Source organism: Pseudomonas sp. GW821-FHT02C04 (assembly GCF_059421845.1).
On sequence record NZ_JBWKVT010000009.1, the window covers coordinates 169,244 to 284,020 of the forward strand.

107 protein-coding genes (1 of these 107 running past the window's edge) are annotated in these 114,777 nt (G+C 60.3%); 21 read left to right on the plus strand and 86 right to left on the minus strand.

The annotated features are described in order from the left end of the window. Window positions 1–80: 80 nt before the first annotated feature. The 11 genes from AC07VV_RS26580 to mtnA form a co-directional block, all read right to left on the minus strand. The gene (locus tag AC07VV_RS26580) at window positions 81–320 is read right to left on the minus strand and encodes a lipopolysaccharide assembly protein LapA domain-containing protein (RefSeq protein WP_495037946.1); all 240 of its coding nucleotides are present in this window, start codon (window positions 318–320) and stop codon (window positions 81–83) included. A gap of 27 nt (window positions 321–347) precedes the next feature. After that, the gene (gene ihfB, locus AC07VV_RS26585) at window positions 348–644 is read right to left on the minus strand and encodes an integration host factor subunit beta (RefSeq protein WP_003189779.1); all 297 of its coding nucleotides are present in this window, start codon (window positions 642–644) and stop codon (window positions 348–350) included. A 153-nt stretch (window positions 645–797) separates the two neighbouring features. Continuing rightward, window positions 798–1,076: a hypothetical protein gene (locus AC07VV_RS26590; RefSeq protein ID WP_096821021.1), complete on the minus strand. Its 279-nt coding sequence runs from the start codon at window positions 1,074–1,076 to the stop codon at window positions 798–800. Between the two features lie 207 nt (window positions 1,077–1,283). After that, window positions 1,284–2,969: a 30S ribosomal protein S1 gene (rpsA, locus tag AC07VV_RS26595; RefSeq protein ID WP_007950918.1), complete on the minus strand. Its 1,686-nt coding sequence runs from the start codon at window positions 2,967–2,969 to the stop codon at window positions 1,284–1,286. A 120-nt stretch (window positions 2,970–3,089) separates the two neighbouring features. Continuing rightward, entirely contained in the window at window positions 3,090–3,779 is a 690-nt protein-coding gene (gene cmk, locus AC07VV_RS26600) for a (d)CMP kinase (RefSeq protein ID WP_007950916.1), read from the minus strand. Then, entirely contained in the window at window positions 3,776–5,983 is a 2,208-nt protein-coding gene (locus AC07VV_RS26605) for a bifunctional prephenate dehydrogenase/3-phosphoshikimate 1-carboxyvinyltransferase (RefSeq protein WP_495038011.1), read from the minus strand. The genes cmk and AC07VV_RS26605 overlap by 4 nt, the downstream gene beginning before the upstream one ends. A 28-nt stretch (window positions 5,984–6,011) precedes the next feature. Continuing rightward, window positions 6,012–7,124, minus strand: coding sequence for a histidinol-phosphate transaminase (hisC, locus tag AC07VV_RS26610; RefSeq protein ID WP_102620485.1), 1,113 nt, complete (start codon window positions 7,122–7,124; stop codon window positions 6,012–6,014). A gap of 13 nt (window positions 7,125–7,137) precedes the next feature. After that, window positions 7,138–8,232 carry a prephenate dehydratase gene (gene pheA, locus AC07VV_RS26615; protein ID WP_085730518.1) on the minus strand — a complete coding sequence of 365 codons (1,095 nt, stop codon included), beginning with the start codon at window positions 8,230–8,232 and terminating at the stop codon, window positions 7,138–7,140. Next, entirely contained in the window at window positions 8,232–9,317 is a 1,086-nt protein-coding gene (serC, locus tag AC07VV_RS26620) for a 3-phosphoserine/phosphohydroxythreonine transaminase (RefSeq protein ID WP_495037947.1), read from the minus strand. Before serC ends, pheA begins: the two co-directional genes overlap by 1 nt. A gap of 64 nt (window positions 9,318–9,381) precedes the next feature. Next, complete coding sequence (gene gyrA, locus AC07VV_RS26625) at window positions 9,382–12,165, minus strand: DNA gyrase subunit A (protein WP_096821018.1); 2,784 nt, start codon at window positions 12,163–12,165, stop codon at window positions 9,382–9,384. Between the two features lie 424 nt (window positions 12,166–12,589). After that, window positions 12,590–13,666 carry an S-methyl-5-thioribose-1-phosphate isomerase gene (gene mtnA, locus AC07VV_RS26630; RefSeq protein WP_495037948.1) on the minus strand — a complete coding sequence of 359 codons (1,077 nt, stop codon included), beginning with the start codon at window positions 13,664–13,666 and terminating at the stop codon, window positions 12,590–12,592. A gap of 108 nt (window positions 13,667–13,774) precedes the next feature. Between mtnA and AC07VV_RS26635 the strand changes: the two genes are divergently transcribed. The 5 genes from AC07VV_RS26635 (at window position 13,775) to AC07VV_RS26655 (ending at window position 18,639) form a co-directional block, all read left to right on the plus strand. Further along, complete coding sequence (locus tag AC07VV_RS26635) at window positions 13,775–15,109, plus strand: TRZ/ATZ family hydrolase (RefSeq protein ID WP_248740160.1); 1,335 nt, start codon at window positions 13,775–13,777, stop codon at window positions 15,107–15,109. 58 nt (window positions 15,110–15,167) lie between these two features. Continuing rightward, the gene (gene ubiG / locus AC07VV_RS26640; RefSeq protein WP_007950906.1) at window positions 15,168–15,866 is read left to right on the plus strand and encodes a bifunctional 2-polyprenyl-6-hydroxyphenol methylase/3-demethylubiquinol 3-O-methyltransferase UbiG; all 699 of its coding nucleotides are present in this window, start codon (window positions 15,168–15,170) and stop codon (window positions 15,864–15,866) included. 4 nt (window positions 15,867–15,870) lie between these two features. Continuing rightward, the gene (gene mupP, locus AC07VV_RS26645) at window positions 15,871–16,542 is read left to right on the plus strand and encodes an N-acetylmuramic acid 6-phosphate phosphatase MupP (RefSeq protein WP_495037949.1); all 672 of its coding nucleotides are present in this window, start codon (window positions 15,871–15,873) and stop codon (window positions 16,540–16,542) included. A gap of 67 nt (window positions 16,543–16,609) precedes the next feature. After that, window positions 16,610–17,350 carry a YciK family oxidoreductase gene (locus AC07VV_RS26650; protein ID WP_007950904.1) on the plus strand — a complete coding sequence of 247 codons (741 nt, stop codon included), beginning with the start codon at window positions 16,610–16,612 and terminating at the stop codon, window positions 17,348–17,350. 362 nt (window positions 17,351–17,712) lie between these two features. Next, a complete protein-coding gene (locus AC07VV_RS26655; RefSeq protein WP_249482844.1) occupies window positions 17,713–18,639 on the plus strand; it encodes a GGDEF domain-containing protein in 927 nt (308 codons plus the stop codon). Between the two features lie 66 nt (window positions 18,640–18,705). Here the strand turns inward: AC07VV_RS26655 and AC07VV_RS26660 are convergent, their stop codons facing one another. Continuing rightward, window positions 18,706–19,467 carry an iron-containing redox enzyme family protein gene (locus AC07VV_RS26660; RefSeq protein ID WP_495037950.1) on the minus strand — a complete coding sequence of 254 codons (762 nt, stop codon included), beginning with the start codon at window positions 19,465–19,467 and terminating at the stop codon, window positions 18,706–18,708. A gap of 79 nt (window positions 19,468–19,546) precedes the next feature. Continuing rightward, window positions 19,547–22,009, minus strand: coding sequence for an EAL domain-containing protein (locus AC07VV_RS26665; protein ID WP_495037951.1), 2,463 nt, complete (start codon window positions 22,007–22,009; stop codon window positions 19,547–19,549). A gap of 217 nt (window positions 22,010–22,226) precedes the next feature. Here AC07VV_RS26665 and AC07VV_RS26670 point away from each other — a divergent pair, with 217 nt between their 5' ends. Further along, window positions 22,227–26,393, plus strand: a complete 4,167-nt coding sequence (locus tag AC07VV_RS26670) for a hypothetical protein (RefSeq protein ID WP_495037952.1) — start codon at window positions 22,227–22,229, stop codon at window positions 26,391–26,393. Between the two features lies 1 nt (window position 26,394). Here the strand turns inward: AC07VV_RS26670 and AC07VV_RS26675 are convergent, their stop codons facing one another. The 5 genes from AC07VV_RS26675 to AC07VV_RS26695 form a co-directional block, all read right to left on the minus strand. Next, window positions 26,395–28,212, minus strand: a complete 1,818-nt coding sequence (locus AC07VV_RS26675) for an ABC transporter ATP-binding protein (RefSeq protein WP_495037953.1) — start codon at window positions 28,210–28,212, stop codon at window positions 26,395–26,397. Beyond that, entirely contained in the window at window positions 28,205–28,807 is a 603-nt protein-coding gene (locus AC07VV_RS26680; RefSeq protein WP_495038012.1) for a DsbA family protein, read from the minus strand. The genes AC07VV_RS26675 and AC07VV_RS26680 overlap by 8 nt, the downstream gene beginning before the upstream one ends. Before the next feature lie 35 nt (window positions 28,808–28,842). After that, window positions 28,843–29,784 (minus strand): oxygen-dependent tRNA uridine(34) hydroxylase TrhO, encoded by a 942-nt coding sequence (gene trhO / locus AC07VV_RS26685; protein WP_249482839.1) that lies wholly within the window; start codon window positions 29,782–29,784, stop codon window positions 28,843–28,845. A gap of 102 nt (window positions 29,785–29,886) precedes the next feature. Then, entirely contained in the window at window positions 29,887–30,186 is a 300-nt protein-coding gene (locus AC07VV_RS26690) for a BolA family protein (protein WP_065257175.1), read from the minus strand. Window positions 30,187–30,198: 12 nt separating this feature from the next. Continuing rightward, window positions 30,199–30,717, minus strand: a complete 519-nt coding sequence (locus tag AC07VV_RS26695; RefSeq protein ID WP_115078807.1) for a DUF2059 domain-containing protein — start codon at window positions 30,715–30,717, stop codon at window positions 30,199–30,201. A 193-nt stretch (window positions 30,718–30,910) separates the two neighbouring features. On the opposite strand from AC07VV_RS26695, the gene AC07VV_RS26700 reads away from it, so the two are divergent. Further along, window positions 30,911–32,305 (plus strand): class II fumarate hydratase, encoded by a 1,395-nt coding sequence (locus AC07VV_RS26700; RefSeq protein ID WP_495037954.1) that lies wholly within the window; start codon window positions 30,911–30,913, stop codon window positions 32,303–32,305. 37 nt (window positions 32,306–32,342) lie between these two features. Here AC07VV_RS26700 and AC07VV_RS26705 read toward each other — a convergent pair whose 3' ends face one another. After that, window positions 32,343–33,302, minus strand: a complete 960-nt coding sequence (locus AC07VV_RS26705) for a DMT family transporter (protein ID WP_096821006.1) — start codon at window positions 33,300–33,302, stop codon at window positions 32,343–32,345. 210 nt (window positions 33,303–33,512) lie between these two features. Here AC07VV_RS26705 and AC07VV_RS26710 point away from each other — a divergent pair, with 210 nt between their 5' ends. Then, on the plus strand, window positions 33,513–33,713 hold the full coding sequence (locus AC07VV_RS26710; protein ID WP_495037955.1) for a DUF6316 family protein: 201 nt from the start codon (window positions 33,513–33,515) through the stop codon (window positions 33,711–33,713). On the opposite strand, the gene AC07VV_RS26715 is transcribed toward AC07VV_RS26710, so the two are convergent. Both AC07VV_RS26715 and pap read right to left on the minus strand, forming a co-directional pair. After that, window positions 33,710–34,894, minus strand: a complete 1,185-nt coding sequence (locus tag AC07VV_RS26715; RefSeq protein WP_495037956.1) for a thiolase family protein — start codon at window positions 34,892–34,894, stop codon at window positions 33,710–33,712. The two genes, AC07VV_RS26710 and AC07VV_RS26715, sit on opposite strands and share 4 nt — an antisense overlap. A gap of 101 nt (window positions 34,895–34,995) precedes the next feature. Then, on the minus strand, window positions 34,996–36,510 hold the full coding sequence (gene pap, locus AC07VV_RS26720) for a polyphosphate:AMP phosphotransferase (protein ID WP_495037957.1): 1,515 nt from the start codon (window positions 36,508–36,510) through the stop codon (window positions 34,996–34,998). Window positions 36,511–36,683: 173 nt separating this feature from the next. On the opposite strand from pap, the gene mnmC reads away from it, so the two are divergent. Next, window positions 36,684–38,663, plus strand: coding sequence for a bifunctional tRNA (5-methylaminomethyl-2-thiouridine)(34)-methyltransferase MnmC2/FAD-dependent 5-carboxymethylaminomethyl-2-thiouridine(34) oxidoreductase MnmC1 (gene mnmC / locus AC07VV_RS26725; RefSeq protein WP_495037958.1), 1,980 nt, complete (start codon window positions 36,684–36,686; stop codon window positions 38,661–38,663). Window positions 38,664–38,676: 13 nt separating this feature from the next. Here mnmC and AC07VV_RS26730 read toward each other — a convergent pair whose 3' ends face one another. Further along, a complete protein-coding gene (locus tag AC07VV_RS26730; RefSeq protein WP_495037959.1) occupies window positions 38,677–43,512 on the minus strand; it encodes an NEL-type E3 ubiquitin ligase domain-containing protein in 4,836 nt (1,611 codons plus the stop codon). 296 nt (window positions 43,513–43,808) lie between these two features. Between AC07VV_RS26730 and AC07VV_RS26735 the strand changes: the two genes are divergently transcribed. The 4 genes from AC07VV_RS26735 (at window position 43,809) to AC07VV_RS26750 (ending at window position 48,869) form a co-directional block, all read left to right on the plus strand. After that, entirely contained in the window at window positions 43,809–45,581 is a 1,773-nt protein-coding gene (locus AC07VV_RS26735; protein ID WP_495037960.1) for an N-acetylglutaminylglutamine amidotransferase, read from the plus strand. A 3-nt stretch (window positions 45,582–45,584) separates the two neighbouring features. Beyond that, on the plus strand, window positions 45,585–47,330 hold the full coding sequence (ngg, locus tag AC07VV_RS26740; protein WP_495037961.1) for an N-acetylglutaminylglutamine synthetase: 1,746 nt from the start codon (window positions 45,585–45,587) through the stop codon (window positions 47,328–47,330). 61 nt (window positions 47,331–47,391) lie between these two features. After that, a complete protein-coding gene (locus AC07VV_RS26745; RefSeq protein WP_115078817.1) occupies window positions 47,392–48,582 on the plus strand; it encodes an osmoprotectant NAGGN system M42 family peptidase in 1,191 nt (396 codons plus the stop codon). A gap of 59 nt (window positions 48,583–48,641) precedes the next feature. Then, the gene (locus AC07VV_RS26750) at window positions 48,642–48,869 is read left to right on the plus strand and encodes a YheU family protein (RefSeq protein ID WP_003236706.1); all 228 of its coding nucleotides are present in this window, start codon (window positions 48,642–48,644) and stop codon (window positions 48,867–48,869) included. A gap of 5 nt (window positions 48,870–48,874) precedes the next feature. On the opposite strand, the gene csrA is transcribed toward AC07VV_RS26750, so the two are convergent. The 3 genes from csrA to AC07VV_RS26765 form a co-directional block, all read right to left on the minus strand. Further along, the gene (gene csrA / locus AC07VV_RS26755; protein ID WP_096820997.1) at window positions 48,875–49,060 is read right to left on the minus strand and encodes a carbon storage regulator CsrA; all 186 of its coding nucleotides are present in this window, start codon (window positions 49,058–49,060) and stop codon (window positions 48,875–48,877) included. 136 nt (window positions 49,061–49,196) lie between these two features. Beyond that, on the minus strand, window positions 49,197–49,529 hold the full coding sequence (locus AC07VV_RS26760) for a YnfA family protein (protein ID WP_085710895.1): 333 nt from the start codon (window positions 49,527–49,529) through the stop codon (window positions 49,197–49,199). Between the two features lie 63 nt (window positions 49,530–49,592). Next, entirely contained in the window at window positions 49,593–50,408 is an 816-nt protein-coding gene (locus tag AC07VV_RS26765) for an SDR family oxidoreductase (protein ID WP_096820996.1), read from the minus strand. A gap of 256 nt (window positions 50,409–50,664) precedes the next feature. On the opposite strand from AC07VV_RS26765, the gene AC07VV_RS26770 reads away from it, so the two are divergent. Then, window positions 50,665–50,823 carry a DUF3309 family protein gene (locus AC07VV_RS26770; protein ID WP_169432680.1) on the plus strand — a complete coding sequence of 53 codons (159 nt, stop codon included), beginning with the start codon at window positions 50,665–50,667 and terminating at the stop codon, window positions 50,821–50,823. Between the two features lie 59 nt (window positions 50,824–50,882). Here the strand turns inward: AC07VV_RS26770 and AC07VV_RS26775 are convergent, their stop codons facing one another. The 10 genes from AC07VV_RS26775 to AC07VV_RS26820 form a co-directional block, all read right to left on the minus strand. Then, the gene (locus tag AC07VV_RS26775) at window positions 50,883–52,976 is read right to left on the minus strand and encodes an LTA synthase family protein (RefSeq protein ID WP_495037962.1); all 2,094 of its coding nucleotides are present in this window, start codon (window positions 52,974–52,976) and stop codon (window positions 50,883–50,885) included. A gap of 314 nt (window positions 52,977–53,290) precedes the next feature. Beyond that, window positions 53,291–53,896 (minus strand): START domain-containing protein, encoded by a 606-nt coding sequence (locus tag AC07VV_RS26780; RefSeq protein WP_085704686.1) that lies wholly within the window; start codon window positions 53,894–53,896, stop codon window positions 53,291–53,293. Between the two features lie 41 nt (window positions 53,897–53,937). Continuing rightward, entirely contained in the window at window positions 53,938–54,192 is a 255-nt protein-coding gene (locus tag AC07VV_RS26785; RefSeq protein WP_102620504.1) for a YkgJ family cysteine cluster protein, read from the minus strand. A gap of 166 nt (window positions 54,193–54,358) precedes the next feature. Further along, complete coding sequence (locus AC07VV_RS26790; protein WP_495037963.1) at window positions 54,359–54,835, minus strand: translation initiation factor 2; 477 nt, start codon at window positions 54,833–54,835, stop codon at window positions 54,359–54,361. A 78-nt stretch (window positions 54,836–54,913) separates the two neighbouring features. Further along, entirely contained in the window at window positions 54,914–56,353 is a 1,440-nt protein-coding gene (locus AC07VV_RS26795; protein WP_096820992.1) for an aminotransferase-like domain-containing protein, read from the minus strand. A gap of 199 nt (window positions 56,354–56,552) precedes the next feature. Then, a complete protein-coding gene (locus AC07VV_RS26800; protein ID WP_249482814.1) occupies window positions 56,553–57,365 on the minus strand; it encodes an OmpA family protein in 813 nt (270 codons plus the stop codon). Further along, window positions 57,362–57,718, minus strand: a complete 357-nt coding sequence (locus AC07VV_RS26805) for a DUF4398 domain-containing protein (RefSeq protein WP_096820990.1) — start codon at window positions 57,716–57,718, stop codon at window positions 57,362–57,364. Before AC07VV_RS26805 ends, AC07VV_RS26800 begins: the two co-directional genes overlap by 4 nt. 9 nt (window positions 57,719–57,727) lie before the next feature. Then, entirely contained in the window at window positions 57,728–58,564 is an 837-nt protein-coding gene (locus tag AC07VV_RS26810; RefSeq protein WP_495037964.1) for a substrate-binding periplasmic protein, read from the minus strand. 80 nt (window positions 58,565–58,644) lie between these two features. After that, window positions 58,645–59,574, minus strand: coding sequence for an electron transfer flavoprotein subunit alpha/FixB family protein (locus AC07VV_RS26815; protein ID WP_007950863.1), 930 nt, complete (start codon window positions 59,572–59,574; stop codon window positions 58,645–58,647). Between the two features lie 2 nt (window positions 59,575–59,576). Then, complete coding sequence (locus tag AC07VV_RS26820; RefSeq protein ID WP_003226982.1) at window positions 59,577–60,326, minus strand: electron transfer flavoprotein subunit beta/FixA family protein; 750 nt, start codon at window positions 60,324–60,326, stop codon at window positions 59,577–59,579. A 525-nt stretch (window positions 60,327–60,851) separates the two neighbouring features. On the opposite strand from AC07VV_RS26820, the gene AC07VV_RS26825 reads away from it, so the two are divergent. After that, window positions 60,852–62,516 (plus strand): electron transfer flavoprotein-ubiquinone oxidoreductase, encoded by a 1,665-nt coding sequence (locus AC07VV_RS26825; protein ID WP_495037965.1) that lies wholly within the window; start codon window positions 60,852–60,854, stop codon window positions 62,514–62,516. Between the two features lie 79 nt (window positions 62,517–62,595). On the opposite strand, the gene AC07VV_RS26830 is transcribed toward AC07VV_RS26825, so the two are convergent. After that, entirely contained in the window at window positions 62,596–63,486 is an 891-nt protein-coding gene (locus AC07VV_RS26830; RefSeq protein ID WP_007950856.1) for an AraC family transcriptional regulator, read from the minus strand. A gap of 191 nt (window positions 63,487–63,677) precedes the next feature. On the opposite strand from AC07VV_RS26830, the gene AC07VV_RS26835 reads away from it, so the two are divergent. Continuing rightward, window positions 63,678–64,730 (plus strand): NAD(P)-dependent alcohol dehydrogenase, encoded by a 1,053-nt coding sequence (locus AC07VV_RS26835; protein ID WP_495037966.1) that lies wholly within the window; start codon window positions 63,678–63,680, stop codon window positions 64,728–64,730. A gap of 4 nt (window positions 64,731–64,734) precedes the next feature. Here the strand turns inward: AC07VV_RS26835 and AC07VV_RS26840 are convergent, their stop codons facing one another. The 11 genes from AC07VV_RS26840 to AC07VV_RS26890 all read right to left on the minus strand — a co-directional run bounded on the left by AC07VV_RS26840 (window position 64,735) and on the right by AC07VV_RS26890 (window position 73,388). Next, entirely contained in the window at window positions 64,735–65,538 is an 804-nt protein-coding gene (locus tag AC07VV_RS26840) for an IclR family transcriptional regulator (protein ID WP_096820985.1), read from the minus strand. Between the two features lie 60 nt (window positions 65,539–65,598). Beyond that, window positions 65,599–66,909: an MFS transporter gene (locus tag AC07VV_RS26845; protein ID WP_192558684.1), complete on the minus strand. Its 1,311-nt coding sequence runs from the start codon at window positions 66,907–66,909 to the stop codon at window positions 65,599–65,601. 97 nt (window positions 66,910–67,006) lie between these two features. Next, the gene (gene dgoD / locus AC07VV_RS26850; RefSeq protein WP_007908327.1) at window positions 67,007–68,155 is read right to left on the minus strand and encodes a galactonate dehydratase; all 1,149 of its coding nucleotides are present in this window, start codon (window positions 68,153–68,155) and stop codon (window positions 67,007–67,009) included. A 47-nt stretch (window positions 68,156–68,202) separates the two neighbouring features. Then, on the minus strand, window positions 68,203–68,823 hold the full coding sequence (locus AC07VV_RS26855; protein ID WP_085710908.1) for a 2-dehydro-3-deoxy-6-phosphogalactonate aldolase: 621 nt from the start codon (window positions 68,821–68,823) through the stop codon (window positions 68,203–68,205). 19 nt (window positions 68,824–68,842) lie between these two features. Then, window positions 68,843–69,832 carry a 2-dehydro-3-deoxygalactonokinase gene (locus AC07VV_RS26860; protein ID WP_495037967.1) on the minus strand — a complete coding sequence of 330 codons (990 nt, stop codon included), beginning with the start codon at window positions 69,830–69,832 and terminating at the stop codon, window positions 68,843–68,845. An 89-nt stretch (window positions 69,833–69,921) separates the two neighbouring features. Further along, window positions 69,922–70,848, minus strand: coding sequence for a hypothetical protein (locus AC07VV_RS26865; RefSeq protein WP_495037968.1), 927 nt, complete (start codon window positions 70,846–70,848; stop codon window positions 69,922–69,924). Beyond that, complete coding sequence (locus AC07VV_RS26870; protein WP_495037969.1) at window positions 70,845–71,375, minus strand: hypothetical protein; 531 nt, start codon at window positions 71,373–71,375, stop codon at window positions 70,845–70,847. Before AC07VV_RS26870 ends, AC07VV_RS26865 begins: the two co-directional genes overlap by 4 nt. A 22-nt stretch (window positions 71,376–71,397) precedes the next feature. After that, complete coding sequence (locus AC07VV_RS26875) at window positions 71,398–71,892, minus strand: hypothetical protein (RefSeq protein WP_495037970.1); 495 nt, start codon at window positions 71,890–71,892, stop codon at window positions 71,398–71,400. Window positions 71,893–72,031: 139 nt separating this feature from the next. Next, a complete protein-coding gene (locus tag AC07VV_RS26880; RefSeq protein ID WP_495037971.1) occupies window positions 72,032–72,532 on the minus strand; it encodes a hypothetical protein in 501 nt (166 codons plus the stop codon). Beyond that, window positions 72,529–72,750, minus strand: coding sequence for a hypothetical protein (locus AC07VV_RS26885; RefSeq protein WP_495037972.1), 222 nt, complete (start codon window positions 72,748–72,750; stop codon window positions 72,529–72,531). The genes AC07VV_RS26880 and AC07VV_RS26885 overlap by 4 nt, the downstream gene beginning before the upstream one ends. A 158-nt stretch (window positions 72,751–72,908) precedes the next feature. Then, window positions 72,909–73,388, minus strand: a complete 480-nt coding sequence (locus tag AC07VV_RS26890; protein ID WP_041475599.1) for a GNAT family N-acetyltransferase — start codon at window positions 73,386–73,388, stop codon at window positions 72,909–72,911. Between the two features lie 111 nt (window positions 73,389–73,499). Here AC07VV_RS26890 and AC07VV_RS26895 point away from each other — a divergent pair, with 111 nt between their 5' ends. The 3 genes from AC07VV_RS26895 (at window position 73,500) to AC07VV_RS26905 (ending at window position 75,873) form a co-directional block, all read left to right on the plus strand. Beyond that, window positions 73,500–74,153: an HD domain-containing protein gene (locus tag AC07VV_RS26895; protein ID WP_495037973.1), complete on the plus strand. Its 654-nt coding sequence runs from the start codon at window positions 73,500–73,502 to the stop codon at window positions 74,151–74,153. Between the two features lie 111 nt (window positions 74,154–74,264). After that, window positions 74,265–75,461 carry an MFS transporter gene (locus AC07VV_RS26900; protein WP_495037974.1) on the plus strand — a complete coding sequence of 399 codons (1,197 nt, stop codon included), beginning with the start codon at window positions 74,265–74,267 and terminating at the stop codon, window positions 75,459–75,461. Window positions 75,462–75,543: 82 nt separating this feature from the next. Continuing rightward, window positions 75,544–75,873, plus strand: a complete 330-nt coding sequence (locus AC07VV_RS26905) for a hypothetical protein (protein WP_495037975.1) — start codon at window positions 75,544–75,546, stop codon at window positions 75,871–75,873. On the opposite strand, the gene AC07VV_RS26910 is transcribed toward AC07VV_RS26905, so the two are convergent. The 27 genes from AC07VV_RS26910 to AC07VV_RS27040 form a co-directional block, all read right to left on the minus strand. Next, the gene (locus AC07VV_RS26910) at window positions 75,867–76,796 is read right to left on the minus strand and encodes a PfkB family carbohydrate kinase (protein WP_495037976.1); all 930 of its coding nucleotides are present in this window, start codon (window positions 76,794–76,796) and stop codon (window positions 75,867–75,869) included. The two genes, AC07VV_RS26905 and AC07VV_RS26910, sit on opposite strands and share 7 nt — an antisense overlap. Continuing rightward, window positions 76,789–78,255 (minus strand): purine-cytosine permease family protein, encoded by a 1,467-nt coding sequence (locus AC07VV_RS26915; RefSeq protein ID WP_495037977.1) that lies wholly within the window; start codon window positions 78,253–78,255, stop codon window positions 76,789–76,791. The genes AC07VV_RS26910 and AC07VV_RS26915 overlap by 8 nt, the downstream gene beginning before the upstream one ends. Before the next feature lie 147 nt (window positions 78,256–78,402). Continuing rightward, the gene (locus tag AC07VV_RS26920; protein ID WP_495037978.1) at window positions 78,403–79,401 is read right to left on the minus strand and encodes an ADP-ribosylglycohydrolase family protein; all 999 of its coding nucleotides are present in this window, start codon (window positions 79,399–79,401) and stop codon (window positions 78,403–78,405) included. Continuing rightward, the gene (locus AC07VV_RS26925; protein ID WP_495037979.1) at window positions 79,398–80,111 is read right to left on the minus strand and encodes a GntR family transcriptional regulator; all 714 of its coding nucleotides are present in this window, start codon (window positions 80,109–80,111) and stop codon (window positions 79,398–79,400) included. Before AC07VV_RS26925 ends, AC07VV_RS26920 begins: the two co-directional genes overlap by 4 nt. A 118-nt stretch (window positions 80,112–80,229) precedes the next feature. Further along, window positions 80,230–81,198, minus strand: coding sequence for an L-arabinose ABC transporter permease AraH (gene araH / locus AC07VV_RS26930; RefSeq protein WP_085697229.1), 969 nt, complete (start codon window positions 81,196–81,198; stop codon window positions 80,230–80,232). A 12-nt stretch (window positions 81,199–81,210) separates the two neighbouring features. After that, window positions 81,211–82,755, minus strand: a complete 1,545-nt coding sequence (gene araG, locus AC07VV_RS26935; RefSeq protein ID WP_495037980.1) for an L-arabinose ABC transporter ATP-binding protein AraG — start codon at window positions 82,753–82,755, stop codon at window positions 81,211–81,213. 56 nt (window positions 82,756–82,811) lie between these two features. Beyond that, window positions 82,812–83,816: a substrate-binding domain-containing protein gene (locus AC07VV_RS26940; RefSeq protein WP_495037981.1), complete on the minus strand. Its 1,005-nt coding sequence runs from the start codon at window positions 83,814–83,816 to the stop codon at window positions 82,812–82,814. Window positions 83,817–83,959: 143 nt separating this feature from the next. Further along, window positions 83,960–84,778, minus strand: a complete 819-nt coding sequence (locus AC07VV_RS26945) for an SDR family oxidoreductase (protein WP_495037982.1) — start codon at window positions 84,776–84,778, stop codon at window positions 83,960–83,962. Between the two features lie 270 nt (window positions 84,779–85,048). Beyond that, window positions 85,049–85,924, minus strand: coding sequence for an SMP-30/gluconolactonase/LRE family protein (locus tag AC07VV_RS26950; RefSeq protein WP_495037983.1), 876 nt, complete (start codon window positions 85,922–85,924; stop codon window positions 85,049–85,051). A gap of 24 nt (window positions 85,925–85,948) precedes the next feature. After that, the gene (locus tag AC07VV_RS26955) at window positions 85,949–86,665 is read right to left on the minus strand and encodes a FadR/GntR family transcriptional regulator (protein ID WP_495037984.1); all 717 of its coding nucleotides are present in this window, start codon (window positions 86,663–86,665) and stop codon (window positions 85,949–85,951) included. A 103-nt stretch (window positions 86,666–86,768) separates the two neighbouring features. Then, the gene (locus tag AC07VV_RS26960; RefSeq protein WP_115078841.1) at window positions 86,769–87,329 is read right to left on the minus strand and encodes a DUF1285 domain-containing protein; all 561 of its coding nucleotides are present in this window, start codon (window positions 87,327–87,329) and stop codon (window positions 86,769–86,771) included. 15 nt (window positions 87,330–87,344) lie between these two features. Then, window positions 87,345–87,950 carry a DUF4823 domain-containing protein gene (locus AC07VV_RS26965; RefSeq protein WP_007950810.1) on the minus strand — a complete coding sequence of 202 codons (606 nt, stop codon included), beginning with the start codon at window positions 87,948–87,950 and terminating at the stop codon, window positions 87,345–87,347. 120 nt (window positions 87,951–88,070) lie between these two features. Beyond that, entirely contained in the window at window positions 88,071–89,039 is a 969-nt protein-coding gene (locus AC07VV_RS26970) for a GTP 3',8-cyclase MoaA (protein WP_096820964.1), read from the minus strand. Window positions 89,040–89,177: 138 nt separating this feature from the next. Further along, window positions 89,178–89,816, minus strand: coding sequence for a TetR/AcrR family transcriptional regulator (locus tag AC07VV_RS26975; RefSeq protein WP_007950805.1), 639 nt, complete (start codon window positions 89,814–89,816; stop codon window positions 89,178–89,180). 341 nt (window positions 89,817–90,157) lie between these two features. Beyond that, on the minus strand, window positions 90,158–90,943 hold the full coding sequence (locus AC07VV_RS26980) for a TatD family hydrolase (protein ID WP_085730469.1): 786 nt from the start codon (window positions 90,941–90,943) through the stop codon (window positions 90,158–90,160). Between the two features lie 15 nt (window positions 90,944–90,958). Continuing rightward, window positions 90,959–91,315: a PilZ domain-containing protein gene (locus tag AC07VV_RS26985; protein ID WP_085704734.1), complete on the minus strand. Its 357-nt coding sequence runs from the start codon at window positions 91,313–91,315 to the stop codon at window positions 90,959–90,961. Window positions 91,316–91,357: 42 nt separating this feature from the next. Beyond that, window positions 91,358–92,341: a DNA polymerase III subunit delta' gene (locus AC07VV_RS26990; RefSeq protein WP_495037985.1), complete on the minus strand. Its 984-nt coding sequence runs from the start codon at window positions 92,339–92,341 to the stop codon at window positions 91,358–91,360. Continuing rightward, entirely contained in the window at window positions 92,334–92,966 is a 633-nt protein-coding gene (gene tmk / locus AC07VV_RS26995; RefSeq protein WP_495037986.1) for a dTMP kinase, read from the minus strand. Before tmk ends, AC07VV_RS26990 begins: the two co-directional genes overlap by 8 nt. Window positions 92,967–92,985: 19 nt before the next feature. Then, window positions 92,986–94,146, minus strand: coding sequence for an endolytic transglycosylase MltG (gene mltG / locus AC07VV_RS27000; protein ID WP_495037987.1), 1,161 nt, complete (start codon window positions 94,144–94,146; stop codon window positions 92,986–92,988). A gap of 3 nt (window positions 94,147–94,149) precedes the next feature. Continuing rightward, complete coding sequence (pabC, locus tag AC07VV_RS27005; protein WP_495037988.1) at window positions 94,150–94,965, minus strand: aminodeoxychorismate lyase; 816 nt, start codon at window positions 94,963–94,965, stop codon at window positions 94,150–94,152. Beyond that, window positions 94,965–96,209 carry a beta-ketoacyl-ACP synthase II gene (gene fabF / locus AC07VV_RS27010; protein ID WP_007908259.1) on the minus strand — a complete coding sequence of 415 codons (1,245 nt, stop codon included), beginning with the start codon at window positions 96,207–96,209 and terminating at the stop codon, window positions 94,965–94,967. Before fabF ends, pabC begins: the two co-directional genes overlap by 1 nt. A 108-nt stretch (window positions 96,210–96,317) precedes the next feature. After that, window positions 96,318–96,554: an acyl carrier protein gene (gene acpP / locus AC07VV_RS27015; RefSeq protein WP_003175607.1), complete on the minus strand. Its 237-nt coding sequence runs from the start codon at window positions 96,552–96,554 to the stop codon at window positions 96,318–96,320. A 196-nt stretch (window positions 96,555–96,750) separates the two neighbouring features. Then, window positions 96,751–97,494: a 3-oxoacyl-ACP reductase FabG gene (gene fabG, locus AC07VV_RS27020; protein ID WP_007950790.1), complete on the minus strand. Its 744-nt coding sequence runs from the start codon at window positions 97,492–97,494 to the stop codon at window positions 96,751–96,753. A 16-nt stretch (window positions 97,495–97,510) separates the two neighbouring features. Beyond that, window positions 97,511–98,449 (minus strand): ACP S-malonyltransferase, encoded by a 939-nt coding sequence (fabD, locus tag AC07VV_RS27025; RefSeq protein ID WP_495037989.1) that lies wholly within the window; start codon window positions 98,447–98,449, stop codon window positions 97,511–97,513. Between the two features lie 125 nt (window positions 98,450–98,574). Next, window positions 98,575–99,585, minus strand: coding sequence for a phosphate acyltransferase PlsX (gene plsX, locus AC07VV_RS27030; protein WP_074688106.1), 1,011 nt, complete (start codon window positions 99,583–99,585; stop codon window positions 98,575–98,577). 4 nt (window positions 99,586–99,589) lie between these two features. Next, window positions 99,590–99,772: a 50S ribosomal protein L32 gene (rpmF, locus tag AC07VV_RS27035; RefSeq protein WP_003179396.1), complete on the minus strand. Its 183-nt coding sequence runs from the start codon at window positions 99,770–99,772 to the stop codon at window positions 99,590–99,592. A 13-nt stretch (window positions 99,773–99,785) separates the two neighbouring features. Further along, window positions 99,786–100,313 (minus strand): YceD family protein, encoded by a 528-nt coding sequence (locus AC07VV_RS27040; RefSeq protein ID WP_003204262.1) that lies wholly within the window; start codon window positions 100,311–100,313, stop codon window positions 99,786–99,788. Window positions 100,314–100,419: 106 nt separating this feature from the next. On the opposite strand from AC07VV_RS27040, the gene AC07VV_RS27045 reads away from it, so the two are divergent. After that, window positions 100,420–100,998 carry a Maf family protein gene (locus AC07VV_RS27045; RefSeq protein WP_495037990.1) on the plus strand — a complete coding sequence of 193 codons (579 nt, stop codon included), beginning with the start codon at window positions 100,420–100,422 and terminating at the stop codon, window positions 100,996–100,998. A gap of 48 nt (window positions 100,999–101,046) precedes the next feature. On the opposite strand, the gene sppA is transcribed toward AC07VV_RS27045, so the two are convergent. Genes sppA through rluC form a run of 3 tightly spaced genes read right to left on the minus strand, consistent with a single transcriptional unit; the run spans window position 101,047 to window position 103,672 of the window. Then, entirely contained in the window at window positions 101,047–102,036 is a 990-nt protein-coding gene (gene sppA, locus AC07VV_RS27050) for a signal peptide peptidase SppA (protein ID WP_495037991.1), read from the minus strand. A 24-nt stretch (window positions 102,037–102,060) separates the two neighbouring features. Next, window positions 102,061–102,723, minus strand: a complete 663-nt coding sequence (locus tag AC07VV_RS27055; protein WP_495037992.1) for an HAD-IA family hydrolase — start codon at window positions 102,721–102,723, stop codon at window positions 102,061–102,063. Continuing rightward, window positions 102,710–103,672, minus strand: a complete 963-nt coding sequence (rluC, locus tag AC07VV_RS27060; RefSeq protein WP_007950779.1) for a 23S rRNA pseudouridine(955/2504/2580) synthase RluC — start codon at window positions 103,670–103,672, stop codon at window positions 102,710–102,712. Before rluC ends, AC07VV_RS27055 begins: the two co-directional genes overlap by 14 nt. 697 nt (window positions 103,673–104,369) lie before the next feature. Between rluC and rne the strand changes: the two genes are divergently transcribed. After that, entirely contained in the window at window positions 104,370–107,621 is a 3,252-nt protein-coding gene (gene rne / locus AC07VV_RS27065) for a ribonuclease E (RefSeq protein WP_495037993.1), read from the plus strand. A gap of 68 nt (window positions 107,622–107,689) precedes the next feature. Here rne and AC07VV_RS27070 read toward each other — a convergent pair whose 3' ends face one another. The 9 genes from AC07VV_RS27070 to lpxK form a co-directional block, all read right to left on the minus strand. Next, window positions 107,690–108,286 carry a nucleotidyltransferase family protein gene (locus AC07VV_RS27070; RefSeq protein WP_495037994.1) on the minus strand — a complete coding sequence of 199 codons (597 nt, stop codon included), beginning with the start codon at window positions 108,284–108,286 and terminating at the stop codon, window positions 107,690–107,692. Further along, the gene (locus tag AC07VV_RS27075) at window positions 108,283–109,260 is read right to left on the minus strand and encodes an XdhC family protein (RefSeq protein WP_495037995.1); all 978 of its coding nucleotides are present in this window, start codon (window positions 109,258–109,260) and stop codon (window positions 108,283–108,285) included. Before AC07VV_RS27075 ends, AC07VV_RS27070 begins: the two co-directional genes overlap by 4 nt. Then, window positions 109,260–111,581, minus strand: a complete 2,322-nt coding sequence (locus AC07VV_RS27080) for a xanthine dehydrogenase family protein molybdopterin-binding subunit (protein WP_495037996.1) — start codon at window positions 111,579–111,581, stop codon at window positions 109,260–109,262. Before AC07VV_RS27080 ends, AC07VV_RS27075 begins: the two co-directional genes overlap by 1 nt. Further along, window positions 111,578–112,048 (minus strand): (2Fe-2S)-binding protein, encoded by a 471-nt coding sequence (locus AC07VV_RS27085; protein WP_495037997.1) that lies wholly within the window; start codon window positions 112,046–112,048, stop codon window positions 111,578–111,580. The genes AC07VV_RS27080 and AC07VV_RS27085 overlap by 4 nt, the downstream gene beginning before the upstream one ends. Before the next feature lie 246 nt (window positions 112,049–112,294). Continuing rightward, window positions 112,295–113,314 carry a UDP-N-acetylmuramate dehydrogenase gene (gene murB / locus AC07VV_RS27090; RefSeq protein WP_495037998.1) on the minus strand — a complete coding sequence of 340 codons (1,020 nt, stop codon included), beginning with the start codon at window positions 113,312–113,314 and terminating at the stop codon, window positions 112,295–112,297. Beyond that, window positions 113,311–113,775 (minus strand): low molecular weight protein-tyrosine-phosphatase, encoded by a 465-nt coding sequence (locus AC07VV_RS27095; protein WP_085710942.1) that lies wholly within the window; start codon window positions 113,773–113,775, stop codon window positions 113,311–113,313. Before AC07VV_RS27095 ends, murB begins: the two co-directional genes overlap by 4 nt. Continuing rightward, a complete protein-coding gene (gene kdsB / locus AC07VV_RS27100; RefSeq protein WP_096820946.1) occupies window positions 113,775–114,539 on the minus strand; it encodes a 3-deoxy-manno-octulosonate cytidylyltransferase in 765 nt (254 codons plus the stop codon). Before kdsB ends, AC07VV_RS27095 begins: the two co-directional genes overlap by 1 nt. Beyond that, the gene (locus tag AC07VV_RS27105; protein ID WP_003174668.1) at window positions 114,536–114,721 is read right to left on the minus strand and encodes a Trm112 family protein; all 186 of its coding nucleotides are present in this window, start codon (window positions 114,719–114,721) and stop codon (window positions 114,536–114,538) included. The genes kdsB and AC07VV_RS27105 overlap by 4 nt, the downstream gene beginning before the upstream one ends. Before the next feature lie 24 nt (window positions 114,722–114,745). Then, a protein-coding gene (gene lpxK, locus AC07VV_RS27110) for a tetraacyldisaccharide 4'-kinase (protein WP_495037999.1) crosses the window boundary here: on the minus strand, window positions 114,746–114,777 show its final stretch. The gene runs 979 nt beyond the window's last position; only the last 32 of its 1,011 coding nucleotides appear in the window; its start codon lies off the right edge, out of view — the gene reads right to left on this strand; its stop codon occupies window positions 114,746–114,748.

A 114,777-nucleotide genomic window follows, 5' to 3' on the forward strand; every position in this document is an offset into this window, starting at 1 on the left:
TTACAGCTTAATTAACGTTTTACTAATGGATATAGACAGGCAGCGCCGCAAATTCGATGGATGTCCCGCGCCTGTCGTTTTCAGACAAGGCGCTTGCGCGCAGCGCGGGACGAGCGTCCCAGAAACCAGCCCAGAACAGGACCGACGAGCATCCCAAGAAGCAGCGCAAGAACCATCACCAGAGATACTGGTAGTTGCGGCCCCACCCAGCCAAGGAACATCAGCGAAATGGACTGCTGATTCTCCAGCACAAACGCCAGGATCACCAGCATCAGTAAAAGAATGAAAACGCCAAGAAGCATGCGTTTGAGATTACGCATGAGCACCCTCCTGAAAGGTCGTGGCTGTCAAACCCCCTCCTCCTCTTCTTCGTTCACGCGATCACGCAACTCCTTGCCCGGCTTGAAATGCGGCACAAACTTGCCATCAAGGCTGACAGACTGACCAGTCTTCGGATTGCGGCCGACCCGCGGCGCACGATAGTGCAAGGAAAAGCTGCCAAAACCACGGATCTCGATGCGATCCCCCGTAGCCAGACACTGGGACATTTGCTCAAGCATGGTCTTGATGGCCAGCTCCACATCTTTGGATGAGAGCAGCCCTTGATGGGTGACAATTCGTTCGATCAACTCCGACTTCGTCATATTTTTCCCTTCTTTTTCAAGCAGCTAGATCAGCGCTTGAAAGGTTTTAGCATGCCCGGAAGATTTTGAACAGCCCAGGGATTGACATATCTTCTTCAGCGTCAAAACGCCCGTTTTCAGGGCGAAAAACCATACATCCACGCCAACAGGCACTCAGCGACACATCACCAGCATGGTCCGAGTCACGTAGCCCGCGGGATTGAAGCCAAAAGGGAATTCATCTTCATCTTTTGCCTCATCAGATCGGGTGAGCACCTTATAACCCGCCCCCTTGCACTCCTTCGCTGCACGCTTTTGGCATTTTTCCCAGCCTGACCCCAACCCGGAACAGTCGATCTCTATACCGCTGACACCACGCACCGCGTGGGTTTTGGCACTTGTGGTGCAACCCGCCAAAACCAGCACAGCCATGAGGAGAATAAACTTGTTCATCCACTTCCTTATGCCAGGCAACAGCCCGACTACTGCACACCCAAGACCAAGCTTAGTCGCGAATAGGCGATTGATCCGATTAAAGAAACAGACCACCAAGCGAACAGTTTGGTTTCACACACAAGGAGCAACAGGGAATCCAGCACACCAAATCGCAGGCACAAAAAAGGGCGACCGAAGTCGCCCTTTTTAATGATCAGACAGAACTCAGTTCTGTTTGGCCATTGCTTGACGCAGCAGTGCCGCCATAGTGGTGTCAGCTGCTTCGCCTTCCGGAGCTGCTTTCAGGCTCTGGATGGCTTCTTTCTCTTCAGCATCGTCTTTCGACTTGATCGACAGCTGAATTACGCGGCTCTTACGATCAACGCTGATGATCTTGGCTTCTACTTGCTGGCCTTCTTTCAGAACGTTGCGCGCGTCTTCAACGCGGTCACGGCTGATTTCGGAGGCTTTCAGAGTCGCTTCGATATCGTCGGCCAGAACGATGATGGCGCCTTTGGCGTCAACTTCTTTCACGGTGCCAGTAACGATTGCGCCTTTGTCGTTAACCGAGACGTACTCGGAGAACGGATCGCTTTCCAGTTGCTTGATACCCAGGGAGATACGCTCGCGCTCTGGGTCAACCGACAGGATAACGGTGTCCAGCTCGTCGCCCTTCTTGAAACGACGTACGGCTTCTTCGCCCACTTCGTTCCAGGAGATGTCGGACAGGTGAACCAGACCGTCGATGCCGCCGTCCAGACCAATGAAGATACCGAAATCGGTGATCGACTTGATGGTGCCGGAGATTTTATCGCCCTTGTTGAACTGGCCAGAGAAGTCTTCCCATGGGTTCGACTTGCACTGCTTGATGCCCAGGGAGATACGACGACGCTCTTCGTCGATGTCCAGAACCATAACTTCCACTTCGTCGCCGACTTGTACGACTTTCGAAGGGTGGATGTTCTTGTTGGTCCAGTCCATTTCCGAAACGTGTACCAGACCTTCAACGCCTTCTTCCAGCTCAGCGAAGCAGCCGTAGTCGGTCAGGTTGGTTACACGAGCGGTAACGCGAGTGCTTTCTGGGTAACGGGCTTTGATAGCAACCCATGGATCTTCGCCCAGTTGCTTCAGGCCCAGGGAAACACGATTGCGCTCGCGATCGTACTTCAGAACCTTGACGTCGATCTCGTCGCCAACATTGACGATTTCGGAAGGGTGCTTGATACGCTTCCACGCCATGTCGGTGATGTGCAGCAGGCCGTCCACGCCACCCAGATCGACGAATGCGCCGTAATCGGTGAGGTTTTTGACGATACCTTTGACTTGCTGGCCTTCTTGCAGGGATTCCAGCAGAGCTTCACGCTCGGCGGAGTTCTCGGCTTCCAGGACGCTGCGACGGGAAACGACAACGTTGTTGCGCTTCTGGTCCAGCTTGATGACCTTGAATTCCAGCTCTTTGCCTTCCAGGTGCGTGGTGTCGCGCACTGGACGGACGTCAACCAGGGAACCTGGCAGGAACGCACGGATGCCGTTAACGTCGACAGTGAAGCCGCCTTTAACCTTACCGTTGATAACGCCCTTGACCACTTCCTCAGCTGCGAAGGCTGCTTCCAGAACGATCCAGCATTCAGCGCGCTTGGCTTTTTCACGGGACAGCTTGGTTTCACCGAAACCGTCTTCAACCGAGTCCAGAGCAACGTGAACTTCGTCACCGACGTTGATGTTCAGTTCGCCAGCGTCGTTGTAGAACTGCTCCAGAGGGATCAGTGCTTCGGACTTCAGGCCAGCGTGAACGGTTACCCAGCGAGCTTGGTAATCGATATCAACGATAACACCGGTGATGATGGAGCCTGCCTGAAGGTTCAGGGTCTTTAGGCTTTCTTCAAAGAGTTCCGCAAAGCTTTCGCTCATTTTAATTCCTGTTGATAAGGGCGAAAAAGTACGCCCATCTCCACATCCCAGACGATGTGGGTTAGTTTCATTAAAAAGAAGCACCGCAGGACTATGACTGGTCCCCTGTGGCCTTCTTGGTCACCCGGCGATATCGCGAATGGCGATCTCGCTCATGATGCGTTCAAGCACCTGATCGATGGACAACTCCGTGGAATCCAGCTGTATCGCGTCGGCCGCCGGCTTGAGCGGGGCCACCGCTCGCTGGGTATCACGCTCATCGCGCGCACGAATCTCATCTAGCAGACTCGACAGACTAACACCCTCGACTTTGCCCTTCAACTGCAAATATCGACGGCGCGCCCGCTCCTCGGCACTGGCGGTCAGGAAAATCTTCAAGGGCGCATTCGGAAATACCACCGTTCCCATGTCGCGGCCATCGGCCACCAGGCCCGGCGTTTCCTGGAAAGCACGCTGGCGCTGCAGCAGCGCCTCGCGCACGGCCGGCAATGCAGCCACTTGGGAAGCGCCGGAACCGACGCTCTCGGTGCGGATGACATCGCTGACTTCATCACCTTCCAGAATGATGCGCTGCAACTGACCGTCGGTCGCCGCGATGAACTGAACATCCAGATGAGCGGCCAGTTTCTTCAGCAGCTCTTCATTGGTCAGGTCGACACCATGGTTGTGCGCAGCAAACGCCAGCAAGCGATACAGCGCACCGGAATCCAGCAGGTTCCAGCCCAGACGTTTGGCCAGAATCCCGGCTACAGTGCCTTTGCCCGAGCCGCTTGGCCCATCGATGGTGATGACCGGAGCAATGTTGTTCACGACTGAGCCTCTTGCGCCACACGAATGCCAACCTGCGCGCACAGCGCCAGGAAGTTCGGGAACGATGTCGCGACGTTGGCGCAATCATGGATGCGGATCGGTGCAGTGGCGCGCAGCGAGGCCACGCTGAAAGCCATCGCGATACGGTGATCGCCATGACCATGCACTTCGCCGCCGCCAATCTGGCCGCCGTCGATGATGATGCCGTCCGGGGTCGGTTCGCACTTGACGCCCAGCGCCAGCAAACCGTCCGCCATGACCTGGATACGGTCCGATTCCTTGACCCGCAACTCTTCGGCGCCGGTCAGCACGGTGCGCCCTTCGGCACAGGCTGCCGCCACGAACAGTACCGGGAACTCGTCGATGGCCAGTGGAACCAGCGCTTCCGGAATCTCGATACCTTTGAGTTTAGCTGCTCGCACGCGCAGGTCTGCAACCGGCTCGCCACCCACTTCACGCTGGTTTTCCAGGGTGATGTCGGCGCCCATCAGGCGCAGGATGTCGATCACACCGGTACGGGTCGGGTTGATGCCAACATGCTCGAGCACCAGCTCCGAACCTTCGGCGATCGACGCTGCCACCAGGAAGAACGCCGACGACGAGATGTCGCCCGGTACTTCGATGTGGGTCGCGGTCAGCTTGCCGCCGGACTCAACCGATGCCGTGGCACCGTTGACGCTCACCGGATAGCCGAAACCACGCAGCATGCGCTCGGTATGGTCACGAGTCGGCGCCGGCTCCGTCACGGTGGTCTTGCCTTCGGCGTACAGACCCGCCAGCAGCAGGCAGGATTTCACCTGGGCACTGGCCATCGGCATGGTGTAGGTCAGGCCTTTGAGTTTGTGACCGCCACGAATGGTCATCGGCGGACGACCTTCGGCAGCGGTTTCGATCACGGCGCCCATTTCCCGCAGCGGGTTGGCCACGCGATTCATCGGGCGCTTGGACAACGACGCATCACCGGTCAGGGTGCTGTCGAAATCCTGCGCGGCCAGCAGGCCGGACAGCAGGCGCATCGAAGTGCCGGAGTTGCCCAGATAGATCGGGCCTGGTGCAGGTTTCAGGCCGTGCAGGCCGACACCGTGAATGGTCACGCGGCCGTGATGCGGGCCTTCGATGACTACGCCCATGTCGCGGAACGCCTGCAAGGTCGCCAGGGCATCTTCGCCCTCGAGGAAGCCTTCGACTTCGGTGACGCCTTCAGCCAGAGAACCGAGCATGATCGAACGGTGGGAAATCGATTTGTCACCTGGTACGCGAATCCGACCGGACAGGCGGCCACCAGGTTGAGCCAGGAAAATCAGATCGTTGGAATTCATAGCGTCCACATAGGCCCTGCGGGCCAGGATTTTACTGAAATGCTCGCGGGCAACCCGGGCGCGCGTGAAGACGCCCAACAATTGGTGCCCATCCCCTGCATCGACCGCGTCGCGCAAGGCGTCGAGGTCGCTGCGAAATGTATCGAGTGTGCGCAGGACAGCCTCGCGGTTGGCGAGAAAGATGTCATGCCACATGACCGGGTCGCTTCCGGCGATTCTTGTGAAATCGCGAAAACCGCCCGCAGCGTAACGGAAGATCTCAAGGTTTTCATTGCGTTTGGCCAGCGAATCGACCAGACCGAAGGCCAGCAGGTGCGGCAGATGACTGGTCGCCGCCAGCACTTCATCGTGACGCTCGACCTGCATGTGCTCGACGTCGGCACCGAGCTCGCACCACAAGCGATCGACCACTGCCAGCGCGGCCGGATCGGTCTGCTCCAGCGGGGTCAGAATCACTTTATGACGACGAAACAGCTCTGAGTTGGAGGCTTCCACCCCACTCTGCTCGGAGCCGGCAATCGGATGACCCGGCACGAAACGCGCCGGCATGCCGCCGAACGCTTCGGTCGCCGCGCGCACCACATTGCCCTTGGCGCTGCCGACATCCGTCAGGATCGCCTGCCCCAGATCCATGCCAGCCAGACGGGCCAGCACTTTTTCCATGGCCAGGATCGGCACCGCCAACTGGATCACGTCCGCACCCTGGCAGGCAGCCACCAGGTCTTCTTCGCAGCGATCCACCACACCCAACTCGACCGCCAGCTTGCGCGATTGCGGGTCGAGATCGACCCCGACCACTTCGCGGCACAGACCGCTCTCACGCAAGCCTTTGGCAAACGAACCACCGATCAACCCCAGACCGACCACCACCAGGCGCCCGATCATAGGTGCAGCAGATTGCAGCGCAGTGACATCACCCACGAGCCAGAACCTTGCGCAGCGCTTCGAGGAAGCGGCTGTTTTCCGCCGGCAGACCGATGGTCACCCGCAGATGGTTCGGCATGCCGTAGTTGGCCACCGGACGCACGATCACGCCTTCGCGCAGCAGACTCTGGAACACCGGAGCCGCCACCTGACCGAGGTCGACGCAGATAAAGTTGCCCTTGGACGGAATCCAGCTCAGGCCCAACTCGCGGAAACCCGCTTCCAGCTGTTGCATGCCGGACTCGTTGAGCTGACGGCTCTGCGCCAGATATTCCTCGTCCTTCAGCGCCGCACACGCCGCGGCCAAGGCCAGGCTGTTGACGTTGAACGGCTGACGTACGCGATTCAGCACATCCGCCACCACTGGCGTGGACAGACCGTAGCCAACCCGCAGCGCCGCCAGACCGTAGGCCTTGGAGAAGGTGCGCGAGACCAGCAGGTTCGGGTAAGCCGCGAGGAAATCCAGACCATCCGGCAGATCGCTGCCTTCGGCGTATTCGATGTAAGCCTCGTCCAGCACCACCAGCACGTGCTCCGGCACGTCCTGCAGGAACTCGTCCAGCGCCTCGGCGCCGAACCAGGTTCCGGTCGGGTTGTTCGGGTTGGCGATGAATACGACGCGAGTGTTTGCATCGATGGCGGCCAGCATCGCCGGCAGATCATGCCCCCAATCCTTGGCTGGAACGACCTTGGCCTGAGCGCCGACCGCCTGGGTCGCGATCGGGTAGACCGCGAACGCGTGCTCGCTGAACACCGCATTCAGGCCCGGCGCCAGATAGGCTCGCGCCACCAGCTCGAGAATGTCATTGGAGCCGTTGCCCAGGGTGACCTGGTTCAGCTCGACACGGCACTGCTCGGCCAGCAGGGATTTCAGTGCGAAACCGTTACCGTCCGGATAGCGGGTCAGTTCGTCCAGCGCTTCGCGAATCGCGGCCAGCGCTTTCGGGCTGGCGCCCAGCGGGTTTTCGTTGCTCGCCAGTTTGACGATGCTCGCCGGATCCAGATCCAGTTCGCGAGCCAGTTCGTCCACGGGCTTGCCCGGAACGTATGGCGAAAGTTGTTGCACGCCCGGCTGTGCCAGAGCGAGGAAGTTGCCACTCATTTGCTACCGCCCCTTAGAGAACTGCTTTCGGGTAGGAACCCAGCACCTTGAGTGCTACTGCTTCCTGACTGATCTTTTCCAGCACACCTTTGATCAGCGGATCACGGTGATGGCCGACGAAGTCGATGAAGAACACGTAGGTCCATTTGCCGCTGCGCGACGGACGGGTTTCGATCCGGGTCAGGTCGATTCCGTTGTCATGGAACGGCACCAGCAGCTCATGGAGCGCGCCGGGCTTGTTGCTCATGGACACGATGATCGACGTCTTGTCGTCCCCGGTCGGCGGCACTTCCTGATTACCGATCATCAGGAAGCGCGTGGAGTTGTCCGGACGATCCTCGATCTTCTCGGCCAGACGGGTCAGGCCGTACAGCCCGGCCGCCATGTCACCGGCGATCGCTGCCGAATTCCACTCACCCTTGACCCGCTTGGCCGCTTCGGCGTTGCTGGAAACCGCCACGCGCTCGACATTCGGGTAATGGGCGTCCAGCCACTTGCGGCACTGGGCCAGCGACTGGGCATGGGAATAGATGCGGCTGATGCTGTCGGTCTTGGTGTTTTCACCGACCAGCAGATGGTGGTGAATCCGCAGCTCGACTTCGCCACAGATCACCATGTCGTGCTCGAGGAAGCTGTCGAGGGTGTGGTTGACCGCACCTTCGGTGGAGTTCTCCACCGGCACCACGCCAAAATTCACCGCACCGGCCGCCACTTCGCGGAACACTTCGTCGATCGCCGCCATCGGCTTGCTGATCACCGCGTGACCGAAGTGCTTCATGGCCGCAGCCTGGGTGAAGGTGCCCTCAGGCCCCAGATAAGCCACTTTCAGCGGGTTCTCAAGGGCGAGGCACGAGGACATGATTTCGCGGAACAAGCGCGCCATCTCTTCGTTGCCCAGCGGCCCCTTGTTGCGTTCCATCACTCGCTTGAGGACCTGCGCCTCACGCTCGGGACGATAGAACACCGGCTGCTCGCCTTCGGCCAGACTGGCCATCTTGACCCGTGCAACCTCTTCGGCGCAGCGTGCGCGGTCGCTGATCAGCTGGAGGATCTTCTCATCGAGGCTGTCGATGCGAACGCGCAGCGCCTTGAGCTCCTGCTCGGACATCAGGAATGCTCCTTCTCGAATTCAGCCATGTAACCAACCAGAGCTTCAACCGCATCCAGACCCAGGGCGTTGTAGATCGAGGCACGCATGCCGCCGACCGAACGATGACCCTTGAGGTTGAGCAGGCCACGAGCATCGGCGCCGGCCAGGAACGCCTTGTCCAGACGCTCGTCAGCCAGACGGAACGGCACGTTCATCCAGGAGCGGGCATTGATGCTGATCGGGTTGGTGTAGAAATCGCTGTTGTCGATGAAGCCGTACAGGCGATCTTTCTTCGCCTTGTTGCGCTGCTCCATCGCGGCGACGCCGCCCTGCTCCTTCAACCACTCGAAAACGAGGCCCGAGAGGTACCAGGAATAGGTGGCCGGGGTGTTGTACATCGAACCGTTGTCGGCCGAGACCTTGTAGTCGAGCATGGTCGGGCACGAACTGCGGGCACGACCCAGCAGGTCTTCACGGACGATCACCACCACCAGACCGCTCGGGCCGATGTTCTTCTGCGCGCCGGCATAGATCAGACCGTACTGCGACACATCGATCGGGCGCGAGAGGATATCGGAGGACATGTCGACCACCAGCGGAACATCACCGGCCTCGGGCACCCAGTCGAACTGCAGGCCGCCGATGGTTTCGTTGGACGCATAGTGCAGATAAGACGCACCTGGGGTCAGCTTCCATTCGTGCTGACCAGGAATGTCCAGATAGTCATAAGGCTTGGCGCTGGCGGCAACGTTGATATTGCCGAAGCGACGCGCTTCCTCGATGGCTTTTTTCGACCAGATGCCGGTTTCGACATAGTCGGCAGTACCGTTCTCAGGCAGCAGGTTCAGCGGAATCTCGGCGAACTGCTGGCTCGCGCCGCCCTGCAGGAACAGCACTTTGTAATTGGAGGGGATGGACAGCAGGTCGCGCAGGTCCTGCTCGGCTTTCTCGGCGATGGCCACGTAGTCATCACTACGATGGCTCATTTCCATGACCGACAGACCCTTGCCATGCCAGTCGAGCAGCTCGGACTGGGCACGCAACAGGACAGCTTCAGGCAGCGCAGCGGGACCTGCGCAGAAGTTAAAGGCTCGTTTGCTCACATCCACTCTCGCTATGCAATCACGGTAGCGGACAGAGCAAACACTCTGCCCTGCTACGATTTGGTTAGTCTTGCGACTCTTCTTCGTCTGCGGCGTCCGCCTGCAGGTTGTCGACTGCATCGTCCGGTTCGGCGCCGATCACGCCTTCTTCCAGTTCGACGCCTTCTTCACCTTCAAACTCTTCACCCTCGACTTCCGACGGCTCCTGGACCCGCTCCAGACCGACCAGGGTTTCATCCTTGGCCAGCTTGATCAGGGTCACGCCCTGGGTGTTACGACCCAGACTGGAGACTTCGTCGACACGGGTACGCACCAGCGTGCCCTGGTCGGAGATCAGCATGATCTCTTCGCCGTCCTGCACCTGAACCGCGCCGACCAGACGGCCGTTACGCTCGTTGCTGACCATGGCGATAACGCCCTGACCGCCACGCTTGTATTCAGGGAACTCGGTGATCGCCGTGCGCTTGCCGTAACCGCGCTCGGAAGCCGTCAGGATCTCGCTGCCTTCTTCCGGGATCAGCATGGAAATCAGCTTCTGCCCTTCCGGCAGACGCATGCCACGCACACCGCGAGCGGTACGACCCATGGCGCGGACTTCGGATTCCTTGAAGCGCGTCACCTTGCCGCCGTCGGAGAACAGCATGATTTCCTGCTCGCCATCGGTGATGGCAGCGGAGATCAGGATGTCGCCTTCGTCCAGCTCCAGCGCGATCAGGCCGACGCTGCGCTGACGGCTGAAGGCCACCAGCGGGGTCTTCTTGACGGTACCGTTGGCGGTCGACATGAAGATGAACGGTGCCTTCTTGCGGTCGGCAGCCTTGATACGCGCCTTGCGCTCTTCTTCGGTTTCGTTGCTGTTTTCGATTTCTTCTACATCAGCCTCGGCGCCTTCGGCTTCTTCTTCATCAGCCTGACGCTTCATGGCTTCGAGATCGACCGGCAGCATGGTGGTGATGTACTCACCGTCATCCAGCGGCAGCAGGTTGACCAGCGGACGACCACGGGCGGCGCGGGACGCTTCCGGAATCTCGTAGGTCTTGAGCCAGTACACCTTGCCCTTGCTGGAGAACAGCAGCAGCGTGGTGTGGCTGTTCGCGACCAGCAGGTGAGCGATGTAGTCCTCATCCTTCACGCCGGTAGCCGATTTGCCTTTACCGCCACGACGCTGAGCCTGGTACGCAGCCAGCGGCTGGGTCTTGGCATAGCCGCCGTGGGAGATGGTCACGACGCGCTCTTCTTCCGGGATCATGTCACCCAGGGTCAGGTCGAGGCGTGCATCGAGAATCTCGGTGCGGCGCACGTCGCCGTATTCGGCACGGATCACTTCCAGCTCTTCGCGGATCACTTCCATCAGGCGCACGGCGCTGTTGAGGATGCGGATCAGCTCGCCGATCTGGTTGAGGATCTCTTGATACTCGGCCAGCAGCTTTTCGTGTTCCAGGCCGGTCAGACGGTGCAGACGCAGTTCCAGAATGGCTTGCGCCTGCTCCGGCGACAGGAAGTACTTGCCTTCACGCAGACCGTATTGCGGATCGAGGTTTTCCGGACGGCACGAATCTGCACCGGCACGCTCAACCATCGCAACCACCGCCGAGGACTCCCACGGCGTGCTGACCAGCGCTTCCTTGGCTTCCGACGGCGTCGGCGAAGCCTTGATCAGGGCAATTACCGGGTCGATGTTCGACAGGGCTACCGCTTGACCTTCGAGGATGTGACCACGCTCACGAGCCTTGCGCAGTTCGAACACGGTGCGGCGGGTAACGACTTCGCGACGGTGACGGACGAAGGCTTCCAGCAGATCCTTGAGGTTCAGAATCCGCGGACGGCCGTCGATCAGCGCAACGATGTTGATACCGAATACCGATTGCAGCTGGGTCTGGGCGTAGAGGTTGTTGAGGATCACCTCAGGCACTTCGCCGCGACGCAGCTCGATCACGACGCGCATACCGTCCTTGTCGGACTCGTCGCGCAGTTCGGTGATGCCTTCGAGTTTCTTCTCTTTTACCAGCTCCGCGATCTTCTCGATCAGACGCGCTTTGTTCAGCTGGTAAGGAAGTTCGGTGATGACGATCTGCTGACGGCCACCGACCTTGTCGATGTCTTCGATGATCGAACGGGCGCGCATGTAAATGCGGCCACGGCCGGTACGGTAGGCTTCGATGATGCCGGCGCGACCGTTGATGATCGCAGCGGTCGGGAAGTCCGGACCGGGAATGTATTGCATCAGCTCATCGACGGTCAGCTCGGGGTTGTCGATGAGGGCCAGGCAACCGTCGATGACTTCACCGAGGTTGTGCGGCGGAATGTTGGTCGCCATGCCCACGGCGATACCGCTGGAGCCGTTGACCAGCAGGTTCGGAACGCGGGTCGGCATGACCGCCGGGATCAGTTCGGTGCCGTCGTAGTTCGGCACCCAGTCCACGGTTTCCTTGTGCAGGTCGGCCAGCAGCTCGTGCGCCAGCTTGGTCATGCGCACTTCGGTGTATCGCATGGCCGCGGCGTTGTCGCCGTCCACCGAACCGAAGTTGCCCTGACCGTCCACCAGCAGATAACGCAGCGAGAATGGCTGTGCCATACGAACGATGGTGTCGTACACCGCGGTATCACCGTGCGGGTGATACTTACCGATCACGTCACCGACGACACGGGCAGATTTCTTGTACGGCTTGTTGAAGTCGTTGCCCAGCTCGCTCATCGCGAACAGCACGCGACGGTGCACGGGCTTCAAGCCATCGCGCGCATCCGGCAGTGCACGGCCGACGATCACGCTCATCGCGTAATCGAGATAGGACTGTTTCAGCTCGTCTTCGATATTGACCGGGAGGATTTCTTTGGCCAGTTCGCCCATGAGAAGCCTGATTCCTTTTTCTGGTGAAACTTCGCCATATCCATAGGGGACGCACGAAGCTCGTCGATGCAGGCTGAGTGCCATGCGCCGACTTACGACAAATCAACAAGTTGACCCTGGATTTGCGCAGTGAAGACAACCCCGTGGGACTGCCTCGGAAAACGCCGGATGTTATCACAAGAGCCGCCACGCACCTATCCCCCAGATGCGCATGGAGCATAGTTAGATGACCGATGACAGGCTTAACGGGGACGAGAGAGGCTCAGAGCTTCTCCGAATGCAATTTTCGAGATGAAATTGCGGATGTTTATTGACTTTCAGGGCCTCATCGCTGGCAAGCCAGCTCCCACAGGGGCCATGCCTGGCACAAAACCTGTGGGAGCCAGCTTGCTGGCGATGGCAGCTTACCGGGCGATGAACACCCTTAATGCAGGCGCTTGCGGCACATCAGCTGGGCCATTTTCGCGGTGTCTGGACGCTCGACGATGCCTTTCTCGGTGACGATCGCATCGATCAGGTCTGCCGGAGTCACGTCAAACACCGGGTTGAACGCTTCAACGTCAGCGCCAACTCGCTTGCCACCAACTTCCAGCAACTCGGCGCCGTCGCGCTCCTCGATCGGGATGTCATCACCGCTGGCCAGATTCATATCGATGGTAGAACTCGGCGCCACCACCATGAAACGCACGCCGTGGTGCATGGCGTTGACCGCCAGTTGATAGGTACCGATCTTGTTCGCCACGTCGCCGTTGGCGGTGATCCGGTCGGCGCCGACAATCACCCAGGTCACGCCTTTGGTTTTCATGATGTGCGCGGCGGCGGAGTCGGCATTGAGGGTTACCGGAATGCCTTCGTTGGCCAGCTCCCATGCGGTCAGGCGCGAACCCTGCAGCCACGGCCGGGTTTCGTCGGCGTAGACGCGCTCGACCATGCCTTCGATGAACGCTGCGCGGATCACCCCGAGCGCCGTGCCGAAACCGCCAGTGGCCAGGGCGCCGGTGTTGCAGTGGGTCAGGATTGCCTGTGCGTTGCCCTGATGCTTGCGGATCAGATCGACACCGAGCTGAGCCATGGTCAGGTTGGCCTCGCGATCGCTTTCATGGATGGCGATGGCTTCGGCTTCCAGCGCTGCCAGCGGATCGGCGTTTTCCTTCAGGCGATCCAGCCGGTCGTGCATGCGGTTCAACGCCCAGAACAGGTTGACCGCCGTCGGACGGGAATCGGCCAGCAGCATGAAATCCTCTTCCAGCGCGGCATACCAGTCGCCACCTTCGGCAATCCGGGCACGGGCCGCCAACACGATGCCGTACGCGGCACTGATGCCGATGGCCGGCGCACCACGCACCACCATCGAGCGAATCGCTTCGGCCACGCCGGCGGCGCTGGTGTAGGCGATCCAGTTTTCCTCGAACGGCAAAACGCGCTGATCCAGCAGGTGGAGCGCGTCATCGCGCCAATCGATGGCCTTCACTTTCTCCGCAGCCAACAGTCGATCGCGCATCCCTCACCCCGCACTCATGAACAAAAGCCGCCGATTATAGCGATCCCCCCGCGAAGACGCTCGGGTATACTTCGCCATCCTTTACAAAAGCACTGGAACCGACCCTCGATGCCGAAACCTGCCATTGCGCTCGACTTATTATTGCTGCCGACCTGGCTGGTACCCGTCGAACCCGCAGGCGTTGTGCTCAAGGAGCATGGCCTGGGCATCCGCGACGGTCGCATCGTGTTCATCGGCCCGCGCGCCGAAGCCTTGAAGTGTAACGCCGCCGAAGTCCGCGAATTGCCGGACGTGTTGCTCAGCCCCGGCCTGATCAACGCTCACGGTCACGCAGCCATGACCCTGTTCCGCGGTCTCGCTGACGATCTGCCGTTGATGACCTGGCTGGAAAACCATATCTGGCCGGCCGAGGGCAAATGGGTCGATGAAGACTTCGTGCGTGACGGCACCGACCTGGCCATCGCCGAGCAGATCAAAGGTGGCATCACCTGTTTCTCGGACATGTATTTCTTCCCGAAGGTTGCCAGTGAGCGCGTGCACAACAGCGGAATCCGTGCGCAAATCGCCATTCCGATCCTCGATTTCCCGATTCCGGGCGCCGCTAGCGCCGATGAAGCCATTCGTCAGGGCGTCGAACTGTTCGGCGACCTGAAGCATCACGAACGCATCAAAATCACCTTCGGCCCTCATGCACCCTACACCGTCGGCGATGAGAACCTGGAAAAAATCCGCGTGATCGCCGAAGAGCTGGACGCCTCGATCCACATGCATGTCCACGAAACCGCCTTCGAAGTGCAGCAAGCGGTCGAACAGCACGGCGAGCGCCCGCTGGCCCGTCTCGGCCGACTGGGCCTGCTCGGCCCGCGCTTCCAGGCCGTGCACATGACCCAGATCAGCGATGACGACCTGGCGTTGCTGGTAGAAAGCAACACCAGCGTAATTCATTGCCCGGAGTCGAACCTGAAACTGGCCAGCGGCTTCTGCCCGGTAGAACGCCTGTGGCAAGCCGGGGTCAACGTGGCGGTCGGCACCGACGGCGCGGCGAGCAACAATGACCTGGACCTGCTGGGCGAAACCCGCACCGCCGCCCTGCTGGCCAAAGCCGTCGCCGGCTCGGCCACCGCGCTGGACGCCCACCGGGCGCTGCGCATGGCCACGCTGAACGGCGCGCGGGCCTTGGGGATCGAAGCCGAGACCGGCTCCCTGGAGCTCGGCAAGGCCGCGGACATTGTCGCGTTCGACCTGTCCGGCCTGGCACAACAACCGGTCTATGACCCGGTCTCGCAGCTCATATACGCCACCGGCCGGGACTGCGTGAAACACCTGTGGGTCGCCGGCAAGCAATTACTCGACGACCGCCGCCTGACGCGCCTGGACGAACAGCAGCTGGGCGAAACCGCCCGGGCCTGGGGCCGACGCATCAGCGGCCACACCGAATCGTAAACACCCCGGGGCAAACTCCGGGGCTACAGCCTTTTTCAAGTTTTAGAGGATTGAAATCATGAGCAACGTCGACCACGCCGAAATCGCCAAATTCGAAGCACTGGCCCATCGCTGGTGGGACCGCGAAAGCGAGTTCAAACCGCTGCACGACATCAACCCGCTGCGGGTCAACTGGATTGACGAGCGCGTCAACCTGGCTGGCAAGAAAGTCCTCGACGTCGGTTGCGGTGGCGGCATTCTCAGCGAAGCCATGGCCCAGCGCGGCGCGACCGTGACCGGCATCGACATGGGCGAAGCGCCGCTGGCGGTGGCGCAGCTGCACCAGCTGGAGTCCGGCGTGAACGTGGAATACCGGCAGATCACCGCCGAAGCCCTGGCCGAAGAAATGCCCGAGCAGTTCGACGTCGTCACCTGCCTGGAAATGCTCGAACACGTGCCGGACCCATCGTCGGTGATCCGCGCCTGCTTCCGCATGGTCAAGCCCGGCGGCCAGGTGTTCTTCTCCACCATCAACCGCAACCCGAAGGCGTACCTGTTCGCCATCGTCGGCGCCGAATACATCATGAAGCTGCTGCCGCGCGGCACCCACGACTTCAAGAAATTCATCCGCCCGTCCGAGCTGGGCGCCTGGAGCCGCATGGCCGGCCTCACCGTCAAGGACATCATCGGTCTGACCTACAACCCGCTGACCAAGCACTACAAGCTGGCTGCGGACGTTGACGTCAACTACATGATCCAGACCCTGCGCGAGGAGTAAGCCGATGGCCATCAGAGCAGTCCTTTTCGACATGGACGGCACGCTGCTCGACACCGCGCCGGACTTCATCGCCATTTGCCAGGCGATGCGCGCGGATCGTGGTTTGCCGCCGATGAACGACAAACACATCCGCGACGAAATCTCAGGCGGCGCCAAGGCCATGGTCGCGGTGACGTTTTCGATGGACCCGGAGTCGCCGGGCTTCGAGGAATTGCGTCTGGAATTCCTAGAGCGCTATCTGGTGGGCTGCGCCGTGCACAGCAAGCTGTTCGATGGCATGGGTGAATTGCTGGAAGACATCGAAAAAGCCCATCTGGTCTGGGGCGTGGTCACCAACAAGCCGCTGCGCTTTGCCGAACCGATCATGCAGCAACTGGGGCTGGCCGAGCGCTCGGCCTTGCTGATCTGCCCGGATCACGTGAAGAACAGCAAACCGGATCCCGAGATGCTGACGCTTGCGTGCAAGATGCTTGATCTGGATCCGTCGAGCGTTCTGTTTATCGGCGATGATCTGCGCGATATCGAGTCCGGCCGTGACGCAGGCACCAAGACCGCCGCCGTGACCTATGGCTACATTCACCCGGACGACAACCCGCGACACTGGGGCGCTGACGTGGTGGTGGATCATCCGCTGGAGTTGCGCAAGGTGCTGGATAACGCACTCTGCAGCTGCTGAATCGTGTCCACTGCATTCCCATGCCGGTCGTGGGAGCGATCAGAAGTTAATGGATTAGAGGTTTTTTATGTTTGATTACTCCGCTCGCCCCGAATTGCTCAAGGATCGGGTCATTCTGGTCACCGGTGCCGGTCGTGGCATCGGTGCGGCCGCCGCCAAGACCTACGCAGCCCACGGTGCGACCGTGCTGCTGCTGGGCAAGACCGAAGCCAACCTGACCCAGGTCTACGACGAGATCGAAGCGGCCGGGCATCCGCAGCCGGCGGTGATCCCGTTCAACCTCGAAACCGCCCTGCCCCATCAATACGATGAGCTGGCGGCGATGATCGAGACCGAGTTCGGCCACCTCGACGGCCTGCTGCACAACGCCTCGATCATTGGCCCGCGCACGCCGATCGAGCAGTTGTCCGGTGAAAACTTCATGCGCGTCATGCAGGTCAACGTCAACGCGATGTTCATGCTGACCAGCACGCTGTTGCCGCTACTCAAGCTGTCGCAGGACGCCTCGGTGGTGTTCACCTCCAGCAGCGTCGGGCGCAAGGGCCGTGCTTACTGGGGCGCCTATGGCGTGTCCAAGTTCGCCACCGAAGGGCTGATGCAAACCCTGGCCGACGAAGTCGAAAACGTCGCCCCGGTGCGCTCCAACAGCATCAACCCGGGCGCCACCCGCACCAGCATGCGCGCTCAGGCTTACCCGGGGGAAAACCCGCTAAACAACCCGACCCCGGAAGAGATCATGCCGGTCTATCTGTACCTGATGGGCCCGGACAGCACGGGTATCAACGGCCAGGCATTCAACGCTCAGTAGTGCCATACGTCGCATTTGTTGCCGCGGCGGATTCCCGTCGCGGCAGGCATTTGCCGCTTTTCGCAGGGCCATTTCAGTCAAATAACCACCACACCCCTCCGCGCTAAAAACTCAAGCCATTGATTAACAAAGGTTTTAATAAAACCTGAACTGAATGGCACGACTTTCGCTCTACATTCCCTGAAAGCACGCCGAGTGAAGGCAGTCGGGCAAGGCCTGATTCGATAGCTGACTAATCGTCATCGGGCAGACTAAACTTACGCCAAATGTCCTACGGGACTGATGGATCAGTATGACGCGCAGCCCATAGCCGCTCTCACCCAGCCTGTAAGACAGACTTACTGCTTAGGGGCTCACGCCATATGAAATCACCCTCCCAGACCACTGCAATTGACTTCGATAGTGCCAAATTGCAACGCCTGGGCTTTGGTCAGCTGCCTCCGCTTCTGGAGCGACCTGTCAGCCTGGCGCAATTGCGCCAGCAAATGAGCCTGCAACTGCAAACCAGCCTTGAGCCCCAACGCATCCTCGGTCTGTTCTTCCGCGAAGTTCAGCGCCTGGTGCCGCTCGATGCCTTGAGCTATGTGCACAGCGGCAGTGACTTGCGCCTGGAATTCGGCGCCCGCGGTCATCACTCGGCCAGCTACAGCCTCAGCCATGATGGCGAACACATGGGCGAACTGGTGTTTCGCCGCAACCAGCGTTTCAGCGAGCAGGAACTGGGCAATCTGGAGTCACTTCTGTCGTCCCTGCTGTACCCGATGCGCAACGCGCTGCTCTATCGTGTCGCGACGCAAACCGCCCTGCGCGATCCGCTGACCGGCGCCGGCAACCGCATCGCCATGGAGCAGACCCTGCAGCGGGAAATCGAGATGTCGCGTCGACACCTGCAACCGTTGTCGCTGCTGATGCTGGACATCGACCACTTCAAACAGGTCAATGACAGCCATGGCCACAGCGCCGGCGACGAGGTGCTCAAAGCCGTCGCGGCATCGATCAAGGATCAGTTGCGCAACGTCGACATGGTGTTTCGCTATGGCGGTGAAGAGTTCCTGATTCTGCTGTCCAACACTAGCCGCGAAGCCGCCGCGATGGTCGGCGAACGCCTGCGGTATGCAGCGCAAGCCCAGGACTACTACGCCGATGGCCAGTTGATCGAACTGACCGTGAGCCTCGGTTGCTCGACCCTGCTGCCGGGCGAGTCCGCCGACAGCCTGCTGCGCCGCGCCGACAGCGCGCTGTACGTGGCCAAGCGCGAAGGGCGCAATCGCCTGACAATGGCCGGCTGAACCTTTATCAGGCCAATAAAAAACGGGAGCACACAGGCTCCCGTTTTTTTATGGATGTCGCCGAAACTAGCTCTCGACCAGCGCCCGTCGCTCGCGCCCGACCAGCACCCGCTCCGTCAACTCGAGCTGCATGCAGCGCTCGAGGAACAGGTACATGTAGTCATAGCTCTTGCAGACGGCCTGTCGCAACTCTGCCTGCAACGCCTTGCTTGGGTTCATGCCGGCCAGGGTGCAGATGATTTCCAGTGCTTCCCAAGGGTGGGCATCATCGTACTGGGCATGCATCTTCAGCCACTTCATCGCCCGCTTTCGGTCTTCTTCAGGGAAAGCGGCAGCGTACACACCTGTCGAACAGACCAACGCCGACCACTCCCCGGTCGCGCCCTCGATCGCATAGTTGGTGGCGGCGATGGCCACGATCAGCGAATCTGCTGAACTGGTGTGCCAGCACCAGTGACTCAGTGCATGCAACTCTGGAGGCACTTGCTGGGCCTGCAAGTCTTCCAGGCTCACGCCGTGGGCCCGACTCCAGTTCACCCAGTAATCGGCATGGTTGAGTTCAACGCGGATGTTGCGCATCAGCCAACGCCGCGCCATGTCTTCACCCGGGTGACGGGCGAACTTGGTCTTGGTGAGATTCTGCGCCATGTACAACGCGAACTGCTCAACGACGGGCCAGCCTCCGATCAGGTACTGGCGCATGGTCTTGGCGCTGAGCTTGTTATCACGCATGCGCAGGTAAAGTTCATGTTCGACAACCCGGCGTTTGCTCTCGCTGCAATCCTGAATCAACTGTTGTGCCCAGGCAGGATAACTTGCAGCTTCCATGAGTGGTCCGGTTCGGTTGAATGTGTCGATCACTGTTCGGCTCCTTTTGATTTGTGATTGTAAGGATCGGCAAGAGACTTCAACGGAACGTGCCAGGCGCCTTGAACAACAGCGGCTGCGGTCTGGCGGGCCGACTTTGCAAACTGTCGCAGGTAAACAATTGCGGGCGTTCGATGACATAACCCTGAGCGTAATCCACGCCGATTTCAAGCAATGCCTGCTCGATCTGGGCGGTTTCGACAAACTCGGCAATTGTCTGCTTACCCATGACATGCCCGATGTGGTTGATCACTTCGACCATAGCGCGGTTAATCGGGTCGTCCAGCATATCCTTTACGAAACTCCCGTCGATCTTCAGGAAGTCTACAGGCAAATGTTTCAGATAAGCGAATGAAGACATTCCGGCGCAAAAGTCATCCAGCGAGAAGTAACAACCCAAGCCTTTGAGTTCATTAATAAATCGGATTGCACTGCCCAGATTTGCAATCGCACTGGTTTCTGTAATTTCAAAACAAATCATTTCAGGCGGAACGGAATAGTTATCAAACTGTTCCCGCAGAAAGTGCAAGAACGCGTCATCTCCGATAGTAATGCCTGAAAGATTAATCGCACACATTGCCAGAGGCCGTTCGCACTCTTCGTTAATACATTGAGCAATTACCTTAAATACATTCTGCACAACCCAGCGATCCAGCGAAGTCATCAAACCGTAACGCTCGGCCGCCGGTATGAAACTGTCCGGCAGAATCATCCGACCCGCCTCGTCATGCAGGCGCAACAGAATTTCGATGTGCCCGCCCGCGCCACCGGCCACCGAACCCAACGGGGCGATTTCCTGGGCATAGAGACAGAAGCGGTTTTCCTCCAGGGCCATGTGCAGGCGCTGTACCCAGGCCATCTCGCCGAAACGCAGGGACAGCTCCGAGTCGTCGGCATGGTAGACCTGCACCCGGTTGCGGCCCTTTTCCTTGGCCATGTAGCAGGCCATGTCGGCTGCCCGCAGCGAGGCTTCGAGGGTGGTCGGGGTTTGCGCGACATGCACCAGACCAATGCTGACGGTGGTCAGGAACGGCCGCCCCTTCCACACGAAATGCAGGTTCTGCACCGTCTGACGCAGCCCCTCGGCGATCTTCTCGGCCGCCTCCGGTGCGCAGTTCTCCAGCAAAATGCCGAATTCGTCGCCCCCCAGCCGCGCCAGCGTGTCGCCCTCGCGCAGGCCTGATTGCAGCAACGCACAAATATGTCGCAGCAACTCATCGCCCGCCGCATGCCCGCAGGTGTCATTGACCAGTTTGAACTGATCGAGATCGAGGAACATCAGCGCATGTCGCCCCGGTTGCCGGGTCAGATTGTGCAACGCCTGTTCGAGGCGGTATTCGAACTCGCGGCGGTTCGCCAGGCCGGTCAGTGCATCGTGAGTTGCCTGCCACGACAGATTGGCGATGTATTGCCGCTCCTGCGTCATGTCGTGCAGCACCAGCACGGTCCCGCTGACCTTGCCGGTATTGCGGATCGGCGCGCCGACCAGGGTCACCGAGACAGTGCTGCCGTCCAGCCGCTGAATCAGCTTCGAGTGCTCGCTGCCACCGCTGAGTTGCCCGCTGAGAATGTGTTCGATCAGGGTCAGCCCTTCGGTCTGGGCGTTGTCATCCAACAGATTGAACAACGCCGCCAGCGGCAGACCCGCAGCCTGCTCAGCCTTCCAGTGGGTCAAGGCCTCGGCTGCCGGGTTCATGTATTCGATCGCACCGCTGACATCGGTGGTGATGACCCCGTCGCCAATCGATTGCAGGGTGATATGGGCCCGATCCTTTTCCAGTTGCAGGGCCTCGGCAAAGGCGTGCCGCTGCTTGAGCAGTTTGCGCGTGCGCAGCAGCGCCAGCACGATCAAGCCCAGCGCGGTGGCGAGGTTGGTGAACAGCAGCAGGCGCAGAATCACCCGCGAGCCCTCACCCAACGCATCGCTAAAAGCCTTGGCGGCAGGCGTCACGCCATCGTTGATCGCAAAGATCCGGTCCTTCCAGCGCCGGATATCGGCATCAGTAGCGGCATTGGCGGTGATGCGTCGGTGCATCTCCTGCGCCACGTCATCGAGCTCCACCAGATAAGCGTCGCCGAGCGTCCAGCGGTCGATGGCGGTTTCCAGATAACTGAAATGACGGAAGTTCAGGTACAGCCAGATCAGGCTGGAGACATCGTCCGGGTGGTTGCCGCCCTTGAGGATGCCCTCGCGCGCCGCTTGCAGGTCGGGCGGTTGCTTGTCCAGCGCCAGGCGCAATTGATGGCCGCCCTGAGGCACGGCGATCGCGTTCTGGTATTTGAGGTAAATCGCCTCGTCTCGGCTGTCGGCGTACAGATTGAGGTAGTAGATCGCGTCTTTCTGGCCCTTGGACCAGAGGCTCTCACCTGCGACATAGCCGCGAACGGCCGACAGGACGTAAAGGCTCACGCCACCCAGCAAGGCTTGAAACAACACGACGGCGATAAATGGCCAGACAATGCCCAGCAACCGAGGCGTTCCGAGAGTCCGCTTTTGTTTCATTGGATTCCTTGCGTGGTCACTGCCTGATCGTCCGTCTCTATCAGACCAACCTCCAAAGACTAGGAGGCGTTCGGGGTTCCGGCAAGCGGCGGATCAGCCTCAGTTCAGGACAAACGCCGGCTAGACATATGTACAGCCACGCTCGAATGCGGGATCGATTAACTGGGCACTTCAGGCATTTCCTCTGTATCGGAAATGTCTTCACAAGGAGTGTGACATGCCATCGACATCTTCAGCTTCAACCGATCCATCGACAACCGCAGAATCCGGCGCCAGAAAGGCTCTGGGCCTGGATGCCAGCCCGGATATCGAATCGCTGGTTCCCCAACCGACTGCCAGGGACCGAAAAAGGTTCAAGGCCGCACGAGTCGCAACACCGGCTATTGCGCCCTCCATGACCCTGGAGCAGTACATGGCAGAACGCATCAATGAACGGATGCTGGACACGGTCAAAACCTTTTTGATCGGCAAACCCTCGCTGATTCGTCATTTGAGTGGCGATATCTTGCGGCTTGCCGACACGGAAGAACTGCGCGCGACCCCTTCGGTTTTCCTCCAGCGAATACTCAACTCCCCCGAATCACTGGACCTGACAGAACGGCTGCTGAAAAGGCTCAAATGGTACGGCGCTACTGACGGCGAACAGACCCTGGCGTCCGTGCGCTATCAGTTGATATGCAAAGCCATCTGCTTGCATTTGCACGCGCCGGCAGCCGACGAACCGCTAGAGCTCGCCGGTTTCCGCTGGCAGGACCCCGTCCATTGGGGCAAAAGCTACCAGACCCTGCGCAGCGATTTCGAACAGCACTTGCTGAGTACCCGACGGGTTGCCAATACCAAAGAGGCGATCCTGCTGGCCCAGGTGTTCCAGACTCGCCGGTCGAAAGACTTTGCCGTGCGCGATGTCCCACCCGAGCTTCGTTACAAGACATCGATCGTGTGGGTCAACTTCATGCACGGCGTGCTGCTGGCCGAGGTGCTTGGTCTGGATCAGTCGCAGTCACTGTCTTTCCAGCAACTGATCAATCTGCCTCTGGAACGCAGTGCTGACGCCCCCCCTGCAGAGCTGGAGACAATTGCACGACTGCGAATAAGTCCCGCCCTTGAATGGGCAGTGTGCACCGGCGTCATTTCGGCGCGAGCGGCACCCGGTCACGACCAGGAAGATATCAAGCGAGCGCTGGCCGCGCTGGAAGAACAAAGCGAACACTTGAACAAATCCGTGATGACCCTGGACCTGGTTCCACCTGATCGATTGAAGATGGCCAGAGAAGTCCTGGCTGACCGGTTCAGCGGCTTTACGTTCAGCCGGGACGGACGGAAGTTGATGTCGGCCGATCCGAGCCATGGCCATTCAAGAGCGCCACTGGACCTGAAGAAGCAGCAGGGCCACGACTTTCTGGACGTCTACACAGATGGCCAGCTCGATGGCGGCAAGCGGTGGATTGTCTCCATGCCCGACGGCACCACACGATCCACCACAGCACTCAGGCTGGATGACCAGCGCGTCCTCTATGCCGAGCGCGAAAACTGGCGAGGTGGTTATGATCGGGTCGATACGGGAGTTCCCGGCTGGGCTGGCAAGTCTTTGCCAGACATCAACGCGCAGTTTGAATCCGCCTTCAACGACTATCTGGCGACCATCAGACCGGCTTATCAGACCTTGATTGCCAGTTTGCTGGCTTCACTTCCCCTGGCTGACCGACGAGCGCTGGCTCAGGGTGAAGTTCAGGTGCTGAGCCTGCGGCAACAAAACGGATCGCAGGAACAATCAGCACAGACTCGGGCAAGAAAGGGTTTCGTTCTAAAAGTGATCTTCAACGACGAGATCACCTATTACGAGCTCATCCCCAGTGCCGGTGTCATTCGTCTGCGAACAGGCTTGAGGTTTTCGACCATCAAAGGCGTTCGTACCGAGTTTCCCTTGCACGCCGCAATCTCCGGACAAACCTATTCACCCGAACGCAATCTCAGCACTTCACTGCTGCTCGACTGGCAGGCCCATCTCTATGGCAAAACACCGGCAGAAAGGGCGTACTGCACAGGTTTTCTCGACATCATGGGATTCATGCCGACAGCCGCACCGGCCGGTTCCAGCACTGCCGAGGCCGACGCCACCATACTTGACTCCCGATTGAAAGACGTAGCGCATTTCATCGCAACCAACTTTCTCTACGTCGATGAACAGCAACTGCGGCTCCAGTGCCGCGGCATGACGACGTTCGACACCCACCGGGCCAAAGTCGAGAAGCGACTGGAAACGTTCGTGGCCATCGTCAAAGGGTTTGTACCTTTCTGGGGCAGTATCGAAGATCTGCTTTCGGGCGATACCGTCGGCAAAATAACGGGCGGGGTCGGACTGCTGTTCGACCTGGCGTCGTTCCTGTGCCCGATCGGCAAATTCATCTCGGGTTCGGTGCGCCTGCTCCGCGCCGCTGCCGGCACCACTCGCATGGTCGTCAATGCAACGCTGCCGCCGTTTTCGACATTGGCCCGCCAACTCCTCACCCGCTCACTGGCAAACTTCAACCCGCTGGACGGTATTCCCTCGCTGCTCAAAGGTCTGGGAGGCGGTGCCGGGAAAGGGCTGCTCTTCATCGGCCGGACGAGTGTTGGCGGCATCAGAAAGCTCGCGGGCAAGGCCGATGGCTACCGACTGATCCAAGACCTGCCACAGGCCATCGATCCCGGACGCTGGACGCCGCTGACGAACGGAGATCGGCTGGCGACGGTCAACGGAATTGATGATGTACTCCTGCGCCATACAGGTCCGTCGGACCTGGAACGTTTTCATCTGGTCGACCCGATGACCTCCCTGCCTTACGGCCCGCGCCTGCGCAACAACGGCAAAAACCTCGCGCAAGGTCGATCCGGCTTCAGGACATTGCCCCCGAGCGAAACCCACGTCGTCGCGCAGCTTCCGGAACACGCCCGTATTCGGGAAGTGCTTGAAGTCGATGGTCGAACCACACTGCTGATTGATGACATCCCTTATCGACTGGACGGCAACCAGCTGCGCCGCGCCGACCTGATCGATGATCAATCACTACTGAAAGCCCTGCCTTGCAGGGTGCGGCGCGTGCCGGGGTCGGACGTCTGCAAAACGAGCTATGTCACCGGCCATCCAGCCCCCACGCCAGCCAACGGAACGTACGACACCAAGAAAGGCTGGGCACCCTGGTTCGGGGACAGCCTTTACACCCCGGCCACTTCAGGTCGAGCGATGCTGCTCAAGACCCTGAAAAAGAAAAGCAGACACCCGGCGACGATGACGTTTCAAAAAGGGATTTACGGAAGGATCAAAGTGGACATCCCCTTCGGCACCCGGAATCAGTTCGATATCTTCGAGGCCGGCGCCACCATCGTCCCCGCCATCGACGACTCGAGGCACTATGTGTTCACCCGACTGGACGCCGGATCCTTCTACGTCGCCGAACTGCCCAAGGGACAAAGCCTCGCTACACCGTTGACGCTGCGCAAGGCCAATACCCTGCCTGCCGATCTGAAGGATGAACTGATGACGGTCTACACCGGGTCGCTCAATGCCAACAACATGGCGAGAATCTACGGCATTCCGGCTGTAGAACGCGCCCTCGAAACCATGGAGAAAATTGCCATTCGCATTGGTGGCCATGCGAATCCGCCCGACACGCTCAAATTGCTTAAAGTCGATACCAGCCCCGGTGAAGCGGTGTTGTTCGATCATTCCACGCGCATGATCGTCAGCCGGCTGCCGGACGGTGCTGCATCCTGGTCACGTAGCCGGGACGCATCGGAGACCTTTCGTCAACGTACCGCCGACATCTTCGACAGGCTGTTTTTAAAGAAGACAATCGATGTCCGGCAAAGCGCTGATCTGAAAATCAATCAGGCGATGAACAAACTTCAGGCATTGCTCCCATCTCATTTCCAGGGGCAGAATCCGCGAAACATCGCCTACGCCGACATCGTGACGTCGACCGGCAAGCGCGAGGTGTATGTCAGCGTTTCCGGCGCGCAAGGACTGACCGGGGAACTGCCGCTGTTCAAGCCTCCATTCGCGCCGGATAAAGTGATTGTCGGCGACACCACCTACTTCAACATCGACTTCGGCAAGACCTTCAACAGAACCTCACTGGAAGTCTCGAGCGAAGGGCAATTGGTGGCGATTCCCCATACGATAAAGGACATCGATACCTACACGCCCGCGCTGACCCGCCGGCCGACCTCTCTGGACAGTGAAGCCAAACTGATCAGCGTGCTTCGTCAGAAATACCCCGAAAACCACATGATTGCTTCAGTCGACGTGGCCACGACCATGCCACCCTGCACCAGTTGCTCGGTGATCGTTAAGGAATTTGGTTACGACGGCACCGCCAACGCACTTGAGGTGCTGTGGAACTGACCTACAACCGCTGCAAATGCCCATAAAGCTTTGCGTACAGCCCGCCATCGGCAATCAGTTGCTGGTGGTCGCCATCCTCGGCCACTTGCCCGCCGTCGAACACCAGCACGCGGTCTGCCTGCTTCACCGCTGACAGGCGGTGGGCGATGATCAGCGTGGTGCGGCCATGGAGAAAGCGCGCCATGGCCTGGTGCAGGTTGTATTCGGTGGCGGCGTCGAGGGCCGAAGTGGCTTCGTCGAGGATCACCACTTTGGGTTCGGCGAGGATCATCCGCGCAATCGCCAGCCGTTGCCGCTGGCCACCGGACAGGCGCACGCCGGAGCGGCCGACGACGCTGTCCAGCCCGTCCGGCAAGGCACGAATGGTGGGTTCGAGCTGAGCGATTTCCAGCGCCTGCCAGCAGGCTTCGTCGCTGCGGGTGCGGCCCATGGTCAGGTTGGCGCGCACGGTATCGTTGAACAGAGCCGGATGCTGCAGCACCACCGCGACATTCTCCCGAACCGTTTCCAGGCCAATTTCCTGCTGGGTCGATCCGCCGAAACGGATAGTCCCGGCCAGCGGCGTATACAAGCCGAGCAGCAATTGCACGAGAGTACTTTTGCCGCCACCACTGGCGCCGACAATCGCCACTTTCTCGCCCGGCGCAATGGACAGGTTCATTTGATCCAGCACCAGTTCATCGCCATAACCAAAGCTCAGGCCTTGCACCTCGATCCCGACAGTATCGCGGCCCTTGAACGGGTCGACACCGCCGGGGTATTGCGGCTCGTCGGCACGGGCCAGCAATTCGTTGATCCGTGTCAGCGCGCCACCGGCGGCGTAATAGGCGTATTGCAGATTCAGCAGTTGTTCGACCGGGCCGATCATGAACCACAGGTAGCTGAACACCGCGAGCATCTGGCCGATCGACAGGTCGGAGAACAGCACCGTGAGCATCGCCGCCGCGCGGAAGATGTCGATGCCGAACTGGAACAGCAGGCCACTGGCACGGTTGGAGGCGTCGGTCTTCCACTGCGAATTGACCGCATAGTTGCGCACTTCCTGAGCCCGCAGGCCGAGGCGCCCGAGAAAGAAGCCCTGACGGTTGCCGGCGCGCACTTCCTGGATCGCATCGAGGGTTTCGCTCAACGCCTGCGTGAAGCGCGAAGTGCTGTCATTCTCGAGTTTCTTCAGGTGTTTGACCCGTTTGCCCAACTGCACCGTGGCGTAGATCACCAGCGGATTGAACAGCAGGATCAGCAGCGCCAGTTTCCAGTGCATCCACATCAGGATGCTGGCGGTGCCGACCAGCGTCAGCATCGCCACCAGGAAACGGCTGAGGGTTTCGCCGACAAACTTGTCGAGGGTATCGAGGTCGGTGACCAGGTGCGTGGTGACCGTGCCGCTTCCCAGGCTTTCGTATTCGCCCAGCGAGATCCGTTTCAGGCGCTCGATCAAACGCACACGAATGCGATAAACGATGTCCTTGGCCAGCCGCGCAAACAACCGCGCCTGCAACACGCCAAAACACAGGGCGCTGCAACGCAGGGTCAGCGTTACCACCAGCATCAGGCCGATGTAGCCCGCCGCCTGCTGCCACATCGTCGGCAACGCGTGGTTCATGACTTTCAGCGCAGCATCGCCATGGCCGAGCAGGACTTCGTCTACCAGCAACGGCAGCAGCAGCGGGATCGGCACGCTGCACAGCGTCGCCAGTACGGCCACACCGTTGGCGATCCACAGGGATTTTTTGTGATGAAGTGCCAGACGCCGGACTTCAGCCCAGCTCAGCCGGTCGACACGCTTGACGGCTGGCGTGTCATCGGCCGGGTCAGACACAGGCGGCGCGCTCCAGCCATCGGCCGAGCAGCGGCGACAGTTCACTGAGCGGCTGATAACCGTTGGTCAGCAACGCCAGTTGGCCATTGCGCTCGGCGAGCAGGGTCGGGAATCCGGCGATGCCCAGATCCTGAACCCAACTGAAATCGGCCTGGGTCGCCTTGTGTTGATCGGCATGATCAAACAGGGCAGCAAATTCGATACGGGGGACGCCGGCCTTCTCTGCCAGCTCCACCAGTACGCTGGCCTGAGTGACATCGCGACCTTCGCCGTAAAACGCGTTCTGGATCAACCCGACCAGTTTCCACGCGCAATCCGGCGCCAGGCTGCGCGCGGTGACAATGGCCCGACAGGCAGGTTCGGTGTCGTAGACAAAACCGTCCGGCAAAGCGCCTTCGAACTTGAACGGCTGGCCAGTGGCCTCGGTGACCGCCTGCCAGTGCTCGAGAATGTAGCGCCGGGTCGTCGGCTCCAGCGCCGCACCGCTGCCGGTGCGCAACCCGCCGACCACCAGGTGCAGCTCCACCCCGGCTGCCTGCGCCTGCTCCACCAATGCCTTGGCCACCGGGGCAAATCCCCAGCACCACGAACACATCGGATCCATCACATAGAGCAGGCGTGCAGACATGATTAAGCCTCGGTGGATGCTTGCTTATAGTTGTAGCCGATCGGGTGCGGCATGTTGCGGGCCTTGGCCAGTTCGATCTGCTTCTGGCGGTCGACGGCGCTGCGGCGGGTCTTCTCGCTCAGGGTGTCCCAGCAATGCGGGCAACTGATGCCGGCCACATAATGCTCGGAAGCACGATCTTCAACGCTGACCGGCGTGCGGCAGGCATGACACTGATCGTAGTCGCCTTCGCTCAGGTCGTGACGCACGGTCACGCGGTTGTCGAACACAAAGCAGTCGCCCTGCCATTTGGTTTCTTCCTGCGGCACCTCTTCGAGGTACTTCAGGATGCCGCCCTTGAGGTGGTAAACCTCTTCGAAGCCTTCGCCGAGCATGTAGCTCGATGCCTTCTCGCAGCGGATGCCACCGGTGCAGAACATCGCGACCTTCTTGTGCACGGCCGGGTCGAAGTGTTCTTTGATGTAGTCGGGAAATTCGCGAAAACTGGTGGTTTTCGGATCGATGGCGCCTTCGAAGGTGCCGATCGAGACTTCGTAATCGTTGCGGGTGTCAATCAGCAGCACTTCCGGATCGCTGATCAGCGCGTTCCAGTCCTGCGGCTCGACGTAGGTGCCGACCTTCTTGTTCGGATCGACACCTTCGACGCCCAGGGTCACGATCTCTTTCTTGAGCTTGACCTTGGTGCGATAGAACGGCTGCTCGTCGCAGTACGATTCCTTGTGATCGATGTCGATCATGCGCGGATCGTTGCGCAGCCAGGCCAGCAGGCCGTCGATGCCTTCACGGCTGCCGGAAACCGTGCCGTTGATGCCTTCTTCGGCGATCAGCAGGGTGCCTTTGATGCCGTTGTCGACCATCGCTTGCAGCAAGGGCTCGCGCAGGTTGACGTAATCTTCGAGGGTGACGAACTTGTACAGTGCCGCCACGACAATCGGTTGTGTCATGGGTATTTCTCCAGGTGGCTACCCTCGTAAAGGGTGAACCGGATGCGAAAAAAAACGCGCCGGGTGAGCGGCGCGTTGCGGATTCTAGCAAAAAACCGACGTTTAATGCTTGCTGCCGCCGGCACAGGTCGGCGACGCCGGAGCGGCTCCAACCTCTGCCCATTCCTGCGGGGTGTAGGTGTGCAGCGCCAACGCATGGAACTCGCCCATCAGCTCGCCGAGCGTGCCGTAGACTTTCTGGTGGCGCTTGACCCGGTTCAGACCTTCGAACTGCGCGCTGACCACCACTGCCTTGAAGTGGGTCTGCAACCCGCGACTGTGCATGTGGCTTTCGTCCAGCACTTGCAGATGCTCAGGCTGAAGCAGCGCCAGCGTCGATTCGATGCGTTGTTGCATGGTCATCACGAACTCCGCTTACTTCTTCTTGGCCGGAGCAGCGCCTTTCGGTGCCAGCTCGTTGGTCATGTCGTCCAGCAATTTGTTGACGACCGGTACTGCGCTTTCCAGTTTGGCCTGGGTCATCTGGGCCGATTGCTGTGTCAGCTGCGGCATTTTTTCCAGGACTTTCTTGCCCAGTGGCGACTGGTAGAACGCGACCAGGTCTTTCAATTCCTGTTCGCTGAAGTTGCTGGTGTAGAGCTTGACCATGTCCGGCTTCAGCTTGTTCCAGCCGATGGCCTGGTCCAGGGCGGCGTTGGCCTTGGCCTGGTAGGTATCCAGTACGGCTTTCTTGGATTCCGGCGCCTTGGTCTGTTCAAAACGCTGGGCGAACATCTGCTGCACTTGCATGTACACCGGAGTGCCCAGCTTGTCAGCGTGCGCCAGGGTCAGGAAAGTTTCGGCACTGGCGTTGTGGCTGGCGGTATCGGCGAACACCTGGCCGCTGGCGCAAACCAGGGCAACCGCGGTGCAGATGGCACGAAGACGAGTCATCGAGTTTCCTTTTCAGCTAGGCGAGGTAAAACCCCAAGGGCGACCATTCTGCGCCTGAATAACGCTGCGGCTCAACCCCCGAGCCTTGCCGCGCTTGATTGGCGGGGCCTGGCGGGGCAACAATCGAGCGGATGGAACCACTTGGTCCACACCGGGCCTAAACTGCGCAAACAGACCAACAGGAGTGTGCACGATGAGCCGTATCGAAACCGACAGCCTGGGCCAGATCGAAGTCCCGGACGACGCTTACTGGGGCGCTCAGACGCAACGCTCGCTGATCAACTTCGCCATCGGTCAGGAACGCATGCCCTTGCCGGTGCTGCACGCCCTGGCCCTGATCAAGAAAGCCGCGGCCCGGGTCAACGACCGCAACGGCGATCTGCCCGCCGACATCGCCCGCCTGATCGAACAGGCCGCCGACGAAGTGCTCGAAGGCCAGCACGACGACCAGTTTCCACTGGTGGTCTGGCAGACCGGCAGCGGCACCCAGAGCAACATGAACGCCAACGAAGTGATTGCCGGCCGCGCCAACGAACTGGCCGGCAACCCGCGCGGCGGCAAGTCGCCAGTGCATCCCAACGATCACGTCAACCGCTCGCAGAGTTCCAACGACTGCTTCCCCACCGCCATGAGCATCGCCACCGCGCAGGCAGTGCAGACCCAACTGCTGCCGGCCATCGCCGAGCTGTCCGGTGGCCTGGCCGAGCTGTCGGCGCGGCACATGAAACTGGTGAAGACCGGCCGCACCCACATGATGGACGCCACGCCGATCACCTTCGGCCAGGAGATCTCCGGCTTCATCGCGCAGCTGGATTACGCCGAACGGGCGATCCGCTCAGCGTTGCCAGCGGTCTGCGAACTGGCGCAGGGCGGCACCGCGGTCGGCACCGGGCTCAACTCGCCACACGGTTTCGGCGAAGCGATTGCCGCTGAGCTGGCGGCGTTGTCCGGCCTGCCGTTCGTCACCGCGCCGAACAAGTTCGCCGCCCTCGCCGGCCACGAGCCGCTGACCACCCTTTCCGGCGCCCTGAAAACCCTCGCCGTGGCGCTGATGAAAATCGCCAACGACCTGCGCCTGCTGGGCTCCGGCCCTCGTGCGGGTTTTGCCGAAGTGCGCCTGCCGGCCAACGAACCGGGCAGTTCGATCATGCCCGGCAAGGTCAACCCGACCCAGTGCGAGGCGCTGTCGATGCTGGCCTGTCAGGTGCTGGGCAACGATGTGACGATCGGTATTGCCGCCAGTCAGGGTCACTTGCAGTTGAACGTGTTCAAACCGGTGATCATCCACAACCTGCTGCAATCGATCCGCCTGCTGGCCGATGGCTGCAGCAACTTCCAGCAGCACTGCATCGCTGGCCTTGAGCCGGATGCCAAGGTCATGGCGCAACATCTGGAACGCGGCCTGATGCTGGTGACGGCGCTAAACCCGCACATCGGCTACGACAAGTCGGCGGAAATCGCCAAGAAGGCTTACAGCGAAGGCAAGACCTTGCGCGAAGCGGCGCTGGAGCTGGGGTATCTGACCGATGAAGAGTTCGATGCCTGGGTGCGGCCGGAGAACATGATCGAGGCCGGCGCCAAGGGCTGAGTCATCCTGATCCTTCCCAGGCCTGGCGTGGGAAGGATCATCCGACCAACAGTTTCGCCCGCCGGGCCTTGAGCCCGGCAATCAGCGAAGGCCCCAGTGCCACCAGCGCCGACCCCAGCACCACCAGCACCGCCCCGCCATACGCCAGCAAATTGATTTGCTCGGCATGCACATATTCCGGCCACACCCCAGCCGCCACCGCCACCGCGCCAAACGTCACCAACGGCGTGATCGCAAGCGTCGCACTGACCCGCGAGGCCTCCCAATGCGCCAGCGCCTCGGCAAACGCGCCGTAGGCGATCAGGGTGTTCATGCAGCACGCCAGCAGCAACCAGCCTTGCAACGGGCTCAGCTCCAGCGCTTCGAGCGGATGAACCCACGGCGTCAGTAGCAAAGCGCAGAACAGGTAGATCACCATCATCACCTGCAGCGAATTCCATACCGTCAGCAATTGCTTCTGACCCAGCGCATAGAACGTCCAGACCGTCGATGCCAGCAGCACCAGCAACACACCGGCGGTGTAGTCAGACAAAGACGTCAGCAATTCAGCCAGACGCTGATTGAAGAACAACGCAAAACCGATCAGCAGCACCGCCAGCCCCATGCCCTGACCCATACTGAAGCGTTCCTTGAACACGAACAGACTGGCGATCAGCAACATGATCGGCCCCATCTGCACCACCAACTGAGCGGTGCCGGGGCTGAGCAAGTTCAGGCCCATCAGGTACAGCACGTAGTTGCCCACCAGCCCGAGCACCGCCATCAGCACCAGCCAGCCGCCCTTCGGCCCGAGCACCTTGCGACTCGGCAACCGCTTGGTCGCCGCCAGATAAATGAACAGACAGCCGCCGGATACCGTCAGGCGAAACCAGGTCACCGTGATCGGGTCCATCACCTGCAACACCTGCTTGAGCTTGATCGGCAGGATTCCCCACAGAAACGCGGTCAACAAGGCCAGGAACATGCCGTACACCCAGCGACCCGACGAAACGTGCATGAGAACCCCGAAAGCCAATGACAGGAGCGCTCATTCTAGGCGCAGGACCACGGCCGACACAGGGACAGTTGTGCTCAGGCCGCTAATGAAACTGTGCAGGTCGCAGCATTAAATTGACGCGTTGCCGTTGATCGGCTGACGAAGCGCTGCAAGTGGTTCAGGCATAAGCTCTTTGGATCCCATTCAGCGCAGCGCTCAAGGAGATCGATCATGTTCGGAATGCGCGCCCAGGACACCGCCCCCGCCACGCACTTTCGCAGCGACCGGGTGTGCCGGGTCAACGGCGAACTGTTTTTCAGCACCCGGGAGAACACCCTCGAAGGGCCGTTCGACAGCCCCGAGAAAGCCGAGCAGGAAATCCGCGCGTACATCGCGCGGATGCGATTGATGGATTCCGGCAGACGGGCCTAGCGCACCGCTTCAAACAACCCGGTCGCGCCCATCCCGCCACCCACGCACATGGTCACGATTCCGTAACGCAGATTGCGTCGCTGCAACTCGCGCACCAGATGCCCGACCTGCCGCGATCCGGTCATACCGAACGGATGGCCGATGGAAATCGAGCCACCGTTGACGTTGTACTTCTCGTTGTCGATTTCCAGCCGGTCACGGGCGTACAGGCACTGCGAGGCGAACGCTTCGTTCAATTCCCACAGGTCGATGTCCGCTACTTGCAAACCTTTGGCCTTGAGCAGCTTCGGCACCGAGAACACCGGGCCGATGCCCATTTCATCCGGTTCGCAACCGGCCACGGTGAAACCGCGGAAAAACGCCTTCGGCTTGAGCCCCAGTTGCAGGGCTTTTTCCAGGCTCATCACCAGCGTCATCGAGGCGCCGTCGGACAACTGCGATGAGTTGCCGGCGGTCACTGATCCGTCCTCGGCAAACACCGGTTTCAACCCGGCAAGGCTTTCATAGGTGGTGTCCGGGCGGTTGCAATCATCGTGATCGACGATGCCGTCGAGGATCTGTACCTGGCCACTGTTCTTGTCTTCAACCCGGTACTTCACCGCCATCGGCACGATTTCATCGTTGAACAGGCCGGCTGCCTGAGCCTGGGCGGTGCGGATCTGACTTTGCAGCGAGTAGCGATCCTGAGCCTCGCGGCTGACACCATAACGACGCGCCACCACTTCGGCGGTCTGGCCCATGGTGTAGTAGATGCCGGGGGTCTGCTGCTTGAGCAACGGGTTGATCAGGTGATCGGTGTTGACGCTTTTCAGCGTCAGGCTGATCGACTCGACGCCGCCGGCAACGATGATGTCGCTGCAACCCGACGCGATCTGGTTGGCGGCAATCGCAATCGCCTGCAAGCCTGAGGAACAAAAACGGTTGAGGGTCATGCCCGCGGTGCCGGTGCCCAGTCGCGAGAGCACCGCCACATTACGGCCGATGTTGTAGCCCTGGGCGCCTTCGTTGGAACCGGCACCGACGATGCAATCCTCGACGCTGGCCGGGTCGACGTCATTGCGCGACAGCAAAGCGTTTACACAATGGGCCGCCATGTCATCGGGACGGGTCTGGTTGAACTTGCCGCGAAAGGACTTGGCCAGGCCGGTCCGTACGCTGTCGACGATCACCACTTCACGCATGGCATACCTCATTGTTGTAGTCGGTTGAGAGTGGACCGAGCATAAGTCCACCCAATCGCCGACCGCGACAATCATTCACCTCGCGTATGCGTGCCCATCGGTCAGTCTTTGTGTTTCCTGGCGTGCTTGTCGGACTTCTCGAAAGCCTCTTCCAGCGCACGGTTGATCGTGCGCAACACCTTGACCCGGGCCCAGCGCTTGTCGTTGGCCTCGACCAATGTCCACGGCGAAATTTCGGTGCTGGTGCGGTCGACCATGTCGCCTACAGCGCCACGGTATGCGTCCCACTTGTCGCGGTTGCGCCAGTCGTCTTCGGTGATCTTGAAGCGCTTGAACGGGATCTCTTCACGCTCCTGGAAACGCTCCATCTGCGTGTCCTTGTCGATCGCCAGCCAGAACTTGACCACGATCACCCCGGCGTCGGCGAGTTGCTCCTCGAAGTCGTTGATTTCGCCGTAGGCGCGCATCCAGTCGGCGGTGCTGCAAAAACCCTCGACCCGCTCCACCAGCACCCGGCCGTACCAGGACCGGTCGAACACAGTGAACTTGCCCCGGGCCGGGATGTGTCGCCAGAAACGCCACAAATACGGCTGCGCCCGTTCTTCTTCGGTCGGCGCGGCAATCGGCACGATGTTGTACTGACGCGGATCGAGTGCCGCCGCAACCCGACGGATCGCCCCGCCCTTGCCCGCTGCATCGTTGCCCTCGAACACCGCCACCAGCGCATGACGGCGCATGCGCTTGTCACGCATCAGCCCGGACAGTCGCGCCTGCTCGGTGATCAATTGCTCTTCGTAATCTTTCTTTTCCAGACGCTGGGTCAGGTTGAGGCTGTCGAGCAGGTTCAACTGATCCACCGAGGTTCCCAGTGGCTGGGCACTGACAGCCTGCGGGTGCACATCGGGGCGCTTCAATGCGTTTTGCAGGCCTTCGAGCAGAATCTTGCCGACCGTCAGGCTGCGGTAATGCGCGTCCATGCCTTCGATGACATGCCACGGCGCGTAATCGCGGCTGGTGCGACGCAACACGCGCTCGCCGTATTTGACGAACTTGTCGTAGGTCTCCGATTGCTGCCAGTCCAGCGGGCTGATCCGCCAGCTGTGCAACGGGTCGTCGGCCAAGGCCTTGAGGCGCGCCTTCATCTGTTTCTTGGACAGGTGAAACCAGAACTTGAAGATCAGCGCGCCTTCATCGCACAGCATCTTTTCCAGACGCTCGGCGCCGGCAATCGCCTGATCGAGTCGCGGGTCCTTGAACAGCCCGTGCACCCTGCCCTGCAGCATCTGGCTGTACCAGTTGCCGAAGAAAATCCCCATCCGCCCCTTGGCCGGCAGCATCCGCCAGTAACGCCAGGCCGGTGGCCGCGCCAGTTCTTCATCGGTCTGCTGGTCGAAGGTGCGCACTTCGATCAGGCGCGGATCCATCCATTCGTTGAGCAGTTTCACCGTCTCGCCCTTGCCGGCGCCTTCGATGCCGTTGATCAAAATGATCACCGGAAAGCGCTTTTGCTGCTGCAATTCAAACTGGACTTCAAGCAGTGCTTCACGCAGGGCGGGCACGGCGGCTTCGTAGGTTTCTTTGTCGATGGCGTGACCGATTTCAGCGGATTCGAACATAGGGACGGCTCCTTCCAGGATTCAGCAAGACTAGCGGATTGGGCACAGACACGGCACAGAAATTCCCGCCGGCGGCGGATTGTCCATGAGTCATCTGCGGCAAGGCTTGCCATGGATCAAGCGCCGCCCGCGTGATCGGCTAGAATGGCCGCCTTGCCGTTGCCGAGCCTGCCATGAAACCTGTAATGCCCCACGCCCAACTCGACTGGGATGACCAGGGACGCCCGCGTTCGCGAGTGTTCGACGATGTGTATTTTTCCGATCAGTCGGGGCTGGATGAAACCCGCTACGTGTTCCTTGAACAGAACCGTCTGGCCGAGCGCTTTGCCGCGTTGCCGGCGGGCGGGCGACTGGTGATCGGTGAAACCGGGTTCGGCACCGGGCTGAATTTTCTCTGCGCCTGGCAGTTGTTCGAACAGCATGCGGTGGCCGGTGCGCGGCTGCATTTCGTCAGCGTCGAAAAGTTTCCGCTGAGCCCCGCCGACCTGCAGCGGGCACTGGCGCTGTGGCCGGATCTCAAGCCACTGTCCGATCAACTACTCAAACATTACGTGGCAATCCATCAAGGCTTCCAGCGCATTGTTCTGGATCACGGTCGAGTGACTCTGACGCTGTTGATCGGTGATGCGCTGGAGCAGTTGCCGCAACTGGACGGCCAGATCGACGCGTGGTTTCTCGACGGTTTCGCGCCAGCGAAAAACCCGGAGATGTGGACCGCCGAACTGTTCACCGAACTGGCCCGGCTGGCGGCGCCCGGCTCGACCATCAGTACCTTCACCAGCACCGGTTGGGTGCGACGCCTGCTCAACGCCGCCGGCTTCAAGATGAAGCGCACGCCGGGCATCGGTCACAAGTGGGAGATCCTGCGCGGAGTGTTTCTCGGCTGGCCAGAGGATGCTCCACTACCGGCGGCAGACAAACCGTGGTTCGCCCGACCGGTACCGTTGAACAGTGAGCGTAGCGCCTTGGTGATCGGTGCCGGTCTGGCCGGATGCGCCACGGCGGCCAGCCTCGCGGCGCGGGGCTGGCAGGTCAGTCTGCTGGAACGGCATGCGGCGGTGGCGCAGGAAGCCTCGGGCAATCCCCAAGGCGTGCTGTATCTGAAATTGTCCGCCCATGGCACAGCGCTGTCGCAGTTGATCGTCAGCGGTTTCGGCTACACCCGACGCCTGTTGGAAACCCTGCAACGTGGCACCGACTGGGATGACTGCGGCGTGCTGCAACTGGCGTTCAATGAAAAAGAACGCGAGCGTCAGGCGCAACTGGCGGCCGCGTTTCCCGAAGACCTTCTGCAATGGCTCGATCAACCCGAGGCGCAGGCTCATGCCGGCATCGGACTGGCGCACGGTGGTTTGTATTATCCCGAGGGCGGCTGGGTGCATCCGCCGGCCCTGTGTCAGGCACAAGCCGCACAGTCGGGCGTCACACTATTCACCCATCAGGAAGCCGTGGAGCTGCGCAAGGTCGAAGGTCAGTGGCAAGCCCTCGACGGTGAACGATTGATCGCAACAGCGCCCGTCGTGGTGCTGGCCGGTGCCGCCGAGATCAAGCGTTTCCCCCAGAGTGCCGACCTGCCCCTCAAGCGTATTCGCGGGCAGATCACCCGACTGGCGCAGACCGCGCAAAGCCAGGCACTGGCCACGGTGGTCTGCGCCGAAGGCTATGTGGCCCCGGCACGGTTGGGCGAACACACCCTCGGTGCCAGTTTCGATTTCAACAGCGACGACCTGACCCCGACCACCGCCGAACATCTGGGCAACCTGGAGATGCTCGAAGAAATCTCCACGGATCTGGTCAGTCGCCTGCACATCAGCGAGCTCGACGCCGACAGCCTTCAAGGTCGAGCAGCCTTCCGGTGCACCAGCCCTGACTATCTGCCGATCGTCGGTCCTCTGGCCGACCGCGAAGCCTTCACCCAGGCGTACGCCGCACTGGCCAAGGATGCCCGGCAGATACCGGACATCCCTTGCCCTTGGCTCGACGGTTTGTACGTCAACAGCGGCCACGGCTCACGCGGGCTGATCACGGCACCCTTGTCCGGAGAACTGCTGGCCGCGTGGCTCGACAACGAACCGCTGCCTCTGCCCCGCAGCGTGGCCGAAGCCTGTCATCCCAACCGGTTTGCCCTGCGCCGACTGATTCGTGGCAAATGATCCCTGAACCCGATCAGTCACCGGTCACGATGCAGGTCCCCCGCTCAATCGACTCCGTCACCTGCTGGGTCAGCCGTCGCAGCAAGGCATTTTCGGTCTGTTCCATGCGGGTGGCGCAGAGGTTCATTTCACTGAGGTAATCGACGGAGCTGAGTTCCTCAGCCCTTTCGAACAATGCCTGGACCTCCGTTTGATGAGGCACCCGGGCGGCGTCGAACTGCTTCGCGAAACTGTTCTTCACGTAGTTGCTCCAGAACGGCTGGCGAACCAGGAAATCCAGCCATTTGGAAGACAGTTCAGCCGTCTGGATTCGATGGATAGCCGTTACCAGATCATCCCCCGTCACATCAGCGAGTTCGCTGTAACGCATGTGCGAGGGCTGCCCGGGCAGGTCGAACGCCCGCGCCAGACCCGTGCGATAAGCGAGAGTTACCTCCAGAGGGTCGGGTGATCCCAGATCCCGGGCGTGCTCCGCGGCGATCAGGTCAATCTGTTCTAACCGGAACAAGCCTCGCGCAAGCCTCATCAGCACTGCCGCCGACACCTGACGCCCCCCGGAAACGCGCAACACATTGCGCACATGCACGGCGACCTCCAGATGACTGAAGTTCAACGCCGCGTTATCCGTGCAATTGATCGGGTTGGCCGCCAGATCGAAAATCTGCTCGCGCAATTCGGCATCGGCCTGCGTCGCCTCCAGTACTGTCCAGACCCGCCGGGACATATCCTCGCGCACATATTCGGAGTCGGCGGTATTGCCCAGCTCTGCCAGCAAATGAAACAAGCCTTCGGCCATCGGGTCGTCGTTGATCGCGGTCCATGTTTGCAGGCGTCTGGCGCCTACGGTTCCTCCCGTTTCGGTCAGCCAGATCGTACGTGCCTGATGCTCGTCAAGGCGCGCGATATCATTTTCCAGATACCCCATGCCGATGCCGACCTTCTTGCGGTAGTTGTCCAGGTGAGTGCTGCTGAGTTCGGAAATCGGGTTGTTGCGCAGATTGATCGTTTCACTGAAGCGCCGCGGTGTTTCAAACAGCCATTGCGGCAAATCACGAATGTCGTTGTCACGCAGGTCTACCCGATCCAGATGGGGCAAACGCTGCAAACCTTTGGGCAACTCCGTGGTTCGGGTGTTACGCACGCTGAGATCAGTCAGCTCAAACATCTCGCTGACATCCAGCGTGGCCCCAAGGGGGTTTTCGCTCAGGTCCAGGCTTTGCAGATTGCGCATCCGCGACAGTTTTACCAAGGTCTGCTCAGTCAACTGAATCCGGTTTTGCCCCAGCCCCAGACGCCTGAGGTTCGGCATGAGCGAGACCACCTCAGGCAATTGCGTAAGCCTGTTGCGACCCAGCTCAAGCGTCTCGAGGTTCTTGAAGGCTTTGAGGAAATAGGCGACATCGTTGTCCAGATGCATGTTTTGCAGAGACAGATGCCTGACATGGTCAAAGGTCAGCCCGGGTGGCAGGATCGGCAGCTTTCCGAACCGCATGCCATCGAGCTTCAGGCCATACGCCGAACGATAGAACTCGTCGGGCAGGAAGATCAGTCGGCGAAAACTGTCCTCGATCTCGTACGCCACAAGATGCCGACATTCGCGCACCTCGCTCAGTACCCCTCCCTGTGCCCTGATGGCTGCCACATCGTCCATCCAGGTATCGAGCACATCGCGCAATCGCTCCAGGTCATCCTGCAATTGCCTGATCCGGAGTGCACGAGTCAGATGGTCGCTGCCCAACTGGTCAAGAAAATCCCGGGCCTGCATATCGGAAAACAACGGGAAGAGTTTTTTCACCTTGCGTAACAAACGCTGTGGATGATTCGTCGCATCGTCGGGTGGGTTGGCGAGCGTACACACGGGTTCACGATTTATCGGTTCAAACCGGTCACCGTTCAACAACCGGTTACAACCTTCACGCTCATCCAGTGCACTACTCAATAATCGGTTGCGCAGGCGCCAGCCGTCTTCTGGCCTGGCTCCTGACAGTCCAGTCGCCTTGGCCTGATGAGGTGAGAGGCCTTTGAGGATCGCCAGATAAAGGCTGTCCGGCCCGAACGTCTTGCCGAGTGATCGGTTCTGGCTGTCGAACACCTCAAAGCCGTTGTCGAGCCTGACCAGCGTGAGCGAGTTCCCGGGAGTGAGGGGTTTCTTGCCAAGGGTCTGCAGCAGGTTGCCCCTGAGTGACTGAGCACGCAGTTCAAGGTAGAGCTGCGGATCCCAGCCGCTGAGTTGCGGCAACAGACCGATGGCCAGTTTCTCGGTATCGGCATTGGCAACCTCAGCCAGGTAGAACCCTGTCAGCGCCCGATCCAGACGAACATTGCTCGTCGCCTCACTCAACCCCTGCGCAAGGCCCATGGGCACTCGTCCGGTGGTACGCAGAAGCGAGCGCTCGACACTCGAAGCCTGTCGGATCAGTTCCTGAGCGTAACGCGCCGGCACATCGGGAAATGCTTGCCTTGTCTTGAGCACCTCACTGTCCAGGGTCTGGTCATAGCGCCGGTACAGGTGGTCGAACGTCGAGCGACGATCAGCCTTGACCGCGGCACCGAGTACCTTTGCCAACGCCACCCCTTGGTCAGTCGGCGCAACGTTCGCGCCGACCAAAGCTTCCACTTCTTTGGGATACAGGCCGTCGATGACGGTCTGCAGCAATTCGCCCCTTTCCAGTTGGGCGTTGCTGACAATAACGCTCAGGGTGTCATCGTCAATCGAACCGGGTGGAAAAGTCGCGGTGATGCCTCCGTTTTCATCAACGACCTTGATGTAGCGATCCTGTGGCCAGTTCGCAAGTCTGGGCAGCACGTGCATCTGTTCCTGGACATGACGGGGATCAGTCGCCTCGCCACGCTCCATGGCGGCAATGAAGTCACGGCCCCGGCGCTCAAGGCCGAACCGTTCGATCATGTCTCGCAAACGGGGGGGCAGTGGCAGGCTGTCGTCGCTCAGCCGATGCAGTTCATCGAAGCGAGTGTCGGTCAGGCGCCGGATCATCTCCAGCCGACTGTCATCGAGTCGCGCCAACGGCGGATCGATGCGTTTGAGCGTGTAAGCCCCGGACCATTGCTCGCTCGGCTCCGAGGCATGACGCCAGCCCCCATGTTGACTGCGCTTGAGTATCGGGGCATAGGCCTCTGGGCGGACTGGATGCTGAATGCGCCAGGTCCTGGAAACCGGATCCGGCACCACCGCGTAGTTTCGATCGTCAATACGGGCAAAGTTCTTGCCGTCAGCCTGATACAAGCCTGTTGCGTCAGATTCAGCCCCCGCCCCTGCCGGTAAAGGTTGTTCATAGGCACTCAGTTGCGGTTTCCACAATCGGGACTGTCCATTGCGGTCAAGAATAGCGGTGAAAGGCTGGAAGAAATCCGGGTGTTTTTGAACCGTCTTGATCGCCAGGGATTTCAGCACCTTGACGCCGGCACCCACCGCAGCCATGAGGGCAATGTTCTCCGCCACGCTGAGCAGGTGTGAAAAGGCTTCCTGACGGTCACCCCGATTCCAGTCCTCGATCCCTTCGTACACCTCGGCGAGCATTTGTCCGATCGCGACGCCCATCATCAATTGCCCCAATACCGGAACGACAAACCCCGCGACGTTGGCGATCGTCATGCCGATTTCCAGGTATTGAATCAAACGTTTCTTGCGCTCTTCCTCATCGACATCAGCGGTCGGCACGGCAAGCGCACGGGCATCGAGCTGCAACTTGCCGACATGACTTTTGAGCATGAAGTCGAACAGCGGCCCAGTCATATCCAACTGTTTGACGTGCCCCAGGCTGTCGGTGTCGGCAAACGTCTTGAAGAAGTCGACCTTGTCGACCTCGCCGATGCAGTGGGTGAAGTAACTTTTGTAACTGCCCACCCCCAGTTTGAACTCCAGGTACGCGACGAACGCCGTGAAGCTGGTGTACTCGTAGAGTGGCTGGCCGGGTTCGCCGGGCATGTACACCAGGCACCATTGATCGGGATCCAGCTCGATCGATTTTTCGGAGAACACCACGACACCCCAGAGACAGCTGTCGAGCGCTTCAATGCCCTGCATGATCAGCGGCCGGCCCTTGAACTGAAGGCTTTTGGCGTCGACGACGCCGCCGGCATCGATCAAGCGCTGAACCGTCTGGAAGCCTTCCTGGGAAACATGTTCCTTCATCAGCGCCAGGTGCAGATCCAGTTGCAGCATCTGCTTTTTCATCACCGAGATATTGCGAACCATCGGGCCGGTAGCGACCCGACTGCCATTGACCTCCTTGACGCCAAACACCTGTTGAAAATGCGCCTGGTATAGCCCACCCAGGTCCAGCTCCCGGCAAAGTGCGGCAAACGCCGTTGGTGTCAGACCGGGAACGCCGTCAGGTGTACTCGAAATCCGCACGACGCTGCCTTCAGGGAAATAATCGGCTTGCGCCTCGTCTTCCGTGAAATTCTGCATCGCGGCTTCCAGCAGCGTCGGCGTAGCGGGCGGAATGACCTTCTCTCCGCCTCCGGGTGGGGTCACCGCTTCGCAACCGCAATAGCTTCCCGGCAACTCCAGAAGGTCTTTCTCGACATCGAACACAGCCGCCGGCCAGCGCGCGGTCAGGGCGCAGTTCAACTGTTCGATGCAAAAGTGCTTGAGCGATTGCAGCCGACTCAGGTCTGTCTCGACTTGAGCCTGGATTGTGTGCAAGTCACGCGCGGTCTTGTCCAGTGCCGCCAATGTGTCGGCACTGGCCTTGAGCAGCACAGGGGGGAAGCTTTTCTGCAATGCCTTGGCGGTGTCCAGATCGCCTGTGGCCTCCAGCAAAAAGCTCAGTTTCTGTTTTTCCGTGAGGGTGATCGGTGTGACCGATGCGGGTGTAGTGGACATAGGCAATATTCCTTTATTGCTGTTGAGTCCCTTCACCCTATCGATCCCCGCGTCGAATAAAAAACACGAAAAATTGCCCGTTCGGGCCTGCAAACAAGCAGCAATCCGTATGTTTCGAATACTTATCTACCACCCGACACTTCAGCCGGGTTGCTGATGGTCCACCGGTCAGGCCACGGCGCTTATAACTGATCGTTCTAAAACTCCCACATCCGAGCCAGGTCAGTTTCTGGGTACCGACCATTTCGGCGCGGTTCAGCGACACCCTCCCCAACGGAAAAACCGGTAAGGACTTTATGTGCGGATTAGCTGGCGAGTTACGCTTTGATCAACAACCTGCAGACCTTGCAGCCATCGAGCGAATCACCCATCACCTGGCCCCTCGCGGCCCCGATGCGTGGGGTTTCCATGCCCAAGGGCCGATTGCCCTGGGCCATCGACGCCTGAAAATCATGGACCTGTCGGACGGCTCGGCGCAGCCGATGATCGACAGCCAACTGGGCTTGTCCCTGGCCTTCAATGGCGCGATCTACAACTTCCCGGAACTGCGCGCCGAACTCGAAGCGCTCGGCTATGCGTTCTATTCCGGCGGCGACACCGAAGTGCTGCTCAAGGGTTATCACGCCTGGGGCGAAGCGCTGCTGCCGAAACTCAACGGCATGTTTGCCTTCGCCATCTGGGAGCGTGATGCCCAGCGCCTGTTCATCGCCCGCGACCGTCTCGGCGTCAAACCGCTGTACCTGTCGCGCACCGGCCAACGCCTGCGTTTTGCCTCGGCCCTGCCGGCGCTGCTCAAGGGTGGCGACATCAACCCGATCCTTGATCCGGTGGCGCTCAACCATTACCTGAATTTTCACGCTGTGGTGCCAGCGCCGCGCACCTTGCTGGCCGGCATCGAAAAACTGCCACCGGCAAGCTGGATGCGCATTGATGCGGACGGCACCACCGAGCAGAAAACCTGGTGGACCCTGCCCTACGGCCCACACGACGACGAGAAAAGTCTGACTCTTGAAGACTGGCGCGACCGCGTTCTCGACAGCACCCGCGAAGCCGTGGCGATCCGCCAACGGGCGGCGGTGGATGTCGGTGTGCTGCTTTCCGGCGGTGTCGATTCAAGCATGCTGGTGGGCCTGCTGCGGGAAGTCGGCGTGGAAAACCTGTCGACCTTTTCCATCGGTTTCCAGGATGCCGGTGGCGAACGCGGTGACGAGTTTCAGTATTCCGATTTGATCGCCAGGCACTACGGCACCCAGCACCATCAACTGCGCATCGACGAGAAAGAAATCATCGAGCAACTGCCCGCCGCGTTCCGCGCCATGAGCGAGCCGATGGTCAGCCACGACTGCATCGCCTTCTACCTGCTGTCCCGCGAAGTGGCCAAGCATTGCAAGGTGGTGCAGAGCGGTCAGGGCGCCGACGAGTTGTTCGCCGGCTATCACTGGTATCCGCAGGTGGACGGCGCAGCCGATCCGTATGCGGCCTATCGCGAGGCGTTTTTCGACCGCAGCTACGACGACTATGCGGCCACGGTGCAGCCGAAATGGCTGACAGCGAATGACGCTGCCGGCGACTTCGTGAAGGAACATTTCGCACAGCCCGGCGCCGATGCGGCGGTCGACAAGGCCCTGCGTCTGGACAGCACGGTGATGCTGGTGGATGACCCGGTCAAACGCGTCGACAACATGACCATGGCTTGGGGCCTGGAAGCGCGCACGCCGTTTCTCGACTATCGCCTGGTGGAATTGTCGGCCCGTGTTCCGGGCAAGTTCAAACTGCCCGACGGCGGCAAGCAGGTCTTGAAAGAAGCCGCGCGACTGGTCATTCCGAGCGAAGTGATCGACCGCAAGAAAGGCTACTTCCCGGTGCCCGGCCTCAAGCATCTGCAAGGCGACACCCTGAACTGGGTACGCGAACTGCTGCTGGATCCGAGCCAGGATCGCGGCCTGTTCAACCCCGCCATGCTCGACAAATTGCTGACCGATCCACAAGGCCAGTTGACCCCGTTGCGCGGCTCCAAGCTGTGGCAACTGGCGGCGCTGAACCTGTGGCTCAGCGAACAAGGAATCTGATCGATGAAACCTCACGCCACGGCTTACAGCCAACGGCTGCTGCGCGGTCAGACACCGTCCTACGAACGCTTGCAGGCGCGTCTGGCCGAAGATGGCAACCAACCGAGCGCAGAGCCGATCGCCGTGCATTGCGGCTGGGGCCGCTTGCTGATCGGCCACACCTTTCCCGACCCGGCGAGCCTCGCCCAGGAGCTGCTCAACGAACAGCCGGGCGAGCGCGATATCGCACTGTACGTGGCTGCGCCGCAGCAGATTCTCGGTCTGGAACCGACTCAGCTGTTTCTCGATCCGTCCGATACCTTGCGCCTGTGGTTCAGCGATTACCGTCAGGCAACACGGGTGTTTCGCGGCTTCCGCATCCGTCGCGCGCAAAGCGAAGAGGACTGGCAGTCGATCAATCAGCTGTATCAGGCGCGGGGCATGCTGCCGATCGATGCCACCCTGCTCACTCCGCATCATCAGGGCGGGCCGGTGTACTGGCTGGCCGAGGACGAAGACAGCGGCGCGGTGATCGGCAGCGTCATGGGCCTCAATCATCATAAGGCTTACAACGACCCGGAAAACGGCAGCAGCCTGTGGTGCCTGGCGGTCGATCCGCAGTGCTCACGTCCCGGTGTCGGCGAAGTGCTGGTGCGGCATTTGATCGAGCACTTCATGAGCCGGGGCTTGAGCTATCTCGACCTGTCGGTGCTGCACGATAACCGTCAGGCGAAAAACCTCTATGCGAAGCTCGGTTTTCGCAATCTCTCGACCTTCGCGATCAAGCGCAAGAACGGCATCAACCAGCCACTGTTCCTCGGGCCGGGCCCGGAGGCCGCGTTCAATCCCTATGCGCGAATCATCGTCGAGGAAGCCCATCGACGTGGCATCGATGTGCAAGTGGACGATGCCGATGCCGGGCTGTTCACCCTCAGCCACGGTGGTCGCCGGGTGCGCTGCCGCGAATCCCTGAGCGACCTGACCAGCGCCATCAGCATGAGTCTGTGCCAGGACAAGAGCCTGACCCACAAGGTGCTCAAGGCGGCCGGGCTGAAACTGCCGTCACAGCAACTGGCAGCGAATGCGGACGACAATCTGGCGTTTCTCGACGAGCACCAGCGGGTGGTGGTCAAACCGCTGGATGGCGAGCAAGGCCAGGGCGTGGCGGTGGATCTGCAAAGCATCGAAGAGGTGCAGCAAGCCATCGAAACGGCGAAGCAATTTGACAGCCGCGTGTTGCTCGAAAGCTTCCACGAAGGCCTCGATCTGCGGATTCTGGTGATCGGATTCGACGTGGTTGCCGCGGCGATCCGGCGTCCTGCCGAAGTGGTCGGCGACGGCCATCACTCCATCGGCGCGCTGATCGAAGCACAGAGCCGACGCCGACAAGCGGCCACCGGCGGCGAAAGCAAAATCCCGCTGGACCACGAAACCCAGCGCACCCTGCACGCGGCGGGTTACGACTACAGCAGCATCCTGCCGGCCGGCGAGCATCTGTTCGTGCGGCGTACGGCGAACCTGCACACCGGCGGCACCCTGGAAGACGTCACGGCGATTCTGCATCCGACTCTGGTCGATGCCGCCGTGCGTGCGGCGCGAGCACTGGACATTCCAATGGTCGGGCTCGACCTGATGGTACCCGCCGCCGATCAGCCGGAATACGTGTTCATCGAAGCCAACGAACGCGCGGGCCTGGCCAACCATGAGCCGCAGCCGACGGCCGAGCGGTTTGTCGATCTGTTGTTTCCGCACAGTCAGCCGGCCGTTTGATCTCTCTTCAGCGTCATTCCAGTGTCAAACGCGGGAATGAAGCCCCGCAACAGGAGTTTCCATGACCACCCAAATTCCCGAACCGGATCTGAACTATCTGCAAAAAGTGCTGTTGGAGATGCTCGCCATTCCCAGCCCCACCGGGTTCACCGACACCATCGTGCGTTACGTCGCCGAGCGGCTGGAAGAACTTGGCATACCCTTCGAAATGACCCGTCGTGGCACCATCCGCGCCACCCTCAAAGGCAAGAAAAACAGCCCCGACCGCGCAGTGTCGGCGCACCTGGACACCATCGGTGCCGCCGTGCGCGCGGTGAAAGACAACGGGCGCCTGACCCTGGCGCCGGTCGGTTGCTGGTCGAGCCGTTTCGCCGAAGGCAGCCGCGTCAGCCTGTTCACCGACAACGGCGTGATTCGAGGCAGCGTGTTGCCCCTGATGGCTTCCGGGCACGCCTTCAACACCGCCGTCGATGAAATGCCGATCAGTTGGGATCACGTCGAACTGCGCCTGGACGCCTACTGCGCGACCCGCGCCGATTGCGATTCGCTGGGCATCAGCGTGGGCGATGTGGTGGCGTTCGATCCGCTGCCGGAGTTCACCGAAAGCGGCCATATCAGCGCCCGCCACCTGGACGACAAGGCCGGAGTCGCGGCGCTGCTCGCAGCGCTTAAAGCCATCGTCGACAGCGGTCAGGAGTTGATGATCGATTGCCATCCGCTGTTCACCATCACCGAGGAAACCGGCAGCGGCGCGGCGGCGGCCTTGCCTTGGGATGTCAGCGAATTTGTCGGGATCGACATCGCGCCAGTTGCGCCCGGCCAGCATTCCAGCGAGCACGCGGTGAGTGTGGCGATGCAGGATTCCGGCGGGCCTTACGACTATCACTTGTCGCGACACCTGTTGCGTCTGGCCGGTGAGCACGAGTTGCCGGTGCGCCGTGACCTGTTCCGCTATTACTTCAGCGACGCCCATTCGGCCGTCACCGCCGGCCACGACATTCGCACCGCCCTGCTCGCCTTTGGTTGTGATGCGACCCACGGCTACGAACGCACGCACATCGACAGCCTCGCCGCACTCAGTCGTCTGCTGGGGGCGTACATCCTGAGTCCGCCGGTATTCGCCAGCGATGCACAACCGGCCAATGCGTCACTGGATCGCTTCAGTCACCAGATCGAGCATGAGACACAAATGGAAAGCGACACCCGGGTGCCCTCGGTGGACAGCCTGGTGGGGCAACGCTCGGACAGTTGAGTCTGGCCCTCGGCGATCATTCGCCGTAGCATCCCGACATTGATTTAGCCGAGGTGCCCATGCTGATCCCCTACGACGCGCTCGAAGTCGACACCCTCACCCGCCTGATCGAGGATTTCGTCACCCGCGACGGCACCGACAACGGTGACGACACCCCACTGGAAACCCGCGTATTGCGGGTTCGCCAGGCCCTGACCAAAGGCCAGGCGCTGATCGTCTTCGATCCGGACAGCGAGCAGTGCCAGTTGATGCTCAAGCACGACGTGCCCAAGCACCTGTTCGACTGAAACGGTCAGCGGCCCTTGCCGTTGGCCTGTTTGCGCTGGATCCGCTCGTAGACTTCGGCACGGTGCACGTTGACCTGCTTTGGCGCCTCGACGCCGAATCGCACGCTGGAGCCGTTGACCGCCAGAACGCGCAAAGTGATGTTGTCGCCGATGGAAATCAGTTCACCGACAACACGGCTGAGTACAAGCATGAGGGTTGTCCTTCAAGGTTTTCGAGCCTTGAAGATGCGCGGCTTTCGAGCGCCCTACAATGCGCTGCGGGCAAATCAGTCAAACCCTACGCGCCCGGGCGCTTTGGCCTTCAGACGTTTCCTTCAAGTCGGTGCTTCAGGTCGCCGAAAACCGTGGCCCGAACAGAATCACGCTGGCACCGATCACGCACAAGGCGACACCGATCCAGTCCGATCCCAGCGGACGGATACGCTCGACCACCGCCAGCCAGCCAATCGAAGCAATGATGTAGATGCCGCCGTAAGCGGCATAGGCGCGACCGGCGTAGGTCGCTTCAACACGCGTCAACAACAGTGCAAACAAGGTCAGGCTGAGCAGCGCCGGGATCACCCACAGGGCGCTCTTGCCCTGGCGCAACCACATCCAGAATGCGAAACAACCGGCGATTTCGAACAGCGCGGCGAGGAAAAACCACAAGTAGTTGAGCATGCAGATGACTCGTCAGGGTGACTGTGGCGGTCACCCTAACGATGGGGCTTTGGCGGCGCAAGTTCAGCCGTTGTTCTGTTTGGCCTTGGCGCGCATCTTTTCGGCCATCGCAGTCATTTCGTTGTACAGCAGCTGCGGGTTCTTCTGCTTGATCGCCCAGGCCATGCGGCCTTGTTCATGGGGCAGGATCATGAACTCGCCGGCCGCGACCTGCTTGTAGATGTAATCGGCAATATCGGTGGCGGTGATCGGCGAACTTTCCAGCAACTTGCCGACCTGCGCTTTCATCGCCGGTGTCGGGCCACGGAACGAGTCCAGCAGATTGGTCTGGAAAAACGACGGGCACACCACGTGGACACCGACTTCCTGTTGGGCCAGTTCGATCAGCAGGCTTTCGGACAACGCCACCACGCCGGCCTTCGCCACGTTGTAGTTGCTCATCGCCGGGCCTTGCATCAGTGCCGCCATCGAGGCGATGTTGATGATCTTGCCTTTGCTTTGCTCCAGCAGCGGCAGGAACGCCTTGCAGCCCTTGACCACGCCCATCAGATTGATCGCGATCTGCCAGTCCCAGTCTTCCAGCGACAGCTCGCTGAAGAATCCGCCCGAGGCCACGCCCGCGTTGTTGACGATGATGTCGATGCCGCCGAATTTCACTTCACAGGCCTGGGCGAACGCAGTGAGCTGGCTGTAATCGCGCACATCGCAACGCTGGATGAAGCCGTCACCGCCGGCCTCGCGAACCAGTTTGAGGGTCTCCTGCAGGCCGGGCTCGCTGACGTCCGACAAGGCCAGCTGCCAGCCTTCACGCGCCCAGCGCAGCGCGATTTCGCGACCCAGGCCGGAGCCCGCGCCAGTGATCATCATGCGATTTTGCATAGCAAACAGCCTTGTTGTTCCGGGGAAGATGCGCGGAGTGTAGCGAAGGATCCGGAGCGACCCACGCTCCATCAGATTGCTGAATGGCGAGAGCAAACTGCGGCATCAAACGAAATAAGACCGTGAACCAAATACACTGAAAAAACATTGAATTTTCTTTCACACGCGCCAGTCGGAATTTGTAAGCCGTCTGGATTTAGTTCAACTTCCAGCCGCCCTTGAACACCAAGACTTCCCAGACACTATCAACAAGGAAATCGACATGGGCACAATTCTTATCATTATCCTGATCCTGTTGCTGATCGGTGGTCTGCCGGTCTTCCCGCACTCCAGAAGTTGGGGTTACGGTCCTTCGGGCATTATCGGTGTGGTGCTGGTTGTACTGTTGGTGCTGCTGTTACTCGGCCGCATATGACGTTTTGACCGACAAAAAAAGAGGCCCTGAAAAGGGCCTCTTTTTATTGCGCCAAATGATCAGTCCGGCTTGCCGTTAATCACACCGGCAGTGTTGTCGATCAGGCTCTTGGTGGCCGTCTGCAGGAACGCTTCGAGCTTGAGTTTCAGCTCGGCGGTGCGCGGTGCGTCCGGAATGATTTCGGCAGAAGGATTCGCACCCAGTTGGTACTGGTAGATCTTCGGCGCCATTTCCTTCTCTTTCGGCAGTACCAGGATCTGGTCAGCGGTGACGATGGCGGTGGTCTGCTCACTGCCCGACGGCTTGATCACACCGAAACCGGTGTCGCCTGCCGGCAGGTTGAGCAAGTCACGGCCCCAGCACTGATGACGCACTTCGCCACCCAGGCGACCCATGATGGTCGGCACGATGTCGATCTGCGTACCCACGGTGTGGTCACGGGTGCCGAATTTTTCCTGGATGCCCGGTGCGATCATCAGCATCGGTACGTTGAAGCGGCCCAGGTCCATTTCGGTGATCTGACGCTCGTTGCCAAAGCCATGGTCACCGACAATGACAAACAGGGTTTCCTTGAAGTAAGGCTCCTTGCGGGCCTTCTCGAAGAACTGGCCCAGTGCCCAGTCCGCGTAACGCATGGCGGTCAGGTGCTCGTTGAGCGTGCCACGATCCGTCACGCGCTCGACCGGCAATGGCGTCGGCAAGGCGTAAGGCGTGTGGTTGGACAGGGTCTGCAGCAGCGCGTAGAACGGCTTGCCGTTTTCACGTGCCTTGAGCTCCACCAGACCACGGTCGAACATGTCCTGGTCGGACACGCCCCAGGTCGGATCGGAGAACACCGGGTTGACGAAGTCATTGCGGCCAACGAAGTTGGTCATGCCCTGGTTGCTGAAGAACCCGGACTGGTTGTCCCAGGCGAAGTCACCGTTGTAGACGTAGACGTCGTCATACTTGCGCGCGCTGAGCAGCTGCGGCAGGCCGGACAGTTTGTGGCTGCCTTCCGGGGTCTGCATCAGGTATTCGAAACCCGGCAGGTTCGGGAAGCAGGCCATGGTGGCGAACATACCCTGGTGGGTGTGGGTGCCGTTGGAGAAGAAGCGGTCGAACAGCAGGCCTTCCTTCGACAGTTTGTCGAGATACGGCGTGATGTTGCCCGGCGCACCGAGAGCGCCCACCGAGTGACCGGCCATGCTTTCCATGAGGATCACGACAACGTTCTTGATCGGCAGGGTCTTGTCGGCTGGCGGCGTGTAGTCACGACGCACGGCGGCGATGTCGGCATCGACCAGTTTGTCGTCCGGCATGACCAGCATCTCACGCACGACTTTCTGCGCCTGATCCTGCGGCAGCGTGGCTTTCCAGATGTTGTTGCGGTCTTCGCCCATGCGGTCCTTGGCTGCCGCGATCAGCGACAGGGTGCCATTGAGGCCGAGCTGGTTGGCGAAGTTCGATTCGGTGGTGTACACGTCACCCCAGCGCAGTGGCGGGCCCTGACGCAGGGTGCCACGCACGGCGACCACACAGATCAGCAGGCACACGACGAACACCGCCAGACGCGCATACCACGGCGCCACCTGACGAGTGCCGACATTGCCGCCGCTAAACGGGCCACGCGGACGGGTCAGACGATCGGCGCCCTTGAACGCCAGGGTCAGGATCAGCGTGCCCACGGCCCACGCCAGCAGGTAGCGCACCACCGGGAAACCGTACCAGAGCATGCTCATCACGGTTTTCGGGTCTTCCTTCACGTACTGGAACACCAGGCCGTTGAGGCGCTGGTGGAACTCGCGGTAGAAGTCCATTTCCATGAGGCCGAGGAACAGCGCGATGCTGGAGGTCACCGTCAACCACAGACGGAAGAACCCGCGTGCAGCCATGGCCCGGGCACTGAACAGCGCCAGCACCATCGGAACGCAGAGGTAGACCACCAGGCGCAGGTCGAAACGCAGGCCGTTGGCGAAGGCTTCGAGGAACGTCGAAGCCGGGGTATCGAGGATCATCTCGCGGTTGTAGACCAGCAGCGCGAGGCGCAGCACGGAAAACATCACCATCATGACCAGCGCGCACAAGAGCGTGTAGGCCAGATGCGATTTGACGGTCGGTTGCAGCAGGCGACTGGAAGATCGCTGCTGATTCAGGGCGTCCGGGTTTGCCATGTCGTTTTAGGACCCATTGGAAGTTGAAGTTGCAAAAATACAGCTGCGCCCTGCCCTCTGTTGGCCATTCCAGGCCCCGGGGCTTGCGCGGTGCGCAAATGTTGCACGATCACCGGCGGCATTGCCATTGATTACTGCCCCGCTGCCGGACTCTTTCATTAAAGGCACGGCATACCGGGACAGCTGCAAACAGCGCGGGCGAATTGTCTTGAAGACTTTGTGAAAATTTCGTTCAACGCATATCCGGAAACACAATAAACCTACAAAACAAAACGCCCCGAGTTCTTCGGGGCGTTTGCAGAGCAACGCGATATTTACTTCTCGGCGCGCTCTTTCAGGGCTTTCAAGGTATTGAACGGTGCGTCGACCACGAACTTGTTGGCAATCATCGACGGCACGCTGCCGCCTGGCTCGGTGTGGACCTGATAGGTCACTTCGACCTGATCGCCTTTTGGCACGAACTTCCAGAAGCCTTTGACCTGAGCTACGCGGACAAAGCCTTTTTCTTCCGGCAGGTACTTCGGCAGACCTTCCAGGTTGCGGGTCAGGCTGCCATCAGCGCCTTCAACGGTGGTGACATGCAGGATCGAGTCGCGCGGGGTCACTGGCCACGGCGTGTTGAACTGGGTGTAGGTCCAGCTCTGGTCGCCTTCGTGCTTGAGCAGTTTCTGGGTCTTGCACTCGTGAATCCAGGCACAGGCGCCGGAGACGTCTTCCTGCAATGCGCGCAATTTGGCGACGGTGGTCTTCATCAAGGTCACGCCCTGATAAGACTTGTAGTCCGAACCCGGCACTTCGCTCAAGGAGACCTTGATGCCATCTTCGTTCTTGGCCACTTTCCAGTCTTCAGCCTGGGCGGCCGAAGTGGCCAGCACGGCAGTCAAACCACACAACACAGCGATACGATGCAGCGAACCCATAGTCTTATTCCTTATTGTTGAAGTTCCGTTCGTTTGACACATCACGCCGCCGTCATCTGCTCCCACCAGCCGAGCAGTCTGATCGCGTCTTCCTGACTGCTTCCGCAGACTTCGACATCGGCCTTGAACCCTGAACAGACCGCTGGACGTTCCGGTTGGCCGAAAATGCTGCACAGGTTTTCGACCGAGAGCTGAACGCAACGTTCGCCGGCAGGTTTGCCATCGGGCATGCCCGGAATCGGCGAGCTGATGGAAGGGGCAATGCAACAGGCGCCACAACCTTCACGGCAGTTCATGACGACGAGTTCCTCGCGACGGGCAATGTGTTAAAGGGACGCGGAACAGGGTAACCGCTAAAACGGCTGTTTTAAATTCCCTGAACCGGGGTTTTTACGCAGAAACGAAAGTGACTGACCAGTCTCCGACAAAGCGTCTGGTCTGCGGGTCACGGATCGATTGAATTTACTGCTTGAATTCGAAATCCAGCGCAGCGCCTTCGACTTCGCGGCGCTCTTCATTGCGCAGCTGCAACTGCATTTCGTTGCTCAGCAGACGACCATTCAGCTGGAAGCCGCTGTTCTTCTCGCCAAACATCTGCGGCAGGATCGCTTCGCGCTTGGGCAGCGGCACGGTGCCCACCGGTTTCAACTGCTGAACCATGTCCCTGGGCAGGCTCAAGTCGAGTTTGGCCGGGGGTAACGGTGTCTTGGCCACTTCACTGGCGGATTTCGACTTGGAAGCGATCGGTGCACGTTTCTTGGCGGGGGCGGCTTTCTGCTGCTTTTCTTTCGCAGGAGCGGCTTTCTTGCTGGCAACCGGCTTTTTCACCGTGGGCGCTGCTGTCGGTTTTTCCGAAACGGCAGCGGCCATGACAGCTGGCGCGTGACCGATCATCAACAGACAAAGCAAAACCCAGGCAGCAGGAAAAATCGCTTTCATGGAACCTACAACGCTAACGGCAGAGGGCCATATGCTCGCTTGTTGAACGCCACATGACAAGCGCGCCGCGCTGTCTGTTCAGAAACCGCCGGCCATTTCCTGACACAGTTGAGTCGCCAGCAGACCAAGCGTCATCAACGCCCGTTCCGCCTCGCGATTCCACGGCGTGCCGCAGTTCAGCCGGATACAGTGGTTGAACTGCTCGGTATTACTGAAGATCAGCCCCGGCGCGATGCTGATGCCCTGCTGTAATGCGCGGACATGCAATTCCTGCGTATTGACCCGCCCCGGCAGGCTCACCCAGAGGATGAAACCGCCCGTGGGCCGGGTCATTTGCGTGCCTTCGGGGAAGTACTGCTGCACAGCCAGCTGAAATGCGCTGAGGTTTTTTCGGTATTCCTGGCGGATGTACCGTAAATGCCGGTCATAACCGCCATTTTCCAGATAGGCGGCGATCGCCATTTGCGTGACGCTGCAAGCCGAATGCGTGGTGAAGGTCTGCAGACGCTGGATTTCCTGTTGATACTTGCCGGCAATCATCCAGCCGACGCGCACACCGGGTGACAAGGTCTTGGAAAAACTCGAACAGTAAATGACCCGATCCAGCCGGTCGTAGGCCTTGAGCGCCTTGGTGCGACCTTGCTCGAACATCAATTCGCCATAGATGTCGTCTTCGACGATCTGGATATCGAAGTCCGAGGCCAGGCGCAGCAATTGTTTTTGCCGCTCTTCGGGCATGGTGCCACCCAGCGGGTTACTCAGCCGGGTCGTCAGCACCAGCGCTTTGATCGACCATTGGTTGGCCGCCAGTTGCAGGGCTTCCAGACTCATGCCGGTGGCCGGGTCGCTGGGAATTTCGATGACTTTCAGGCCCAGCAGGTCAGCCAGTTGCAGCAATCCGTAATAGGTCGGTGATTCGGCGGCGATCAGATCGCCCGGACGCGTCAGCACCCGCAACGACATCTGCAGTGCATCGACACAACCGTGGGTGATCACCACTTCCGACGGGTCGACCACCACACCGGCGTCGCGCATGCGGATCGCCACTTGTCGGCGCAACGGCTCGAAACCGGGGCTGAACATGTAGCTGAAGGCGCGCGGGCTATGGAATCGGGTGACCTTGGCCAATTGCTGATGCAGTGCGCGCACCGGTAAATAATCGACACTGGGGACCGCTGCACCCAGCGGGAACACGCCTTCGCGGCGCGACTCGACCAACACTTGCTGAATGATGCTGGCGCGGGTGACCAGGCCAGGTCGTTCGACCCGGGCAATGTCCGGGGTCGGTGCGGTAAGTGCCGGGGTCTGGTGCACGTAGTAGCCAGACTGCGGCCGTGCACGGATCAGCCCCTGATCCTCGAGGTTGGCGTAAGCCTGCAACACCGTGGCATGGCTGACGTTGAGCTGCGAACTCATCTTGCGCACCGAGGGCACGCGCTCGCCCGGCTGATAGACGCCGCGGCGGATGTCTTCGGCCAGTTGTTGAGCAATACGTTGGTAGAGCAAGAGATTGGTCATGACGCAGCACTCGATATCACGGGCGTTTTATTTTTGTGTGAACAATACCGGAACAGTCTGGAAGTGTACTGGGACAGTTGCCATATTAGTCAACCATACAGTGCAGTGTCGGATAAATCTGTACTGCTTGTGAGGTAATCGACAGACGTAAAAAAGCCCGGCGCTGCATGACAGGCCGGGCTTTCCAGTAACGCCACCCTCAGCGGGCGGCGCCGAGCTGGCCTTTTTCGTCGGAGAACACGATTTCCACGCGACGGTTCTGCGCACGCCCACGCTCGGAAGCGTTGGCGTCCACCGGGTATTCGTCGCCGTAGCCTTCGACCTGAATGCGTTTTTCGTCGATGCCCAGGTCCGTCAGCACATCGGCAACCGACTGTGCGCGGTCGCGGGACAGTTTGAGGTTTTCCTGTTTGCCGCCGGTGCTGTCGGTGTAACCCTCGATACGCACCACGCGTTTCGGATTGAGTTGCAGGAACTGCACAATCTTCAGGACCACGCGATTCGCCGAGTTCTTCAGCTCCGCCTCGCCGGTGTCGAACAGCACATCACCGAGGGTCATCACCAGACCACGGTCGGTCTGGGTGGTGGCGAGAGCAACGATCTGCTCTTCCAGCCATTTACCCTGCTGCTGCACGCTCAACAGTTTGGATTCGCGCAGTGCCAGTTGCAGGCGCTGGCGCTCCAGTTCCAGCTTCGCCGCGCGCTCTTCGTTGAGCACCAGATTGGTGTGCTCGCGGGCGATCTGGCTGTACCGCTGGCTCAGATAGGAGTAATGCGCCACGTCCGAGCCACTTCCCCAATAAGTGGAGAGACGATCGGCGCGGGCCAGGGATTCACCGGCACGAATCACGTCTTTCGGCGCGATACGCAGCACATTGGAATCTTCCTTGACCTTCTGGAAGTCGGCGCTGGCCTCCTGCAAGGCGGTTTCGCTGTGTTGGCCGGCGCAACCATAAAGGCTGGCACAACCCACGAGGATCAGAGTGCCGAAGGCTTTTGAAGTCAGGCTCATTGGGCATCCCCCAGTTGCTTGCGCAGGCGGACGATGCGGGTATTGAGCACGTTCAGTTGCTCCTCGCTCTTCTGGGTCAGCACCTTGGCTTCGGCCAGGCGTGCATCCAGCTCGGCCTGTTCGGCGCGCATCCGCGCGTTCTTGAAGGATTCGCCGGCCATGCTGCCTTTGGCCCGGTTGAACTTGTCTTCTGCCAGTTTCATTTCCGGCACTTCGTCGGCGGTGGCGCCGACGGCCTTGGCTTGCTCCAGCGCCTGTTCGGTCAGGCGCATTTGTTCATTGGGTGCCGGATCGCTGGCGCAACCGGCCAGGGCCAGAACGGCCAGGGCCGTGAAAAGAACTCGATTACTCACTAAGAATCCCTACTGTTTTGGGGCGCTGACAGGTTGTTGCGGCGGCTGTTGCTGCTGCGCCTTCCAGCGCTCGATGTTGCGTTGCAGCGCGGCTTCCGTCAGGCCGGACGCGGGCAATTCTGTCATCTTTTTGGCCAGCTGTCCGCGCAACCACGGATCGTTGCAGGCCGAGTTGTGGGAAAGCGCAAGGAACAGACCGGGCCGGTCAATCGGTTGCTCGAAAGCCAACAGATCATTGGCCATGCCCAGGGCCTGCGCGGCGGCCATCCCCGAGTAGCGGCCGGCGAGTACATATTCCACTTCGCCCAGCAGCAGTTTCTGCAGGGCCTGAGTGAGGTTTGCCGTACGGGTCAGGGTCAAATGCTGCTCGGCGAAAGTGCCGAATGCCTGGGTCATTCGAGACTTTTCCGACAATCCTCCTTGATGGCCCTGGAGATCCTTCGCTTCGCTGTAGACCAGGGTCGAGCCTTTGCGAGTCCACACCAGGTAGTCGTTTTCCAGCAGCGGCGGATGAATGTAGTCGAGGTTTTCCAGCTCGTTGAAGGTCATGGGCGCGTCGGCCAGCATGTCCATGCGCCCGCTGCGCACTTCGTCGAGGGCCTGTGAGCGTTTACCGGCATAAAGCAATTCGACCTTGATGCCCAGATCCTTCGCCACTTGCTGCAATAGGTCGGCACTGGCACCGATCAACTGTTTTGGATTCTGCGGATCCTGCCAGAGATACGGCGGTGCATCCGGGCTGCCGGTGACGACCAGTCGCTCGCATTTGCCCGCCGCCATGGACAACCCCGGCAACAGGCTGGAACACAGCAATAACGAGAAGCCCAACCGGCGATGCAGATCCATGGCGAAACGCTCCCACTCAAATCCGAGACAAAAAAAAGCCCGACCAACAGGCCGGGCTCTTTATAAGTGAAGCCGCTGGATTAGACCAGCTTCTCCAGCTCAGGTACGGCTTCGAACAGATCCGCCACCAGGCCGTAATCGGCCACCTGGAAGATCGGCGCTTCTTCGTCCTTGTTGATCGCAACGATCACTTTGGAGTCCTTCATGCCGGCCAGGTGCTGGATCGCGCCGGAGATACCGACGGCGATGTACAGCTGTGGCGCAACGATCTTGCCGGTCTGACCGACCTGCATGTCGTTCGGTACGAAACCTGCGTCGACCGCGGCGCGGGAAGCACCCACGGCAGCGCCCAGCTTGTCGGCCAGAGCGTACAGGTGTTTGAAGTTGTCACCGTTCTGCATGCCGCGGCCGCCGGAAACGACGATCTTGGCAGCGGTCAGCTCAGGACGATCAGATTTCGCAAGCTCTTCGCTGACGAAGCTGGAAGTACCGGCGTTGTGAGCAGCGGCAACCGACTCAACGGCAGCCGAACCACCTTCAGCGGCAACCGGGTCGAAACCGGTGGCACGCACGGTGATCACTTTGATCGCAGCGGTCGATTGCACGGTAGCGATGGCGTTACCGGCGTAGATCGGACGCTTGAAGGTGTCAGCGCTTTCTACCGAGATGATCTCGGAGATCTGGTCAACATCCAGCTGGGCGGCAACGCGCGGCAGGATGTTTTTACCGTTGGAGGTGGCGGCAGCCAGGATGTGGCTGTAACCGGCGCCCAGCTCGGCTACCAGTGGAGCAACGTTTTCCGGCAGCTGATGCGCGTAGGCAGCATTGTCAGCGTTCAGGACTTTGCTCACGCCAGCGATTTTCGCAGCGGCTTCAGCCACGGCGCCAGCGCCCTGGCCTGCAACCAGAACGTGGATGTCGCCACCGATTTTGGCAGCGGCAGCAACGGTGTTCAGGGTGGCCGGGGCCAGCACCTTGTTGTCGTGTTCGGCGATTACCAAGATAGTCATGATTAGATTACCTTCGCTTCGTTTTTCAGTTTCTCGACCAGTTCAGCCACCGACTTGACCTTGATGCCAGCGCTGCGTGCAGCCGGCGCTTCGACTTTCAGGGTCTTGTTGGTGGAGGCGGTGGAAACGCCCAAAGCGTCCGGAGTCAGCACTTCGAGAGGCTTCTTCTTGGCTTTCATGATGTTTGGCAGGGACGCGTAGCGCGGCTCGTTCAAACGCAGGTCGGTGGTGACGATCGCTGGCAGTTTCAGGGAAACGGTCTGCGCGCCGCCGTCGATTTCGCGGGTCACGGCAACGCTGTCGCCGGAGACTTCGACTTTCGAGGCGAAAGTGCCCTGACCGTAGCCGCTCAGTGCTGCGAGCATCTGGCCGGTCTGGTTGTTGTCGCTGTCGATGGCCTGTTTGCCCAGGATCACCAGCTGAGGCTGTTCCTTGTCGACCACGGCCTTGAGCAGCTTGGCCACGGCCAGGGAGGTCAGGTCTTCAGCGGATTCGACGAGGATGGCGCGGTCGGCACCCAGAGCCAGTGCGGTACGCAGCTGTTCCTGAGCGGTGGACGGGCCGATGGAGACGACGACGATTTCAGTCGCAACGCCTTTCTCTTTCAGGCGTACGGCTTCTTCCACTGCGATTTCGCAGAATGGGTTCATCGACATCTTGACGTTGGCGAGGTCTACGCCGGAATTGTCCGCCTTGACGCGAACCTTGACGTTGTAATCCACAACGCGTTTGACAGCTACAAGAACCTTCATGGATTCCTCGTTACTCTCCGGTGAAAAGAAAGTCGCCTAGGCGAACCTGGCGGTTGATGCTCATCGGGCACAAGGGCACCTCTAAAAACGCCGGCTGAGCGGGATGACCGTTCGTCAGTCGTGACCGACGAGTCATGCCGCTTCGCGGTGTGTAAACTGCGCGCCGAACCTGCGCTGCGCATCACCGGTTACCGCCTACGCCCTGTCTTTAGAGGTGCTCTTGAAACCACCATTCAGCCTACGGCGAGCGCAAAACCGCCCGTATCTTGACCGGAACGCCCATTCTGGTCAATACGCCAAAATGCCCTGTCATAAGCCGCGCTTCTTTGATTTCTCTGGGCTGGAGCCGATTCAAACAAACGTTTGTATTGGACGCTAAGAGTGGTGTAGATATAATGCGCCGCCTAGAGAGAAAGGTGGTTTGCCCATTATTAGCCTTGACGTTAACGTAAAGGCAATAACGGATACGACACCGAACCTCCAAATTAGAAAAAAAACTGTTGAGCCTTGAGTAGGAGATAGCCTGTGGAACGCGAATACATGGAATTCGACGTGGTCATCGTCGGTGCCGGCCCCGCTGGCCTGTCCGCCGCCTGCCGTCTGAAGCAGAAGGCCGCCGAAGCCGGTAAGGAAATCAGCGTCTGCGTGGTCGAAAAAGGCTCCGAAGTCGGCGCGCACATCCTTTCCGGTGCCGTATTCGAACCACGGGCCCTGAACGAACTGTTCCCTGACTGGAAAGAACTCGGCGCCCCGCTGAACACGCCAGTTACCCGCGATGACATTTTCGTGCTGAAAAACGCCGAAAGCGCGCAGAAAATTCCTGACTTCTTTGTGCCCAAGACCATGCACAACGAAGGCAACTACATTATTTCCCTCGGCAACCTGTGCCGCTGGCTCGCTCAGCAGGCCGAGAACCTGGGCGTGGAAATCTACCCGGGCTTCGCCGCTCAGGAAGCACTGATCGATGAAAACGGCATCGTGCGCGGGATCATCACCGGTGACCTCGGCGTCGACCGCGAAGGCCATCCGAAAGAAGGCCTGTACACCCCGGGCATGGAACTGCGTGGCAAGTACACGCTGTTCGCCGAAGGCTGCCGTGGCCACATCGGCAAGCAACTGATCAAGCGCTACAACCTCGACAGCGATGCCGATGCCCAGCACTACGGCATCGGCTTGAAGGAAATCTGGGAAATCGACCCGGCCAAACACCAGCCAGGCCTGGTGGTGCACACCGCCGGTTGGCCGCTGGACATCATGGGCACCGAGAACACCGGCGGCTCCTTCCTCTATCACCTGGAAAACAACCAGGTTGTAGTCGGCCTTATCGTCGATCTGTCCTACAGCAACACCTACCTGTCGCCGTTCGACGAATTCCAGCGCCTCAAGCATCACCCGGTGCTCAAGCAGTACCTGGAAGGCGGCAAGCGCATCAGCTACGGCGCACGTGCGATCTGCAAAGGTGGCCTGAACTCGCTGCCGAAGATGGTGTTCAAGGGCGGCGCGCTGATCGGTTGCGACCTCGGCACCCTGAACTTCGCCAAGATCAAGGGCAGCCACACCGCGATGAAGTCCGGCATGCTCGCCGCTGAATCCGTAGCCGAAGCGCTGTTCGCCGAGAAAGACGGCACCGAAGAACTGACCACCTACGTCGACGCCTTCAAGAAGAGCTGGCTCTACGAAGAACTGTTCGCCAGCCGCAACTTCGGCCCGGCGATCCACAAGTTCGGCGCCATCGTCGGCGGCGGCTTCAACTGGCTGGACCAGAACATCTTCGGCGGCAAACTGCCGTTCACCCTGCACGACACCAAGCCGGATTACGCCTGCCTCAAGCTCGCGGCCGACTGCAAGAAGATCGACTACCCGAAACCCGACGGCAAGATCAGCTTCGACAAGCTGAGCTCGGTGTTCATCTCCGGTACCAACCATGAAGAAGAACAGCCGTGCCACCTGAAACTGACCGACCCGACCATCCCGTTGAGCCGCAACCTGCCGATGTACGACGAACCGGCGCAGCGTTACTGCCCGGCCGGCGTATATGAAGTGATCACCAAGGAAGACGGCGAGAAACGCTTCCAGATCAACGCCCAGAACTGCGTGCACTGCAAGACCTGTGACATCAAGGACCCTTCGCAGAACATCACTTGGGTGACGCCGGAAGGCGCTGGCGGCCCGACCTATCCAAATATGTAAACGGAACATATAAGTCGAACCGCTGAACATCAAGGCTCCCTTTATGGGGGCCTTTTTGTTGCCCGCGATTTGTCGGGAATCAAGCCGCGCGCTCATCCCCCGGGCTGCGCTCGAAATAGCGTTTGTACTCGCGACTGAACTGCGACGTGCTCTGATACCCCACCCGATGCGCCACCTGCGCCACCCCTAATCCCTCGGCGATCAACAACGTCTGCGCCTTCAACAGACGCAAACGCTTCAAATACTGCACCGGCGACAACAACGTGCTGCGTTTGAAGTGCTCGTGAAAGGTCGAAACGCTCATGTTCGCGCAACTGGCCAATGTCTCGACGTTCAACGGTTCGGTGTAGTGCGAATGCAAATGGCTGATCGAAGCCGCCACCCGGGCAAACTGCCCCTGCTGCTCCACCAGCGCCCGCAATACATCAGCCTGTGGACCGCGCAACGCGACGAACAACAACTCCCGCACCCGCGCAGGCCCTAGAATCTGGCACTCCAGCGGATCGTGCAGACAGCGCAGCAAGCGTTCGACGCAACCGCGCATGTCATCGTCGAGCACCACCGAGGTCATCGACTCCGGTGTCTGGGCCGGTATATGTCGCCCCGGCGCCAACCCCATGGCCAGCACCAGTTCACCCAGCAACACCCGGTCGATCGCCACCGATACGCCGAGCAACGGCGCGTCCGGCAACGCATAGGTTTCGCACTCGAACGGCACCGGCAACGCCTGGATCAAGTAATGCCCGGCACCGTATTCCATGGTGCGCGGCCCCAGATACGCGAGTTTGCTGCCTTGGGCGATGATCATCAGGCTCGGTTCATAAATGTGCGGGCCACGGGCGACGTCGCAACTGGCGCGCAACACCTGCACGCCCGGCAGCCCGGTCTGGCTGTAACCATCGCGCAGCGCCAGCGGTTCGATCAGCGAAACCAGCGTGGCGTTGGCATCAAGGTGACGGGTCAATTGCATCGGGTGGCTCTTCAGAAAAAATCACGGAAAAAGGGATAAAAGCATCATCGCAGATCCTTTTGCCAATGCGACCGATCAACCCCGCATGCCGGAGGATTAGGCATGACACCCGGAGGAATCGCCATGGCCGGACGACCGGACGGCGCCCAGAATGCGCCGCCTCACTTGTCACTGCTTTTGCGAGGTTTCACATGTACACCGCCATCGGCTATGCCGCTCAAACGGCCACCACCCCCCTCGCCCCGATGAAGTTCGAACGCCGCAGTCCTCGGGCTGACGACGTCGCCATCGAAATCCTGTACTGCGGCGTCTGCCACTCCGACATCCATCAGGCACGCAACGAATGGGGCATCGCCGTTTACCCGTTGATGCCCGGCCACGAGATCGTCGGAAAAGTCACCGCTGTCGGTGCGAACGTCACCAAGCACAAGGTGGGAGATCTGGTCGGTGTCGGCTGCATGGTCGACTCTTGCCGCACCTGCGAAGCCTGCCAGTCGAACCTTGAGCAATACTGCCTCGAAGGCCCGACCATGACCTATGCCACACCCGACCGGGTCGATGGCAGCAACACCATGGGCGGCTATTCGGACAGCATCGTGGTCAGCGAACACTTCGTGGTGCGCATCCCCGAGAAGCTTGATCTGGCAGCTGCCGCACCGATTCTCTGCGCCGGTATCACCACCTACTCGCCACTCAAGCACTACGGCGTGAAGGCCGGCGACAAGGTCGGGATTCTCGGCATGGGTGGCCTCGGCCACATGGGCATCAAGTTCGCCAAGGCGATGGGCGCCGAAGTGACGCTGTTCACCCGTTCGGCGAGCAAGGCTGAGGAAGGTCGTCGTCAGGGCGCCGATCATGTGATCGTCTCCACCGACGAAGAGCAGATGAAAGCGGCGGCCGGTCGCTTCGATTTCCTGCTGGACACCATTCCGGTGCAGCACAACCTCAACCCGTACCTCGACACCCTGCGCTTCGACGGCGTGCACATTCTGGTAGGCCTGATCGAACCGATCGACCCGCCGGTCCACGCCGCGAAACTGGTACTGGGTCGCCGGGTACTGGCCGGCTCGTTGATCGGTGGCGTCGCCGAAACCCAGGAAGTGCTGGATTTCTGCGCCGAGCACAACATCAGCTGCGATATCGAAATGCTCGACATCCGCCAGATCAACGAGGCCTACACCCGCATGATCGCCGGTGATGTGAAGTACCGTTTCGTGATCGACATGGCGACCTTGAAGCTCTGATTCCTCAGACCTTCAAACCAAGCTCTGCCGAGAGCCGGGTTGTGACCCCTTTGATCAGGGGAATCAGCTCGGCCATTTTCTCCAGCGGCATATACGGCACGGTGCTGGCGATGCTGATCGCCGCGACGATGCGCTTGCTCGCGTCGCGGATCGGCGCCGCCACGCAGCGGATCGACGGTTCGTTGTCTTCCAGATCGAACGCGTAGCCGCCGGCCACGTACTCGGTCATCCGCTGCTCCAGTTGCTCCCACGACTGCTGGGGATGCTGCGGCCAGAACTGACTTTTCCCACCCGCCGGCAGGCTGATGTCGTACAGACGCTGCCAATCCTGCGGCGCGTCATCCAGCATCAAGGCCTTGCCGATCCCGGTGCGCGCCAGCGGCATGCGATGGCCGACCCGCGAGCGCATTTCCGGGCCGTTGCGCCCAGGATTCTTCAACAGGTACAGCACCTCGTCGCCTTCACGAATCCCCAGGTGAACGGTGTCGCCGGTCAGTGCCGACAACTCGTCCAGATAAGGCCCGGCCAGGGTCACCAGCGGCAACTCTTCGCGCGCCTGGAAACCCAGCTCGATCAACTTCGGCCCCAGCAGATAACCGACTTGCGGTACAACGCGCAGGTAACGCTCGTCCACCAGGCAACTGGCCAGGCGATGCGTGGTGCTGCGGGTGGTACCGATCAGGCGGGCAATCTCTTTGAGATCGCGGGCGCCACTGGCGACGGCCTGCACCACACCCAACCCGCGAAGCAGAGTCTGGGTGCCAGTCGGCGCGGCGTCCTTGGCGGTTTTCGGGGCGTCTTCCTGCATATCCAGCCTTTAGCGTTGAGCGAGGGAACGGGCGGCATTATGGTCGCCCGACAGGGACGACTACAACTCGATGCGCTCGACCTTGCCCACCAGCAGCACGTAGGACAAAGCGCCGATCAATGCCAGAACCGCGATGTAGGTGATCGCCGGTGCGAACGAATCGCCGCTGGCCAGGAAGCCGATGACAATCGGCGTGGCGATCGCCGACAGATTGCCGATGAAGTTGAACACTCCACCGGTCAAGCCCAGCAACCGCGCCGGCGCCAGTGTCGAGACCAGCGACCAGGTGATCGACGCCAGCCCGTTGCCAAAAAACGCCAGCGCCAGGAAGGCAATCACCAACGGCGTCGACTCAACGAAGTTGGCCCCGATGATCGAGGTGGAAATCAACAGTCCGCCAATGATCGGCAACTTGCGCGCAAACCCGACGGTGCAGCCACGGCGAATCAGGAAGTCGGAAAAGAACCCGGAACACAGCACGCCAATGAACGCGGCGAGAAACGGCAGCGACGCCAGCAGGCCGGACTTGATGAAGTCCATGCCGCGATATTTCACCAGATAGGTCGGAAACCACGTCAGGAAAAACCACAGCGTCGAGTTGAGGCAAAACTGGCCGAGGTAAATCCCCCACAGCTTGCGTTTGCTGAGGACGATGCCGAGATCGGTCCAACTGAATTTCGCTTTCACTTTGGCGGTTTCGGCGGCGATGTCCACCAGCCCGCCACCCTCGCGGATCAAATCGATTTCGCCTTCGTTGGCGCCTTTGAAATCCCGTGGCTCGCGATACACCGCGTACCAGATTGCGGCCCACACGATGCCCACCGCACCGGTCACGACAAATACCATGTGCCAGCCAAATTCATGCTGCAGCCACGCCAGCACCGGGGTCAGGAACGCCAGCCCGACGAATTGCCCTGAGGTGTAGAAACCGATCGCTGTGGCACGTTCCCGCTCGGGAAACCAGGTCGTCACCACGCGGCTGTTGATCGGATACGCCGGCGCCTCCAGTGCACCGACCGCCATGCGCAGCACGAACAGGGCGATGAAACTGGCAGCGAAACCGAGCATCACCGTGGCCAGCGACCACAACAGCAGCGCGACGCTGTACAGGATGCGCGGCGGCACCCGATCCACCAGCCAGCCGCCGGGGATCTGCATGGCGGCGTAGGTCCAGCCGAACGCCGAGAAAATCAGCCCGACGTGCACCGGGTCGATGCCCAACTCAGTGGTGAGCGCCGGGGCAGCAATCGACAGGTTGCTGCGGTCGAGGTAGTTGATGACCACGGTGATGAACAGCAGCACCATGATAAAAAACCGCTTACGGCTGGGCGTGACTAATGTCGCTTGCCCGGTGAGGGTTTGCGGTTGCATGGGGAGAACCTCTTCTTATGTTTATTGAGGTTGGCCTGAGGCCTTGAGTCGTTCCCGCGCTCGGCACGGGAACGATCAGATGTGCTGAGTCAGCCACTCACCACTCGGCAAAACTGCCATCGGCATGGCGCCAGATCGGGTTGCGCCAACGGTGGCCGACCGCCGCGCGTTCGATCACGTATTCCTCGTTGATCTCGATTCCCAGACCCGGGCCGTTGGGGATTTTCACGAAGCCTTTGTCGTAGTCGAACACTCGCGGATCCTTCACATAATCAAGCAAGTCATTGCTCTCGTTGTAATGGATGCCCAGGCTCTGCTCCTGGATAAACGCGTTGTAACAAGCGGCGTCCAGTTGCAGACACGCCGCCAGCGCAATCGGCCCCAGCGGGCAGTGCAGTGCCAGCGCCACGTCGTAGGCTTCAGCCATGTTGGCGATCTTGCGGGTCTCGGTGATACCGCCGGCGTGGGAGGCATCCGGCTGGATGATGTCGACGTAACCTTCACTCAACACCCGTTTAAAGTCCCACCGCGAAAACAGCCGCTCGCCGAGGGCAATCGGGGTGCTGGTCAACGGTGCGAGTTCTTTCAGTGCTTCGTAGTTTTCGCTGAGCACCGGCTCTTCGATGAACATCAATTTGTACGGGTCGAGTTCCTTCATCAGCACCTTGGCCATGGGTTTGTGCACCCGGCCATGGAAGTCGACACCGATGCCGACGTTCGGCCCGACCGCATCGCGTACTGCCGCGACATTGGCCAGTGCCAGGTCGACTTTCTCGAAGGTATCGAGAAATTGCAGCTCCTCGGTGCCGTTCATTTTCACGGCGGTAAAACCACGACTCACCGCCTCTTTCGCGGCCCGCGCGGTGTCCGCCGGACGATCGCCGCCGATCCACGAATACACACGGATCTTGTCCCGCACCTGACCACCAAGCAGATCACTCACCGACACACCGAGGGCCTTGCCCTTGATGTCCCACAGCGCCTGGTCGATACCGGCCAGTGCGCTCATGTGGATCGCGCCGCCCCGGTAGAAGCCGCCGCGATACAACACCGTCCAGATGTCTTCGATGTTGCGTGGGTCTTTGCCGATCAGGTAGTCGGACAATTCCTCAACCGCTGCCGCGACGGTGTGGGCGCGGCCCTCGACCACGGGCTCGCCCCAACCGGTCACGCCCTCGTCGGTTTCGACTTTCAGGAAGCACCAGCGCGGCGGGACGATGAAGGTGGTCAGTTTGGTGATTTTCATCTTTTTTATCTCTCTTATAGATGCAGCGCACGCAGCGCCAAAAAGTCTTAGCGAAGGGCTTTCCAGGCCGCCACGTAGGCCTTGGCATTGGCTGCCACTTGCTCAGTCGTCATGCCCGGTTTGAACAGCCCGGAACCGAGGCCGAAGCCTTTGACGCCGGCATCGATGAACACCTGCATGTTGTCCGGGGTAATGCCGCCGACCGGCGCCAGAATCGTCCCGACGGGCAACACCGCCAGCCACGCTTTCACCACTGCCGGCCCCATCTGCTCGGCCGGGAACAGCTTGAGAATGTCCGCGCCCTCCTCCAGCGCCGCAAAGGCTTCGGTCGGCGTGGCAACACCCGGCGACAGATACAGCCCCGCCGCTTTCGCCGCCCGCAACACCTTGGCATCGCTGTGGGGCATGACGATCACCTGGCCGCCAGCCTCCTTCACCAACTCCACCTGTTCCGGGGTCAGCACCGTGCCGGCACCGATCAGGCAATCGGCGGGCAGGGTCTTACGCAGGATGCGAATGCTTTCGTACGGCGCGGGGGAATTGAGCGGTACTTCGATGACGCGAAATCCGGCCGCATACAGGACTTCTCCGACAGCGGCCGCTTCCTGCGGATGCAGGCCGCGCAGGATCGCGATCAGACCGTTTTGCGCCAGTGCTTGCTTGAGCATGTCAGGCCTCCAGTCAGGGTTAACGGGATGAGGAATCGATCAGTCCGGCGGCGAGCGCCAATTGCCACAGACCACGCTCGGTGGCCTGTTCGGCCAGGGTTACCCGGGCGAAACCGCAGGCGTCGAGCGCACGGCTGTAGCGGGCGCACAACTGCGCGTTGCCGATAAGGATGATCGAAGGAAGCTGCGCGCTATTGCGCCGGCGCCGTTGCACGGTGGCCAATGCTGTCAGCTCGTGGCCGATCAGCAGGCCGGACAGATAGTCCGGTTGCGCGGTGGCGCCGAGTTCACCGGTCAGGCCCAGGCTGCGGGCGCTGAACAAGGTCGACAGCACGCCGATCTCGCCTTCCGACGACTGCGCCACCTGCACGCCGCGATCGAATGCCTCGGCGTCGAACGTCGCGCTGTGCTGTTGGGTACGACCGAGAATGCTGTGTTCACTGAGCACGGCGAACACTTCGCCGGTCATGAAGGTGTCGAAGCGAGTGATGCAGCCGTCGGCCACTTCCACCCATTTCGAATGACTGCCCGGCAGGCCGATCAATAGATCGTCGCCCGCCTCGACCGGCAGATTCTGCAGGACGCCGAGGACCTGGGTTTCTTCGCCGCGCATCACGTTCGGCAGTGCCGAACGCTGAATCACACCCGGCACGATGTGCACATCGACACCGCGAAGACTGCGAACGGTTTGCAGGGACTTTCCGAGATCGGCCACGTTGGCCGGCGTATCGCGGTAGGACGCCTCGCGCCAGCCCTGAGCGCTGCCGACCATGCCGCAGGCGATCACCGGCAAGTCGGGTTGTGCATCGAGCCAGTCGCCACAAGCCTCGTCGAACGCCAGTTCAAAACCCTCGGCGCATTCACGACCGTTGATGACCCGTGGCGTCTTCGGCAACTGCATGATCCCGAACGACAGCGACCGCTGCGCCAGCACCTGCCCGCCCGCCGCGAGTTTGTAAGCACGTAGGGAGGTCGTCCCCCAATCGAGCGCGATCAATTGCGCCAGCATCGCTTCACCTGTTTTGTTATTGGCAGTGAGTGAGCTGGACTATAGACCTCTCAATCGGAAAATCTCAATATGTAATTTTACATCCCATATTATGGGACGAAATCATTCCGAGGCGTCCACCGTTCGACAGGATCCAGATTCTTGTCAAGGATGACGCTCAACGCTTCATGCTCACTCGCTCCCACCTCATGTGTACGCCCCTCCTCGTCGGCTATGCCTGGCTCCTGACGCCCATCTCCTCGAATGATGATGTAAGCCGCCTGGGCTGCAGGCGTTCCCTCTGCTCCTGCAACAATCCTCAATTTCGTATTGTTCGGCGCAAAGGAGGCCAACATTCCGGCATAGGGCACATCACTGCATAGCCCGAGACTGTCGATCCGGTCATATCCTGCTGCTAACTCATAGCGCCAACGCACGATGCACACCGACGCAAGTGGCAGCAATGAACGCGGCTGGTCAGAAGGTTTAAGCGAGACACGCGACGGTGCCACACGAGGCTTTTCCAACTGGGCAATGAATCGCGACGTGGGGATGTACATGACTCTTGAATAGTAGGCGACATACGGAAACGCGGTGATCACTACCTTGCACGGAATGTATTCCTGCGGCTTGAGGATCTGCACCAACTCAACGGGCCTGACCCACTCCCGGCCGTCGTTTAGGGCGTGATTCTTCAGGTTGATCCTTGCAAACATCTCATACCGGCGGTCGCCTTCGATCAAACGCATTTCACTGACCGTCCCCGAAGCTTCCAGAGCGATCTGATGTTCGACGGAAAAATTCAGGTCACCCTTCAGCGAGCAATGAATCGAGGTTCCAATCTGGCCTCTCTGTCCATGCACTTCATACAAATCGATGAGGTTTCGGTCAGAGGTGAAACGCAGATCGTACAAGGAAGAAAATGCGTGATTGATCGAGACAAATTCAAGCCTGGCAGGCGGAACGTCGAGATGCAGGCAGGACGAACACATCAAGAAACTACTCAACAGCAACCATTTGCAGATACGTAAGTTCAACGCTCCTCCTCCTTAGTCAGAACGCGAACAAAATCGGAGGCTGGAACACCCATTGGTCTTGAGTAGTAAACACCATAGCCATAAGCGGAAGCATAAAACCGGCATGCCAAAGCATTGCGAGAATTCAACAACGCCAAAAGATCTTTCGAAGAAATGAAAGTATTCGAGCCGGTCTCATGGTCGGTATGAATCGCATTCAGTTCCGCCGAGTACTGATGCCTGGTCTGTGAGTCCGTACGATCAACTTCCACCATCAGGCCATCCAGATAGTCTGACTCACCCTGCCTTTCAAAGAGTTCCACTTTTGCGCCCAGATAGCACGCAAACCCTTCATAGGTTTGGTTTCTACCAGCATGGGTATCGAAGAATTTCAGCAAATCCTTATCCGAAGAAAACCGGACATCAAAACGTGCGTAACCAGGTACATAGCTTACAGACTCAAACTGTATATCAATGGGCGGCACCGGTGGATTTTGCGTGCAAGCACTGCACAGAAACAACAAACTTACAACCATATATTTCTTCAAGGGAGAATCCTGTTAATTACAATCAGTACTCAGCGTTAGCTTTCAACAATGCCTTGCTAGGCACTTGCATAAGGTTAGAGAAGTAAGTCGTGTACGTCGTGGAATGAACCCGAAACAAACAAGCGATCGAGTCTTTTTTCATCAAGAAAGGGGCCAAAGTATCTCCTTGCAAATATCGCTCACCACCACTACTTTTTTCAGACTCACTAAAAATGACGTTAGCCCTGTAAAGCCCCGGCTCGGCCGATACTTCCTCAACCAGACCAAATCCCGATTGCTTTATATGATGCGCTTGAGAAAAATCCAGATCATCGCTCAGCGAGCAAATCAGGCCTTGACCAATGAACGACTTGAACAAACCGAGAAGATCGATATTCGACGCAAAGTAAATCTGATAAACCCCGGTATTGCGGAGTTGCTCAACCTTTGAAACGTGCAGAGTTGCAATAGGCCGACCATGATTCAGGGAGCAGGCTGAAACCACTAACATCAAAGCGAGAAAACATACCCATCTCATAAAAACTCAACCTCTTTGTGCGTTTCGGAATTTGCGTGCAGCAGGCGTTTGATGGGCTACTCAGTGGTCACCGAAAAACGACAGAGGCGCGAGAAAGTGACTGAGGCATTGCGCGGGAATACTCAGTCAGCAAGGTTTTTTAATGTGCATCAATCGCTCGCACCAGATCGGAAGCCGGAACATGCATGACGTTAGAAACATACGTTCTATTGCCGGTAGTATTAACTCGAAAAGCACATGCTATAAATTCACTCTTGACCAATACATCACGCAACGCCTTGCCCCCCAGAATACTTTCCTGCCCTTGCAACTCTCCTGCCTCGCGAAAAATAACCTTTGATTCGTAATGCCCTCCTGTAGTGTCATCGATAAATCTCACACTACCGCGTCCGGAGCGTTTCAAATAATGCCCAATCGAAAAGTCCTGATCATCTTCAATTGCACATACAAGACCTTCCCCAATGGCGGGACCGAACAAGGCCAAAAGATCGGTATCGCTGGTAAAAATCATCAGAAAGCCGAAGCCACTCGGCGTTATTTCAACAGTTCCAAAATGCAGCGTGGCGGTGGGTCGCCCATGATTGGTGGAACATGAAACAGAAAAAACCGTTGCAAATAAAATGACAAAAAAACGTTTCATTTATTGCTCTCAAAAAAACTGAGTATCAACTCTGCCAACAGTTGGCGCGCCGATTTTCCGCCAGCGACATCGAGGCACGAGACAAACGCACGGATGGCATTGCCACCGAGGGGATTGATGGTGCAGAGAATGTCCACCGGTTGGCGGTGCGGGTTATCGGAGGAACCGGGGTTTCTGACCAGACCGTACAGGCGGACCGACGCCCATAGTCCGCTCATCGCCGGTCACTCGTTGACGCAGCGAGGGCTCCACGGGCGTGGAGAAAGAGTGCCAGAGGCATTGCAGGTGTCGTCCGTGAGCGCGCAAAAATGGCGCGTAGAATGCCGGACCAGAGCGGTTATAACAACCGAATCAGCATCGGATTGCCATCACTTCCTCAGCCCTCGGCAAACTCGCGCAATACCTTGCCATCCATGCGATAGCGCACCCACTCCTCCTGTGGCTGGGCGCCGAGGGATTTGTAGAATTCGATGGCCGGGGTGTTCCAGTCCAGCACGCTCCATTCGAAGCGGCCGCAGTCGTTGGCGCAGGCAATTTTTGCGAGGTGGCGCAGCAGGGTTTTGCCGGCGCCGCCGCCCCGTTGTTCGGGGGTGATGTAGAGGTCTTCGAGGTACAGGCAGTTGCTGCCCAGCCAGGTCGAATAACTGAAGAAGAACACCGCGAAACCGATCGGCAACCCATCGCGCAGGCAGATCAGACCGTGGGCGGTGGCGCCTTCGCTGAACAGGCTGCGCTCGATGTCGGCGACACTGGCGATGACTTCATGACGGGCCTTTTCGAAATCGGCGAGTTCGGTGATGAAGGCGAGGATCTGCGGTGCATCGCTGGGGGTCGCCGGGCGGATTTCGATCGTCATGGACGGGCCTTGTCGGAAAAAGGAAAACGCCATACTAAGGCGGCGCGTGGCGCTCGTCACATGGCAATCCACAGATTAGGCTAGCGCCGCCGAACAATCGAAAGGACGCCCATGAACAACTTCGCTTTCTCGCCTCTCGCGGAACTCGCCACAGAACTGCTGCCCCACGCCCTGGAACCGTCGGAGGACGGCGCTCATGACCTGTCGCACCTGCAACGGGTCTGGCACAACGTGCGCACCTTGCAGGCCGAGGAAGGCGGCGACCTTGAGGTGCTGCTCGCCTCGGTGTTGCTGCACGATTGCGTGGCGGTGGAAAAGAACTCTCCGCTACGTTCACAGGCATCGCGTCTGGCGGCGGAAAAGGCGTCAACGGTGCTGGCAAACCTGAACTGGCCCGAAGCCAGAATCGACGCAGTCATTCACGCCATCGAAGCCCACAGTTTTTCCGCCAACATCACACCGACCACGCTCGAAGCACGTCTGATGCAGGACGCCGACCGCCTCGACTCCCTCGGTATGCTTGGTGTCGCCCGCACCTTCTACATCGCCGGGCGCATGGGCAGTGCGCTATACGACCCGCAGGATCCCGAGGCCCGGGAAAGGGACTACGACGACAAGCGATTCTGCCTCGATCATTTCCAGACCAAACTGCTGCACCTTGCCGACGGTTTCCAGACCGTTGCGGGTCAACGTCTGGCATTGATTCGTCATCAACGCCTGAAGGGTTTCATGGAGCAATTCAAGGAAGAGATCGGTGTGGTCTGAAGGCGTTACTCCGGTCATTCACGATCCTGAGTTCGCCAAGCTCAGACCTAAGCCACGGACCTGCCGTGTTAGATAGTTGACGCTCAATTTTTCCGGTCAAGGAACCGCGTCATGCCTCAAGCAACACCCCAGGTCCCGGGCAAACTGTTCGGCCTGTTCTGCCTCGCCAGTTATCTGTTGTCGCTGTCCTATGGCGCGACGTTTTTGCTCTCGCTGCTGATCGGTTCTCGCGGCGGCAACGAGCACGATGCCGGCAGCGTGATCAGCGCAGCGATGCTCAGCACATTCGTTGCGGTGCTGGTGTCCGGACACCTGTCCGACTGGCTGGGCGCGGCGCGTTCGATCGCGCTGTTCGGGCTGTTGCTGGTGGCGGCGAGTCTGGGGTTTGCGATGACACCGGGCTTCGGTCATCTGCTGTTGTTTTTCGGGTTGCTGCTCGGTCTGGGCTGGGGCGTGTTCTACACACTGGGGCCGATCATCGTCGCCAGTCTGGTAAGCCCGGCGCAGCGAGCGAAATACTTTGCGCTGCTGTCCGGCAGCATGATGACCGGGATCGGCAGCGGCCCCTTGCTGGGGCGGGCGGCGGGTGCGCTGGGTTTGCCGGTGACGTCGGCGTTCTATCTGGCGGCGGTGGCGAGTCTGGTCGGCGTGCTGTTGTTCTGGCGTCTCGGTGCTCGTCTGAAAAGTACACAAGCCGCGTCAGCGGCAAAAATCAGCTGGCACGCGACGACACAGGTGCTCGGCTCCCGCGCTGTGTTTCCGATCATCATGGTCGGCCTCGGCGGTTGCGTGTTCGGCGGGCTGTCGAGCTTCCAGACCAGCTATGCCGCCGCCCGTTCGCTGGACTATTCGCTGTTCTTTCTGGGTTTCATGAGCGCTGCAATCAGCAGCCGGATGTTGATCGCAGGCTATGTGGTCAAGCGTGATCCGCTGCGGGCGTCGTGTCTGTTGTCGGGGTTGATGCTGGGCTCGATCGTGCTGTTTGCGTTCGGCGTGCAGAGTGGTTTCAGCTATCTGCTGGCGGCGGTGATGCTCGGTGTCGGTTACGGCCTCACTTACTCGGTGATCAATGGACTGGCGGCCAACGAAGCGCCGGCCGGTACCACGTCGCAGGCGTTGCTGCTGTTCAGTCTGGCGTACTTCATCGGCGTATTCGGCTTCCCGTTGCTGGCTGGGAAAATCATCGTTGAGCACGGCATGGCGACGCTGTTGCTGACCGTTCTGGTGGTGGCGGCGTTGAACTGGTCGATCACCCTCGGCCGCTTGCTGTGGCGGCGGATGACAGTAGAAAGCGCACTGACGAACTGAACCGTTCGTCATTCAATCGGCACCTATCCCACGCGAGGGCAGACCAAGATCAGGTAAGGATTCCAATCACTGGAGACACACCATGATCTCGTCAAGGTTGACTGCTCTCGTTTTTGCCGCCCTGCTCTCTCCCGTGGCCTTCGCTGCGACGGCCACCGGAACCGGCCCCACCGATCCGGTCGAACGCCCGAAAGCTCCGGCCATCCAGAGTGCGCCCGGCATGAACACCGACGGTTCGGGCGTCGAGAACGCCCTGCCGCCCGCCACCGGCACCGACCCGCGTACCCAGGGCAATGATCCGGGGCGTCAGGGCGGCACTCAGGGTAATCCCGTTCCGCCTGACAATTCCGGCGCCGGCATGGGCTCGAAAACCACCACCGGTGGTTCGGGCTCCGAAGGCACCAGTCAGTAGGCGGTAGATTCGCGGATCAGCGCATCGACTTCGGCAGTGCCCGGTGACGTCGCCGGGCCCCAGCGGGTGACCGCCAACGCGGCCGCTGCATTGGCGCGCCTTGCGGCTTCGTAAGCGACCCGTCCCTGCGCCAGTCCAGCAACGAACACGCCTGCATGCGCATCGCCCGCACCGTTGCTGTCCACGGCTTGCACCTTGAAACCCGGTACATGCCGGCGTTCGCCGTGCTGATGAATCCAGCAACCCTGCGGGCCGTCGCGCACCACCATCAGCACGCCCTGTGGCAGGTGCACGGCCAAGCGGTCCAACGCTGTTTCGATATCTGCCGCGCCAGTGAAACGCAAGGCTTCGACGCTATTGCTGGTCCACACATCGATGCGTGGGAGCAACGCCTGCATCATCGGTGAGTCCGGCGACTCCACCAGCGGACCCGGATCGAACACCACGTTGATCGTCTTAGGCAACGCCAGCGTCCAGTCCAGCAACGCCTGGGCTTTGCCGCTGTGCAACAGGCTATAGCCGCTGACGTAGACGTAATCTCCCGCCTCGGCGGCAACGCTGCTTAGCTCCGCAGCCGTGACCTCGCCTTCGGCGCCGATGTAGGAAATGAAACTGCGCTCGGCCGACGCATCGGTCAGCGCCACGCAGATGCCGGTGTCGCGTTCTGCAGGCTGTTCGATGCCGATGCGGATGCCCTCGGCGTGCATCGCTTGCCGCGCCAGATCACCGAAACGACCGTTGCCGTGGCGACCCAGATAGACCACCGGCAAGCCGTTACGCGCGGCGGCAGCCATCACATTGAAGCCGCCACCGGCTTCGAAACTGGCGGACTGCGCCAGCACGTCGCCGCCGATTTGCGGCAGTGCATCCACGGCCATGACCAGGTCGATGATGACCTGGCCGGTGTGCAACATCTTAGGCATGAGCATTCTCGGTTTGCGCGGCGCGGCGGTCTTTCGCCCCGCCGAGTACGAAGTACAGGCCACCGGCAACCACAAACGTCACGATCCAGCCGAGGCCGTTGTGGCCCAGCCATGAGTCGGACAGGAAGCCCTTGAACCAGACATTTTCGGCGGTGGTACCGATGGTGGTGAAACTGAAACCCAGCACGATGGCAATCGCCCACGCGCCGAATGCGCGCCACTCGATGCCGCCGCTGTACCAGTAGGCGCTGCTCGGGCTGACGTCGAGCAGGTCTTTCGGGCTGTAGTAGTGACGGTGAATCAGGTCGACCACGAAAATCCCGACCCACGCGGTGATCGGCACCGCCAGCAGGGAAATGAAGGTGATGAACGGGCCGTAGAAGCTGTCGGCGATCAGCATGAAGTAGATCGAACCGGCGAAGATCGCGACGATATCGACCACTACCGCGTAAACGCGTTTGACCTTCAGGCCGAGGGTCAGCGTGGTCAGGCCGGCGGAGTACACCGACAGGTTGTTCGACAGCAGCAGGCCACCAAATGCGGTGATCAGGTACGGCACGGCCATCCAGGTCGGCAGCATGTCGCGGATCGCCACAATCGGGTCGGTCGCCGATGCCAGATCGTTGTTGCCCACCGACAGCAGGCCACCGAGGGTGATCAGCAACACCAGCGGAATCCCCGCACCGAACGCTGCCGAAGCGACCAGGCGCACGGCTTTGACGCTGCGATGCTGATAGCGCGACATGTCGGCGCCAGCATTCGCCCAGCCGATCCCGGTGCCGGCCGCCATGGTGCCGATACCGATGATCATCGCGCTCATCGGTGCTGGCGTGGCGTTGAATACCGCGCTCCAGTCGATGGTCGCGCAGAGGAAGCCGCCGACCAGAATGTTCAGCGCGCCGAACACGTAGGTCGCCCACTTCTGGATTACCAGCAACGTGGCGTGGCCGAGGCCGGACACCGACAGGGTCAGCAGCACGAAAATCGCGATGAAGACCAGGGTCAATACCGGCGCGCTTTTGGCTTCTACCGGCGAGCCGAACAGGATCGAGCACAACGACAGCAGCACGAACGCCGCAGTGGTGGTGTTGACGGTTTCCCAGCCCAGGCGCGACATCAGCGACACCAGCGTCGGGCCGATATTGCCGCGCACACCGAAGATCGCCCGCGACAGGGTCAGGCTCGGTGCGCGACCGCGACGGCCGGCAATCGAGATGATCCCCACCACCGCGAACGAACCGGCGGCACCGAGGATCGCAACGATGATCGCCTGCCAGATCGCCAGGCCGCGAAACGCAACCAGCGTGGCGCCCAGCGGCAGGCCGAGGATGGAAATATTGGCAGCAAACCAGACCCAGAACAGTTGCAGCGGATGGCCGTTGCACTCGCCTTCCGGCACCGGCTCGATGCCACGGGTTTCCAGTTGCCCGGCGCTTTGCCCGGCGTTCGATGAACTCATGAAAATGCTCCTGTTTGCCTTTATTGTGGTTGTGGCAATGACGCAGAACGACAAGACATCCCGCCCTTCCTGGGCCTGTCTGCGCGATCCATTGCGGGTGAATATTCAGGATTTGTGGTGCGCCTGCTCGCGATGGCGGCAGTTCAATCAGCGCAAGGCCAAAAGCCCCTGCACCAACGGTTCAAGCTCCAGATCGTTGACGGCTTTCACCGTTTCAATCATCGCCGCCGGCCAGCTCGGCAGACCCAGGCAGGCCCCGAGCATGGCGCCGAGAATCGCGGCGATGGTGTCGGTGTCGCCCCCCAGGCTGGCGGCCATGCACAGCGCGTCGAACGGCGTCATTTCACCGACCGCGACTTGCTGCGCGAGGGCGAACGACACCACCACCGACTCCTGCGAGGCCACCGATGTGCCGATCACGTCGTACAGCAGATCCGCGAGCAACACCGGGTCACTCTCGACACTGATGCTGCGCGCCCAACTGATCCGCGACGCGATGCGCCCACCGGCCACCCAGTGCCCGTGCGCTTCCGCTTGCTGGGCGACCTGCTGGCCGAGGTTCAGCGCCTCGCCCAGATCCAGGCCGTTGATGCCGGCCGAGACCACCGCCGCCACCGCTGCCGCACTGGAAATGCCCAGCGTGGTGTTGTGAGTAACCTGACAGGCCTGCACCACCGCCGCGATAAAGCGCTCGGGGTCGGCAACATCGGCGGCGATCCCCACCGGGGTGATGCGCATCGCCGCACCGTTGGTGGTGCCGTAGCGCCCGGCCTCTTCCGGCGAATGGCCGGCGAGGATCATTTCGATCGCACGTTTGGTCGATGGGCCGAGCAAGTCCTGCGAGCCCTTGGCCTGCATCTCGGCTTCCCATTCGATCAGCCGTTGCGCGAGTACCGCCGGCTCGATCCGGCCCTTGCCTTCGACCAGCAACTCGCCCACCAGAATCGCCTGTTCGGTGTCATCGGTGATCGAGCCTTTGGGCATGTTCGCGGCAATCGGTTGCAAGGGGCCGGCGTCTTGCAGATCGGTGATCTGGCCGAAGCGCTGCTTGATGGTTTCGCGGTTCAGGGATTGCGTCGGCATGCCCAGCGCGTCGCCGAGGGCCAGGCCGTAAAACGCGCCCAAGGCACGGTCGAGGGCGGTCATTTTGATTCTCCAAATTGCAGGTGCAGACGGAAATGCACCGGGTCGAGCAGGCTTTCGACCTGTTCCATGAAACGGTTCTGCCGGTCGTACGTGGTGCGCAGCGCCTTGAGGAACACCGTGCCTTCCGGGCGCCCAAGCAGTTCGGCATCGACAGCGTTGAGCGGCTCGGCGCCGATCCATTGATCGCCGCGCTCGCCGATGTAGCCGTAGGCCGCCAGGGTGACGGTCAGCGAATTGTCGATCAGGCCCACGCGCGGCAGGCTTTCCAGGCCTCCGGTGGCGGGCATCAATGAGCGTTCGAGGGACACCAGCGTGCCATCGTTGGAACGGCGACGGCGGTCGAGGGTGATGAATTGGTCGGTGCCGAAGCGAGGCAGCAGGTCGGGCCGGGTCACGGCTTCCAGACGCAGCACTTCGGTGTTGATGTACGCCCCGCTGTCGGCCAGGGCCTGGGCCCAGCCGCTGCGCTGATCGAGCACCACACCGTCGAATGTGACGATGGAGCCAACCCCGCTTTGCGTGGCGATGTAATTGCGCCGTTTCAGTTCGGCCAGCGCTTCGCGCAACGTGCCACGGCTGACGTTGAATTCCTGAGCCAACTGATGCTCACCGGGCAACAGAAAGCCGTCCTCCATGAGGCCGCTTTCGATGCGTCGGACGAGCTCGTCGACCACCCGTTGTTTCTTGTCAAATCGTACCTGTCTAATCATGTACAAAGTGATAACCGAAACGGGCTGAAACGGGCAAGGGAAATTTCGGGGAAAGAGACAGAAGGCGTGCAGCTGGAAGCACCCTCTCCCGAAGGAGAGGGTCAAGAGAGTGTTGATCTCAGCGCTGTTTCAGCCGGTCGATCACAACAGCCAACAACAAAATCGAACCTCGAATCACATACTGATAAAACGTGTCGATATTCTTCAGGTTCATCGCATTCTCGATAATCGCCAGAATCAAGACCCCGGCAATCACATGCCGAATCATCCCGATCCCACCGCTCAACGAAACCCCGCCCAGCACGCAAGCCGAAATCACCGTCAGCTCAAAACCCTGCCCGATCATCGGCTGCCCGGAAGTCATCCGCGACGCCAGAATCACACCCGCCAAGGCACCAATCACGCCATGTACCGCGAAGATAATGATCTTCGTGCGATCGACATTCACACCCGCGAGCAACGCCGCTTCCTGGTTGCCGCCGATGGCCATGGTGTTGCGCCCGTAGGTCGTGTAGTTCAGCAGCCAGCCGAAAAACAGGAAGCAGACGATGGTGATCAGGATCGGCACCGGCACGCCGAACAACTGGCCGTTGCCGAACACGAAGAACGATTCCTGCGACACGCCCACCGCTTTGCCGTTGGCAAAAATATAGGCCAGGCCACGGACGATCTGCATGGTCGCCAGCGTGGTGATCAACGCATTGACCCGCAACTTGGCGATCACGATGCCGTTGATCAAACCGACGATCAGCCCCATTACCAGCGCGGCGCTGACACCGAGAAACACGCTGTTGGTGTCGCGCATCACCACCGCCGCAACCACCCCGGCACAGGCAATCACCGAACCCACCGACAAGTCGAAATGCCCGGACGCCAGGCAGTACAACATGGTGCACGCGGCAATCCCGGTGGTGGAAATCGCCAGGCCCAAACCACGCATGTTCAGCGGCGAGAGGAAGTTGTCGATCAGCAAGGTGCAGGCGAGAAAGATCCCGACTGCCGCCAGCAACATTACCCAGTCATCGAGGAAGCGCCGCATATCCAGAGGTTTGCGCGCGGTCGGCAGGGTTTCGTTTTGGGTTGTCATCATAGTCACCTCTCAGTTCGCCACGCCGTCAGCGCGGTGGCGCGGCAAAGCCAGTTGCAGCAGGTTGGATTCGTTGGCCTGGTCGCGGCTGACTTCGCCACTCAGGGCGCCCTCGCACAGCACCAGAATGCGGTCGGAAATGCCCATCACTTCCATCAGGTCGCTGGACACCACGATCACCGAAATGCCATCGGCGGCCAGGTTATGGATGATCTGGTAGATCTCGGCCTTGGCGCCGATGTCGATGCCCCGGGTCGGTTCGTCGAGCAGCAGGACTTTCATCGGCATCGACAGCCAGCGACCGAGAATCGCCTTCTGCTGATTGCCGCCAGAGAGGAACTTGATCTGCTGCCCGGCGTGAGGCGTTTTCACTTTCAGGGCCTTGATCTGCTTGTCGGCATTGCCCTTTTCCCAGATCCCGCGCAGCAGGCAACCGAGCCCGGAGTTCGCGCCACGCGCACTGATGTTGATGTTCTCGGCGACGCTGGCGAGCGGGATGATGCCTTCCTTCTTGCGATCCTCCGGGCACAGCAGAATCCCGGCAGCGATCGCATCACGGGGCGAGCGCAGCTTCAGTTCATGACCGCGCAATTCCAGGCGTCCGGCGGTGTTGCGTTCCAGCCCACTGAGCAACCGGAACAGCTCGGTGCGCCCTGCCCCGACCAGTCCGAACAGGCCAAGAATCTCGCCTTTGTGCGCATCGAAACTGATCGGCTCACGCAGGCCCGGGCCGAGCAAGCCATCGACTCTCAGCGCCACGGCACCGCGCGGGCGGCCGCGATAATCGTAGATGTCCTGAATGTCGCGCCCAACCATGCAAGTCACCAGTTGATCGTGGGTCAACTGGCTCATGTCGTCGAAGGTGCGCACGTAGCGACCGTCCTTGAACACCGTGACCGCGTCGCAGATGCGGAACACTTCTTCCATGCGATGGGAGACGTAGAGCACCACTTTGCCCTCGTCGCGCAGCCGGCCGATGATCGCCATCAACCGGTCGATTTCCCGCGCCGAGAGACTGCTGGTCGGCTCATCGAACGCGATCACATGGGCGCCACGGGACAACGCCTTGGCGATTTCCACCAGTTGCCGCTGGCCGAGGGACAGGCGCCCGACCTTGGTTTGCGGGTCGATTTCATCGGCCAGGCCTTTGAGGCAAGCCAGGGCTTGCTGACGCAGCGCACCGCGATTGATCAGGCCGAAACTGGCCGGCAGGTGGCCGAGGAACAGGTTCTCGGCCACGGTCATTTCCGGCACCAGATGCAGCTCCTGGTGAATCACCGCCACGCCGCTGCCGATGCTGTCGGCAGTGGACTTGAACGCCATCGTCCGCTCGCCGATCTGCAGTTCGCCGCTGCTCGGAATGTAGGCGCCGCCGAGGATTTTCAGCAGGGTCGATTTGCCGGCGCCGTTCTCGCCCATCAAGGCGTGCACCTGCCCGGGATGGGCGACGAAGCTGATGCCGTCCAGCGCCTTCACACCGGGGAAGGTCTTGCCGATCCCGTTGAAACGCAGGCTGCCGCTGGCGCTGTGTTGTTGTGTTTGTACTTGCGCGTGCATTTAAGCCACCTCATCACACCGTTCAAACGGCCCGGCTGCCCGGGCCGTCGCTGCCGTCAGTTCCACAGGCCGATCTTTTCCAGCTCTTGCTTGAAGTTGTCGCGGGTGATCAGGGTGACGTCGTCCATTGCGGTGTACTTCGGCGGTTCTTTGCCGGTGGTGACCCACTCGTACATCATGCTCGCGGTGTTGTAGCCCTCGATGTGCGGGCTCGGCAGCATCGAACCGTAGAAGCCGCTGTTGGGTTTTTTCAGCTCGCCGATCGCGTCGGTGCCGTTGATGCCGATGCCGATCACGTTGGCCGCGGCAAAGCCGGCGGCTTCGGTGGCGCGCACGCCGCCGAGCACGGTGTTGTCGTTCATGCCGCCGATGATCAGGTTCTTCGCCGCGCCCGGCAGCTTGACCAGCGCCGAGTTGGTGGCGTCCATGCTGCCCGGTACGTCGAGGGTTTTCAGGGCGGCGGTCAGGATGTGCTCTTTCGGCATGCCGGCATCTAAGAGTGCCTTCATCGAGCCGTCGGTGCGCTTCTTGCCGGTGTCGAGTTCGTTGTAGGTGTTGACTACCGCGTAGGTGTCTTTCCAGTCCCAGTTACGTTTTTTCGCTTCGGCGGCCATCGCGGCGCCCTGCTTCTGGCCGACTTCGAATGCGGCCATGCCGAGGTACGGCACCTCTTCCATGAACTTGCCGTTGGCGTCGACGAAACGGTCGTCCACGGCAATCACTTTCAGGTCATTGAGCTTGGCCTTGGCCATGATCGCAGGGCCGAGGGACACGTCCGGCGGGCAGATCACGAAGCCCTTGGCGCCGTTGGCCGCGAGGCTGTCGATGGCCGAGAGGGTTTTCTCGCCGTCCGGCACGGCGATCTTGATCAGCTCGAAGCCTTTGTCCTTGGCAGCTTTTTCGGCGAAGGCCCATTCGGTCTGGAACCACGGCTCCTCAGCCTGCTTGACCAGGAAACCGATCTTCACCGGATCGGCGGCCAGCAGCGAACCGCTCAGGCTGAACGCAGTGGCCGCCAGCGCGGCACTGCACAGGGTACGAATCCCGAAACGACGTTTCATAAGCAGACTCCTTGTTATTTTTCTTGAGCGTTATTTGAAAAGCGTTGAAGCGGTCGAAGCATGTTCCCGTAAATCATCAGGACAATAGTCATATCGTATGATGATTGAATTTCAGGCGGACCTTTCCACCTGGAATCCGGTTTTCAGTCGTGGTACATCACCGAGCGACCACCATCGATGGTGATGCACGAGGCGTTGATGAACGGCGCTTCATCACTGGCCAGGAACACGGCGGTCATCGCCACTTCAATCGGCTGACCAATGCGTTTTGGCGGATGCAGGTCAAAGGCGCGCTGGCGCTCGGCGTGCGGGTCGGCGAAGCCGTTCCAGTAATCGACGTTGAGCTGGGTTTCGATGTAGCCCGGCGCAATCGCGTTGACGCGAATGCCCTTCGGCGCGTACTCGATGCCCAGCGCGCGAGTCAGGCCGAGCAGGCCATGCTTGGCCACCGGGTACGGGAAGCAGCCGGGAATGATGTTCGTGGAATGGGTCGAGGCAATGTTGATGATGCTGCCGATGCCCTGCTCGATCATCTGCGGCAGCACGGCCTTGCAGCCATACCACGCGCCGTCGAGGTCGATGGCAAAGCAGCGGCGCCAGTCTTCTTCGGTCATTTCCAGCGGATCGCGGAACACGTTGACCCCGGCGCAATTGACCAGCACGTCGATACGACCGTGCAGCTCGACGGCCAGTTTGGCCATGGCGTGCAGATCCTGCTGACGCGATACGTCGGCCTTGATCGCTTGCACATCGGCGCCCTGCTCGCGCCAGTGCGCGGCGACTTTCTCGACTTTTTCAGCCTGGATATCGCTGATCACCAGTTTGGCCTGCTGCGAGGCGAAGGTTGCGACGATCGCTTCGCCAATGCCTTGGGCGGCGCCGGTCAACAACACAACCTTGTTTTTCAGACGCTCGCCTTTGGGTGGCTCGGGCACTGGCGGCAAGGAAAGGGGTTCAGCCATGAATCAGGACTCCTGTTCGAAAGCATAAAAAAACCGGGCATCTGACGATGTCCGGTCTGGAAGGCTTTGGGAACACAACAGGCGAGCGCACGCTCCGGCACTGGAACGGCCCGAAGCGCTGACTCCGCTGAGGAGTGCGATAGAGATTCGCTGCATCACTTCACCTGTTTTGTTCTTTTTAAGTGTGAGTGCGTGTTACTGCTGGAGCCGACTATAAACCCGACCGCCGAATAATCTCAATATATAATTTTGCATCCCATATTTTGGGATTCATCCTGCGAAACGCGTACAGAGCTTTCCGGCGACGTCCACCCGCAACGACAACACGGCACCGTCCAGCGGGTGATTCAGCGGACTTTTGGCGCTGGTGATGTACAGGGTTTTCAGGTCGGTGCCGCCGAATACGCAACTGGTCGGGCGGCTGATCGGCAGATCGATCTTGCGGTCGATCTGGCCATCCGGTGTCAGGCGCAGCAGGCAGCTGCCGTCCCAGCGGGCGTTCCACACATAACCTTCGGCGTCCATTGCCGAACCGTCCGGGCCACCGTTCTGATCGGCGCCGTACCAAGACCGGGCCGTGTCGAGGTTGCCGTCGGTGTGGATGAAATAGCGATACAAGGTGCTGTCGAGGCTGTCGCCGAACAACAGCGTGGTGCCGTCGTCACTCCAGAGCAGCGTGTTGGGAATCCCCAGGCCACGCAGCAATGGCGTGACTTTTTTATCCGGATCAATTCGGAACAATCCGCCGGAACGACGGGTGATCGGCAGATCTTCGCCCTGTTCGCCGATGTTGTTTTGCATGGTGCCGAGCCACAAGTGGCCCTGGCCATCGCAACGCGCTTCGTTGGCGCGGTTGCCCGGTTGCGGATCGGCGACGCAGAACAGCGTCAGTCGCGGCTCAAGTCCGGGGGAATCGAGATCGAGCCGGTAGACGCCGCTGCTCAGGGTCACCAGCGCGTCGCCGCTGGTGCAGGGAATGAACGCCGAGACGTGCTCCGGCATCTGCCAGATCTGCACGTTCGCACCGATCAGGCGCAGTGCCTGTCTGCCGGCGATGTCGACCCAGTACAGCGCCTGGGTCGGTGCGTCCCAGAACGGGCCTTCGCCCAGTTGCGCCCGATGCTCTGTCACCGCAGTCCACGTCATGCAACCTCCTGTCTTGTTGTTTTGTCAGCTGGCTTTCTTGTCGGCCATCACCTGGGGGTAAAAACGCTTGATGGCCAGGTCGGCATTGTCGATCAGGGTCATGCAGGCCCACACCCCACGCGCGGCATCCCGGGCGGCGATGGCGTCGGCCATGTCTTTGTGGATGGGCAAGGTGCGGCGCAATTCGTCGGGGTCGGCAGCGGATACTTCGAAGGACACGGCGAGCAACGCGCCGAGGGCCGGCACCATTTGCTCGATGAATTGATTGTGGCTGGCGGCGAGAATGCATTCGTGGAAGAACTGGTCGGCGCGGTTGTAATCGATGCCGCTGTCCACTGCCCGCTCGAGGGCGTTGTAGGCCTGCTGAATGGCTTGCACCTGTTCGACGGTTGCCCGCTCGCAGGCCCAGCGCACCGCCATCGGCTCGATGGTGCGGCGCAGGTCGAGCAGGTCATCGACGAAATTTTCCGGCAGGCCGCTGCGTGACAGCCAGCCCACCACTTGCGGATCGAACAGGTTCCAGCGCTTGATCGGCAGCACCCGCGTGCCGACTTTCGGCCCGACTTCGAGCATGCCTTTGGCGACGAGGGTCTTGATGGCTTCGCGGATCACGGTGCGGCTGACACCGAGCTGCTCGCCCAGATCGGCCTCGACCTTGATCGCCTGCCCCGGTTTCACCTGGCCGGCGGCAATCCAGGCGCCCAGCCAGTCAACCGTTGATGCGTGAAAGCTGCTCGACATGGACACCCCGAAGCTGTTCGCTGTGGGTGTCTACGCTAATCATCATACGATTGGGAGTCAACGACAAAAAAACCGCAGCCTGCTTTCACAGACTGCGGTTTTTTTAAGGTTCGAGGCCGATGCGGAAGAACTCGCCGCCACTCCAGACGCCGAGCCAGCGCTGGCCATCGATTTCTCGGCTGACTGCCAGTTCGACCAATTGGTAGAACACGTTGCGGTGGATCAGCGCTTCGAGGTTGGTGCGCACATGCACGTAGGGCGCAGGTTCTTGCGTTGTCGGGTCAATCTCGACCCGGATCGGATGTTCCGGGCCGGCCTCGGTGGTTTCATCGACGTTGGTGGTAAAGCGCAGCACTTGCGCCTCACCCTCGCCTTCCACCTCGACGGCAATCGCCACGAATGGCGCGTCATCGACCTTGATCCCGACCTTCTCCACCGGAGTGATCAGGAAGTAATCATCGCCATCGCGGCGGATGATGGTGGAGAACAGCTTGACCATCGGCTTGCGCCCGATCGGCGTGCCCAGGTAGTACCAGGTGCCGTCGCGGGCGATGCGCATGTCGATATCGCCGCAGAAATCCGGGTTCCACAAGTGCACCGGCGGCAAGCCTTTGGTTTTGGGGATTTGCCCCAGCAGGTCATTGGCTTTTTGCGGGCCACTCATGGCGTACTCCTTGAATTACTGGTCCCCGACGCCCAGCAAGCTGCGCGCGTATTGCGCCAGCGGCGGGCCGATCAGGTCTTCGGGCTTGTTATCGTGGAACGTCAGTAAACCGCCACGACTCTTGATCCGTGCAGTATCAATCAAATACTGGGTGCTGGTCTCGATCAACATGATCTGAATCACGCCGCCGTCGATACCGAGGCGATCCACAGCTTCCTGATCCAGCCATTCATCAGAGTTGCCGATGCGGTCGTCGGCCTTGGCGAAACGGGTGTAAAGCAAGTAATGAGCACCGGCGTCGCGGGCTTCGCCCATTGCCTGGTCGAGGCCTTCCGGCGCACGGGCGCGGCGGACCATCGGGAAGTATTCGACGAAACCTTTGAAGGCCTCTTCGGCGACGACGTTGGGACGCGGGTAAGAACCACCCGGTGGCGCAAACGACCCCTGCGCGATGTAGATGAACGAATCCGGCTGAATGCGGAAATTGTTTACGCGGCGGCTGTCGCTGTGATCCAGCAGACCTGCATCGCTCATCTGGTAGCGAGTCCCTTCGGCCATGTCACTGACAGTCATACAGCCGCCCAGCGCCAAAACGGCCAGCAGCAAAACCAGGCTACGCATCCTAATCCTCCAGAAGCCGGTGACGGAAAACCGGCGAATGGCCGTAGGATGCAGCTTTTGCGCCAGTCCGTGGAAATGTGCAGGTATCCGGTTTGAAATAAAGCTTTTGTGGTGAGGGGCTCAGCCGCCGATGATCTTCATGACCGTCGCGCCGCCGGAGAATGCGACTTCCTGCTTGTCGCCCAAGGCCTTGACCAGCAGTCGCTGCAACGCCGGCAGCGCTTCGTGACGCGGCTTGTCGAGCAGGTCACCGACGTAGTGACGATTGCTCGATGACAGGCAACCATGCAGCCATCCGGTCGACGACAGGCGCAGGCGCGAGCAGGTTCGGCAGAACGGTACGCTTTCGTTGGCGATCACGCCGAAGTTGCCGAGACCGGGAATCGCATAGCGAACAGCCGTGGCGTCCACCGGCGCGTCGGTTTGCGCGTACTCGTAATGTTCGCCGATCAGGCTCAGCAACTGTTGCAGGCTGACGAACTGTTGCAGGAAGGCATTGGAATCGGTGGCCAGGTGGCCCATGCGCATCAGCTCGATGAAGCGCAGTTCAAAGCCGCGCTCAAGGCAGTAATCGAGCAGCGGCATCACCTGATCGAGGTTCTGTCCGCGCAACGGCACCATGTTGACCTTGATCTTCATTCCCGCCGCTGCAGCCTGATCCATGCCGTCGAGCACGGTGGCCAGGTCGCCGCCACGAGCAATGCTGCGGAACGCGCCGGCGTCCAGGGTATCGAGGGAAACGTTGATGCGTCGCAGGCCGGCATCGACCAGCAGCGGGAGTTTTTTCGCCAGGAGCTGGCCGTTGGTGGTCAGGCTGATGTCTTCCAGGCCCATCTTGCCGACGGCGCTCATGAAAGATTCGAGCTTGGGACTGACCAGTGGCTCACCACCGGTGATGCGCAGGCGTTCGATGCCGGCGGCTTCGATCAGATAGGCAACGCCGCGTGCCATAGCCTCGGCCGACAGTTCATCCTGCGCAGCCACCAGCCGCTTGCCGTTGGGCACGCAATAGGTACAGGCGTAATTGCAGGCTGAGGTCAGACTGATCCGCAAATTGCGAAAACGCCTGCCTTGACGGTCAACGATCATGAAGCACTCCGGCGATGGAAAATCGAGCGGCTAAAACTTGACTCACAATTCAAGTTTTAGCAAGCCCTATGCCTGAGTATATTCCTGCGGTACTGCGCCATGTAGCGAAAAACACGGCGCATAAGGCGACTGAATGATTCAGCTGCTTGGCGTTTCAGGGTCGCGCTTGCGCTTGTTGCCCATGCGCACGCCGATGTCCATCAGGAACTGGAAGAAACCTTCCTGATCTTCCAGCACATTGCTCCAGAACGGCGAGTGATACAGCGCCACCGCGCCGTGCACCAGCGCCCAGGATGCGCAGTAGTGGAAGTACGGCGGCACGTCTTCGAGCTTGCCTTCGCTGATGCGGCCCTTGATGAGCAGGGTCAGGCGTTCGAAGTTCGAGGCACGGATCTTGTGCAGCTCCTCGACCATCTCCGGGACCTGATTGCCCTTGACCACCTTCTCTTCCAGGCGATCGAACAGGCGATAGCGCTGCGGGTCGCGCATGCGGAATTCAAAGTAGGCACGGGACAGGGCTTCCTTGTCCTTGTCGACATCGGCCGAATGCAACAGCTCGTTCAAGTCACGCTCGTAATCGAGCATCAGGCGCAGATAGATTTCCGCCTTGGACTTGAAGTGCTTGTAGATCGTGCCTTTGCCGATACCCACGGCATCAGCAATCATCTCGACGGTGACACTGTCTTCACCTTGTTCGAGGAACAGCTTGAGCGCGGTATCGAGAATTTCTTGCTCGCGGCGACGAAACTCACGGACCTTACGAGGTTCTTTGTGCATAAGAAAAGGTCTGTAGGGGTCAAAATTCGAAGCCGCGTATTATGCCTAACTTGCGCAAAAATGCACGGATCATCCGACCATATCTGTGTTTCTTGTTCATTTCACGAACGTTTCGGGGGGAATGAGAACATAACCGAAGCGAACGTATTCCAAATTTGTTTAAAAACCCCGACCGGCCAACTGGACTGAACGCCAGACTGATCAATACTTGAACTGTCGGGCGACATCTCCCCCAAGTGTCGCGCCGGTAAAGGTACCAAGGGACCGCGTGCCTTTGTTTTACTCCTAATGGTCTTAACCCGGATTCACCCCCCAGAACCCGGGTTTTTTTTGCCTGCGATTCAGGCTTTTACGTGCGCCAGCGGAAACAGTCGCTTGAAGTTCTCGGTGGTCTGCTCGGCAAAGCGCTCGTAATTCTCGCCCCGCAGCATCGCCAGAAACTCTGCCACTTCCCGCACGTATTGCGGCAGGTTCGGCTTGCCGCGATAAGGGATCGGTGCCAGGTACGGAGAATCGGTTTCCACCAGCAGGCGATCCGCCGGGACCTTGCTCGCCACGTCGCGCAGCGCATCGGCATTGCGGAACGTGACGATGCCCGACAGGGAGATGTAATAACCCATGTCCAGCGCGGCCTTGGCCATGTCCCAGTCTTCGGTGAAGCAATGCAGCACACCAGCCTGGGGCAGCGCAGCTTCGCGCAACAATTCAAGCGTGTCCGCGCGGGCACCACGGGTGTGGATGATCACCGGTTTGCCGGTCTGTTGCGCGGCTTGCAAGTGCAGACGGAAAGACTCCTGCTGCAACTCGGCGGCTTCCGGCTCGTAGTGGTAGTCCAGACCGGTTTCGCCGATCGCCACCACTTTCGGGTGATTGAGCTCGTGCAGCAGCCAGTCCAGCGCCGGCGCGGCGCCCGGCTGCACATCCAGCGGATGCACGCCAACCGAGCAATCGACGTCGTCGTAACGCTCGGCCAGGGCTTTGACGTCGGCGGCGTTATCGGCGCTGACGCCAATGCACAGGAAATGCCCGACGCCGCGCTGACGGGCCGCATCCAGTGCGGCATCCAGGGAACCGTCGTGAACGGCGAGGTCGAGTCGATCAAGGTGACAATGGGAATCTACGAGCATAAAAAGGACTGCAACTTACATCGTATGAGTGGGACGGTCGGACTTAAGGGCTCCGGCCAGATGAGTTTCGATGCGACTGCGCGCGGTGTTGTCGCCATCGTTGAATTGCACGCCGACGCCGGCAGCGCGATTGCCCTGGGCGCCTTTGGGGGTGATCCAGGCGACTTTGCCGGCCACTGGAATCTTTTCCGCCTCGTCCATCAGGTTCAGCAACATGAACACCTCGTCGCCCAACTTGTAGCTCTTGTTGGTCGGGATGAACAGGCCACCATTCCTGATGAACGGCATGTAAGCGGCGTAAAGGACAGACTTGTCCTTGATGGTCAGGGACAAGATGCCGTTGCGCGGCCCCGGGCTGACGGGTTCATTCATGTTGACCTCCACTGCTGATGTTCAGAGTCTAGGTACACATTCTTATCTTTGGCCAGGCAGACTCGCCCATTGCACCAACAACGCTTCCAGCAGCAACGCGGCATTGAGGTTGGCCTTGCTCAGGACTTTCTGGCGCTGGGCGAGAATCCAGTCCTGGATATCGAGGACTTTACGCTGGGCGCTTTTCTGCGCCAGGTACTGCACGACCTTGCGCATGTCGGTCAGGCCGAGGCCCGCTTCATCCTGGGTCAATTGATAGCGCAGGATCAGGCTCGACCAGTCGCAGAACCAGTCGAACAGACGCAGCATCGGAATATTTTTCCATTCTTCGGCCAGTTGCGTCGGCGATTGCTGCTGCTTGAGCAGCTTCTTCACACCTTCCACAACCTGCGCGCGCTGTTCACGCACGCCCTGCCCCTGCAACGTGACGGCGGCCAACGGCGAGCCGGCGGCCAGGGTCAACAGTTCGACACGCTCCTCTTCGGAACATTCCGGCAGTGCCTGAGCCAGCCATTGCAGGCTCATGGATTCGCTCGGCAGCGGGCAGGCCTGTTGCACGCAGCGGCTCTTGATGGTCGGCAGCAAACGGCTCGGCTGGTGGCTGACCAGCAATAGCACGGTATTGCCCGACGGCTCTTCAAGGCTCTTGAGCAAGGCGTTGGCGGCGTTGATGTTCATCGACTCCACCGGCTCGATCAGCACCACCTTGCGACCGCCCAGTTGCGCGGTCTGCACCACGAAACTGACCAGATCGCGCACTTGGTCGACCTTGATCGCCTTGTCCGCTTCTTCCGGTTCTAGGATGTAATTGTCCGGGTGGCTGCCGGCCTTGAGCAGCAGGCAGGATTTGCACTCGCCGCAGGCTTCAGGCGTCGGACGCTGGCACAGCAGACTGGCCATCAGCCGCTCGGCCAACGCGCGCTTGCCGATCCCGGCGGGACCGTGCAGCAGATACGCGTGGGCGTGCTGGGTGCGTCCGGCCAGTTGCTGCCAGAGACTGTCCTGCCACGGATAGGCCTCAGCCACGGCACAGCTCCAGCAAGTTCGGAATCAGGGTATCCAGCGATTGTTGAACCTTGGCCAACGGCTGACCGGCGTCGATCCGCACATAACGCGCAGGATCGGCTTCGGCACGCTTGAGGAACGCACTGCGCACCGCCTCGAAAAACGCCCGCCCTTCCAGCTCGAAGCGATCCAGACGACCCCGGGCGCTGGCGCGGGCCAAGCCGATTTCCACCGGCAGATCGAAAATCAGCGTCAGGTCGGGACGCAGGTCGCCCTGAACGAAAGTCTCCAGCGCAGCGATACGCTCCAGCGACAGACCGCGACCGCCACCCTGATAAGCGTAAGTCGAATCGGTGAACCGGTCGCACAATACGACGGCGCCACGGGCCAGTGCCGGGCGAATGACCTCAGCCAGATGCTGGGCACGGGCGGCGAACACCAGCAGCAGCTCTGTGTCCGGGTTCATCACTTCGTCGACCGGGGCCAGCAACACCTCACGAATACGCTCGGCCAGCGGCGTACCGCCGGGCTCGCGGGTCAGCACCACTTCGATACCGGCGGCGCGCAGGCGCTCGGCGAGGAATTCGCGGTTGGTGCTCTTGCCGGCGCCTTCCGGGCCTTCCAGGGTAATAAACAAGCCAGTCACAGGCAGTCCTTAATCAAAGTCATTGCGCGGTTTGCGGTGCGGCCGCTTCGGTTTCCGGAGTCGGCGCGGGCTCCTGGGCAGGAACCTGCGGCAACGACTCTGGCGCAGTGTCGGGTGATGCGGCAGGAGCGGCTTCCGGTGTCGAAGCCGGCGCCGGGCTCGAACGGTAATCCGAGCGCCGTTTGAGCTGGAACTCACGCACCGCACTGTTGTGCGCATCGAGGTCGTCAGAGAACACATGGCTGCCATCGCCACGAGCTACAAAGTAGAGGCTGGTGCCTTCCACCGGGTTCAACGCGGCGTGAATCGCCTCGCGGCCAACCATCGCAATCGGCGTCGGCGGCAGCCCCGGAATCACATAAGTGTTGTACGGCGTGGCTTCCTTGAGATGCGCGCGGGTCAGCTTGCCGTTGTAGCGATCACCCAGACCGTAGATCACCGTCGGGTCGGTCTGCAACTGCATGCCCAGCGCCATGCGACGCACGAACACGCCGGCAATCTGGCCACGCTCCTGGGGAACGCCGGTTTCCTTCTCCACCAGCGACGCCATGATCAGCGCCTGGTAAGGCTCGCTGTAGGGCGCATCGGCAGAGCGGCTTTCCCACTCTTTGGCCAGCACTTCATCGAGGCGGTCGAACGCCTTTTTCAGCAGCTCGGTATCGGAGACCCCGCGCACGAATCGGTAGGTATCGGGGAAGAACCGACCTTCAGGAAACAAGCCCTTGTGGCCGATCTTGCTCATCACATCACTGTCGCTCAGACCGGTCAGGGTCTGCTCGATCTTTTCGTCTTTCGACAAAGCGGCGCGCACCTGATGGAAGTTCCAGCCTTCGACGAGGGTCAGGCTGTACTGAACCACTTCGCCACGCTTCCACAGATCGATCAGGCCCTTGACGGTCATGCCCGGCTGCATGCGGTACTCGCCCGTGTGAATCGGGGTGCCCGTCAGATTGAAACGCCAATAAATGCGTAGCCAGAAAGCGTCCTTGATCACGCCATCGGCTTCAAGTCCGAGAAGGGTGCGGGTCGGCGTGGAACCCTTGGGCACATCCAGCAGTTCTTCCTGCGTGATATTCAGAGGCTGTTCCAGTGCCGAATGAATCTTCCAGGCGCTGGCGCCCAGCAGCAGCCCTGCCAGAACCAGTCCGGTTTCCAGCAGCAGCAAAAGTTTACGTCTCACGAATCAGGCATCCAGTAGCGTGCGGGCAATGGTTTGCAGTTTACGGGTGAGCGGCCCAACCGGCCAGCTCAGTGCAGCGTACGCGCGTACCGGCCAGACGCCATACACGCTGTTGCAGACAAAGACTTCATCAGCCCATTGCAGCTGATCAAGGCTGATGTCGGTGATTTGCACGGGGATACCCGATGACGCTGCCTGAAACAATAGTTCGGCGCGCATCACACCGGCCACCCCGCAGCGTTTCAGATCCGCCGTGACCAGCACGCCATCGCGCACCAGAAACAGGTTGCTGAACACGCCCTCGATCACACGACCCGCCTGGTCGAGCATCAAGCCTTCGGCGTGCTCGCTGTCTTGCCATTCGGCACGAGCGAGGACTTGTTCCAGACGATTGAGGTGTTTGAGACCTGCCAGCAAGGGCTGGACAGATAAACGTGTCGTACACGGAAACAGGCGAACGCCTTGCTCGCCATGGACGACAGGATAAGCAACGGGAGGATTGCCTTGCAGAATGCGTCGGCCCGGCGCCGAAGGATCCGGCGCATAACCGCGCAAACCGTCGCCACGGGTGAGGATGAGCTTGAGCACACCCTCACCCATGGCCGCCGCATAGGATTGCAGCTCGCTACGGATCTGCTCGATGTCGGCCGCGATGGCCAGGCGTGAACAACCTTCGGCCAGTCGCGTCACGTGACGCTCCAGCAGCAAAGGCTGGCCGTTACGCACGGCGATGGTCTCGAACAGACCGTCACCGTAAGCCAGGCCGCGATCTTTCAGCGACAGAGTGTCAGCCGGTTGACCGTCGACCCAACAGTCCATCAGCCGGCGAACCGACGGAACGCCAACGTGCCGTTGGTGCCGCCAAACCCGAACGAGTTGGACAGCACGACATCGATGTCCATGTTGCGCGCAGTGTGCGGCACGAAGTCGAGATCGCAGCCTTCATCCGGCTCATCGAGGTTGATGGTCGGCGGCGCCACCTGGCTGTTGATCGCCAGCACGCTGAAGATCGCCTCGACCGCGCCCGCTGCACCCAACAGGTGACCGGTCATGGACTTGGTGGAGCTGACCGCCAGCTTGTAGGCGTGATCACCGAACACCGACTTGATCGCGTTGGCTTCGGCAAGGTCGCCGGCCGGCGTCGAAGTACCGTGAGCGTTGATGTATTGCACTTGATCGACGTTGATCTTCGCGTCACGCAGCGCATTGGTGATGCAACGTGCAGCACCGGCACCGTCGGCAGGTGGCGATGTCATGTGGAAAGCATCGCCACTGGTGCCGAAACCGATCAGCTCGGCGTAGATGGTCGCGCCACGGGCCTTGGCGTGTTCGAGTTCTTCGAGTACCAGGGCGCCGGCACCGTCGGACAGGACGAAGCCATCACGGCCCTTGTCCCACGGACGGCTGGCACGGGTCGGTTCGTCGTTGCGGGTCGACAGTGCGCGGGAGGCGCCAAAGCCGCCCATGCCCAGACCGCACGCGGCCATTTCGGCACCACCGGCAATCATCACGTCGGCTTCGTCGTACATGATGTTGCGGGCTGCCATGCCAATGCAGTGCGTACCGGTGGTACACGCTGTGGCGATGGCGTAGTTAGGCCCCTGTGCACCCAGGTGGATGGACAGGAAACCGGAAATCATATTGATGATCGAACCAGGCACAAAGAACGGAGAAATCCGGCGCGGGCCGGTTTCGTGCAGGGTGCGACTGGTTTCTTCGATGTTGGTCAGACCGCCGATACCCGAACCCATGGCCACGCCAATGCGTTCACGGTTGGCATCGGTGACTTCCAGGCCAGCATTGCGTACGGCTTGAAAGCCGGCCGCCAGACCGTACTGAATGAACAGGTCGAGCTTGCGCGCTTCCTTGACCGACAGGTATTCCTCGACATTGAAGCCCTTTACCGAGCCGCCAAAGCGGGTGGAATAGGCAGAAAGGTCGGTGTGTTCGATCAGACCAATGCCACTGCGGCCAGCCAGAATGCCCTGCCAACTGCTCGGCACATCCGTGCCCAGTGGCGACAACATACCCATACCGGTGACTACGACGCGTCTACGCGACACAGCACTCTCCTTTTTCAAATGACGACTTTGCATCAGGCCTAAAGAAAAAACCGCACGCCATGATGGCAGTGCGGTTTTTCCATGACAGCAAGCAACGATTACAAACTATTACGCCTGGTGGCTAGTAACGTAGTCGATTGCAGCTTGTACAGTAGTGATCTTCTCAGCTTCTTCGTCAGGGATTTCGGTCTCGAATTCCTCTTCCAGAGCCATCACCAGCTCAACGGTGTCAAGGGAGTCGGCACCCAGGTCTTCTACGAAGGAAGCGGTGTTTACCACTTCTTCTTCTTTAACACCCAGTTGCTCGGCAACGATTTTCTTGACGCGCTCTTCGATGGTGCTCATACCTTGTTTTCACTCCTAATGGACAAATTCAGGCAGCTGGCCAGTGGGTAAGTGTATAGAAAGACTTTTCAGCTTTTCAACTGAAAGCTTCACTCCTCAAACCCTGCGACCCTCTGCCTATAAATAGATTGCAGCTTTATAACGGATTTTAGACAGCTCGTATGACATTTTTTTGAAGCAATCCGTCACATTTGAATTACATGTACATCCCGCCGTTAACCGGGATTGTAGCCCCGGTCACGTATGCCGCACCGTCGGATGCAAGAAAAGCGACCACGGACGCGATCTCTTGAGCTTGTCCCAGACGGCCCAGCGGAATCTGCGTCTGCAAGGCTTCACGCTGTGCTTCAGGCAGCTCGCGGGTCATATCGGTGTCGATGAACCCTGGGGTCACCGAGTTGACCGTAATCGAACGCGAACCGACTTCACGCGCCATGGCACGGCTGAAACCTTCCAGACCGGCCTTGGCGGCTGCATAGTTTACTTGGCCTGCGTTGCCCATGGCACCCACCACCGAGCCAATACTGATAATTCGACCCCAACGCGCCTTGGTCATGCCGCGCAGAACGCCCTTGGACAGGCGATACAGACTGTTCAGGTTGGTATCGATCACGTCGTACCACTCGTCGTCTTTCATGCGCATCATCAGGTTATCGCGGGTGATGCCGGCATTATTGACCAGGATCGCGACCGGCGCGCCGAACTGCTCCTGGATGCTTGCAAGCACCTTGGTGACCGATTCGTCGCTGGTGACGTTCAGTTCGAAACCTGCGCCCTGAATGCCGTTTTCCTTCAGGGTCGCAGCAATGCGCTCGGCGCCGGAAGCGGAAGTCGCGGTGCCAACAACGATGGCACCCTGACGACCCAGTTCCAGTGCGATAGCCTGGCCGATACCACGGCTTGCGCCGGTGACCAGTGCAACTTTACCTTGCAGACTCATGCAAGTTTCTCCTGATTCAGACAATCGCTGCACGAGCGGCAGCGAAAGCGTCTGGGGTATTGAGGTTGGAAGTCGAAACGCCTTCGGCGCAACGTTTGTTCAGACCGGCAAGCACTTTGCCAGGGCCGCACTCGACCAGATTGGTCGCACCTTTCGCTGCCAGAGTCTGTACGGACTCGACCCAGCGAACCGGCTTGTAGAGTTGTTCCAGCAGATCACGCTTGAGGGTTTCCAGATCCGCCGGCACCTGAGCGCTGACGTTCTGCACCACAGGGATCTGCGGCGCCTGCCAGTCGATGGCAGCGATGGACTCGGCGAAACGCTCGGCAGCCGGGCGCATCAGCTCGCAGTGCGATGGCACGCTGACCGGCAGCGGCATGGCACGCTTGGCGCCACGGGCCTTGCAGCCTTCGATGGCGCGCTCAACTGCGGCCTTGGCACCGGCGATCACCACCTGGCCCGGGGAGTTGAAGTTCACCGCGCTGACCACTTCGCCTTGCGCAGCTTCGGCACAGGCTGCGAGAACATCGGCGTCTTCGAGACCGAGGATAGCGGCCATGCCGCCCTGCCCGGCCGGAACGGCTTCCTGCATCAGTTGGCCACGGCGCTCGACGAGCTTCACCGCGTCCGCCAGGCTCAGACTGCCCGCAGCGACCAGCGCGCTGTACTCACCCAGGCTGTGACCGGCAACGAATGCCGGGCGCGCGCCACCTTCAGCCAGCCACAGACGCCACAGGGCGATCGAAGCGGTCAGAATGGCCGGTTGGGTTTTATCGGTTTGATTGAGCCGCTCTTCCGGGCCCTGCTGGGTCAGCGCCCACAGGTCGTAGCCCAGAGCATCGGATGCTTCTTTGAAAGTTTCGAGGATCAGCGGATGTTGCGCGCCCAGCTCGGCCAGCATGCCGAGGGACTGCGAACCCTGTCCTGGAAAGACGAATGCGAGGGAAGCAGACATGTAACAAGCCCCTAATGATCTTGTCGTCGGAAAAATGGCATCCCGCTAGAGGGACGCAAGAAACTGACAGTTGGATGGCCCTTTGAACCGGGCGGTCACATTTAAGCATTGTCCGACGAAAACGCCTAAGACAACAAATCCTCCAGACGGCCGTGCAGGCGCTCGGGAAGATTCTCCTGAATCTCGATCAACGCCCTCTGAATGGCGCTCTGAAAACCCTGAACCCCAGCCGAACCGTGACTTTTCACCACAATCCCCTGCAAGCCCAGAAAGCTTGCACCGTTGTGCCGCGCAGGCGCCAGATCAGCCTGCAGACGCTTCATCAATGGCAGCGCCAGGGCACCAACAGCACGGGAAGCCAGATTTTTCTTGAACAAGGCCTCGATGCGCGCAGCGATCATCGTCGCCAGGCCTTCGCTGGACTTGAGCAGAATGTTGCCGACAAAACCGTCGCAAACCACCACATCCGCCTCGCCGCGATACAAGCCGTCGCCTTCGATGAATCCGATGTAATTGATGCCTCGGGCAGCCTGTAGCAACGTCGCAGCCAGCTTGACCTGCTGATTGCCCTTGATGTCTTCGGTGCCGATGTTCAACAGCGCGACACGCGGGCGGGCAATGCCCAAAGTCTGCGCTGCCACAGAACCCATAACAGCAAACTGCAACAGATGCTCGGCGCTGCAATCGACGTTGGCGCCCAGATCGAGCAACTGGCAATAGCCCTTCTGCGTAGGGATCGCCGCGACCATGGCCGGACGATCAATCCCCGGCAGAGTCTTGAGCACAAATCGCGACAGCGCCATCAGCGCACCGGTATTGCCGGCACTGACACAGGCCTGAACCTTGCCATCACGCAGCAATTCGAGGGCGACACGCATCGACGAGTCCGGCTTGCCACGCAGAGCCTGGGCAGGTTTTTCGTCCATGGTGATGACTTCGGACGCCGGAACAATCGTCAGGCGCGCGCGATCGGCAGCCGATTGGCCAGTGATCAATTCTTCAAGAAGGGAGGGTTGACCGACGAGGGTCAGGTGCAGCGAGGGCGTAGCAGAAAGGCAAGCAAGGCTGGCCTGAACAATGCTGCGGGGACCGAAGTCCCCGCCCATTGCGTCAATCGCGATGACTTGAGCGGACAAGTGATTACTCGTCAGCGCCCTTGTCGATCACTTTACGGCCACGGTATACGCCTTCTGGCGATACGTGGTGACGCAGGTGAACTTCACCAGTGGTTTTTTCTACAGACAGGGTGCTAGCCTCGAGAGCGTCGTGCGAACGGCGCATGTCACGGGCAGAGCGGGATTTTTTGTTCTGCTGAACAGCCATAATTGATTAACTCCTAAACGTTTGGGTCACGCTTTAACTGCGCCAATACACTGAACGGGTTGGACCGCGTTACCTCGTCCTCGCTCGGTTCGGGCTCATCTGCTCCCGCCGGCTGCTGGCATTCTTCCGGATGATGAGCAGGCACAATGGGCAAGGCGAGCAGAAGCTCCTCCTCGATCAGTGACTGCAGATCCAATGGATCTTCGCCCAGTTCCAGCACGTCATAACCTTTCGGTAACGACTGGGTATTCGCACCCTCCTTCACCACAGCGTAACTGCATTCGCTGTGGATCGGCAGGGTGACCAGCTCAAGACAACGCTGGCAAACCATTTTGACTTCGGTGTCGATAAAACTGTGGATCACCACAGATTTACGTTCATCTCGTTCAAAAACGAATTTAGCCTGCACCGTACCGACATCGTCGGAAAGCGGGTCGCAGAGTCTCTTCAAATCGGCCAGCAGCAGTTCACCTTGAAGGGTGGTGCCACGGTCAGCCAATTTGCGCGGGTCAACGTGAGGTGGAATCGGGTCATTCAACATAGGCGCAGCATTATAGGGATGCACCCGCCCATGTCAAAGGAAATTGCGCCCTGTCCGTCACTTACGCGGCTCCGCTAGAATCTGCCACCTGCCTCTGGAGATGCGAATGCTGCCTTTATTACTCGCTTCAAGCTCGACCTATCGTCGGGAATTGCTCAGCCGCCTGCGCTTGCCGTTCGTCTGCAGCTCACCGGATATCGATGAAAGCCATCGTCCGGACGAGTCGGCAATCGACCTGGTCAAACGACTCGCCGAACAGAAAGCCCGCGCTCTGGCCGACAGCCACCCCGCTCATCTGATCATCGGCTCCGACCAGGTTGCCGTACTCGGCGAACGCATCATCGGCAAACCACACACCTTTGAAAACGCCCGCGAACAACTGATGGCCGCCAGCGGCGCCAGCGTGACCTTCCTCACCGGCCTGGCCCTGCTCAACAGCCAGACAGGCCACTGCCAGGTCGACTGCGTGCCTTTCACCGTGCACATGCGCGCACTGGACCAGGCCCGCGTCGAGCGCTACCTGCACGCAGAGCAGCCCTACGACTGTGCCGGCAGCTTCAAGGCCGAAGGACTGGGCGTGAGCCTGTTCCAGTCCACCGAAGGCCCCGACGCCACCAGCCTGATTGGCCTGCCGCTGATTCGTCTGATCGACATGCTGCTGGCGGAAGGCGTACAGGTTCCCTGATCAACAAAAAACCGGCCACGAAGGCCGGTTTTTTTATACATCAAGCGATCAACGCAACGATGGCCCTTGGAAACCCATCCACATTGCCAACTGCTCGGCCACACTGGCGCCCAGCTTTTTCGAGAAGCGATCGAACGGCGATTCCTGAACGGTGAAGTCCACCAGTTCCTTTTCGCCAATCACGTCACGCGCCACCGAACTGGCATTGCCCAGGCCATCGATCAACCCCAGTGGCAGCGCCTGCTCGCCAGACCAGACCAGCCCGGAGAACAACTCCGGATGCTCCTTGTCCTTCAGGCGATCACCACGCCCCTGCTTCACGCTATTGATGAACTGCTTGTGCGTGGTATCCAGCACACTCTGCCAGAACGCCGTCTCTTCAGGCTTCTGCGGCTGGAACGGGTCGAGGAACGACTTATGCTCGCCAGAGGTGTAGGTGCGACGCTCGACGCCAAGCTTCTCCATAGTGCCAACGAAGCCGTAACCGGCCGCTGTCACACCGATAGAGCCCACCAGGCTCGCCTTGTCGGCGTAGATCTGATCCGCGGCGCTGGCGATGTAATAGGCACCGGAAGCACCGAGGTCGGAAATCACCGCATACAACTTGGTATCCGGATGCAGACCACGCAGGCGCTTGATCTCGTCATACACGTAACCCGACTGCACCGGACTGCCGCCAGGGCTGTTGATGCGCAGGATCACGCCCTTGACCTTTTTGTCCTCGAACGCCGCCCGCAGACTGCCGACGATGTTGTCGGCACTGGCCGGCTCTTTGTCGGCAATCATGCCGGTGACGTCGATCAGCGCGGTGTAGTTCGGGCCACGAGTGGCGCTTTTTTCCATGTCCATCAACGGCGTGAACAGGATCAGCGCAACAAATAGATAAACAAACGTCAGCAGCTTGAAGAAGATCCCCCAACGCCTGGAACGACGCTGCTCTTGCACACCGGCCAGCAGAGTCTTTTCCAGCAGCTTCCAGCTTTTCGCGTCACCGTCGTCGGCAGTTGCCTTGGCCGGTGCTTTCCATTCGTCGGTCATGCCATCCACCCCAGCAAAAACGTATTAAGCCTGCTGCGCGAGCCAGGCATGCAATTCACAAAATCGGTCGATCGACAGACGCGGCTCGAACTGCTGCAGCGACTCGATCGATTGCGCGCCATAACTGACTGCCACCGAATCCATCCCCGCATTGCGCGCCATCAGCAGATCGAAAGACGAATCGCCGACCATCAGCGCTTGTTCGGCACGCACACCGCAGTGAGCAAGGATCTGCTCCAGCATCAGAGGGTGCGGCTTGCTCGCCGTTTCATCGGCAGCGCGGGTGATATCGAAATAATCTTCCCAGCCATTGGCCTTGAGCACCCGATCCAGCCCGCGACGATTCTTGCCGGTCGCGACCGCCAGGTGATAGCCCTGCTCGCGAAAGGACGCCATCGACTCGACGACACCTTCGAACAACGGCGAAGGCACGGCTTCTGCAGCGATGTAGTGATCCGCGTAATACTCGCGAAACAAGGTCATTTCGGCATCGCTGATGTGCGGATACAAGGTGCGGATCGCCTCGGGCAAGCCCAGACCGATGATGCCTTTGACGGCAAAATCATCACGCAACTCGAAACCTGAACGCGCGGATGCCGAGTGCATTGCCTCGACAATCCGATGAATGGAATCGGCCAGGGTGCCGTCCCAATCGAAAATCAGCAGCTTGTAATCAGATGGGCGCACTCAATCGCTCCACAGTCTTGGCCCACATTTCATCGACCGGCGCCTGCAACTTGAGTTCACCGCCATCAGGCAGCGGCACGGTCAGCATGTAGGCGTGCAGGAACAGGCGCTTGCCGCCCAGATCACGGATTTCCTTGCTGAAACCGTCATCGCCGTATTTGGTGTCACCGGCAATGCAGTGCCCGGCGTGCAACGTGTGGACGCGGATCTGGTGCGTACGACCGGTGATCGGCTTGGCTTCGATCAGCGTGGCAAAATCGCCGAAGCGACGCAGGACCTTGAACACGGTCACAGACTCCTTGCCCTCCTCCTCGTCGACCTCGACCATGCGCTCACCGGAGCGCAGATTGCTCTTGCCGAGCGCCGCACGGACTTGCTTGATCGAGGTCGCCCAGTTGCCGCGAACCAGTGCCATGTAGCGCTTGTCGACACCGTCACCGCGCAACGCGGCATGCAAGTGACGCAACATGCTGCGTTTCTTGGCAATCATCAGCAGGCCGGATGTATCACGATCGAGACGGTGAACCAGCTCGAGCTCCTTGGCATCCGGGCGCAACTGACGAAAGGCTTCGATAACGCCGTAATTCAAGCCGCTGCCACCGTGAACCGCAATGCCCGCGGGCTTGTTGATCACGATCAGGGCTTTGTCTTCGTAGACAATCGAGGCTTCCAGGCGCTGCAACAGGCCTTGGGCCAAAGGTACCGGTTCGTCACGCTCAGGCACGCGAACCGGCGGCACGCGCACGATATCACCGGCCTGCAGCTTGTATTCGGGCTTGATCCGACCTTTGTTAACTCGCACTTCGCCTTTGCGCAAAATGCGGTAAATCAAGGTCTTGGGCACGCCTTTGAGCCGGGCGAGGAGGAAATTGTCGATTCGTTGGCCGGCATATTCCGGCGAGACCTCAAGCAATTGAACGCCTGGAGTCGAAGGGGCAGTAGTCGTCATGGCGCGGATGATAACAATTTTTATGGAATTGAAGCACTTAATCATTGCTGCTATAGTCGCGAACGCCGCCAAAAGCGGCCTGGACAGCGGAACCACGGTCAAAAACCGGCCCTGACCAACGCAATTCACCAGGACGCGAGGCCGTCCTACGGGGCTTTCGCTACGTAACGGTGGAGTTTGCAGCTGTAACAAGCGCAGGTGACATGAGGCCTGAATCACGCCGCAAAGCAGAGTTTTGACTCGCCACGCGAGCCATATTCACGGCCAGTTCACAAAGTGCAGTCAGCCGCGGATGACCCCGAGCGAAAGCGCCGGAAACACCGCCTGAATTAGCCATGATGCGTGACCTCCCCTTTCGGAGCTCACGGTAAATGCCAACCCGCTGCGGATTCTGCGCGCGGCAGCACCCGAATTATCAGGGATACGTGTAGGGTGGAGATGCACAACCGCTGGACTGTGTAGCAACAGGCTTTATCAAGACGCTTCATCTCGTCCACAGCCGCGGTTGATTCCTCCTCCTGACTGAGTGCTTAAGTAGCCACAGCAAGCAGGACGCGTACGTCGCGATAACGGCCCAATTGGCCGGACATCGCTGGACACGGGAATGGCCAACCACTCCCGACGCACCTGACACCGACCGTGAGAAGTCGTGTGTGCCGAACGCCGTTTCCGGCAGCCCGGAAACCGACGGTACTACATGAAAAGAATGCTGATTAACGCAACTCAACCCGAAGAGTTGCGTGTTGCACTGGTAGATGGCCAGCGCCTCTACGACCTGGACATCGAATCCGGTGCACGCGAGCAGAAAAAGGCCAACATCTATAAAGGCCGTATCACTCGCATCGAACCAAGCCTTGAGGCTGCCTTTGTCGATTTCGGCTCCGAGCGCCACGGCTTCCTGCCCCTCAAAGAAATCTCCCGCGAATACTTCAAGAAAGCCCCCGAAGGCCGCGTCAACATCAAGGACGTCCTGAGCGAAGGCCAGGAAGTCATCGTTCAGGTCGAAAAAGAAGAACGTGGCAACAAGGGCGCAGCCCTGACCACCTTCATCAGCCTGGCCGGTCGTTACCTCGTTCTGATGCCGAACAACCCGCGTGCCGGCGGCATCTCCCGTCGCATCGAAGGCGAAGAGCGCAACGAACTGCGTGAAGCGCTGAACGGCCTGGTCGCTCCAGCCGACATGGGTCTGATCGTGCGCACTGCAGGCCTGGGCCGCAGCAGCGAAGAAATGCAGTGGGACCTCGATTACCTGCTGCAACTCTGGACCGCTATCAAGGAAGCGTCGCTGGATCGTTCCGCGCCGTTCCTGATCTACCAGGAAAGCAACGTCATCATCCGCGCCATCCGCGATTACCTGCGCCAGGACATCGGCGAAGTGCTGATCGACAGCGTTGAAGCCCAGGACGAAGCCCTGACCTTCATCCGCCAGGTGATGCCGCAGTACGCCAGCAAGATCAAGCTGTACGAAGACAGCGTTCCGCTGTTCAACCGTTTCCAGATCGAAAGCCAGATCGAGACCGCTTTCCAGCGCGTCGTCGAACTGCCTTCCGGCGGCTCCATCGTCATCGATCCGACCGAAGCCCTGGTGTCCATCGACATCAACTCGGCGCGCGCCACCAAAGGCAGCGACATCGAAGAAACCGCCCTGCAGACCAACCTTGAAGCGGCTGAAGAAATCGCCCGTCAGTTGCGCCTGCGCGACATCGGCGGCCTGATCGTCATCGACTTCATCGACATGACCCCTGCCAAGAACCAGCGCGCCGTGGAAGAGAAAGTCCGCGAATGCCTGGAAGCCGACCGCGCTCGCGTGCAGATCGGCCGCATCTCGCGCTTCGGCCTGCTGGAAATGTCCCGTCAGCGCCTGCGTCCTTCGCTCGGCGAAAGCAGCGGCATCGTCTGCCCGCGCTGCAGCGGCACCGGCATCATCCGTGACGTCGAATCGCTGTCTCTGGCGATCCTGCGCCTGATCGAAGAAGAAGCCCTGAAAGACCGCACCGCCGAAGTTCGCGCTCAAGTGCCGATCCCGGTGGCCGCGTTCCTGCTCAACGAAAAACGCAACTCGATCACCAAGATCGAACTGCGCACCCGCGCCCGCATCGTCATCCTGCCGAACGATCACCTCGAAACCCCGCATTTCGAAGTTCAGCGTCTGCGTGACGACAGCCCGGAAGCCGCGACCAATCAGTCCAGCTACGAAATCGCTGCCGCTGCCGCCGACGTCGAAGACGTTCAGCCAGCCGCCGCGACCCGCACCCTGGTTCGCCAGGAAGCTGCGGTCAAGACTGCTCCGGCCCGCGCCAACGCTCCGGTTCCGACCGAAGTCGCCGCTCCGGCTCCAGCCCCTGCTCCGGTTGCCGCACCAGAGCCAAGCCTGTTCAAAGGCCTGGTGAAATCGCTGGTCAGCCTGTTCGCTACCAAAGAAGAGCCAGTTGCTCCGGTCGTGGTTGAAAAACCTGCCGCCGAGCGTCCGGCCCGCAATGAAGAACGTCGCAACGGTCGTCAGCAGAGCCGCAACCGTAACGGTCGCCGCGATGAAGAACGCAAGCCGCGCGAAGAACGCGCCCCACGTGAAGAGCGCGCACCGCGCGAGCCGCGTGAAGAGCGTCAGCCTCGTGAAGCCCGTGAAGTCCGCGAGCCACGCGAGTCCCGTGACGAAGCACCGGTAGCCCGCGAAGAACGCGCACCACGCGCCCCTCGTGAAGAACGTGCACCACGTGCTCCGCGCGAAGATCGCAAGCCGCGTGGCGAGCGCGAAGAGCGCGTACGTGAACTGCGTGAACCTCTGGATGCCGCACCAGCCGCTGCTGCTGCCGCTGTTGCTGTAGCCGCCACTGAAGAGCGTCCAGCTCGTCAGCCGCGTGAAGAGCGTGCACCACGTCCACCGCGTGAAGAGCGTCAACCGCGTGCCGAACAAGCCGCTGCTGCCGTGGCTGAAGAAGAAGTGAACACCAACGAAGAGCAACTGCCGGAAGACGGTTCGGAGAACGCCGAAGGCGATCGTCCACGCCGCCGCTCCCGTGGTCAGCGTCGTCGCAGCAACCGTCGCGAGCGTCAGCGTGATGCCAACGGCAACGTGATCGAAGGTTCGGAAGAATCCGAAACCGGCGAAAACGCCGAAGCGCCAACCACTGCCGATCTGGCTGCTGGCCTGGCGGTGACTGCCGCTGTTGCCAGCACCGTGATCAGCGCTCCGGCCGAAGCTCAGGCCCACGAGCAAGCTGAACGCGCTACCGCCGCCACTCTGGAAACCGCTCCAGTAGAAGCGCCGGTTGTTGAAGCAACCACTCCAGTAGAAGTGGCTGCAGCTCCGGAAGTCGAAGTGGCTCCGGTTCGCGAAGCGCAGCCGCAGGTTGAAGTCGCTGCCGAACCTGCCGTGGCCTTCGAAGCACCGGTCGTTGCTGAAGCATCGGTTGTCGAAACCGTCGCTGAAACCGTGACCGAAACCGTGCGTGAAGTTCGCGAAGAACAGACCGCTTTCAACTGGGTGGCCGAGCCGGCTGTCGCTGAAACACCAGCGCCAGTGGTTGAAGCACCTGTCGTGGAAGAAGCCAAGGCTGCCGAGCCAGTGGTGGTTGCTGAACCGGCACCTGTCGTTGAAGCGCCGGTCGTAGAAGCGCCAGTCGTAGCCGAAGCACCAGCCCCGGTGGTTGAAGCTGCTCCGGTCAGCGCCCTGACGCCAAGTGGCCGCGCGCCGAACGACCCACGTGAAGTGCGTCGCCGCAAGCGTGAAGAAGAGCGTCTGCAGAAGGAAGCCGAACTGGCTGCCGCTGCTGCTCCAGTCGCTGCCGAGCCAGTGGTTGCCGAAGTGGTCGAGGCAGCCCCTGCCCCGGTTGCTGAAGAAGCTGCCGTTGAAGCAGTGATTGCCGAAGCCCCACGCTCCGTTCAGGACGCGGTCGAGCATCACGAACAGGCCCAGGAAAAAGAACACGAGCCTAAACCTCTCGTCTGATTCCGACCGCCAATGAAAAGCCCCGCCTGGTCATCCAGGCGGGGCTTTTTTATGCCTCGCGGTTTGTATCAGGCCGGCGGAAAAACCAACGCCTGGGGCACATCGATATCCCACAGGACGCCAGGATCATCCACGACGACCTCAACCACCCGCCCTTGCTTGAACAAAGGTCTGGCCCCTCGATCACCGGACAACGCCATCAACCCGACCCCAAATGTTCGACCAAATCCAACCGGATGCCCGTATTCACCGTTGTGCACCGGCACACTGACCGCATCGTCGGCAATCGCCGCCACCACACGTTCAATGCTCGACGGCAGGATGAACGGCATGTCGCCCAACACGATCAGCCAGCCATCCAGATCCGGACAAGCCGCGACACCCGCCGCAATGCTGTCACCCATCCCCGTGGACTCGATTGAGACAACATCACACCCATAAGCCTGCGCCATGCGCATCGCCTGCGGCCGTGCCTCGGTCGTCACCAGTACTCGCTTGTCGAGACTCGTCGGCAGGTTCACCAGCGATTGTTCGATCACTGAACGCACAGCCCCGTCGCGCCCCGTGCAATCGGCCAACAACTTGTCCTTGTCGGCCCCGGCCACCTCGCGAAAGCGGCTGCCCTCGCCCGCCGCCAGCACAATCACTCCGATGGATCGACTCATGCGTGCTCTGCCTTCTTCTGCTTCAACTCGACACCATTCTTGACCGCGACGATTTCCGCCAGCAATGACAACGCGATTTCCGCCGGGGAATGACTGCCGATCGGCAGACCGATCGGCCCGTGCAATCGAGCAATGGCCGCTTGTGACAAGCCTAGCTCAGCCAGGTATTCCCGGCGCTTGAGGCTGTTGACGCGCGAGCCCAGGGCACCGACGTAAAACGCCTTGGAATCCAGCGCCGTCAGCAACGCCATGTCGTCCAGACGCGGATCGTGAGTCAGGGCAACGATGGCGGTGCGTTCGTCGGTTTGAATGCTCAGCACTGCCTCATCCGGCATGCCGGGGACAAAGCGGCCATGCTGCTCTTCCCAGTCATACACGAATTCGGTGCGGGGATCGCAGATCAGTACTTCGAAATCCAGCAGCCGCGCCATCTCGGCCACATAACGCGACAACTGACCGGCACCGATCAGCAGCAGACGCCAGCGCGGGCCGTAGATGGCGCGCAAGGTCTTGCCGTCGAAAACCAATGCATCCGTTTTACTCGCCGGCGAAAGAATCACCTCACCGCTTTCGAGGTTCAGTTCGCGAGCAACGATTTCGTGAGCCTCACAACGGGCCAGCAACTCGGCGACCCACGCCGGATCGCCGACCCGCTCCTCGGTCAGGCGCAAGGTGCCACCGCAAGGCAGGCCGAACCGCGCCGCCTCCTCCCGGGTCACGCCGTAGGTGATCAACTGCACCGGCGGCCCGTCGGCGGGAATCCGCCCGTCATGCAAGCGGGCGATCAGATCATCTTCGACACAGCCGCCGGACACCGAGCCAATCACCACGCCATCCTCGCGCAACGCCAGCATCGCGCCGGGCGCCCGGGGCGCAGTGCCCCAGGTCTGCACCACCGAAAACAACACCACCCGCTGCCCGGCGCGGCGCCATTCCAGAACGCTGCGCAGGACATTGAGATCGGCGCTGTCCATCACGCTTGCGCCTTTTGCCAGCCCTGCAACTGGTAACGCACCGGCAGGTTACGGATGCGCTGGCCGGTCGCGGCGAAGATCGCATTGCACAACGCCGGCGCAATCGGCGGCACACCCGGCTCACCGACACCGCCCAATGGCACTTCGCCCGGTGGCGTCACCAGATGCACCGCGACTTCCTTCGGTGCCAGCGACATGCGCGCCACTTCATACATATGGAAGTTGTCCTGTTGCACCTTGCCGTCCTTGAAGCTGATTTCACCCCACACGGCATTGCCCAGGCCCATCACACACGCGCCTTCGAACTGCGATCGGATCCGCTCCGGGTTGATCTGCGGCCCGCAATCCACGGCGATATCGGCCTTGTGTACGATCAGCGTGCCGTCGTCCTTGACCTCGACTTCGATCACCGCCGCCACATAAGTCACGAAGCTGTAATGCACTGCCAGGCCGAGGCCTCGGCCCTTGGGCAATTTACGGCCCCAACCGGCGGCCTTGGCCGCGGTTTCCAGCACGCTGCGCATGCGCCCGGTGTCGATCGGATAACGCTCGGGGGATTCGCCGTAGTTCCATTCTTCACTGAGCGTGCGCGGGTCGATCTGCCGATCCGGGCCGAGCAATTTGATCTGGTACTTGAGCGGGTCTTCCTTGGCCTTGTGCGCCAGTTCGTCGACAAAGCTCTGGATCGCGAAACCATGGGGAATGTTCGACACCGAGCGATACCAGCCCACTCGCGTGTGCACCGTGGCTTCGGGGTTTTCCAGACGTACGTTGGGAATCGCATAAGCCATGTTGGTGAAACCCATACCCAGCTCAAACGCGGCTTCGTGATTCATGCCCGGCGCGAACAGCGCGGTGATGCTCGGGGCCACCGTGCGATGCAGCCAGGCGGACGGCAATCCATCCTTGCCCACGCCGGCCTTGAGGTACTCGGCCGACACGGTGTGGAAATACGAATTGTGGATGTCGTCTTCCCGAGTCCACTGCACGCGCACAGCCTTGCCGGGGAATTCCTTGGCGAGGATCGCGGCTTCGACAACGAAGTCCGGTTTGGACTTGCGACCAAAACCACCGCCGAGCAGTGTCACGTTGAAGGTCACGTTATCGAACGGCAGGCCAAGGCGTTCGGCGATCCGCTCACGGGTGACCTGCGGTGCCTGACTCGGCGCCCAGGCCTCGCACACGCCTTCTTTATAGCGAGCGATGGCCACCATCGGCTCCATCGGCGCCTGTGCCAAATGCGGCAAGTAGTAAGAAGCTTCAAGGGTGCTGGCAGCGCTGCCAATGGCCTTTTCGATGTCGCCGGTATTGCGCACGACCTTGCCCGGTTTCAGCGAAGCGGCTTCGATCTCCTTGCGATAGGCAACCGAGTCATAACTGGCATTCGGCCCATCGTCCCATTCGATCTTCAGCGCCTCGCGCCCTTTGAGCGCCGCCCAAGTGTTGCTGGCCACGACGGCCACGCCACCCAATGGCTGGAACTCTGAAGGCAGCGGCCGGGGCTCGATCTGAATGACTTTCAGCACGCCCGGTACTTTCAGCGCGGCGCTGTCATCCACCGATTTGACTTTGCCGCCGTACACCGCAGGTCGAGCAATCACGGCGTACAGCATGCCGTCGAAATGCACGTCAGCCCCGTACACGGCGCGACCATTGACGATGTCATCGCCATCGATGGCCTTGGTGCCTTCCTTGCCGATGTAGCGGAATTCCGACGGCTGCTTGAGCCGCAGGCTGTCACGTCCCGGAACCGGCAACGCACTGGCCGCTGCAGCCAGTTCGCCATATCCCAGCTCACGCCCGGACGGCGTGTGTATGACTTTGTGCAGTTGCGCGCGGCACTCGCCGACCGGCACCTTCCACTGTGCGGCGGCTGCCTGCTCCAGCATGGTCCGGGCAGCGGCGCCGCAACGACGCATCGGTTCGTACCAGTGACGCATGCTGCGCGAGCCGTCGGTGTCCTGATTGCCGAAACGCACTTCATCGCCCGGCGCCTGCTGAACCTTGACGTGCGCCCAGTCGGCTTCCAGTTCATCGGCGACCACCATGGTCAGGCTCGTGCGCACGCCCTGGCCCATTTCCGAGCGGTTGCAGACCACGGTCACCGTGCCGTCGGCGGCAATGCTGACGTAGACCTTCGGATCGTCGATCCAGCCATTGGGCATGCCATCGGCACCGAATTTCTTCGGTTTGTCTTCGGCCAGCGCATCCTGCCAGCCCCAACTCGCGGCCAGCACCAGTGCACCCGTGGCACCGACACCCTTGAGGAAGCCCCGGCGACTCAGGTTGCTCAGGGCGAAATCGTTCGGCAAGCGGCTCATGCCTTGACCTCCTTCAAGTGAGTGGAAGCCTGACGGATGGCGGTCTTGATCCGGTTGTAGGTGCCGCAGCGGCAAATGTTGCCGACCATCGCCTCTTCGATCTGCTCGTCGCTCGGGTTCGGGTTGGTCTTGAGCAACGCGGTGGCGGACATGATCTGCCCGCCCTGACAGAAACCACACTGGGCCACGGCGGTGTCGAGCCAGGCTTGCTGGACGATCTGGCCAATCGGATCGGCGTGCAGGTTGTCGATGGTCGTTACATTCTGCCCGGCCACCGAACCGATCGGCGTGATGCAACTGCGCGCCGGCGAGCCGTCGATATGAATGGTGCAGGCGCCGCACAGGCCCATGCCGCAGCCGAACTTGGTGCCGTTGTAACCGGCGACGTCACGGATCGCCCACAGCAGGGGCATGTCCTCGGTGACATCGAGTGGATGGTCTTGGCCATTGAGTTTCAGGGTAATCATGGGCACGCCCGCATATTCGTGGAGGTTATGGGGTCGAGCAATCTGCCGCCGGAAAATCAGCGGTGGGTTCACGCAGATCGACTCAGGCTAATGAGGCTCTCTTGTGCCGACAGGAACGTCTGCACCGGGCCTTTGGTGGAGCAAAGGGTTGTATCGTTAGCTCGCTAAGTTAACCCGGGATTAACAAAAAAGCCCTGCACTTTTTAAATAGTGCAGGGCTTTGGATTCAGCCTTGAAAGCGTAGCCTCAATAACGGTTGGGCTCCATTTCCAGCTCGACATTGAAACGTTCTGCAATGTCTTTCTGGATACGCTGCGCCAGATCGAGCAGTTGCAGCCCGGTCGCCGCGCCGTAGTTGACCAGCACCAGCGCCTGCAATTTATGCACGCCGGCATCGGCCTCACGGAAACCTTTCCAGCCCGCTCGCTCGATCAACCAGCCCGCCGCCAGTTTCATCTGCCCGTCCGGTTGCGCGTAGGCCACCAGATCCGGGTGCTGCTCTTTGATCTGCGCGACCACCGCCGCCGAGACCAGCGGGTTTTTGAAGAAGCTGCCGGCATTGCCGAGCACCGCCGGGTCCGGCAATTTCTCGCTACGGATGCTGCAAATGGCGCGGCTGACATCCGTCGGCGTCGGCTGCTCGATGCCTTGCTCGGCCAGGCGCTGACGCACCGGGCCGTATTCCAGGTGCAGATGCGCGACTCGATCAAGCTTGAAGCGCACTCGCAGAATCAACCAACGACCCGGTTGCTGCTTGAACACGCTGTCGCGGTAGGCGAAGTTGCACTCTTCCAGAGTGAAGTCGCGCAACTCGCCGGTCTGGCGATCCAGCGCCGTCAGGCCGGCGAACACGTCCTTGATCTCGACACCGTAGGCACCAATGTTCTGCATCGGCGCAGCGCCGACGGTGCCGGGGATCAGGCTGAGGTTTTCCAGCCCCGAAAAACCCAGCGCCAGCGTGTGCTGGACAAACGGATGCCAAGGCTCGCCGGCCTCGGCCTCAATCACCACGCGGTTGCCGTCATCGCTTATCACGCGGATGCCACGGCTGGCCATGCGCAGCACCAGCGCCGGAATGTCCGCCGTCAGCAGCAGATTGCTGCCGCCACCGATGACCAGCAACGGCACATCGTGGGCGGTCGCATAAGCCAGGGCTTCACGCACATCACTGTCGTTGTGGGCTTCGGTAAACAACTGCGCGCGAACGTCCACACCAAAAGTGTTGAACGGTTTCATCGAAACCTGAGGGTGTACCTGCAAACTCATAACCGGCCCTTCACTTCAATCAGCAACCGGTCGCAGGCGCGCTCGATCAGATCCAGTACCTGCTCGAAACCCTGATCGCCGTCGTAATACGGATCCGGCACTTCATCGACTTCGCCTTCATAGCGGCGCAGGAACAAGTCCAGCTCGGCCTTGCCGGTGGACGGTTGCAAGGCCTTGAGGTTGCGCAGGTTGCTGTTGTCCATGGCGAGGATCAGGTCGTAGCTGGCGAAGTCCGCGCGGCTGACCTGCTGAGCACGTTGCGCCGACAGGTCATAGCCACGCAGTTTGGCCGCGGCCTGACTGCGCTTGTCCGGCGGATTGCCGACGTGCCAGTCACCGGTGCCGGCGGAGGCCACTTCGACCTGAGCGTCCAGGCCGGCTTCACGCAATTTGGCGCGCATCACGCCTTCGGCAGTGGGCGAACGGCAGATGTTGCCCAGGCACACGAACAGAACGCGCATCAGGCCTCCAGCAGGCGACGGACGCGCTCGAGGTCTTCGGCGGTGTCGACCCCGGTCGGCGGCGCGATCAACGCGTCAGCCACGTGAATCCGCACGCCGTGCCACAGGGCACGCAACTGTTCGAGGGATTCGGTGTTTTCCAGCCAGCACGGCCCCCAGCTCACGAAATCCTGGAGGAAGCCTGCGCGGTAGGCATAGATGCCGATGTGGCGGCGATACGGCACGCCTTCCGGCAGCACGTCGCGGTTCTTGGCGAACGCATCGCGAGCCCATGGCAGGGTCGCACGACTGAAGGTCAGCGCCAGACCGTTGAGGTCGCTGACGACCTTGACCACGTTCGGGTTGAACAGGGTTTCCACGTCCTCGATCGGCTCGGCCAGGGTGGCCATGCGCGCTTCGGTGTGGGCCGCAAGGTTGGCGGCGACCTGATCGATCACGCTTGGCGGGATCAGCGGTTCGTCACCCTGCACGTTGACCACGATGGCATCCGGCTCAAGGCCCAGCTTCGCAGCCACTTCGGCCAGGCGGTCGGTGCCGGAGTTGTGATCTTCACGAGTCAGCACCACTTCGGCGCCGAAAGCCTTGCAGGCTTCGACGATGCGCGCATCGTCGGTGGCCACGACCACGCGGCTGGCGCTGCTTTTGCTCGCCTGCTCCCAGACGTGCTGGATCATCGGCTTGCCGGCGATATCCAGCAGCGGCTTGCCCGGCAGACGGGTCGAGGCGTAGCGCGACGGGATGACAACGGTGAAGGCTGTGGTCATTTATCCAGACGCTCGTCGGTAGTCAGGGTGCGGGCTTCGCTTTCCAGCATGACCGGGATGCCGTCACGGATCGGGTACGCCAGGCCGGCGCCCTTGCTGATCAGTTCGGTCTTGTCGGCGCTGAGCTTGAGCGGGCCTTTGCAGATCGGGCAGGCGAGGATGTCGAGCAATTTGGTGTCCATGAACATTCCCTGGATAAAAACGGTTTAAGGCAAAAGACGATCCGGCAACAGGCGCA

What these genes read in the sequence shown, in the direction of transcription:
- AC07VV_RS26580 (WP_495037946.1), bottom strand. Translation starts at nt 320, where the DNA reads ATGCGTAATCTCAAACGCATGCTTCTTGGCGTTTTCATTCTTTTACTG.
- ihfB (WP_003189779.1), bottom strand. Translation starts at nt 644, where the DNA reads ATGACGAAGTCGGAGTTGATCGAACGAATTGTCACCCATCAAGGGCTG.
- AC07VV_RS26590 (WP_096821021.1), bottom strand. Translation starts at nt 1,076, where the DNA reads ATGAACAAGTTTATTCTCCTCATGGCTGTGCTGGTTTTGGCGGGTTGC.
- rpsA (WP_007950918.1), bottom strand. Translation starts at nt 2,969, where the DNA reads ATGAGCGAAAGCTTTGCGGAACTCTTTGAAGAAAGCCTAAAGACCCTG.
- AC07VV_RS26605 (WP_495038011.1), bottom strand. Translation starts at nt 5,983, where the DNA reads ATGATCGGGCGCCTGGTGGTGGTCGGTCTGGGGTTGATCGGTGGTTCG.
- hisC (WP_102620485.1), bottom strand. Translation starts at nt 7,124, where the DNA reads ATGAGTGGCAACTTCCTCGCTCTGGCACAGCCGGGCGTGCAACAACTT.
- pheA (WP_085730518.1), bottom strand. Translation starts at nt 8,232, where the DNA reads ATGTCCGAGCAGGAGCTCAAGGCGCTGCGCGTTCGCATCGACAGCCTC.
- gyrA (WP_096821018.1), bottom strand. Translation starts at nt 12,165, where the DNA reads ATGGGCGAACTGGCCAAAGAAATCCTCCCGGTCAATATCGAAGACGAG.
- mtnA (WP_495037948.1), bottom strand. Translation starts at nt 13,666, where the DNA reads ATGCGCGATCGACTGTTGGCTGCGGAGAAAGTGAAGGCCATCGATTGG.
- AC07VV_RS26635 (WP_248740160.1), top strand. Translation starts at nt 13,775, where the DNA reads ATGCCGAAACCTGCCATTGCGCTCGACTTATTATTGCTGCCGACCTGG.
- ubiG (WP_007950906.1), top strand. Translation starts at nt 15,168, where the DNA reads ATGAGCAACGTCGACCACGCCGAAATCGCCAAATTCGAAGCACTGGCC.
- mupP (WP_495037949.1), top strand. Translation starts at nt 15,871, where the DNA reads ATGGCCATCAGAGCAGTCCTTTTCGACATGGACGGCACGCTGCTCGAC.
- AC07VV_RS26650 (WP_007950904.1), top strand. Translation starts at nt 16,610, where the DNA reads ATGTTTGATTACTCCGCTCGCCCCGAATTGCTCAAGGATCGGGTCATT.
- AC07VV_RS26655 (WP_249482844.1), top strand. Translation starts at nt 17,713, where the DNA reads ATGAAATCACCCTCCCAGACCACTGCAATTGACTTCGATAGTGCCAAA.
- AC07VV_RS26660 (WP_495037950.1), bottom strand. Translation starts at nt 19,467, where the DNA reads ATGGAAGCTGCAAGTTATCCTGCCTGGGCACAACAGTTGATTCAGGAT.
- AC07VV_RS26665 (WP_495037951.1), bottom strand. Translation starts at nt 22,009, where the DNA reads ATGAAACAAAAGCGGACTCTCGGAACGCCTCGGTTGCTGGGCATTGTC.
- AC07VV_RS26670 (WP_495037952.1), top strand. Translation starts at nt 22,227, where the DNA reads ATGCCATCGACATCTTCAGCTTCAACCGATCCATCGACAACCGCAGAA.
- AC07VV_RS26680 (WP_495038012.1), bottom strand. Translation starts at nt 28,807, where the DNA reads ATGTGTTCGTGGTGCTGGGGATTTGCCCCGGTGGCCAAGGCATTGGTG.
- trhO (WP_249482839.1), bottom strand. Translation starts at nt 29,784, where the DNA reads ATGACACAACCGATTGTCGTGGCGGCACTGTACAAGTTCGTCACCCTC.
- AC07VV_RS26690 (WP_065257175.1), bottom strand. Translation starts at nt 30,186, where the DNA reads ATGACCATGCAACAACGCATCGAATCGACGCTGGCGCTGCTTCAGCCT.
- AC07VV_RS26695 (WP_115078807.1), bottom strand. Translation starts at nt 30,717, where the DNA reads ATGACTCGTCTTCGTGCCATCTGCACCGCGGTTGCCCTGGTTTGCGCC.
- AC07VV_RS26700 (WP_495037954.1), top strand. Translation starts at nt 30,911, where the DNA reads ATGAGCCGTATCGAAACCGACAGCCTGGGCCAGATCGAAGTCCCGGAC.
- AC07VV_RS26705 (WP_096821006.1), bottom strand. Translation starts at nt 33,302, where the DNA reads ATGCACGTTTCGTCGGGTCGCTGGGTGTACGGCATGTTCCTGGCCTTG.
- AC07VV_RS26710 (WP_495037955.1), top strand. Translation starts at nt 33,513, where the DNA reads ATGTTCGGAATGCGCGCCCAGGACACCGCCCCCGCCACGCACTTTCGC.
- AC07VV_RS26715 (WP_495037956.1), bottom strand. Translation starts at nt 34,894, where the DNA reads ATGCGTGAAGTGGTGATCGTCGACAGCGTACGGACCGGCCTGGCCAAG.
- pap (WP_495037957.1), bottom strand. Translation starts at nt 36,510, where the DNA reads ATGTTCGAATCCGCTGAAATCGGTCACGCCATCGACAAAGAAACCTAC.
- mnmC (WP_495037958.1), top strand. Translation starts at nt 36,684, where the DNA reads ATGAAACCTGTAATGCCCCACGCCCAACTCGACTGGGATGACCAGGGA.
- AC07VV_RS26730 (WP_495037959.1), bottom strand. Translation starts at nt 43,512, where the DNA reads ATGTCCACTACACCCGCATCGGTCACACCGATCACCCTCACGGAAAAA.
- AC07VV_RS26735 (WP_495037960.1), top strand. Translation starts at nt 43,809, where the DNA reads ATGTGCGGATTAGCTGGCGAGTTACGCTTTGATCAACAACCTGCAGAC.
- ngg (WP_495037961.1), top strand. Translation starts at nt 45,585, where the DNA reads ATGAAACCTCACGCCACGGCTTACAGCCAACGGCTGCTGCGCGGTCAG.
- AC07VV_RS26745 (WP_115078817.1), top strand. Translation starts at nt 47,392, where the DNA reads ATGACCACCCAAATTCCCGAACCGGATCTGAACTATCTGCAAAAAGTG.
- AC07VV_RS26750 (WP_003236706.1), top strand. Translation starts at nt 48,642, where the DNA reads ATGCTGATCCCCTACGACGCGCTCGAAGTCGACACCCTCACCCGCCTG.
- csrA (WP_096820997.1), bottom strand. Translation starts at nt 49,060, where the DNA reads ATGCTTGTACTCAGCCGTGTTGTCGGTGAACTGATTTCCATCGGCGAC.
- AC07VV_RS26760 (WP_085710895.1), bottom strand. Translation starts at nt 49,529, where the DNA reads ATGCTCAACTACTTGTGGTTTTTCCTCGCCGCGCTGTTCGAAATCGCC.
- AC07VV_RS26765 (WP_096820996.1), bottom strand. Translation starts at nt 50,408, where the DNA reads ATGCAAAATCGCATGATGATCACTGGCGCGGGCTCCGGCCTGGGTCGC.
- AC07VV_RS26775 (WP_495037962.1), bottom strand. Translation starts at nt 52,976, where the DNA reads ATGGCAAACCCGGACGCCCTGAATCAGCAGCGATCTTCCAGTCGCCTG.
- AC07VV_RS26780 (WP_085704686.1), bottom strand. Translation starts at nt 53,896, where the DNA reads ATGGGTTCGCTGCATCGTATCGCTGTGTTGTGTGGTTTGACTGCCGTG.
- AC07VV_RS26785 (WP_102620504.1), bottom strand. Translation starts at nt 54,192, where the DNA reads ATGAACTGCCGTGAAGGTTGTGGCGCCTGTTGCATTGCCCCTTCCATC.
- AC07VV_RS26790 (WP_495037963.1), bottom strand. Translation starts at nt 54,835, where the DNA reads ATGAAAGCGATTTTTCCTGCTGCCTGGGTTTTGCTTTGTCTGTTGATG.
- AC07VV_RS26795 (WP_096820992.1), bottom strand. Translation starts at nt 56,353, where the DNA reads ATGACCAATCTCTTGCTCTACCAACGTATTGCTCAACAACTGGCCGAA.
- AC07VV_RS26800 (WP_249482814.1), bottom strand. Translation starts at nt 57,365, where the DNA reads ATGAGCCTGACTTCAAAAGCCTTCGGCACTCTGATCCTCGTGGGTTGT.
- AC07VV_RS26810 (WP_495037964.1), bottom strand. Translation starts at nt 58,564, where the DNA reads ATGGATCTGCATCGCCGGTTGGGCTTCTCGTTATTGCTGTGTTCCAGC.
- AC07VV_RS26815 (WP_007950863.1), bottom strand. Translation starts at nt 59,574, where the DNA reads ATGACTATCTTGGTAATCGCCGAACACGACAACAAGGTGCTGGCCCCG.
- AC07VV_RS26820 (WP_003226982.1), bottom strand. Translation starts at nt 60,326, where the DNA reads ATGAAGGTTCTTGTAGCTGTCAAACGCGTTGTGGATTACAACGTCAAG.
- AC07VV_RS26830 (WP_007950856.1), bottom strand. Translation starts at nt 63,486, where the DNA reads ATGCAATTGACCCGTCACCTTGATGCCAACGCCACGCTGGTTTCGCTG.
- AC07VV_RS26835 (WP_495037966.1), top strand. Translation starts at nt 63,678, where the DNA reads ATGTACACCGCCATCGGCTATGCCGCTCAAACGGCCACCACCCCCCTC.
- AC07VV_RS26840 (WP_096820985.1), bottom strand. Translation starts at nt 65,538, where the DNA reads ATGCAGGAAGACGCCCCGAAAACCGCCAAGGACGCCGCGCCGACTGGC.
- AC07VV_RS26845 (WP_192558684.1), bottom strand. Translation starts at nt 66,909, where the DNA reads ATGCAACCGCAAACCCTCACCGGGCAAGCGACATTAGTCACGCCCAGC.
- dgoD (WP_007908327.1), bottom strand. Translation starts at nt 68,155, where the DNA reads ATGAAAATCACCAAACTGACCACCTTCATCGTCCCGCCGCGCTGGTGC.
- AC07VV_RS26855 (WP_085710908.1), bottom strand. Translation starts at nt 68,823, where the DNA reads ATGCTCAAGCAAGCACTGGCGCAAAACGGTCTGATCGCGATCCTGCGC.
- AC07VV_RS26860 (WP_495037967.1), bottom strand. Translation starts at nt 69,832, where the DNA reads ATGCTGGCGCAATTGATCGCGCTCGATTGGGGGACGACCTCCCTACGT.
- AC07VV_RS26875 (WP_495037970.1), bottom strand. Translation starts at nt 71,892, where the DNA reads ATGAGATGGGTATGTTTTCTCGCTTTGATGTTAGTGGTTTCAGCCTGC.
- AC07VV_RS26880 (WP_495037971.1), bottom strand. Translation starts at nt 72,532, where the DNA reads ATGAAACGTTTTTTTGTCATTTTATTTGCAACGGTTTTTTCTGTTTCA.
- AC07VV_RS26885 (WP_495037972.1), bottom strand. Translation starts at nt 72,750, where the DNA reads ATGAGCGGACTATGGGCGTCGGTCCGCCTGTACGGTCTGGTCAGAAAC.
- AC07VV_RS26890 (WP_041475599.1), bottom strand. Translation starts at nt 73,388, where the DNA reads ATGACGATCGAAATCCGCCCGGCGACCCCCAGCGATGCACCGCAGATC.
- AC07VV_RS26895 (WP_495037973.1), top strand. Translation starts at nt 73,500, where the DNA reads ATGAACAACTTCGCTTTCTCGCCTCTCGCGGAACTCGCCACAGAACTG.
- AC07VV_RS26900 (WP_495037974.1), top strand. Translation starts at nt 74,265, where the DNA reads ATGCCTCAAGCAACACCCCAGGTCCCGGGCAAACTGTTCGGCCTGTTC.
- AC07VV_RS26905 (WP_495037975.1), top strand. Translation starts at nt 75,544, where the DNA reads ATGATCTCGTCAAGGTTGACTGCTCTCGTTTTTGCCGCCCTGCTCTCT.
- AC07VV_RS26910 (WP_495037976.1), bottom strand. Translation starts at nt 76,796, where the DNA reads ATGCCTAAGATGTTGCACACCGGCCAGGTCATCATCGACCTGGTCATG.
- AC07VV_RS26915 (WP_495037977.1), bottom strand. Translation starts at nt 78,255, where the DNA reads ATGAGTTCATCGAACGCCGGGCAAAGCGCCGGGCAACTGGAAACCCGT.
- AC07VV_RS26920 (WP_495037978.1), bottom strand. Translation starts at nt 79,401, where the DNA reads ATGACCGCCCTCGACCGTGCCTTGGGCGCGTTTTACGGCCTGGCCCTC.
- AC07VV_RS26925 (WP_495037979.1), bottom strand. Translation starts at nt 80,111, where the DNA reads ATGATTAGACAGGTACGATTTGACAAGAAACAACGGGTGGTCGACGAG.
- araH (WP_085697229.1), bottom strand. Translation starts at nt 81,198, where the DNA reads ATGACAACCCAAAACGAAACCCTGCCGACCGCGCGCAAACCTCTGGAT.
- araG (WP_495037980.1), bottom strand. Translation starts at nt 82,755, where the DNA reads ATGCACGCGCAAGTACAAACACAACAACACAGCGCCAGCGGCAGCCTG.
- AC07VV_RS26940 (WP_495037981.1), bottom strand. Translation starts at nt 83,816, where the DNA reads ATGAAACGTCGTTTCGGGATTCGTACCCTGTGCAGTGCCGCGCTGGCG.
- AC07VV_RS26945 (WP_495037982.1), bottom strand. Translation starts at nt 84,778, where the DNA reads ATGGCTGAACCCCTTTCCTTGCCGCCAGTGCCCGAGCCACCCAAAGGC.
- AC07VV_RS26950 (WP_495037983.1), bottom strand. Translation starts at nt 85,924, where the DNA reads ATGACGTGGACTGCGGTGACAGAGCATCGGGCGCAACTGGGCGAAGGC.
- AC07VV_RS26955 (WP_495037984.1), bottom strand. Translation starts at nt 86,665, where the DNA reads ATGTCGAGCAGCTTTCACGCATCAACGGTTGACTGGCTGGGCGCCTGG.
- AC07VV_RS26960 (WP_115078841.1), bottom strand. Translation starts at nt 87,329, where the DNA reads ATGAGTGGCCCGCAAAAAGCCAATGACCTGCTGGGGCAAATCCCCAAA.
- AC07VV_RS26965 (WP_007950810.1), bottom strand. Translation starts at nt 87,950, where the DNA reads ATGCGTAGCCTGGTTTTGCTGCTGGCCGTTTTGGCGCTGGGCGGCTGT.
- AC07VV_RS26970 (WP_096820964.1), bottom strand. Translation starts at nt 89,039, where the DNA reads ATGATCGTTGACCGTCAAGGCAGGCGTTTTCGCAATTTGCGGATCAGT.
- AC07VV_RS26975 (WP_007950805.1), bottom strand. Translation starts at nt 89,816, where the DNA reads ATGCACAAAGAACCTCGTAAGGTCCGTGAGTTTCGTCGCCGCGAGCAA.
- AC07VV_RS26980 (WP_085730469.1), bottom strand. Translation starts at nt 90,943, where the DNA reads ATGCTCGTAGATTCCCATTGTCACCTTGATCGACTCGACCTCGCCGTT.
- AC07VV_RS26985 (WP_085704734.1), bottom strand. Translation starts at nt 91,315, where the DNA reads ATGAATGAACCCGTCAGCCCGGGGCCGCGCAACGGCATCTTGTCCCTG.
- pabC (WP_495037988.1), bottom strand. Translation starts at nt 94,965, where the DNA reads ATGGACTGTTGGGTCGACGGTCAACCGGCTGACACTCTGTCGCTGAAA.
- acpP (WP_003175607.1), bottom strand. Translation starts at nt 96,554, where the DNA reads ATGAGCACCATCGAAGAGCGCGTCAAGAAAATCGTTGCCGAGCAACTG.
- fabG (WP_007950790.1), bottom strand. Translation starts at nt 97,494, where the DNA reads ATGAGTCTGCAAGGTAAAGTTGCACTGGTCACCGGCGCAAGCCGTGGT.
- fabD (WP_495037989.1), bottom strand. Translation starts at nt 98,449, where the DNA reads ATGTCTGCTTCCCTCGCATTCGTCTTTCCAGGACAGGGTTCGCAGTCC.
- rpmF (WP_003179396.1), bottom strand. Translation starts at nt 99,772, where the DNA reads ATGGCTGTTCAGCAGAACAAAAAATCCCGCTCTGCCCGTGACATGCGC.
- AC07VV_RS27040 (WP_003204262.1), bottom strand. Translation starts at nt 100,313, where the DNA reads ATGTTGAATGACCCGATTCCACCTCACGTTGACCCGCGCAAATTGGCT.
- AC07VV_RS27045 (WP_495037990.1), top strand. Translation starts at nt 100,420, where the DNA reads ATGCTGCCTTTATTACTCGCTTCAAGCTCGACCTATCGTCGGGAATTG.
- sppA (WP_495037991.1), bottom strand. Translation starts at nt 102,036, where the DNA reads ATGACCGACGAATGGAAAGCACCGGCCAAGGCAACTGCCGACGACGGT.
- rluC (WP_007950779.1), bottom strand. Translation starts at nt 103,672, where the DNA reads ATGACGACTACTGCCCCTTCGACTCCAGGCGTTCAATTGCTTGAGGTC.
- rne (WP_495037993.1), top strand. Translation starts at nt 104,370, where the DNA reads ATGAAAAGAATGCTGATTAACGCAACTCAACCCGAAGAGTTGCGTGTT.
- AC07VV_RS27070 (WP_495037994.1), bottom strand. Translation starts at nt 108,286, where the DNA reads ATGAGTCGATCCATCGGAGTGATTGTGCTGGCGGCGGGCGAGGGCAGC.
- AC07VV_RS27075 (WP_495037995.1), bottom strand. Translation starts at nt 109,260, where the DNA reads ATGGACAGCGCCGATCTCAATGTCCTGCGCAGCGTTCTGGAATGGCGC.
- AC07VV_RS27080 (WP_495037996.1), bottom strand. Translation starts at nt 111,581, where the DNA reads ATGAGCCGCTTGCCGAACGATTTCGCCCTGAGCAACCTGAGTCGCCGG.
- AC07VV_RS27085 (WP_495037997.1), bottom strand. Translation starts at nt 112,048, where the DNA reads ATGATTACCCTGAAACTCAATGGCCAAGACCATCCACTCGATGTCACC.
- murB (WP_495037998.1), bottom strand. Translation starts at nt 113,314, where the DNA reads ATGAGTTTGCAGGTACACCCTCAGGTTTCGATGAAACCGTTCAACACT.
- AC07VV_RS27095 (WP_085710942.1), bottom strand. Translation starts at nt 113,775, where the DNA reads ATGCGCGTTCTGTTCGTGTGCCTGGGCAACATCTGCCGTTCGCCCACT.
- kdsB (WP_096820946.1), bottom strand. Translation starts at nt 114,539, where the DNA reads ATGACCACAGCCTTCACCGTTGTCATCCCGTCGCGCTACGCCTCGACC.
- AC07VV_RS27105 (WP_003174668.1), bottom strand. Translation starts at nt 114,721, where the DNA reads ATGGACACCAAATTGCTCGACATCCTCGCCTGCCCGATCTGCAAAGGC.